At 67.4% G+C, this 115,343-nt stretch carries 95 protein-coding genes, 1 pseudogene and 1 riboswitch (2 of these 97 only partly in view); of the genes and pseudogenes, 47 read left to right on the forward strand and 49 right to left on the reverse strand.

The window, feature by feature from the left end:
* A protein-coding gene (locus tag PHLH3_RS27320) for an EAL domain-containing protein (protein ID WP_213626592.1) crosses the window boundary here: on the forward strand, positions 1-963 show its final stretch. 1,107 nt of this gene lie to the left of the window's left edge; 963 of the gene's 2,070 nt are visible here — the last part of the coding sequence; its start codon lies beyond the left edge, outside the window; the stop codon is at positions 961-963.
* A 64-nt stretch (positions 964-1,027) separates the two neighbouring features.
* On the opposite strand, the gene serB is transcribed toward PHLH3_RS27320, so the two are convergent.
* Positions 1,028-2,242, reverse strand: coding sequence for a phosphoserine phosphatase SerB (gene serB, locus PHLH3_RS27325; RefSeq protein WP_213626594.1), 1,215 nt, complete (start codon positions 2,240-2,242; stop codon positions 1,028-1,030).
* A 133-nt stretch (positions 2,243-2,375) separates the two neighbouring features.
* On the opposite strand from serB, the gene PHLH3_RS27330 reads away from it, so the two are divergent.
* A complete protein-coding gene (locus PHLH3_RS27330) occupies positions 2,376-3,911 on the forward strand; it encodes an AhpA/YtjB family protein (RefSeq protein ID WP_213626595.1) in 1,536 nt (511 codons plus the stop codon).
* A gap of 24 nt (positions 3,912-3,935) precedes the next feature.
* Positions 3,936-4,475 carry a metal-dependent hydrolase gene (locus PHLH3_RS27335; protein ID WP_213626597.1) on the forward strand — a complete coding sequence of 180 codons (540 nt, stop codon included), beginning with the start codon at positions 3,936-3,938 and terminating at the stop codon, positions 4,473-4,475.
* An 87-nt stretch (positions 4,476-4,562) separates the two neighbouring features.
* On the opposite strand, the gene PHLH3_RS27340 is transcribed toward PHLH3_RS27335, so the two are convergent.
* The 9 genes from PHLH3_RS27340 to PHLH3_RS27380 all read right to left on the reverse strand — a co-directional run bounded on the left by PHLH3_RS27340 (position 4,563) and on the right by PHLH3_RS27380 (position 13,790).
* The gene (locus tag PHLH3_RS27340; RefSeq protein ID WP_173171349.1) at positions 4,563-5,267 is read right to left on the reverse strand and encodes a PqiC family protein; all 705 of its coding nucleotides are present in this window, start codon (positions 5,265-5,267) and stop codon (positions 4,563-4,565) included.
* Between the two features lie 165 nt (positions 5,268-5,432).
* Complete coding sequence (parC, locus tag PHLH3_RS27345; protein ID WP_213626599.1) at positions 5,433-7,697, reverse strand: DNA topoisomerase IV subunit A; 2,265 nt, start codon at positions 7,695-7,697, stop codon at positions 5,433-5,435.
* Positions 7,698-7,704: 7 nt separating this feature from the next.
* Positions 7,705-8,229 carry a TIGR02281 family clan AA aspartic protease gene (locus PHLH3_RS27350; RefSeq protein WP_213626601.1) on the reverse strand — a complete coding sequence of 175 codons (525 nt, stop codon included), beginning with the start codon at positions 8,227-8,229 and terminating at the stop codon, positions 7,705-7,707.
* Positions 8,226-9,209, reverse strand: coding sequence for an esterase-like activity of phytase family protein (locus PHLH3_RS27355; RefSeq protein ID WP_244862946.1), 984 nt, complete (start codon positions 9,207-9,209; stop codon positions 8,226-8,228). Before PHLH3_RS27355 ends, PHLH3_RS27350 begins: the two co-directional genes overlap by 4 nt.
* The gene (parE, locus tag PHLH3_RS27360; protein WP_111259866.1) at positions 9,206-11,104 is read right to left on the reverse strand and encodes a DNA topoisomerase IV subunit B; all 1,899 of its coding nucleotides are present in this window, start codon (positions 11,102-11,104) and stop codon (positions 9,206-9,208) included. The genes PHLH3_RS27355 and parE overlap by 4 nt, the downstream gene beginning before the upstream one ends.
* 12 nt (positions 11,105-11,116) lie before the next feature.
* Entirely contained in the window at positions 11,117-11,734 is a 618-nt protein-coding gene (locus tag PHLH3_RS27365) for a YqiA/YcfP family alpha/beta fold hydrolase (protein WP_213626603.1), read from the reverse strand.
* Positions 11,735-11,794: 60 nt separating this feature from the next.
* Positions 11,795-12,610 (reverse strand): 3',5'-cyclic-AMP phosphodiesterase, encoded by an 816-nt coding sequence (cpdA, locus tag PHLH3_RS27370; RefSeq protein WP_213626605.1) that lies wholly within the window; start codon positions 12,608-12,610, stop codon positions 11,795-11,797.
* 119 nt (positions 12,611-12,729) lie between these two features.
* Entirely contained in the window at positions 12,730-13,182 is a 453-nt protein-coding gene (locus tag PHLH3_RS27375) for a DUF1249 domain-containing protein (protein ID WP_173171337.1), read from the reverse strand.
* Complete coding sequence (locus PHLH3_RS27380) at positions 13,173-13,790, reverse strand: NUDIX domain-containing protein (protein ID WP_213626607.1); 618 nt, start codon at positions 13,788-13,790, stop codon at positions 13,173-13,175. The genes PHLH3_RS27375 and PHLH3_RS27380 overlap by 10 nt, the downstream gene beginning before the upstream one ends.
* A gap of 188 nt (positions 13,791-13,978) precedes the next feature.
* Here PHLH3_RS27380 and PHLH3_RS27385 point away from each other — a divergent pair, with 188 nt between their 5' ends.
* Entirely contained in the window at positions 13,979-14,713 is a 735-nt protein-coding gene (locus PHLH3_RS27385) for an RsiV family protein (protein ID WP_228723504.1), read from the forward strand.
* On the opposite strand, the gene cytX is transcribed toward PHLH3_RS27385, so the two are convergent.
* Both cytX and thiC read right to left on the reverse strand, forming a co-directional pair.
* Positions 14,670-15,968, reverse strand: coding sequence for a putative hydroxymethylpyrimidine transporter CytX (gene cytX / locus PHLH3_RS27390; RefSeq protein ID WP_213626609.1), 1,299 nt, complete (start codon positions 15,966-15,968; stop codon positions 14,670-14,672). The two genes, PHLH3_RS27385 and cytX, sit on opposite strands and share 44 nt — an antisense overlap.
* A gap of 75 nt (positions 15,969-16,043) precedes the next feature.
* Positions 16,044-17,927 carry a phosphomethylpyrimidine synthase ThiC gene (thiC, locus tag PHLH3_RS27395; protein ID WP_173171331.1) on the reverse strand — a complete coding sequence of 628 codons (1,884 nt, stop codon included), beginning with the start codon at positions 17,925-17,927 and terminating at the stop codon, positions 16,044-16,046.
* 93 nt (positions 17,928-18,020) lie between these two features.
* Positions 18,021-18,127, reverse strand: a riboswitch (TPP riboswitch).
* A 218-nt stretch (positions 18,128-18,345) separates the two neighbouring features.
* Between thiC and PHLH3_RS27400 the strand changes: the two genes are divergently transcribed.
* Positions 18,346-19,785: a TolC family outer membrane protein gene (locus tag PHLH3_RS27400; RefSeq protein WP_213626611.1), complete on the forward strand. Its 1,440-nt coding sequence runs from the start codon at positions 18,346-18,348 to the stop codon at positions 19,783-19,785.
* Positions 19,786-19,936: 151 nt separating this feature from the next.
* Here PHLH3_RS27400 and PHLH3_RS27405 read toward each other — a convergent pair whose 3' ends face one another.
* Entirely contained in the window at positions 19,937-20,728 is a 792-nt protein-coding gene (locus PHLH3_RS27405) for a class II aldolase/adducin family protein (protein ID WP_213626613.1), read from the reverse strand.
* A gap of 79 nt (positions 20,729-20,807) precedes the next feature.
* Positions 20,808-21,869 (reverse strand): ABC transporter substrate-binding protein, encoded by a 1,062-nt coding sequence (locus PHLH3_RS27410; RefSeq protein WP_213626615.1) that lies wholly within the window; start codon positions 21,867-21,869, stop codon positions 20,808-20,810.
* A gap of 154 nt (positions 21,870-22,023) precedes the next feature.
* Between PHLH3_RS27410 and PHLH3_RS27415 the strand changes: the two genes are divergently transcribed.
* Positions 22,024-23,973 (forward strand): FAD-dependent oxidoreductase, encoded by a 1,950-nt coding sequence (locus PHLH3_RS27415; protein WP_213626617.1) that lies wholly within the window; start codon positions 22,024-22,026, stop codon positions 23,971-23,973.
* A gap of 84 nt (positions 23,974-24,057) precedes the next feature.
* Positions 24,058-24,654 carry a cupin domain-containing protein gene (locus PHLH3_RS27420; RefSeq protein WP_173171319.1) on the forward strand — a complete coding sequence of 199 codons (597 nt, stop codon included), beginning with the start codon at positions 24,058-24,060 and terminating at the stop codon, positions 24,652-24,654.
* 30 nt (positions 24,655-24,684) lie between these two features.
* Here PHLH3_RS27420 and waaA read toward each other — a convergent pair whose 3' ends face one another.
* Together waaA and PHLH3_RS27430 are read right to left on the reverse strand one after the other, a co-directional pair.
* On the reverse strand, positions 24,685-25,953 hold the full coding sequence (gene waaA, locus PHLH3_RS27425; protein WP_213626619.1) for a lipid IV(A) 3-deoxy-D-manno-octulosonic acid transferase: 1,269 nt from the start codon (positions 25,951-25,953) through the stop codon (positions 24,685-24,687).
* Positions 25,954-25,986: 33 nt separating this feature from the next.
* Positions 25,987-26,871 carry a LysR family transcriptional regulator gene (locus PHLH3_RS27430; RefSeq protein ID WP_213626621.1) on the reverse strand — a complete coding sequence of 295 codons (885 nt, stop codon included), beginning with the start codon at positions 26,869-26,871 and terminating at the stop codon, positions 25,987-25,989.
* Positions 26,872-26,957: 86 nt separating this feature from the next.
* Between PHLH3_RS27430 and PHLH3_RS27435 the strand changes: the two genes are divergently transcribed.
* From PHLH3_RS27435 to PHLH3_RS27450, 4 genes are all read left to right on the forward strand, one after another.
* Complete coding sequence (locus tag PHLH3_RS27435) at positions 26,958-27,290, forward strand: multidrug efflux SMR transporter (RefSeq protein ID WP_213626623.1); 333 nt, start codon at positions 26,958-26,960, stop codon at positions 27,288-27,290.
* Positions 27,291-27,355: 65 nt separating this feature from the next.
* A complete protein-coding gene (locus PHLH3_RS27440) occupies positions 27,356-28,528 on the forward strand; it encodes an FAD-dependent oxidoreductase (protein WP_213626625.1) in 1,173 nt (390 codons plus the stop codon).
* Entirely contained in the window at positions 28,525-29,337 is an 813-nt protein-coding gene (locus tag PHLH3_RS27445) for an aldo/keto reductase (RefSeq protein ID WP_173171309.1), read from the forward strand. Before PHLH3_RS27440 ends, PHLH3_RS27445 begins: the two co-directional genes overlap by 4 nt.
* Positions 29,338-29,379: 42 nt before the next feature.
* Positions 29,380-30,285 carry a metal ABC transporter ATPase gene (locus PHLH3_RS27450; RefSeq protein ID WP_213626627.1) on the forward strand — a complete coding sequence of 302 codons (906 nt, stop codon included), beginning with the start codon at positions 29,380-29,382 and terminating at the stop codon, positions 30,283-30,285.
* 110 nt (positions 30,286-30,395) lie between these two features.
* On the opposite strand, the gene PHLH3_RS27455 is transcribed toward PHLH3_RS27450, so the two are convergent.
* The 6 genes from PHLH3_RS27455 to msbA form a co-directional block, all read right to left on the reverse strand.
* Complete coding sequence (locus PHLH3_RS27455; protein WP_173171305.1) at positions 30,396-31,604, reverse strand: acyl-CoA dehydrogenase family protein; 1,209 nt, start codon at positions 31,602-31,604, stop codon at positions 30,396-30,398.
* A 152-nt stretch (positions 31,605-31,756) separates the two neighbouring features.
* On the reverse strand, positions 31,757-33,046 hold the full coding sequence (locus PHLH3_RS27460; protein ID WP_213626629.1) for an acyl-CoA dehydrogenase family protein: 1,290 nt from the start codon (positions 33,044-33,046) through the stop codon (positions 31,757-31,759).
* Positions 33,047-33,157: 111 nt separating this feature from the next.
* Positions 33,158-34,579 carry a bifunctional D-glycero-beta-D-manno-heptose-7-phosphate kinase/D-glycero-beta-D-manno-heptose 1-phosphate adenylyltransferase HldE gene (gene hldE, locus PHLH3_RS27465; RefSeq protein WP_213626631.1) on the reverse strand — a complete coding sequence of 474 codons (1,422 nt, stop codon included), beginning with the start codon at positions 34,577-34,579 and terminating at the stop codon, positions 33,158-33,160.
* 72 nt (positions 34,580-34,651) lie between these two features.
* On the reverse strand, positions 34,652-36,070 hold the full coding sequence (locus tag PHLH3_RS27470) for a PIG-L family deacetylase (protein WP_213626633.1): 1,419 nt from the start codon (positions 36,068-36,070) through the stop codon (positions 34,652-34,654).
* Between the two features lie 4 nt (positions 36,071-36,074).
* The gene (locus PHLH3_RS27475; RefSeq protein WP_213626635.1) at positions 36,075-36,971 is read right to left on the reverse strand and encodes a GNAT family N-acetyltransferase; all 897 of its coding nucleotides are present in this window, start codon (positions 36,969-36,971) and stop codon (positions 36,075-36,077) included.
* A gap of 59 nt (positions 36,972-37,030) precedes the next feature.
* On the reverse strand, positions 37,031-38,845 hold the full coding sequence (gene msbA, locus PHLH3_RS27480; protein WP_213626637.1) for a lipid A export permease/ATP-binding protein MsbA: 1,815 nt from the start codon (positions 38,843-38,845) through the stop codon (positions 37,031-37,033).
* A 137-nt stretch (positions 38,846-38,982) separates the two neighbouring features.
* Here msbA and PHLH3_RS27485 point away from each other — a divergent pair, with 137 nt between their 5' ends.
* Positions 38,983-39,651: a lipopolysaccharide kinase InaA family protein gene (locus PHLH3_RS27485; RefSeq protein ID WP_213626639.1), complete on the forward strand. Its 669-nt coding sequence runs from the start codon at positions 38,983-38,985 to the stop codon at positions 39,649-39,651.
* Between the two features lie 11 nt (positions 39,652-39,662).
* Here PHLH3_RS27485 and PHLH3_RS27490 read toward each other — a convergent pair whose 3' ends face one another.
* From PHLH3_RS27490 to glnE, 12 genes are all read right to left on the reverse strand, one after another.
* Positions 39,663-41,114, reverse strand: a complete 1,452-nt coding sequence (locus PHLH3_RS27490; protein WP_213626641.1) for a hypothetical protein — start codon at positions 41,112-41,114, stop codon at positions 39,663-39,665.
* 56 nt (positions 41,115-41,170) lie between these two features.
* Positions 41,171-42,088: a glycosyltransferase family 2 protein gene (locus PHLH3_RS27495; RefSeq protein WP_213626643.1), complete on the reverse strand. Its 918-nt coding sequence runs from the start codon at positions 42,086-42,088 to the stop codon at positions 41,171-41,173.
* Complete coding sequence (locus PHLH3_RS27500; RefSeq protein ID WP_213626645.1) at positions 42,072-43,829, reverse strand: carbamoyltransferase; 1,758 nt, start codon at positions 43,827-43,829, stop codon at positions 42,072-42,074. Before PHLH3_RS27500 ends, PHLH3_RS27495 begins: the two co-directional genes overlap by 17 nt.
* Before the next feature lie 113 nt (positions 43,830-43,942).
* Positions 43,943-45,379, reverse strand: a complete 1,437-nt coding sequence (locus PHLH3_RS27505) for a lipopolysaccharide kinase InaA family protein (protein ID WP_213626647.1) — start codon at positions 45,377-45,379, stop codon at positions 43,943-43,945.
* Entirely contained in the window at positions 45,376-46,131 is a 756-nt protein-coding gene (locus PHLH3_RS27510; RefSeq protein WP_213626649.1) for a lipopolysaccharide kinase InaA family protein, read from the reverse strand. Before PHLH3_RS27510 ends, PHLH3_RS27505 begins: the two co-directional genes overlap by 4 nt.
* Positions 46,128-46,865 carry a lipopolysaccharide kinase InaA family protein gene (locus tag PHLH3_RS27515; protein ID WP_213626651.1) on the reverse strand — a complete coding sequence of 246 codons (738 nt, stop codon included), beginning with the start codon at positions 46,863-46,865 and terminating at the stop codon, positions 46,128-46,130. Before PHLH3_RS27515 ends, PHLH3_RS27510 begins: the two co-directional genes overlap by 4 nt.
* Entirely contained in the window at positions 46,862-47,677 is an 816-nt protein-coding gene (rfaP, locus tag PHLH3_RS27520) for a lipopolysaccharide core heptose(I) kinase RfaP (protein ID WP_213626652.1), read from the reverse strand. The genes PHLH3_RS27515 and rfaP overlap by 4 nt, the downstream gene beginning before the upstream one ends.
* A complete protein-coding gene (locus PHLH3_RS27525) occupies positions 47,674-48,795 on the reverse strand; it encodes a glycosyltransferase family 4 protein (RefSeq protein WP_213626654.1) in 1,122 nt (373 codons plus the stop codon). The genes rfaP and PHLH3_RS27525 overlap by 4 nt, the downstream gene beginning before the upstream one ends.
* Positions 48,795-49,856: a lipopolysaccharide heptosyltransferase I gene (gene waaC / locus PHLH3_RS27530; protein WP_213626656.1), complete on the reverse strand. Its 1,062-nt coding sequence runs from the start codon at positions 49,854-49,856 to the stop codon at positions 48,795-48,797. Before waaC ends, PHLH3_RS27525 begins: the two co-directional genes overlap by 1 nt.
* Positions 49,853-50,890, reverse strand: a complete 1,038-nt coding sequence (gene waaF / locus PHLH3_RS27535; protein ID WP_213626658.1) for a lipopolysaccharide heptosyltransferase II — start codon at positions 50,888-50,890, stop codon at positions 49,853-49,855. Before waaF ends, waaC begins: the two co-directional genes overlap by 4 nt.
* 94 nt (positions 50,891-50,984) lie before the next feature.
* The gene (ilvE, locus tag PHLH3_RS27540) at positions 50,985-51,908 is read right to left on the reverse strand and encodes a branched-chain-amino-acid transaminase (RefSeq protein WP_213626660.1); all 924 of its coding nucleotides are present in this window, start codon (positions 51,906-51,908) and stop codon (positions 50,985-50,987) included.
* 54 nt (positions 51,909-51,962) lie between these two features.
* Positions 51,963-54,911, reverse strand: a complete 2,949-nt coding sequence (gene glnE / locus PHLH3_RS27545) for a bifunctional [glutamate--ammonia ligase]-adenylyl-L-tyrosine phosphorylase/[glutamate--ammonia-ligase] adenylyltransferase (RefSeq protein ID WP_213626662.1) — start codon at positions 54,909-54,911, stop codon at positions 51,963-51,965.
* Between the two features lie 238 nt (positions 54,912-55,149).
* On the opposite strand from glnE, the gene aceE reads away from it, so the two are divergent.
* Complete coding sequence (gene aceE / locus PHLH3_RS27550; RefSeq protein ID WP_213626664.1) at positions 55,150-57,795, forward strand: pyruvate dehydrogenase (acetyl-transferring), homodimeric type; 2,646 nt, start codon at positions 55,150-55,152, stop codon at positions 57,793-57,795.
* Positions 57,796-57,806: 11 nt separating this feature from the next.
* Positions 57,807-59,786 (forward strand): dihydrolipoyllysine-residue acetyltransferase, encoded by a 1,980-nt coding sequence (gene aceF / locus PHLH3_RS27555; RefSeq protein ID WP_213626666.1) that lies wholly within the window; start codon positions 57,807-57,809, stop codon positions 59,784-59,786.
* A 204-nt stretch (positions 59,787-59,990) separates the two neighbouring features.
* On the opposite strand, the gene PHLH3_RS27560 is transcribed toward aceF, so the two are convergent.
* Positions 59,991-60,470 carry a hypothetical protein gene (locus tag PHLH3_RS27560; RefSeq protein WP_244862947.1) on the reverse strand — a complete coding sequence of 160 codons (480 nt, stop codon included), beginning with the start codon at positions 60,468-60,470 and terminating at the stop codon, positions 59,991-59,993.
* Positions 60,471-60,599: 129 nt separating this feature from the next.
* On the opposite strand from PHLH3_RS27560, the gene PHLH3_RS27565 reads away from it, so the two are divergent.
* Positions 60,600-63,305, forward strand: a complete 2,706-nt coding sequence (locus PHLH3_RS27565) for a GGDEF and EAL domain-containing protein (protein WP_213626670.1) — start codon at positions 60,600-60,602, stop codon at positions 63,303-63,305.
* A 95-nt stretch (positions 63,306-63,400) separates the two neighbouring features.
* A pseudogene (msrA, locus tag PHLH3_RS27570) lies at positions 63,401-64,047 on the forward strand (peptide-methionine (S)-S-oxide reductase MsrA).
* A gap of 120 nt (positions 64,048-64,167) precedes the next feature.
* On the opposite strand, the gene PHLH3_RS27575 reads toward msrA, so the two are convergent.
* Complete coding sequence (locus tag PHLH3_RS27575; RefSeq protein ID WP_213626674.1) at positions 64,168-65,007, reverse strand: 23S rRNA (adenine(2030)-N(6))-methyltransferase RlmJ; 840 nt, start codon at positions 65,005-65,007, stop codon at positions 64,168-64,170.
* 139 nt (positions 65,008-65,146) lie between these two features.
* Here PHLH3_RS27575 and PHLH3_RS27580 point away from each other — a divergent pair, with 139 nt between their 5' ends.
* The 4 genes from PHLH3_RS27580 to selO all read left to right on the forward strand — a co-directional run bounded on the left by PHLH3_RS27580 (position 65,147) and on the right by selO (position 73,975).
* The gene (locus PHLH3_RS27580; RefSeq protein WP_213626676.1) at positions 65,147-66,949 is read left to right on the forward strand and encodes an acyl-CoA dehydrogenase; all 1,803 of its coding nucleotides are present in this window, start codon (positions 65,147-65,149) and stop codon (positions 66,947-66,949) included.
* Positions 66,950-67,301: 352 nt separating this feature from the next.
* Complete coding sequence (locus tag PHLH3_RS27585) at positions 67,302-69,050, forward strand: potassium/proton antiporter (protein WP_213626678.1); 1,749 nt, start codon at positions 67,302-67,304, stop codon at positions 69,048-69,050.
* A 79-nt stretch (positions 69,051-69,129) separates the two neighbouring features.
* Positions 69,130-72,444, forward strand: a complete 3,315-nt coding sequence (gene mscK, locus PHLH3_RS27590) for a mechanosensitive channel MscK (protein ID WP_213626680.1) — start codon at positions 69,130-69,132, stop codon at positions 72,442-72,444.
* A gap of 70 nt (positions 72,445-72,514) precedes the next feature.
* Positions 72,515-73,975, forward strand: a complete 1,461-nt coding sequence (selO, locus tag PHLH3_RS27595; RefSeq protein ID WP_213626682.1) for a protein adenylyltransferase SelO — start codon at positions 72,515-72,517, stop codon at positions 73,973-73,975.
* Positions 73,976-73,996: 21 nt separating this feature from the next.
* Here selO and PHLH3_RS27600 read toward each other — a convergent pair whose 3' ends face one another.
* Together PHLH3_RS27600 and PHLH3_RS27605 are read right to left on the reverse strand one after the other, a co-directional pair.
* Positions 73,997-75,454, reverse strand: a complete 1,458-nt coding sequence (locus tag PHLH3_RS27600) for an alpha/beta hydrolase (protein WP_213626684.1) — start codon at positions 75,452-75,454, stop codon at positions 73,997-73,999.
* A 27-nt stretch (positions 75,455-75,481) separates the two neighbouring features.
* Positions 75,482-76,180 carry an amino acid racemase gene (locus PHLH3_RS27605; RefSeq protein WP_213626686.1) on the reverse strand — a complete coding sequence of 233 codons (699 nt, stop codon included), beginning with the start codon at positions 76,178-76,180 and terminating at the stop codon, positions 75,482-75,484.
* Positions 76,181-76,423: 243 nt separating this feature from the next.
* Here PHLH3_RS27605 and PHLH3_RS27610 point away from each other — a divergent pair, with 243 nt between their 5' ends.
* From PHLH3_RS27610 to trxC, 3 genes are all read left to right on the forward strand, one after another.
* Positions 76,424-77,401 (forward strand): sulfite exporter TauE/SafE family protein, encoded by a 978-nt coding sequence (locus tag PHLH3_RS27610; protein ID WP_173171238.1) that lies wholly within the window; start codon positions 76,424-76,426, stop codon positions 77,399-77,401.
* Positions 77,402-77,531: 130 nt separating this feature from the next.
* Positions 77,532-78,809: a bifunctional O-acetylhomoserine aminocarboxypropyltransferase/cysteine synthase gene (locus tag PHLH3_RS27615; RefSeq protein WP_213626688.1), complete on the forward strand. Its 1,278-nt coding sequence runs from the start codon at positions 77,532-77,534 to the stop codon at positions 78,807-78,809.
* A 63-nt stretch (positions 78,810-78,872) separates the two neighbouring features.
* A complete protein-coding gene (trxC, locus tag PHLH3_RS27620; protein WP_213626689.1) occupies positions 78,873-79,307 on the forward strand; it encodes a thioredoxin TrxC in 435 nt (144 codons plus the stop codon).
* Between the two features lie 24 nt (positions 79,308-79,331).
* On the opposite strand, the gene PHLH3_RS27625 is transcribed toward trxC, so the two are convergent.
* The gene (locus PHLH3_RS27625) at positions 79,332-79,775 is read right to left on the reverse strand and encodes a VOC family protein (RefSeq protein WP_213626691.1); all 444 of its coding nucleotides are present in this window, start codon (positions 79,773-79,775) and stop codon (positions 79,332-79,334) included.
* Positions 79,776-79,989: 214 nt separating this feature from the next.
* Between PHLH3_RS27625 and PHLH3_RS27630 the strand changes: the two genes are divergently transcribed.
* Positions 79,990-80,433 carry a YiiD C-terminal domain-containing protein gene (locus tag PHLH3_RS27630; RefSeq protein WP_173171232.1) on the forward strand — a complete coding sequence of 148 codons (444 nt, stop codon included), beginning with the start codon at positions 79,990-79,992 and terminating at the stop codon, positions 80,431-80,433.
* 80 nt (positions 80,434-80,513) lie between these two features.
* Complete coding sequence (locus tag PHLH3_RS27635) at positions 80,514-81,332, forward strand: universal stress protein (RefSeq protein ID WP_213626694.1); 819 nt, start codon at positions 80,514-80,516, stop codon at positions 81,330-81,332.
* A gap of 114 nt (positions 81,333-81,446) precedes the next feature.
* Here the strand turns inward: PHLH3_RS27635 and PHLH3_RS27640 are convergent, their stop codons facing one another.
* A complete protein-coding gene (locus PHLH3_RS27640; protein WP_213626696.1) occupies positions 81,447-82,214 on the reverse strand; it encodes a ParA family protein in 768 nt (255 codons plus the stop codon).
* Between the two features lie 254 nt (positions 82,215-82,468).
* Between PHLH3_RS27640 and PHLH3_RS27645 the strand changes: the two genes are divergently transcribed.
* The 22 genes from PHLH3_RS27645 to PHLH3_RS27750 all read left to right on the forward strand — a co-directional run bounded on the left by PHLH3_RS27645 (position 82,469) and on the right by PHLH3_RS27750 (position 101,649).
* Positions 82,469-83,191, forward strand: coding sequence for a beta-ketoacyl synthase chain length factor (locus tag PHLH3_RS27645; protein ID WP_213626698.1), 723 nt, complete (start codon positions 82,469-82,471; stop codon positions 83,189-83,191).
* Positions 83,164-83,976, forward strand: coding sequence for a lysophospholipid acyltransferase family protein (locus tag PHLH3_RS27650; RefSeq protein WP_213626700.1), 813 nt, complete (start codon positions 83,164-83,166; stop codon positions 83,974-83,976). Before PHLH3_RS27645 ends, PHLH3_RS27650 begins: the two co-directional genes overlap by 28 nt.
* Positions 83,957-84,217 (forward strand): phosphopantetheine-binding protein, encoded by a 261-nt coding sequence (locus PHLH3_RS27655; protein WP_021219835.1) that lies wholly within the window; start codon positions 83,957-83,959, stop codon positions 84,215-84,217. Before PHLH3_RS27650 ends, PHLH3_RS27655 begins: the two co-directional genes overlap by 20 nt.
* 13 nt (positions 84,218-84,230) lie before the next feature.
* A complete protein-coding gene (locus tag PHLH3_RS27660; RefSeq protein WP_021219836.1) occupies positions 84,231-84,485 on the forward strand; it encodes an acyl carrier protein in 255 nt (84 codons plus the stop codon).
* Positions 84,482-85,027, forward strand: a complete 546-nt coding sequence (locus tag PHLH3_RS27665; protein WP_213626702.1) for a hypothetical protein — start codon at positions 84,482-84,484, stop codon at positions 85,025-85,027. The genes PHLH3_RS27660 and PHLH3_RS27665 overlap by 4 nt, the downstream gene beginning before the upstream one ends.
* Positions 85,024-86,685 carry an acyl-CoA synthetase family protein gene (locus PHLH3_RS27670; protein WP_213626704.1) on the forward strand — a complete coding sequence of 554 codons (1,662 nt, stop codon included), beginning with the start codon at positions 85,024-85,026 and terminating at the stop codon, positions 86,683-86,685. Before PHLH3_RS27665 ends, PHLH3_RS27670 begins: the two co-directional genes overlap by 4 nt.
* Positions 86,686-87,087: 402 nt before the next feature.
* A complete protein-coding gene (locus tag PHLH3_RS27675; protein WP_213626706.1) occupies positions 87,088-87,828 on the forward strand; it encodes a glycosyltransferase family 2 protein in 741 nt (246 codons plus the stop codon).
* Positions 87,825-88,757 (forward strand): glycosyl transferase, encoded by a 933-nt coding sequence (locus PHLH3_RS27680; protein WP_213626708.1) that lies wholly within the window; start codon positions 87,825-87,827, stop codon positions 88,755-88,757. The genes PHLH3_RS27675 and PHLH3_RS27680 overlap by 4 nt, the downstream gene beginning before the upstream one ends.
* The gene (locus PHLH3_RS27685) at positions 88,738-90,279 is read left to right on the forward strand and encodes an aromatic amino acid ammonia-lyase (protein ID WP_213626710.1); all 1,542 of its coding nucleotides are present in this window, start codon (positions 88,738-88,740) and stop codon (positions 90,277-90,279) included. Before PHLH3_RS27680 ends, PHLH3_RS27685 begins: the two co-directional genes overlap by 20 nt.
* Entirely contained in the window at positions 90,272-90,697 is a 426-nt protein-coding gene (locus PHLH3_RS27690; RefSeq protein WP_173171211.1) for an acyl-CoA thioesterase, read from the forward strand. Before PHLH3_RS27685 ends, PHLH3_RS27690 begins: the two co-directional genes overlap by 8 nt.
* Positions 90,694-91,293 carry an outer membrane lipoprotein carrier protein LolA gene (locus tag PHLH3_RS27695; protein ID WP_213626712.1) on the forward strand — a complete coding sequence of 200 codons (600 nt, stop codon included), beginning with the start codon at positions 90,694-90,696 and terminating at the stop codon, positions 91,291-91,293. The genes PHLH3_RS27690 and PHLH3_RS27695 overlap by 4 nt, the downstream gene beginning before the upstream one ends.
* Entirely contained in the window at positions 91,253-93,613 is a 2,361-nt protein-coding gene (locus PHLH3_RS27700; RefSeq protein WP_213626714.1) for an MMPL family transporter, read from the forward strand. The genes PHLH3_RS27695 and PHLH3_RS27700 overlap by 41 nt, the downstream gene beginning before the upstream one ends.
* Complete coding sequence (locus PHLH3_RS27705; protein ID WP_213626716.1) at positions 93,610-94,767, forward strand: sodium:proton antiporter; 1,158 nt, start codon at positions 93,610-93,612, stop codon at positions 94,765-94,767. Before PHLH3_RS27700 ends, PHLH3_RS27705 begins: the two co-directional genes overlap by 4 nt.
* Positions 94,754-95,995 (forward strand): NAD(P)/FAD-dependent oxidoreductase, encoded by a 1,242-nt coding sequence (locus PHLH3_RS27710; RefSeq protein WP_213626718.1) that lies wholly within the window; start codon positions 94,754-94,756, stop codon positions 95,993-95,995. Before PHLH3_RS27705 ends, PHLH3_RS27710 begins: the two co-directional genes overlap by 14 nt.
* 11 nt (positions 95,996-96,006) lie before the next feature.
* The gene (locus PHLH3_RS27715) at positions 96,007-96,735 is read left to right on the forward strand and encodes a class I SAM-dependent methyltransferase (RefSeq protein WP_213626720.1); all 729 of its coding nucleotides are present in this window, start codon (positions 96,007-96,009) and stop codon (positions 96,733-96,735) included.
* A complete protein-coding gene (locus PHLH3_RS27720) occupies positions 96,732-97,223 on the forward strand; it encodes a DUF3261 domain-containing protein (protein ID WP_173171199.1) in 492 nt (163 codons plus the stop codon). The genes PHLH3_RS27715 and PHLH3_RS27720 overlap by 4 nt, the downstream gene beginning before the upstream one ends.
* Positions 97,220-98,407, forward strand: coding sequence for a beta-ketoacyl-ACP synthase (locus PHLH3_RS27725; RefSeq protein WP_213626722.1), 1,188 nt, complete (start codon positions 97,220-97,222; stop codon positions 98,405-98,407). The genes PHLH3_RS27720 and PHLH3_RS27725 overlap by 4 nt, the downstream gene beginning before the upstream one ends.
* Positions 98,404-98,853, forward strand: coding sequence for a hotdog family protein (locus tag PHLH3_RS27730; protein ID WP_173171195.1), 450 nt, complete (start codon positions 98,404-98,406; stop codon positions 98,851-98,853). Before PHLH3_RS27725 ends, PHLH3_RS27730 begins: the two co-directional genes overlap by 4 nt.
* On the forward strand, positions 98,850-99,578 hold the full coding sequence (gene fabG, locus PHLH3_RS27735) for a 3-oxoacyl-ACP reductase FabG (RefSeq protein ID WP_213626724.1): 729 nt from the start codon (positions 98,850-98,852) through the stop codon (positions 99,576-99,578). The genes PHLH3_RS27730 and fabG overlap by 4 nt, the downstream gene beginning before the upstream one ends.
* Entirely contained in the window at positions 99,578-100,804 is a 1,227-nt protein-coding gene (locus PHLH3_RS27740) for a beta-ketoacyl-ACP synthase (protein ID WP_173171188.1), read from the forward strand. The genes fabG and PHLH3_RS27740 overlap by 1 nt, the downstream gene beginning before the upstream one ends.
* Before the next feature lie 43 nt (positions 100,805-100,847).
* Positions 100,848-101,294 (forward strand): excinuclease, encoded by a 447-nt coding sequence (locus PHLH3_RS27745; protein ID WP_173171186.1) that lies wholly within the window; start codon positions 100,848-100,850, stop codon positions 101,292-101,294.
* Positions 101,295-101,421: 127 nt separating this feature from the next.
* Entirely contained in the window at positions 101,422-101,649 is a 228-nt protein-coding gene (locus PHLH3_RS27750; RefSeq protein WP_348529827.1) for a hypothetical protein, read from the forward strand.
* Between the two features lie 49 nt (positions 101,650-101,698).
* On the opposite strand, the gene hemE is transcribed toward PHLH3_RS27750, so the two are convergent.
* The 9 genes from hemE to pilO all read right to left on the reverse strand — a co-directional run.
* Complete coding sequence (gene hemE, locus PHLH3_RS27755; RefSeq protein ID WP_213626726.1) at positions 101,699-102,766, reverse strand: uroporphyrinogen decarboxylase; 1,068 nt, start codon at positions 102,764-102,766, stop codon at positions 101,699-101,701.
* Between the two features lie 264 nt (positions 102,767-103,030).
* The gene (locus PHLH3_RS27760; RefSeq protein ID WP_213626728.1) at positions 103,031-104,449 is read right to left on the reverse strand and encodes an FAD-dependent oxidoreductase; all 1,419 of its coding nucleotides are present in this window, start codon (positions 104,447-104,449) and stop codon (positions 103,031-103,033) included.
* A gap of 100 nt (positions 104,450-104,549) precedes the next feature.
* Positions 104,550-108,995, reverse strand: coding sequence for a glutamate synthase large subunit (gene gltB, locus PHLH3_RS27765; RefSeq protein ID WP_213626730.1), 4,446 nt, complete (start codon positions 108,993-108,995; stop codon positions 104,550-104,552).
* 253 nt (positions 108,996-109,248) lie between these two features.
* Entirely contained in the window at positions 109,249-110,922 is a 1,674-nt protein-coding gene (locus tag PHLH3_RS27770) for an AAA family ATPase (RefSeq protein ID WP_213626732.1), read from the reverse strand.
* A 10-nt stretch (positions 110,923-110,932) separates the two neighbouring features.
* On the reverse strand, positions 110,933-112,036 hold the full coding sequence (aroB, locus tag PHLH3_RS27775; RefSeq protein ID WP_213626734.1) for a 3-dehydroquinate synthase: 1,104 nt from the start codon (positions 112,034-112,036) through the stop codon (positions 110,933-110,935).
* Positions 112,037-112,087: 51 nt separating this feature from the next.
* Entirely contained in the window at positions 112,088-112,606 is a 519-nt protein-coding gene (gene aroK, locus PHLH3_RS27780) for a shikimate kinase AroK (protein WP_173171174.1), read from the reverse strand.
* 5 nt (positions 112,607-112,611) lie between these two features.
* Positions 112,612-114,690: a type IV pilus secretin PilQ gene (gene pilQ, locus PHLH3_RS27785; protein ID WP_213626735.1), complete on the reverse strand. Its 2,079-nt coding sequence runs from the start codon at positions 114,688-114,690 to the stop codon at positions 112,612-112,614.
* Positions 114,691-114,743: 53 nt separating this feature from the next.
* Positions 114,744-115,277, reverse strand: coding sequence for a type 4a pilus biogenesis lipoprotein PilP (gene pilP / locus PHLH3_RS27790; protein WP_213626737.1), 534 nt, complete (start codon positions 115,275-115,277; stop codon positions 114,744-114,746).
* Positions 115,274-115,343 carry the final stretch of a type 4a pilus biogenesis protein PilO gene (pilO, locus tag PHLH3_RS27795; protein ID WP_213626739.1) on the reverse strand. It continues 554 nt past the right edge of the window, so 70 of the gene's 624 nt are visible here — the last part of the coding sequence; its start codon lies off the right edge, out of view — the gene reads right to left on this strand; the stop codon is at positions 115,274-115,276. Before pilO ends, pilP begins: the two co-directional genes overlap by 4 nt.

Raw genomic sequence — 115,343 nt, forward strand, 5'->3', positions numbered from 1 at the left:
CTGAAGAAAGTCGAAGGCCACCTGTTCGACGTCAGTGGCCGCACCGTACAGATGAGCCTGTCCATCGGCGTCGCCGGCCTCAACGAGACCACACCCAAGGCACAGGAAGTGATCGATCGCGCCCACCGCTGCGCGGACGAAATCACCGACGGTAACGAAGTACGCCTGTACAACCCGGCCAGCGAACTAGCCGCCGCAGCCAATCGCGGCAGCCTGGTAGCCATGGTCCAGCAGGCCCTGGAGAACAACAGCTTCCGCCTGCTGTTCCAGCCGATCATCAGCCTGCGCGGCGACAACTTCGAACATTACGAAGTCCTCCTGCGCCTGCTCAGCCCCCAGGGCGAGGAAGTGCCGCCGGCCGATTTCCTCGGTGCCGCCAAGGACGCCGGGCTGGCCGAGAAGATCGACCGCTGGGTGATCCTCAACTCCATCAAGCTGCTCTCCGAACACCGCGCGAAGGGCCACAGCACGCGGCTGTTCGTGCACCTGTCCGGCGCCAGCCTGCAGGACCAGACCCTGCTGCCGTGGCTCAGCGTCGCCCTCAAGGCCGCCCGTCTGCCGTCCGACGCGCTGGTCTTCCAGTTCAGCGAACCGGACGCCATCGCCTACCTGAAGCAGGCCAAGGCATTGACCCAGGGCCTCGCCGAGCTGCACTGCCAGGTCGCCCTGTGCCAGTTCGGCTGCGCGCTCAACCCGTTCAACACACTCAAGCACCTGACCATCGACTTCGTGAAGGTCGACGGTTCCTTCACCCAGGACCTGAGCAAGGCCGAAAGCCAGGAAGCCCTGAAGACCCTGCTTGCCAGCCTGCACTCCCAGGCCAAGCTGACCATCGTGCCCTACGTCGAGAGCGCCAGCGTGCTGGCCACCCTCTGGCAGGCCGGGGTCAACTACATCCAGGGCTACTACCTGCAGGGCCCGAGCCAGTCGATGGACTACGACTTCTCGTCAGGCGACGAGTAAGCCGCTCACGGCGCTCCAAAGAAAAAGCCGCCCTCGGGCGGCTTTCTCGTTTCCGACGTGCCGATCAGTCCTGGCCGTCGCGGTCGCGGAAGCCCAGCAGGTAGAGGATGCCGTCCAGGCCGAGCGTGGAAATGGCCTGCTTGGCCGATTGCTTGACCAGCGGCTTGGCGCGGAAGGCCACGCCCAGCCCGGCCAGGGCCAGCATCGGCAGGTCGTTGGCACCATCCCCCACGGCGATGGTCTGCTCCAGGCGAAGCCCTTCCTTCTCCGCCAGCTCGCGCAGCAGGTCGGCCTTGCGCTGGGCGTCGACGATCGGCTCGACGGCGACGCCGGTCAGCTTGCCGTCCTCGATCTGCAGCTCGTTGGCGAACACGTAGTCGATGCCGAGCCTGGCTTGCAACTGCTTGGCGAAGTAGCTGAAGCCACCGGAGAGGATGGCGGTCTTGTAACCCAGGCGCTTGAGCTCGGCGAACAGGGCCTCGGCACCCTCGGTCAGGCGCAGGGAGGCACCGATCTCTTCCAGCACGTCTTCGGAGAGGCCCCGAAGCAGCGCCAGGCGCTCCTTGAAGCTGGCACGGAAATCCAGCTCGCCGCGCATCGCCCGCTCGGTGATCTCCGAGACCTGCTCGCCGACGCCGGCAGCCTTGGCCAGCTCGTCGATCACCTCGGCCTCGATCAGCGTGGAGTCCATGTCGAACACCGCCAGGCGGCGGTTGCGGCGGAACACCGAGTCGCGCTGGAAGGCGATGTCGACGTTCAGCTCCTGGGCCACGCTGAGGAACTCGGCCCGCAACGCCGCCGGGTCGGCCGGCTCGCCGCGCACGGAGAACTCGATGCAGCCCTTGCCCTGGCTGGCCGGCATATCGAGCGGCATGCGCCCGGAGAGACGATCGATGTGATCGATGTTCAGACCGTACTTGGCGGTGATGGCGCTGACGCGCTGCAACTGCTCGGCGGTGACCTTGCGGGTCAGCAGGGTCACCATGTGGCGGGGCTTGCCCTGGCCACCGACCCACACCTGGTAATCGCTCTCGGAAACCGGGGTGAAACGCACCTGCTGGTCCAGCTTGTAGGCGGTGAAGAGCACGTCCTTGAGCACGGACGATGCCTGCTCGTTGTCCGGTATCTCCACCAGGATGCCGAAGGACAGCGTGTCGTGGATGACCGCCTGGCCGATGTCGAGGATGTTCACCCCGCCCTGTGCGAGAACACCGGTGATCGCGGCGGTGAGGCCGGGACGGTCTTCCCCGGTGATGTTGATCAGGACTATTTCGCGCAAGGCGCACCTCCCGCAGTGGAAAAGGCGCACATTCTACCCACTTTCACGGTCTGACGAGCATGCCGGGCGCTTTGCCCTGCTAGGGGGCGCCGTTATACTGCGCCACAATTCCGTCCGAGAAGAGCCGAGCTCTGTGAACCGGCCTACGCCCGTCAAACCCGACAACTTCTTCCTGCTGATCTACCACGCCCTGCGCCAGCGCCGTGTGCCGATCGCCTTGCGCATCGCCAGCCACAGCCTCCTGCTGGTCGCCCTGGCCCTGGTGATCTACGCCTGGGTGATGGGCATGCAGTTCAAGCAGGCGATGCAACAGCAGGCCGACGCCCTGGGCCAGAGCCTGACCGCGCAGACCGCCGCGTCCGCCACCGAGCTGCTGGTGTCCAACGACATCCTCAGCCTCAACGTGCTGCTCAACAACCTCGTGAAGAACCCCCTGGTGGCCCATGCCGCCATCTACAGCGTGGACAACCGCATCCTCGCCGAAGCCGGGTCGCGCCCCAAGCAGGGCCTCCTGGGCGAAGTCGAAGGCCTGTACTCCACGCCGATCACCTTCCAGGAGGTGATCGCCGGGCACCTGCGCCTGAGCCTGGACATGCAGCAGTTCCAGCAGCCCATGACCATCAGCCTGCAGAGCATGGGCCTGCTCAGCCTGATCCTCCTCGCCCTGGCGCTGTCCCTCAGCCTGCGCCTCGGCCGCCACATCTCCACCCCGCTGCTGCAATTGCGGGTCTGGCTGCGCGATCCGGACGACCCCGCCCCCGGCGCCGGCCGCCAGGACGAGATCGGCGACCTCGCCCGCCAGTTACAGTCACGCCTGGTGCCGGAGAAACCCGAACCTGAGCCCGAACCCGAGATCGAGGAGGCTTACCTGGACGAGGAAGAGGATTTCCTCGAGGACGACCAGGACCACGGGGAAGAGGGTTTCGAGATCCGCAACCTGCGCGATGGCAGCTTCGACGGCGACAGCGCCGAGGAAACCCCGAGCCGCCTGTTCACCCCGGACGAGGACGACCCCTTCGCCGACCTGCGCCCGCGCGAGGAAGAACCGCCCGCCGCAGCCCCGGCCCTCGTGCCCGAGGAGAACGAGGACGACCTGCACCGCAGCGCCGTGCTCGCCGTGCAGCTCGGCGCCCAGGACCAGCTGCGCCGCCTGCCCCGCAGCCGACTGCTGGACCTGCTGCAACGCTATCGCGACTGCCTCGACCAGGCCGCCGAGCTCTACCAGGGCGAGCTGCACACGCTCAACGACGGCAGCAGCCTCATGCTGTTCCACAGCGCCGACAGCGGCGAGGACCACCTGACCCATGCGCTCTGCTGCGGCGAGCTGCTGCGCGCACTCGGCCATGCCCTGCAGATCGAAGTGGCCGACAGCGGCATCACCCTGCAGCTGCAACTGGGCCTGACCCTCGGCGACAGCCTCGCCGGCCTGGGCCAGGGCGACCTGCTGCTGGACGACACCACCCAGAGCGCCCTGGCGCTGAGCCAGCACAGCCGGAACCTGTTGCTGGTGGAGCGCGCCATCGCCGACGACGCGCTGGTGCGTCAGCGCGCCCGCGTACGCCCCATCGCCAGCCCGGAAGGCGCCTGCTGCGTCGAGCGCCTGCTGGAGCCCTACCCCTCGCTGCTGGAACGCCAGCTGGCCCACATGCACGACGCCGGGCGCCACTGAGCCCGTCAGCCAAGGACAGGCGCCATGACCACCCTCATCACCCATCCCCTGCCCGTCCTCGCGGTGGGCATCGCCCTGGGCAGCCGCGTCATCCCACCATGGCTGCTGCTGGCGGGGCTGTTCTTCGCCTGCCTGCCCGACGCCGATGTCGCCGCCTTCAAGCTCGGCATCGCCTACGCCGACGCCTTCGGCCACCGGGGCTTCAGCCATTCACTGCTGTTCGCCGCCTGCTGCGGCCTGTTCGGCGCCCTGGTCCATCCGCTGCTGCGCTGCGGCCCCCTGAAGGCGGGCCTGTTCATCGGCCTCGCGACCCTCAGCCACAGCCTGCTCGACGCCATGACCGATGGCGGCCTGGGCGTGGCCTGGTTCTGGCCCTGGGACATGCAGCGTCATTTCCTGCCCTGGCGCCCCATCGAGGTGTCACCCTTCATTGGCGGCTTCTTCACCCAGCGCGGCATCGACGTGCTGCTCTCCGAAGCCCGTTGGGTCGGCCTGCCCTGCCTGCTGCTGGCACTAGGCGGCCTCAGCGTACGTCGCCTGCTCGCCAGGCGCGCGGCCACCTGAAGCGTCGCCACCCGCGCATCCGAAGGCGAATCGCGATACCAATGAAAAAGCCCGCATCAAGCGGGCTTTTTCGTCGATCGGCAGCGATCAGAAGCGGAACACTTCCACATCGGTACGCACCGGGGCGGCCAACGGGATCTTCGGAGGCGTCGGTCCGCGCGAGCGCGCCGGGGCGGCATTGGCCTTGCGCGGTTCCTCGGCGGCTGCCGTGGGCTGGCCGGCGAGCGGCTTGACCGCACCCGCCAGTTGCTCGGCCAGTTGCTGGAGCAGCTGGCTCTGGGCGCGGACCTGGTCGGCCGCAGTGCCGCTGTGGGGTTGTTCCAGGCGTACCAGGCGGCTGTCACGCAGCTGACCGGCCTTGTCCAGCAGGCGCCACTGGGCCTCCAGCACGGCAGGCCGCTGGGGGCCGGAGTCGAGGCGGCTGATGGTCAGCAGGACCTGGATCTCGGGGGTGAAGCCGGGGGTGGACGGCGCCAGCACCAGGCGCTGGCTGTCCAGGCGCCAGGACAATTGGCGCAGCAGCAGTTGATCGATATCGCCCGCCAGGCTGCCGGCCCAGCGGCCATCGGTGGAAGCCGTCAGGCTGCCGTCGGGCTGGCGCTGCAGCAGGGTTTCGCGCTGCAGGTAGTCGGCAACCGAAACCGGCCCCAGCAGGACGGCCATGCCGGCGGACTGGTCCGGCAGTTCGGCGGTGCCGCTATCGAGCTGGTACATGGGTACCGGTGCATTGTGAACGCAGCCACCCAGGCCCAGAAGGCTGGTGAACAGCGCCAACAAAGGAAGACGTTTCATCTCTCTCACCCAGGGCCGCCACACGGCAACCCGCAGTCGGATTCATTGATGTTCGGAGCGTTCGCCACAACCGCGCGCGGCCCGAGGGGACATATCATCCGCCAATGTGATGGATGACTCCAGCCTCGGGCGTCGAATGGCAACCGACGGGCGGCGAACGCCGATTCAGCCCTGGACTTCGACCAGCAGCGCGTCGACGCGCTGGAAACCGCGCGGCAGCTTGTTGCCACGTCGGCCCCGTTCGCCCTTGTAGTGCTCCAGGTCGTCGGCCTTGAGCGACAGGGTGCGCTTGCCGGCCTGGAGCACCAGGGTGGCACCGGCCGGCAACACGGCCAGGTCCGCCAGGTACTCCTCGCGGCTGGCGACGCGGTCGCCGGGGATGCCGATGATCTTGTTGCCCTTGCCCTTGGCCAGTTGCGGCAGGTCGGCCACCTTGAACAGCAGCAGTCGCCCTTCGGTGGTAACCGCCGCCAGCCAGTCCTCCTCCAGGCTCGACAGCGGCCTTGGCGGCACGACACGGGCGCCATTGGGCAGGCTGACCAGGGCCTTGCCGGCCTTGTTCTTGGCCTGCAGGTCCTCGCCCTTGACCACGAAACCGTAGCCGGCGTCCGAGGCGATCACATAGAGCGCATCGTCCTCGGGCAGCAGCACGCATTCGAAGGTCGCTCCCGGCGGCGGGGCCAGGCGGCCGGTCAGCGGCTCGCCCTGGCCACGGGCCGATGGCAGCGTGTGCGTCGCCAGCGAATAGCTGCGACCGGTGGAGTCGATGAACACGGCGTACTGGTTGGAACGGCCGGGCGCGGCGGCCTTGAACTCGTCGCCGGCCTTGTAGGAAAGGCTGGTGGCATCGATATCGTGGCCCTTGGCGGAACGCACCCAGCCCTTCTCCGACAGCACCACCGTGACCTTCTCGTTCGGCAGCAGGTCGTGTTCGGTCAGCGCCTTGGCCTCGGCACGCTCGACGATCGGCGAGCGGCGGTCGTCGCCGTATTTCTCGGCGTCCTCGAGGATTTCCTTGCGCACCAGCTTCTTCAGCTTGGCTTCGCTGCCCAGCAGCGCCAGCAGCTTCTCGCGCTCCTTGGCCAGCTCTTCCTGCTCGCCACGGATCTGCATCTCTTCCAGGCGGGCCAACTGGCGCAGGCGGGTCTCGAGGATGTACTCGGCCTGGACCTCGGTGAGGCCGAAGCGCTCCATCAGCACCGGTTTGGGCTGGTCCTCGGTGCGGATGATGCGGATCACCTCGTCGAGGTTGAGGAAGGCGATCAGCCGGCCTTCCAGCAGGTGCAGGCGGTGCTCGACCTTGTCCAGGCGGAACTGCAGGCGGCGGCGCACGGTGCCGACGCGGAAGGTCAGCCACTCGGTGAGCAGGGTGCGCAGGTCCTTGACCTGGGGCTTGCCGTCCAGGCCGATGATGTTGATGTTCACCCGGTAGGTGGACTCGAGGTCGGTGCTGGCGAACAGGTGCTGCATCAGCGCCGCGTGGTCGACGCGGCTGCTGGTCGGGATGATCACGATGCGGCAGGGGTTCTCGTGGTCCGACTCGTCGCGCAGGTCGGCGATCTGCGGCGCCTTGGAAGGCTTGGCCTGCATCATCGCGGCGATCTGCTCCAGCACCTTGGCGCCGGAGACCTGGTGCGGCAGCGCGGTGACGACGATGTCGCCATCCTCGACGTGGTACACGGCGCGCATGCGCACCGAGCCACGGCCGGTCTCGTAGATCTTCAGCAGGTCGGCGCGCGGCGTGATGATCTCCGCCTCGGTCGGATAGTCCGGCCCCGGGATGTGCTCGCAGAGCTGCTCGACGGTCGCCTTGGGCTCGTCGAGCAGGCGCACGCAGGCGTTGGCGACCTCACGCAGGTTGTGCGGCGGCACGTCGGTGGCCATGCCCACGGCGATGCCGGTGGTGCCGTTGAGCAGGATGTTCGGCAGGCGCGCCGGCAGCACCAGCGGCTCTTCCAGGGTGCCGTCGAAGTTCGGGCCCCAGTCTGCGGTGCCCTGGCCCAGCTCGCTGAGCAGCACCTCGGAGTAGCGCGACAGGCGCGCCTCGGTGTAGCGCATGGCGGCGAAGGACTTGGGATCGTCCGGCGCGCCCCAGTTGCCCTGGCCGTCCACCAGCGTATAGCGGTAGCTGAAGGGCTGGGCCATCAGCACCATGGCTTCGTAGCACGCCGAGTCGCCATGGGGGTGGAACTTGCCGAGCACGTCGCCCACGGTGCGCGCGGACTTCTTGTGCTTGGAGTCGGCGTCCAGGCCGAGCTCGCTCATGGCGTAGACGATGCGCCGCTGCACGGGCTTGAGGCCGTCGCCGATATGCGGCAGGGCGCGGTCCATGATCACGTACATGGAATAGTTGAGATAGGCCTGTTCGGTGAACTCGGCGAGGGAGCGGCGCTCCACGCCTTCCAGGCTGAGATCGAGGGATTCGCTCATGCGTGCCTCACGGTGACATGTGTTGGCGCAGCACCAGGGTGCCGTCGCGCTGGGTGAATTCGAGTTGTTTGAGGGCGCTCATGCCGAGCAGCACCTCGTCGCCATCCATGCCGGGCGCGATGATCGCGGGCACGTCGGCGAGGACGATCTCCCCCAGCTGCAGCTCGCGCAGCCGGGTGCGATGGCCATTGCTGCGGCCATTGGCGGTACTCAAGGTAATGGGCTCGCCCGGGGCCAGGCCCAGCTCGTCGGCCAGGGTCTCGGGAACGGCCACGGCGGTGGCGCCGGTATCCAGCAGGAAGGTGACCTGGCGGCCATCGATGCGCCCGTTCATCAGGTAGTGCCCCTGCCGGCTGCTGGCCAGGCGCACCTCCACGTAGCCGTCGCCGCGCCGGGATTCCGGCACCTGGTTGGGGTTGCGCTGGCCGTCCTCCCAGCGACCGAAGAAGTGCGTGGCCAGGAGCATGGCGATGCCCCAGGCGAGGATCAGCATGACCCTGCCCGCGCGCTTGCCCGGCGCCTGCTCGCTCATGGCTGCTCCCAGCCGCCGCTCGGTTTGGCGAAGCGCCAGACGATCGGTCGCAGCTCGCCATCGGCCCGGGCCTTGTTGCCGTTGTCGAGCACGATCCAGGCACCCTCGGCATCGACCCAGAGGCCTTCGGCCATGCCCCAGTCGACGTCGTAGCGACGCGGCTCGGCCAGTGCCTCGGCGGCGAAGGACCAGCAACGCTCGACGCTGCCCTTGCTCGGGTCGCGACGGCAGATGCGGTGGGCATGACGCTCCAGGGTGTACAGCTTGCCGTTGTGGAAGGCCAGGTCGGAGAAATCCCTGGGCATCGGCACGCCACGACCCAGGCCGGGCGGCGGGGCATCCTCGCCGGCTTCGCTGAAGAGCACGCAGCCGCCGGAGCAGCCCCAGGTGGACTGCTTGCGGTGCAGCACCATCAGGCCGCGCCGTTCGCGCTCGGCGCCGAGCCACAGGCGTTCGCCGGAGGGCTCGACGGCGATGCCTTCCAGCAGGGCGTTGAAGTGCAGCAGCATGCCGCTGGCGCGGGCCTGGCGGACCAGGCTCTCCGGCAGGCGCAACCAGTCGGCGCTGCCGGCGTGCGGTACCTGCAGCACCGCCGCATGGGTTTCGCTCACCAGGTAGCGGTTGCCGGCGGCGTCGCAGGTGATGCCTTCGAAGTCCAGTTCGTTGCCGCGCACCATGCTCATCGCCCAGTTGCGCACACGAACGCCCCACGGCAGGCCGCTGGGTGGCGGTGGCGGGGCGACGAAGCGCTCGGCCTCGGCCTTGAGCACGCCTTCCGACGGCACCAGGCGGAACAGGCGGTCATCGACCCGGTCGGAGACCACCAGCAGCTCCTTGCCACAGAGGGCGATGCCGGAGAGGTTGCCCTCGGCGACGCCGTCCACCGGGTACTCGGCGCTGAGCTTGAGTTCCTGGACCGGCGGGGCGGCCCACAGAGGCGAGGCGGTCAGCAGCAGGGCGAGAAGGACGCTCGCCCTCACACCAGGACCTCGGCCAGGTTGCCCTTGGACTCCAGCCAGGACTTGCGGTCGCCGGCGCGTTTCTTCGCCAGCAGCATGTCCATCATCTCGTGGGTGCCTTCGCCATCTTCCAGGGTCAGCTGCACCAGGCGCCGGGTGTTCGGGTCCATGGTGGTTTCGCGCAGTTGCAGCGGGTTCATCTCGCCCAGGCCCTTGAAGCGGGTGACCTGCGGCTTGCCGCGCTTCTTCTCGGCCGCCAGGCGATCGAGGATGCCATCGCGCTCGGCGTCGTCGAGGGCGTAGTAGATCTCCTTGCCCAGGTCGATGCGGTACAGCGGCGGCATCGCAACGTAGACATGCCCGGCTTCCACCAGCGGGCGGAAGTGACGGACGAACAACGCGCACAGCAGGGTGGCGATGTGCAGGCCGTCGGAGTCGGCGTCGGCGAGGATGCAGATCTTGCCATAGCGCAGTTGCGCCACGTCGGGGGTGCCCGGGTCGACGCCGATGGCGACGGCGATGTCGTGCACTTCCTGGCTGGCGAGCACTTCGCCGCCATCCACTTCCCAGGTGTTCAGGATCTTCCCGCGCAGCGGCATGATCGCCTGGAACTCCTTGTCACGCGCCTGCTTGGCCGAACCGCCGGCGGAGTCACCCTCCACCAGGAACAGCTCGGAACGCATCGGGTCCTGACCCGCGCAGTCGGCCAGCTTGCCGGGCAGCGCCGGGCCCTGGGTGATCTTCTTGCGCTCGACCTTCTTGCCCGCCTTGAGGCGGCGGCCGGCGTTGCTGATGGCCAGCTCGGCCAGTTGCAGGCCCATGTCGGGGTGCGCGTTGAGCCAGAGGCTGAAGGCGTCCTTGGCGACGCCGGCGACGAAGGCGGCCGCCTCGCGGGAGGACAGGCGCTCCTTGGTCTGCCCGGAGAACTGCGGGTCCTGCATCTTCATCGAGAGGACGAAGGCGATGCGTTCCCAGACGTCTTCCGGAGCCAGCTTGACGCCACGGGGCAGCAGGTTGCGGAACTCGCAGAACTCGCGCATCGCATCCAGCAGGCCCTGGCGCAGGCCGTTGACGTGGGTGCCGCCCTGGGCGGTGGGGATCAGGTTGACATAGCTTTCCTGCAGGGACTCGCCGCCCTCGGGCAGCCACAGCAGGGCCCAGTCGACGGCCTCCTTGTTGCCGGCCAGGCTGCCGACGAAGGGCTCGTCCGGCAGGCGCTGGAACTCGCTGACCGCGTCCACCAGGTAGGAACGCAGGCCATCCTCGTAGTGCCACTCGATGCGCTCGCCGCTGGCCTTGTCCTCGAAGCTGACCAGCAGCCCCGGGCAGAGCACGGCCTTGGCCTTGAGCACATGCTTGAGCCGACTGACGGAGAACTTGTGCGAGTCGAAGTACTTGGCGTCGGGCCAGAAATGCACGCTGGTGCCGGTGTTGCGCTTGCCGACGGTGCCGATCACTTCCAGGTCGCTGGACTTGAAGCCATCGGCGAAGGTCATGCGGTATTCGTTGCCATCGCGCTTGACGCGCACCTCGACCAGAGTCGAGAGGGCGTTCACCACCGAGATGCCCACGCCGTGCAGGCCGCCGGAGAACTGGTAGTTCTTGTTGGAGAACTTGCCGCCCGCGTGCAGCTTGGTGAGGATCAGCTCGACGCCGGGCACCCCCTCTTCGGGGTGGATGTCCACCGGCATGCCGCGGCCGTCGTCGATCACCTCCAGCGAATTGTCCTCGTGGAGGATCACCTGCACGCTCTTGGCATGGCCGGCCAGGGCTTCGTCAACGCTGTTGTCGATGACTTCCTGGGCCAGGTGGTTGGGCCGGCTGGTGTCGGTGTACATGCCCGGGCGCTTGCGCACCGGGTCGAGGCCGGAAAGGACTTCGATGGCGTCTGCGTTGTAAGCGTTCTGCTGGGCCATGGGGTCTCTTCGTCAAAGGGTGGAAAAGTCGATATCCCGCCACAGGCTGGCGGGAAAACCGGCGTACGCCAGCAGGGCCGGCAGGTGGGCAGGGAAATGCTGGAAACCATGGTCGCCACCGGCCTCGATGCGCAGGGCGCAGGCACGGTAGTAGCGCTCCGCGTGGCGGTAATCCAGGGTTTCATCGGCCGTCTGCAGCCAGACCTGGTAGCGGGCCGGGTCCTGCGGGGGCGGAACCTCCAGCTCGGCCAGGGCATCCACGTGCGCCTGCGTCAGCTCCCAGGTCTCGCCGCTGTAGTAGTTCTTCTGCGGTCCCAGTTGGCCGTCGAACAACCGGTGCGGGGCCACCGCAGGGTTGATCAGTACGGCCCTGAGCCCGTGCCGCTCGGCCAGGAGGGTCGCATAGTAGCCGCCCAGTGAGCTGCCGACCAGCACCGGCCGCCCCAGCTCGGCGAGGGCCGCTTCGAGCTGGGCGATAGCCTCACGCGGGTGGTGGTGCAGCGCCGGGACGAGCAGTCGCCCGGCCAGGCCCAGGCGCTGCATGAGCGCGGCGAGCTGGCGCGCCTTCTGCGATTCGGGCGAGCTGTTGAAGCCGTGGATATAGAGAAGGGAGGGCTGTTCGGTCGACACGCGGCATCCTGGCAAGTCTGGCGGGCAAGCTGTACTTCTTGCCGTGCCGCAACGCGAAGGTCAATAACCTTTGACGCTGTAATCCACTTCGAAGTCGATACCGGTGACCCGCGATACGCCGGTTTCCAGCGCGCCATCGGCTTGCAGGCGCAGCCAGCGGTAACCCGGCGCCTCGGTGTCGACCTGGAACTCCTCGCTGCCCGGCGCGAACTGCACGCAGGTGGAGGGCGAGGCCAGCAGGCGCACGCCATTGCGCATCTGGTCGAACTCCTGGTGCACATGGCCCCAGAGCACGGCGCGCACCTGGGGGAAACGGTCCAGCACGGTGAACAGGGCGTCCGGGTTGCGCACGCCGATGGGGTCCATCCAGCGGCAGCCGATCGGGACCGGATGATGGTGGAAGCTGATCAGCACGTGCTTGTCCGACGCCTCGCTCACCGCCTGCTCCAGCAGCGCCAGCTGTTCCGGCGGAAGGTGGCCGGGAACGGCGCCACCGATGGTGGAGTCCAGCAACACCACGCGCCAGGCGGGGAAATCGATGATCGGGTCGAGCAGCCCGGTGCCGGCACAGACCTGCTCCATCACCTGGACTTCGTCGTGGTTGCCCGGGAACCAGCGGCTCTCGGCGGGGATCACCGCGCAGAGGTCGCGGAAGCGCTCGTAGGACTCGACGCTGCCATCCTGGGACAGATCCCCGGTGGCCAGCACCAGGTCGATATGCGGCTGCTCTTCCAGCACCCGCTCGATCACCCGCTGCAGGCTGTCGGCCGTGTTCATGCCCAGGAGTCGTCCGTCCTCTTCGGCAAATAGATGACTATCGGACAGCTGCACCAGCAGCACCGATGAATCAAAGGCGAGAGTGGACGCGCTCGACAAGGCGGTCTCCTTGGGCGGAATGAGATGAATTATGGTGGTTCAGGCGTGAAACGGTAAACCCGAGAAGCGGGACTGGATCACATTCGCGAGCGCCAGGAAATCGGCAGGAAGCGGATTTTCTAGAGCACGGGCTCCAGTTCGTGGCCACAGGCCAGGCAATGGCTCAGCCATTCGCCGAGGAAGACATTGAGCTGGCTCTTCTCGTCGGGCTGGTGCATGTCGGCGTTCGGATAGGGGTAGAAGCTGCGCAGCCGCCGTGCATTCTCGGCCCCGACCACCTCGGCCATGCGCGCATCGTGGTAGACGCGCACCTCCAGCTGCGGCGAGGGCAGCCAGGGCAGGCTGAGCTCCTGGCGCACCTTCAACGTGGTGGTGTACGGGCAGGCTTCGACCACGTCCAGCGCCAGCACGCCCACCAGGCGCTCGCCCTGGCTCAAGGCCACGCGGCGCGAGGACTGGACCTCGCGCATCTGCGGCAGCAATCGCATCAGCCGGGCGTAGTTCGCCTCGCAGGCCGCCTGCAGCCCGACGAGGTCCACCCGGTAGCGATCGCGCAACAGATTCACGTCCACATCCCCCGTACTTCATCCCGGTTCAGTGCCAGCCATTGCAGGGCGATGATGGCGGCGGCGTTGATGATGCGGCCGTCACGCAACGCAGCCAGCGCATCGGCGAAGGACAGCACGTGGACGCGGATGTCCTCGCCCTCCTCGGCCAGCCCGTGCACGCCACCGGCGCCGCTGCTGTCGCAACGACCGACGTACAGGTGCACGTATTCGTCCGATCCCCCTGGAGAAGGATAATAGGCGGTGATCGGCCACAGCGACGTCAGCGTCAGGTCGGCCTCCTCGACGGCCTCGCGGCGCGCCACCTCGTCCGGCTCCTCGTCCTTGTCGATCAGCCCGGCCACCAGCTCCAGCATCCAGGGATTGGCGCTCTTGTGCATGGCGCCGACGCGGAACTGCTCGATCAGCACCACCTGGTCGCGTTGCGGGTCGTAGGGCAGCACGCACACGGCATCATGGCGCACGAACAGCTCGCGGCTGAGCGTCGGCCCCATCTCCCCGGAAAACTGGCGATGACGCAGGTGCAGGCGATCCAGGCGGTAGAAGCCACGGAAGCACTCCTCGCGCTCGATGATCTCGACCGCGTCCGGCCCGGGTTTGAAGGTATCTATCATCTACGCCTCACTCGATCTGATGGTCCCGCGTTTCGCGCATCCTACTCTGGCGATTCGCCTCGCGCAGCCTCTTTGCAGATGGATTTGCGGCTGGGATCATGCGCTCCTGCGAGCGAACTCGAACCGCCACCGGCAGTCGAAGCACGCAATCCATAACGACTCCCCACCCGATGACGAATTCAATCCCGATGCACAAGAAACTGCTCCTCCTCGGCTGCGCCCTCCTGCTCGGCGCCTGCCAGGCGCTGACGCCCGGCGACAAGGGCCTGGCCGTCAAGCGCGATGCCTGGGAACACCTCAAGCCCGGCTGCCAGGGCGATAGCTGCCCGTTGGTGAACATCGACGTCATCAGTTTTCCCGACCATCCGCAGCTCAGCGAACTGGTGACCCAGCGCCTGCTGCGCATGACCGCCGACGCACCGGACGCGCCGTTGCCGGCCTCGCTGCAGTCCTACGAGAAGGACTTCCTGCAGCGCGCCGAGCCCGGCTGGGCCAGCTACCTGCAGGCCAAGGTACGCGAGCAACGTGACCAATTGACCATCATCGAACTGTCCAGCTACCTGGCCACCGGCGGCGCCCACGGCATGCCCGGGCGCGGGCTGATCAACTACGACCGCACGCAGGACAAGGTGCTGACACTGCGCGACATGCTCATCCCCGGCCAGGAAGCCGAGTTCTGGAAGCTCGCCGAGCAGGCCCACCAGCGCTGGCTGGCCGCCAACAAGCTGGACCAGGACCCGGAGTACGCAAGCACCTGGCCCTTCCAGCGCACCGAGCACATCGCCCTCGGCCGTGGCGCGCTGCTGCTCAAGTACGACGTCTACAGCATCGCGCCCTACGCCGGCGGCCACCCCGAGCTGACCATCCCCTATCCGCAGCTCAACGGGATACTGAAGCCCCAATACTTCCCCGGCCGCGGCTGAGGGACCCCAGCAGCACCTGCAACCCGCCGGCCAGCAGCAGCGCCGGCAGGGTGGCGCCCACCTCGGGCATGAAGTTCGCCAGCAGGTGGTACACCGCGACGCCACAGAACCAGGCGGCCAGCGTGTCCCAGCGCAGTGCGCGGCGCGGCGCCAGCTCCTCGCGGCGGCGGCGCAGGACGAAGTGGTCCACCAGCACCACGCCGAACAGCGGTGCGAACACCGAGCCGATCAGCAGCAGGAAGTTCTGGTACTCGGCCAGCGGCGCGAACCAGGCGATCAGCGTGCACAGGGCGCCGATGGCCAGGGCCAGGCGCTCCACCTTCACCGACACCAGGATGCCGCTGGAAACCGCCGCCGAGTGGATGTCGGCGAAGGCGTTCTCCGACTCGTCCAGCAGGATCAGCAGCAGCGGGATACCGAGCCCGGCACCGGCCAGTGCCAGCAGCAATGCGTTGACCTCACCGCTCGGCGCGAAGGCCAGGGTGTAGGCGACGCCCAGGCTCATCAGCCAGAAATTGCCGAGGAAGAAACCCACCGCGGTGCCGCCGAACACGCTGCGCGCACGCTTGCCGAAGCGCGAGTAGTCGGCGATCAGCGGCAGCCAGGACAGCGGCATGGCGATGGCGATGTCGAAGCCCAGGGCGAAGGGCAGCGAGCCGTCGCCGCCACGGGCCCAGATCGCGCCCAGGTCGGCCTTGTCGAACAGGTTCCAGGTCAGCCAGATGCAGGCGCCCAGCAGCAGCCAGATGCCCCACTTGCGCAGCACGCGACGCACGAAGGTGAGCGGGCCGGTCACCGCCAGCAGGGTCGCCAGCGCGCCGAAGAACAGGGTCCACAGCGCCGGCGAGGCCAGCGTGCTGCCTTCGCCCCAGGCACGGGTGGCCAGCAGGCTCGCGGCGTCACGCATGACGATGATCTCGAACGCGCCCCAGCCCACCAGTTGCAGGAGGTTGAGCAGCGCCGGCAGCACGGCGCCGCGCCGGCCCAGGGCCAGGCCGAGGGTGCCCATGGCCGAGAGGCCGGTGTCGCTGCCGATCACCGCCGCGGCGCCGAGCAGCAGCACGCCGACGGCGGTGCCGCAGGCGATGGCCGCCAGCGACCCGGCCAGGCCGAGCCCCGGTGCCAGCAGCGCACCGAGCTGCAGCACCATCAGGCCGACGCCGAGGGAGAACCAGAGGGAGAACAGGTCGCGCGCGCCGAAAACGCGCTGGCCGGCGGGAACCGGCAGGGACGGCGAGTAGCTGGGGGTGGTCACGCTAAAGGCCCTGGAGAGTGGACGAAGAAGGCCCGGCGCAGTGCGCCGGGCCCGTGGGTGCAGCCGCGAGGCCGGTCAGACCTGCTTGTAGATCACCGAGCCTTCGTCCTTGAAGCGCGCCGCCTGCTCCTGGAAGCCGGCCTCGATGGCCTGGCTCTCCTCGGAGAGGCCGTTTTCCTTGGCGTAGTCGCGCACCTCCTGGGTGATCTTCATGGAGCAGAACTTCGGCCCGCACATGGAGCAGAAGTGCGCCACCTTGGCCGAGTCCTTCGGCAGGGTCTCGTCGTGGAAGGCGCGAGCGGTGTCGGGGTCGAGGCCGAGGTTGAACTGGTCCTCCCAGCGGAATTCGAAACGCGCCTTGGACAGGGCGTTGTCGCGGATCTGCGCCCCCGGGTGGCCCTTGGCAAGGTCGGCGGCGTGGGCGGCGATCTTGTAGGTGATGATCCCGGTCTTCACGTCATCCTTGTTCGGCAGGCCCAGGTGTTCCTTGGGCGTGACGTAGCAGAGCATGGCGCAGCCGAACCAGCCGATCATGGCGGCGCCGATGCCGCTGGTGATGTGGTCGTAGCCGGGGGCGATGTCGGTGGTCAGCGGGCCCAGGGTGTAGAACGGCGCCTCGTCGCAGCACTCCAGCTGCTTGTCCATGTTCTCCTTGATCAGTTGCATGGGCACGTGGCCCGGGCCTTCGATCATGCACTGCACGTCGTGCTTCCAGGCGATCTTGGTCAGCTCGCCGAGGGTCTCCAGCTCACCGAACTGCGCAGCGTCGTTGGCGTCGGCGATGGAGCCCGGACGCAGGCCATCGCCCAGCGAGAAGCTGACGTCGTAGGCCTTCATGATTTCGCAGATTTCCTCGAAGTGGGTGTAGAGGAAGTTCTCCTGGTGATGCGCCAGGCACCACTTGGCCATGATCGAACCGCCGCGGGAGACGATGCCGGTGACGCGCTTGGCGGTCAGCGGCACGTAGCGCAGCAGTACGCCGGCGTGGATGGTGAAGTAGTCGACGCCCTGCTCGGCCTGCTCGATCAGCGTGTCGCGGAAAAGCTCCCAGGTCAGGTTCTCGGCGATGCCGCCGACCTTCTCCAGCGCCTGGTAGATCGGCACGGTGCCGATGGGCACCGGCGAGTTGCGGATTATCCACTCGCGGGTCTCGTGGATGTGCTTGCCGGTGGACAGGTCCATCACCGTGTCCGAGCCCCAGCGGATGCCCCAGGTCAGCTTGGCCACCTCTTCCTCGATGGAGGAGCCCAGGGCCGAGTTGCCGATGTTGCCGTTGATCTTCACCAGGAAGTTGCGGCCGATGATCATCGGCTCCAGCTCGGTGTGGTTGATGTTGGCGGGGATGATGGCGCGGCCGCGGGCGATCTCGTCACGCACGAACTCGGGGGTGATCACCGCGGGGATGCTGGCGCCGAAGCTGTGCCCGGCGTGCTGCTCCTTGAGCAGGCCGGCGGCGCGCGCCTCGGCCAGCTTCATGTTCTCGCGGATGGCGACGAACTCCATCTCCGGGGTGATGATCCCCTGGCGGGCGTAGTGCATCTGGCTGACGTTGCGCCCGGGCTTGGCCCGGCGCGGGTTGCGCACGTGGGCGAAGCGCATGGCGGTCAGCTCGGGGTTGGCCAGGCGCTCCTGGCCGAAACTGGAGGACAGGCCGGCGAGCAGCTCGGTGTCGCCGCGGTCCTCGATCCACTGCGAGCGGATGTCGGCCAGGCCCTTGCGCACGTCGATGGTGACGCTCGGGTCGGTGTAGGGGCCGGAGGTGTCGTAGACCATCACCGGCGCGTTGATCTCGCCGCCGAAGGCGGTGGGGGTCACGTCCAGGCTGATCTCGCGCATCGGCACGCGGATGTCCGGGCGCGAGCCCTGCACGTAGACCTTCTGGGAACGGGGGAAAGGCTGGATGGATTGCTGATCGACCTGGGCGCTTTCGCTCAGGTTCGCTTGTTGTTTTGCAGTCATCGGCTAGCTCCTGGGTGATGTCGGAGCGAACCTGAGGGGCAGAGTGCACCGGGACCGGTGCCGAGAGGAGCCTCCCAGGAATGCCGCAAGGCGCGGGAGGCGCATCTTGTTCCCTACGCAGGCCTTAACCTGATCAGGTTCAACGGGATCCGGAACTTTCCGATCTCAGCCTCCGATTCGAGGCACCCCGACAAGAACGCGGCCAGTCTAAACAAGCCCCTTCCACAAAACCAACCCCAAGGTCAGAAATAAATGACCAGCCCGTCCGAAACCGACGCCCGGACCGCGTCATGCATTCATTGTTCCCGGCAAGCAACATAACGTGTTGCAAACTACACTGACCCCGCCATGGGCCCGTCTTGACCGCGTATCACGGCAGCCGTAGCCTTGCCCGACTTCACTGAATCTAGGATTGATCATGCTGCGCAGACTCTCACTGGCTGTTGCCGTGGCCTCCGCTTTCGCGGGTAGTGCCTGGGCAGCAGAGGCCCCGCTGTCAGCCAAGACGGATCTCGTGACCGTCTACAAGGACGCCGTAGACAACAACGCCGATCTCGCCGCCGCGCGCGCCAACTTCGAGGCCGTGCGCGAGGCCGTGCCCCAGGCCCGTTCCGGCCTGCTGCCGCAGATCAACGGCGGCGCCACCGCCAACGACACCCGCACCAAGCTCGACGAGCCGTCGGCCACCAGCTCCCGCAGCGGCATCGCCTACCAGGCCAGCCTGAGCCAGCCGATCTTCCGCGCCGACCGCTGGTTCCAGCTGCAGGCTGCCGAGGCCAGCACCGAGCAGGCCTCCCTGGAATTCTCCGCGACCCAGCAGAACCTGATCCTGCAGACCGCCGAAGGCTATTTCGCGGTACTCCGTGCCCAGGACAACCTGGCCTCCACCAAGGCCGAGGAAGCGGCATTCAAGCGCCAGCTCGACCAGGCCAACGAGCGCTTCGATGTCGGTCTCTCCGACAAGACCGATGTGCTGGAAGCCCAGGCCGGCTTCGACACCGCCCGCGCCAACCGCATCATCGCCGAGCGCAACGTTGATGACGCCTTCCAGGCACTGATCACCCTGACCAACCGCGAATACACCTCCATCGAAGGCATCCAGCACACCCTGCCGGTGGTCGTGCCCGCGCCGAACGACGCCAAGGCCTGGGTCGACACCGCCGCCCAGCAGAACCTCAACCTGCAGGCCAGCAACTACGCCGTCGACGCCGCCGAAGAAACCCTGCGCCAGCGCAAGGCCGGCCACGCGCCGACGCTGGACGCCGTCGCCCAGTACCAGAAGGGCGACAACGATAGCCTCGGCTTCAGCAATACCGGCGCAAGCCCCGTACGCTACGGTAGCGACGTCGAGCAGCGCACCATCGGCCTGCAGCTCAACATCCCGATCTACAGCGGCGGCCTGACCAGCTCCCAGGTGCGCGAGTCCTACCAGCGCCTCAACCAGACCGAGCAGCAGCGTGAAAGCCTGCGTCGCCAGGTGGTGCAGAACACCCGCAACTACCACCGTGCGGTGAACACCGACGTGGAGCAGGTGAAGGCTCGCAAGCAGTCGATCATCTCCAACCAGAGCGCCCTGGAAGCCACCGAGATCGGCTACCAGGTCGGTACCCGCAACATCGTCGACGTGCTCGATGCCCAGCGCCAGCTGTACAGCTCGGTGCGCGACTACAACAACGCGCGCTACGACTACATCCTCGACAACCTGCGCCTGAAGCAGGCGGCCGGCACCCTGAGCCCGTCGGACCTGGAAGCCCTCGCCAGCTTCCTCAAGTCCGACTACGACCCGGACAAGGACTTCCTGCCCCCGGACCTGGCCAAGGCCGCGGAAGCCAGCCTGAAGAACAAGAGCAACTACTGAGTCGTGCTCGCGACATGAAAAAGCCCGGCTCTTGCCGGGCTTTTTCATGCCTTTACAGGCGCATGCAGGGCGGGTGAAACCCGCCGAATGACGACGGAACGAGGGCACTGCGGGTTGCACTCGACCTACGGCTCACACGTGCAGCATGCATTCAGTCCCGATAATCCGGCGCCACGCGCTGCAACAACCTCAATAGCGCCTGCCAGGCCAGGTCCATCGCATCCGGGTCGGTCAGTTCACCCTCCGCCACCGGCCGTGCGGGCTCGTTGAACTGGCGCTGGGTGTGCTCGCAGACCTCGTGGGGCGGCAGCAGCAGTTCGCCACCGGCCTGGGCCGCCACCTGGATGTCGCAGGCCTTCTCCAGGTAGTACATGCGCAGGAAGGCCTGGGCCGGCGTCTCGCCGACCGTGAGCAGGCCGTGGTTGCGCAGGATCATCACCGGCTTGTCGCCCAGGTCCGCCACCAGGCGCTTCTGTTCGTCGAGGTTGAGCGCCACGCCCTCGTAGTCGTGGTAGGCGACGCGGCCGTAGAACTCCATGGATATCTGGTTCACCGGCAACAGCCCGGCCGGTTGTGCGGCCACCGCGCAACCGGCGCGGGTGTGGGTGTGCAGCACGCACCAGGCATCCTCGCGGGCGGCATGGATGGCACTGTGTATGACGAATCCCGCCGGGTTGACCTTGTAGCGGGTGGGCTCCACCGGCCGCCCCAGCAGGTCGATCTTCACCAGGTCGCTGGCGCGGATCTCGTCGAACATCAGCCCATAGGGATTGATCAGGAAATGGTGCTCCGGCCCCGGCAACCGCGCCGAGATGTGGGTGAAGATCAGGTCGGTCATGCGGAAATGGGCGATGAGCCTGTAGCAGGCTGCCAGCTCCTGGCGCAGGGCGCGCTCCTCTGGGGTGCAGGACGAAGGCGGAAGCGGGGCGTGCAGGGGCGTCATGGCGATCTCCGTGGGAACTGGCGCAGGTTCGGCCGCCAGCGATGGCGGCCGCGGGAATGCAGGCAAGTATCGCGCCGACCTAGCGCACCGCCCAGGCATTGAAACGCTCTTCGAGTTCCTCGCCGTGATCGACCCAGAACTCCACATCCATCGGCAGGCTCGCCGCCAGGGCCTGCGGGGTCGCCGGTATCCAGCGGGCCTGCTCCGCGTCCAGCGCGGCGGCGGCATCCCGGTTGGTCGGCCCGTAGGGAATGCGCTGGATGTACGCCAGCTGGGGCTCCTTGCGATTGGCGAAGGCGATCAGTCGCTCGGCCCGCTGCGCATGCCGGGAGCCCTTGATGATCGCCCAGTAGTCCATGCCGTAGAGGCTGCCCGGCAGGACCAGATCGAGGTTGCGTCCTGCCCGGTGAGCCGCCGCCACGCGTCCCGAGTAGGACGAGGTCATCACCACATCACCCGCTGCCAGCCACTGGGCGGGCTGGGCGCCGGCCTCCCACCACTGGATCTGCGACTTGATCTGGTCGAGCTTGGCGAAGGCCCGGTCGACGCCACCCGGGCTGGCCAGCACCTTGTAGACCTCCCCCACCGGCACGCCGTCGGCCAGCAGGGCGAACTCCAGGTTGTAGACCGCACGCTTGCGCAGCCCGCGCTTGCCGGGGAATTTCTCAAGGTCCCAGAAATCGGCCCAGGAGGTCGGTGGGGATTGCAGCCGGTCGGCGTCATAGGCCAGGGCGACACCCCACACCAGCGCGGCGGAACCACACTCCTGGGCGGCATCGTCGACCAGCCGGTCGCGCCCGCCGATACGCTGCCAGTCCAGGCGCTCGAACAGACCGCTCTCACAGCCCCGCACCAGGTCAGGCCCTTCGATCTGCACCAGGTCCCAGTCGACGTGGCCGGTATCGGCCATCACGCGGATGCGCGCCATCTCGCCGTTGTATTCGCTCTGGATGATCGGCTTGCCGTCCTCGGCCGCGAAGGGTTTGAAGAAAGCCTCGTCCTGGGCCTTCTGGCCATCACCGCCATAGCCGACCACCACCATGTCGGGGGCACCCTGAGCCACGAGGGCGGGCGCCAGCAGGGCGATGAGGAGGAAAAGGCGAGGCAGGCCGGTCGAGTGACGCGGAGAATCGTAGCGCATGGTGTTTCTCCCATTGTTCTTGTTGTACGGGGATGGCCCGTCGAGGGGCAGGGATCACGCTAGATGCGCATCAGTAAAAAAACAAGTTGATTTTTTACCATGGATAAACAAGTAATGAATTCATAAGAACTCCAGCAACCCTGCGAGGATTGCCATGCACGCCTTCCCCCACCTGTTCGAGCCCCTGCAGATCCGTGGCAAGCGCCTGAAGAACCGCATCATGTCCAGCGGGCACGACACCAGCCTGCCCACCGACAACCGGGTCAACGATGCCCTGATCGCCTACCAGCGCGCCCGCGCCGAGGGTGGCGTGGGCCTGATCGTGCTGCAGGTGGCGGGCGTTCATGACAGTGCCCGCTACACCTCGCACGTGCTGATGGCCACCGAGGACGCCTGCATCGCGGGCTATCGCGAACTGGCCGAAGCCTGCCATGCCCACGGCACCCTCGTGCTGTCGCAGCTGTTCCACCCGGGGCGCGAGATCATGGAGACCGCCAGCGGCCTGCTGGCGGTGGCCTACGCCCCTTCCGTCTCCCCGAACGAGCGCTTCCGCGTCATGCCCCGTGCGCTCGACCAGGGGATGATCGACGAGATAGTCGCAGGCTACGGCGCCGCCACCCGCCGCCTGCGCCAGGCCGGCCTGGACGGGGTGGAAGTGGTGGCCAGCCATGGCTACCTGCCCGCGCAGTTCCTCAACCCCCGGGTCAACCGCCGCGAGGACGGCTACAACGGCGACCTCGAGGCACGCCTGCGCTTTCTTCGCGAGATCCTCGCGGCAGTGCGCCTGGCCGGGGGCGAGGACTTCATCGTCGGCCTGCGCATCTCCGCCGACGAGCGCGACCCCCAGGGCCTCGGCGAAGACGAGACACTGCAGGCAGTGCTCGCCCTGGAGCCCGAACTGGACTACGTGCACCTGGTGGCCGGCACCTCCGCCTCCTTCGGCGGCGCCGTGCACATCGTCCCGCCCATGGCGGTGGAGCCGGCCTACCTGGCACCGACCGCCGGCGGGTTCAAGGCGCGCCTGGGCATCCCGCTGTTCGTCACCGGGCGCATCAACCAGCCCCAGGAGGCGGAGCGGATCATCGCCAGCGGCCAGGCCGACGTCTGCGGCATGACCCGGGCACTGATCTGCGACCCACTGATGCCGGAGAAGAGCGCCAGCGGCCGGGTCGACGACGTGCGCGCCTGCATCGCCTGCAACCAGGCCTGCATCGGCCACTTCCACAAGGGCTACCCCATCTCCTGCATCCAGCACCCGGAAACGGGGCGCGAGCTGCGCTACGGCCAGCCAACCATCACCAGCCGGGCACAGCGGATCATGGTGGTCGGCGGCGGCCCGGCGGGCATGAAGGCCGCTGCAGTCGCCGCGCAACGGGGCCATCAGGTGACCCTCTACGAAGCGAGCGCGCAGCTCGGCGGCCAGGTGCTGCTGGCGCAACTGCTGCCCCGGCGCAGCGAGTTCGGCGGCGCGGCCACCAACCTGCAGCGGGAGATGGAGCTGGCGGGCGTGAAGGTGGTGCGCAACACCCGCGTCGACCGCGCGCTCGTGGAGCGCGAGCGGCCGGACCAGGTGATCATCGCCACCGGCGCACGGCCCTACTGGCCGGATATCGAGCGCGGCGGTGAACTGCAGGTGGTGGATGCCTGGCAGGTGCTGAAAGGTGAGGTGCAGGTCGGCCGCTCGGTGCTGGTGGCCGACTGGCGTTGCGACTGGATCGGCCCCGGCATCGCCGAGCGACTGACCCGCCTGGGCCACTCGGTGAGGCTGGCGGTGAATGGCACCCATTGCGGCGAAAGCCTGCCGCTCTACGTGCGCGACCAGATGGCCGGGGAACTGCACCGCCTCGGTATTCCGATCACCCCCTACGCGCGCCTCTACGGCCACGACGACAGCACGGTGTACATGCTGCACGCGGCCAGCGGCGAGCCGCTGCTGTTCGAGGATGTCGACACCCTGGTGCTGTGCCAGGGCCACCAGCCGCTGGACGAGCTGGGCGCGACGCTTGAAGGCCTGGTGCCCTTCCAGCGCATCGGCGACTGCCTGGCCGCGCGCACGGTGGAAGAGGCGATATTCGAGGGGCTGCAGGCGGCCTGGGAAATCTAGGGCGCGAGGGGGCACGCCGCTGCTTTACAATGCCGCGTTCGCGCGGGGCCAGCCCTCCGCCCAGCCCCAAGGACCGGAGGGATCATGAGCCCCAGCCTGCCGCCGCCCGGCACCGCCAATGCGCCCGAGAGCCAGTTCCTCGGCACGCGCATCCGCGCCTTGCGCAAACGTCGCGACATGACCCTCGCCGAGCTGGCCGAACAGAGTTCGCTGACCGCCGGCTACATCAGCCAGCTGGAACGCAACCTGGCCTACCCTTCGATCCCCGCGCTGTTCAACATCGCCCGCAGCCTGGGCGTCACCATCCAGTGGTTCTTCGCCAGCGAAGCGCCCACGGCAGAAGCGGACAAGGGCTACGTGGTGCGCAAGAACAGCCGCATGAGCGTGCACTACGACGACGGCATCATCGACGAGCTGCTCAGCCCGCAGCCGAGTCGCTCGCTGGAGATCCTCCATTCAAGATTCCCTCCCGGCACCTACAGCGAAGAGAGCTACAGCCACGAAGGCGAGGAAGCCGGCTACGTCCTCAGTGGCGAATTCGAGCTCTGGGTCGGTGAGCGGCATTTCCGGCTGGCCGAAGGCGACAGCTTCTCCTTCTCCAGCCAGGAACCCCACCGCTACGGCAACCCTGGCGACAGGGACACGCTGATCATCTGGATCATCACCCCGCCCACGTTCTGACCCCCTCCGGGCGATCGCCAGAGCCCCGAGTCACCCCAGCTCGCGCGCGAGCCCGGCGAGCAACCGCTCCAGGGCTCCCTGGTTGGCCTCGAGCACGGCGAGCCCGGCATCGCGCATGCGGGCGGCAGTGGCGCTGTCGTGCCAGAGGCCGGCGACGGCGCTGCGCAACGCGCAGGCGTCGGCCACTTCGACCAGCGCACCGTTGTCGCGCAACTGCGCGGCGATATCGAGGAAGTTGAACAGGTGCGGGCCGCTGAGCACCGGCTTGCCCAGCGCGGCCGGTTCCAGCAGGTTGTGCCCACCGTTGGGCACCAGGCTGCCGCCGACGAAGGCGATGTCGGCCAGGGCGAAGAGGAACAGCAGCTCGCCCATGGTGTCCCCCACCAGCACCGAGTCGCTGGCCGTCACCGCCTCGCCGCTGGAGCGGCGCACGGCGGCGAAGCCCTCGCGGCGGCACAGCTCGAACACTGGGCTGAAGCGCTCCGGATGGCGCGGCACCAGGATCAGCAACGCGTCGGGGCGCTCGGCCAGCAACTGGCGGTGAGCCGCGAGGACGATCTCGTCTTCGCCCGCGTGGGTGCTGGCGGCGATCCAGACCGGGCGCTGCATCGCGCCCCACTGCTCACGCAGGGCGGCAGCACGGACGGGCAGCTCCGGGTCGATGCGCAGGTCGAACTTGATCGAGCCGGTCACCGTCACCGCCTCGGGGCGGGCGCCCAGGTTGCGGAAGCGCTCGGCCTCGGCCTCGGTCTGCACGGCCAGCCAGCTCAGCTCGGCAAGCATGGGCGCGGTCAGCTTGTGGAAGCGCGCGTAACCCCGTGCCGAACGCTCGGACAGCCGCGCATTGGCCAGCACCACCGGCACGCCGCGCACGTGGCACTGGTGGATGTGGTTGGGCCACAGCTCGGTTTCCATGATCACCGCGAGCTTCGGTTTCAGCAGGCGCTGGAAGCGCGCTGCCGCCCAGGGCAGGTCATAGGGCAGGTAGCAGTGCTGCACCTGGTCGCCGAACATCGCGCGTATGCGTTCGGACCCAGTGGGCGTCATGCAGGTGACGGTGATCGGCAGCATCGGGTGGCGCTCGCGCAGGGCACGGATCATCGGCGCGGCGGCGATGCTCTCGCCCACGGATACGGCATGCACCCAGATGCCGCCCGGCCGCAGCGGCGGCAAGCCGAAGGCGAAGCGCTCGGCGATGCGCCGTGCATAGGCCGGAGCGCGCCAGGCGCGCCAGGCCAGGCGCAGGGCGATGAGGGGCAGGCCGAGGTGGAACAGCAAGGTATAGAGGGTGCGATTCATGGGCGCGGAGCTTATCAGAGCGACGGCCCGGGATCAGCCGATCGCCTTGAGGTGCTCGGCGAAGCAGTCGGCCAGCCACAGCGCCGCCGGGCCCAGCGCCTCGTCGCGGCGGCAGACCAGCTCCACCACCAAGGGCGGCGGCGTCCAGTCGCTGCTCAGCTCCACCAGTTGGTTCTGGTAGGTCGGGTACTGCACTACATGGCGCGGCAACCAGGCCCAGCCCAGGTTGCGCATCAGCAGCTCGGCCATGGTGTAGAAACTGTCGGTGCGCCAGATCGAGGGGCTGATCTGCTCGCCGCCGGGGTAGCGGCTGTCCTGCGGCGCCATCAGCAACTGGCGGTGGCGGGCCAGCTCGCGACGGTCGACATGCGCCACACCCGACAGGGGATGGCCTACGCCGCAGACGGTGACCATCTCGATGGTGCCCAGGCGCTGGCGCTCCAGCGCCTCGGGCATCTGCTCGTGGTGGAACAGCAGGCCCAGGTCGGCGCGGCGCTCCAGCAGCTTGCGCGCCACGTCACCCTGGGCGCCGCTGGCCAGTTGCACTTCCAGCAGGGGGAACGCCTTGGCCAAGGCCTCCAGGCTGTCGAGCACCGGCTGGTAGGGCATGGCCTCGTCCTGGGCCAGGCGCAGGCGCACCTCTTCACCCCGCACCAGCCCGAGCGCGCGCCCCTCCAGGCGCTGGCACTGGCGCAACACCTCGCGGGCCTCCTCCAGAAGGGTGCCGCCGGCTGCGGTCAGGCGCGGCTGGCGGCCGCTGCTGCGCTCGAAAAGCGTCACCCCGAGATCGGCCTCCAGCATGGCGATGGAACTGCTGACCGCCGACTGCGCCCGGTTGAGCCGACGTGCCGCCGAGGAGAACGACTGGCCTTCGGCGACGCTGACGAATAGGCGGATCTGCTCAAGGTTCCACTGCATGACCTATCTCCGCTACAGATGGGTAATCACTTTATCCCATCATTGCGACGGCTAGAATCGGCAGCCGGAAAACCCAGGAGGCCACCATGACCGGCTATCTCTACCTCGCTATCGCCATCACCGCCGAAGTGATCGCCACCACCTCGATGAAGGCCCTCGACGGCTTCAGCAAACCCCTTCCGCTGCTCCTTGTGGTGGTCGGCTACGGCATCTCCTTCTGGATGCTCAGCCTGGTGGTCAAGAGCATCCCGGTCGGTATCGCCTATGCGATCTGGGCGGGCCTGGGCATCGTCCTGGTGAGCATCGCCGCGGTCTTCCTCTACCAGCAGAAGCTGGACATCCCGGCCATGCTCGGCATGGGCCTGATCGTCTCGGGCGTCATGGTGATCCAGCTGTTCTCCAGCAGCACCGGCCACTGATCCACGTCAGCCCCGCCTCACGGCGCGCGTTATACTGCGCGCCGGTTTTCTTCGAGGCAGCTTCCATGTCCCAGGTTCTCAACACCGACGTCCTCATCGTGGGCGGCGGCGTCGCCGGCCTCTGGCTCGCGGCACGCCTGCGCAGCCAGGGCTTCGCCACCCTGCTGGTGGAGAGCTCCAGCCTCGGCGGCGGGCAGAGCGTGAAGTCCCAGGGCATCATCCACGGCGGCGCCAAGTACGCCCTGCACGGCGCGCTGACCGGCGCCTCCGAAGCCATCGCCGACATGCCGCGCCGCTGGCGCGAGGCCCTGGCCGGCAACGGCGAGCTGGACCTGCGCCCGGTGCGCCTGCTGTCCGACGCCCACTACCTGTGGTCGCCCGGCTCCCTGGCCGGCAACATCACCAGCTTCTTCGCCAGCAAGGCGGTGCGCGGCCGCGTCGACCAGGTCAAGGGCGACGCCCTGCCCCCGGCCCTGCAACACCCGAAATTCAAGGGCAAGGTCTATCGCCTCGCCGAACTGGTGCTGGATGTGCCGAGCCTGATCCAGCGCCTGGCCGACCTCGCCGGCGACGGCCTGCTGGCCGGGCGCAGCATCGAACCGCTGCGCGAGGGGGATGAGCTCGTCGGCCTGGTGGTCGACGGTCGCAGCATCCGCGCCCAGCGCATCGTGCTCAGCGCCGGCGCCGGCAACGAGGCGCTGCTGCAGGCCCTCGGCATCCAGCAGCCGGCCATGCAGCGCCGCCCGCTGCACATGGTGATGGTCAAGGCGCCCGGGCTGAAACCGCTCTACGCCCACTGCCTCGGCGGCGGGCCCAAGCCGCGCGTCACCGTCACCACCCATCCCGCCGCCGATGGCCAATGGGTCTGGTACCTGGGGGGCGAAATCGCCGAAGCCGATGGCGTGGCGCGCAACGAGGCGGAGCAGATCGCGGCGGCGGAGAAGGAACTGCGCGACCTGCTGCCCTGGATCGACCTGGCCGCCGCCCGATGGGCGACCCTGCGGGTGGACCGAGCGGAGCCGGTGCAGAACGGCCTGGCGCGCCCGGACAACGCCTTCCTCGCCGACCAGGGCCGCCTGCTGGTGGGCTGGCCGACCAAGCTGGCGCTGGCCCCCGACTTCGCCGACCGGGTGATCACCGCCCTGGAACGCGACGGGATACGGCCGACGCAGCCGGCGCCCCTGCCCGAGCTGCCACGCCCGAGCCTGGCGCAACCGGTCTGGGAGGAACTGCTGTGAGCCGGAGCCTGCACCACCTGCACCGCCCCCTGGGCGACACCGGCCTGATCGTCTCCCCCCTGGGCCTGGGCACCGTCAAGCTGGGCCGCGACCAGGGCGTCAAATACCCCTCGGGCTTCACCATCCCCGATGACGACGAAGCCGGCCGCCTGATCGGCCTGGCCCATGAGCTGGGCATCAACCTGATCGACACCGCGCCGGCCTATGGGCGCAGCGAGGAGCGCCTCGGCCCGTTGCTGCGCGGCCGGCGCCAGGACTGGGTGATCGTCAGCAAGAGCGGCGAGGAGTTCGAGGCGGGCCGCTCCAGCCACGACTTCAGCCCGGCGCATACCCGCCGCTCCGTGGAGCGCAGCCTGAAGCGCCTGGAGACCGACTACATCGACCTGCTGCTGCTGCACTCCGATGGCGACGACCTGCGCATCCTGCGCGACAGCGGTGCCTACGAGACCCTCGCCGAGCTCAAGCGCGAGGGCAAGATCCGCGCCTTCGGCCTTTCCGGCAAGACCGTGGAAGGCGGCCTGCTGGCGCTGGAGCGCGGCGACTGCGCGATGGTCACCTACAACCTCGCCGAACAGGGCGAGAAGCCGGTGCTGGACTATGCTGCCAGTCACGCCAAGGGCATCCTGATCAAGAAGGGCCTGGCCAGCGGCCATGCCTGCCTGGGGGCCGGCGTCGACCCGGTGAAAGCGAGCTTCGAGCTGATCTTCGGCCACCCCGGAGTCGGCAGCGCCATCATCGGAACCATCAATCCGCTGCATCTGTCCCATAATGTCGCGACGGCCGCCGAGGTGCTGCAAGGCCGTCCCTGAGCGCCGCAACAGCGGCCGACCCCGACGCAAGAAGGAGCCGACATGCCGCGAATCCTGGCCCGTAAAGACCCGGGGGCCTTCAAGACCCTGCCCCTCCACGTGGAAGCCACCCCCGACGGCCTGACCTACCAGGCCCTTGGGTTGCCGCTGAACTTCACCCAGATGCTGGAACGCCGCCGACGCCCGGTGGAGGTCGCCGACAGCCAGCGCTTCGCCGTCGAGCTGGCCAACCTGGGCGTCTCCGTGCGCCTGACCCTGGAGCTGCAGGGGCGCGAGTACTGGGTGCTGGTGCGCCAGCGCCGGCTGGACCGCGGCGACACCGTGCTCAAGCTGATCTCCGGCTACGTACCGGCCCATGAACTCAACCTGCCGCTGCTCACCGCCATCCAGGAAGTGGCCGAGGAGTGCCTGATCGAGACGCCGGACGGCTGGCTCGGCGGGCGCTTCGCCGATACCTGGCTGCCCACGCCCTACCAGCGCCAGCTGCACTATCGCGAAGCCAGCCACTTCCGCCTGAGCCCCTTGTCAGGCGCCGCACGCCCGGTGCAGAGCGGCAGCCTGACGCTGCTGGAGCGCCCGCGTGCCTACGTGCACCTGCCCACCGCTTCGCTGCAGCTGGTGTACGACATGAGCCTGGAGCTGCCGCGCGATGCCCGCCAGGTGAGCTTCTTCCACGTTGACGAAAGCCTGCACGACGGCGAGCTGGTTGCAGCCCTCGAACGCCGCCGTCCGGACATCTACCTGCTGCCTCGCGAGCATGGCAAGCCCACCGGCGAGCTGCTGACCCTGCGTAACGGCGAGTTCAAGCCGGCCAGTACGCGGGGCGTCTGGCTTTCGGAAAGCTTCGCCGAACAGGACGGCTGGCTGGTGCGTGACGAACGCATCCGCTGGAAGGACTGGCTGGCCCGTGTCGGCACCGCCGAACGGAGCAGGCGCCTGGCCTGCTGAAAGTCCGAAGAATGCCCCCGCGTAGGTGGGCGCGCGCACCGGGGCGGGTGTCGCAGGCGCCGCAAAAAAGAACCCCGCCGGAGCGGGGCCAATCGGGCACTACAACAGAATCACTTGAGTTCGCTGGAGCTCTTGCCGAGCAGGCGACGGGCGACGATCAGCAACTGGATCTGCTGCGTCCCCTCGAAGATGTCGAGGATCTTCGAATCCCGCGCCCACTTCTCGAGCAGCTCGTCCTCGCCATACCCCAGCGCGCCGACCAGCTCCACGCACTTGAGCGTCACCTCGTTGGCCACGCGCCCGGCCTTGGCCTTGGCGATGGAGGCCTCCTTGGAGTTGGGCAGCTTGTTGTCCGCCATCCAGGCAGCCTTGAGGGTCAGCAGGCGCGCCGCCTCCCACTCGGCCTCCAGCCGGTAGAGGGTGGCTTCGGCGTGGGTCACGCTGAGCAACGGCTTGCGGTAGTCGAACCTGCAACCGGCCTTCTTCAGCAGCTCACGGGTGCGATCCAGCGAAGCCTTGGCCACGCCGATGGCCATGCCGGCCACCAGCGGACGGGTGTTGTCGAAGGTCTCCATGACCCCGGCGAACCCCTTCTGTACATCGATCTCCGCGTTGCCCAGCAGGTTGGCCGCCGGCACCCGGCAATCGCTGAAGCTGATGGACGCCGTGTCGGACGCCTTGATGCCCAGCTTCTTCTCCAGGCGGGTGACGCTCATGCCCGGCGTGCCCTTCTCCACCACGAAGGACTTGATCGCCGCACGCCCCAGGCTCTTGTCCAGGGTCGCCCAGACCACCACCGCATCGGCGCGCTCGCCGGAGGTGACGAAGATCTTCTCGCCATTGAGCACGTAGTGGTCGCCATCCTTCACCGCCGTGGTGCGGATGGCGGCGGAGTCCGACCCGCAGCCCGGCTCGGTGATGGCCATGGCCGCCCAGGTGCTGCCGAAGCGCTTGAGCTGCTCCTCGTTGGCCACCGCCGCGATGGCGGCATTGCCCAGCCCCTGGCGCGGCATGCCCAGCAGCAGGCCGACATCGCCCCAGCAGAGTTCGATGACCCCGAGCAGCGCCGAGAGGTTGCCGCCGTTGCGCACGCCCTCCTCCACCTGGCCGCTGCCGCGCTTGCTGGCGGACGTGGCGCCGACGGCGTCGGGGGAACCGGCGTTCATGCCGTCCAGAAGGGCGGCGAGCAGGTCCAGCTCCTTGGGATAGGCGTGCTCGGCCTTGTCGTACTTGCGGGAAATGGGGCGGAAGTAGTTGGCCGCCACCTGGTGCGCCTGATTGGCCAGGCCACGGAATTTCTTCGGGGTTTCAAGGTTCATCACAAAGTCCTCAGAATCGGATTTCGATCGTGCGAGCTAGAGGCATGCAAGGCGAAAACCGGCGAGAAAGCGCAATTTACGCGCTGTAAATGAGCATTCCGAGCCGGCTTTCAACGCTGCAGGCCCGACGCGCAGCCGATCAAAACCGGTTCTCACAGGTGGAGGCCGCCGGACATAAGGGCCACGGCGCGGAGGTCGCGGTACCAGCGCTCGGCCGGGTGCTCCTTGGTGAAGCCATGGCCGCCCAGCAGTTGCACCGCGTCGGTGCCGATCTTCATCGCCTTCTCGGCGCAAAGGAGGCGCGCCAGGTAGGCCTCGCGCTGGAAGGGCTCGCCACGCTCGGCCCGGGCGCAGGCGCGCCAGACCATCATGCGCATGGCGTCCAGCTCGATGGCGATGTCCGAGACCATGAAGGCGACACCCTGGCGGTGGCTGATGGGCTCGCCAAAGGCGACGCGCTCGTTGCAGTAGGTGACGACGTAGTCCAGCGCCGCCTGGCCGGTGCCCAGGGCCAGGGCACACCAGGCGAGGATGGTGAAATCGAGGAAGCGTGGGTAATCGAAGTCGGCGGCGGCCAGGCGATTCTCCGTCGGCACCTTGACGCCCTTCAGCAGCACGCGCGCCGTCGAACAGGCCTTGAGTCCCATGGCGGGTTCGGCCTGGCGCTCCAGCCCCTTGGCACCGCCCTCGACGAGGAACAGCGCCGGGCCATTCTCGGCCTCGGCGGCGACGATCAGCTGGCTGGCATTGAGCCCCTCGAGCACCAGGCATTTCTCACCGGTGAGCTGGTAGTGCTTGCCCTTGCGCCGGGCCTTGGTGGCCAGGCGGTGGGGGTCGGCCAGCACGCCGGGTTCGCTGACGGCGATGGCCACCAGCGGCGGACGTTCCTCGCCGACGAAGGCCGGCAGCCAGCGCGCCTGCTGCTCGGGCGAGGCCCAGCGGCGGATGCAGTTGGCGGCGGACAGCGGCACCAGCAGCGAGGCGGCCAGGGACAGGTCGCCCTGGCCCAGCGCCTCGGCGATCAGCGCGTTGCTGACGGTGGTGCGCTCGCCGGCCATGCCGCCGTGCACCTCGCCGACGCCGTAGTGGGCGAGGCCCAGTTCCAGCGCCTGGTTGAGCAGGTCGGCGGGGATGGCACCGCGCGCATCGGCGTCGTGAGCGGCCGGGCGCAGCACTTCCAGGGCGAAGCCCTGGAGCATCTCCCTGATCATCTGCTGCTCGTCGCTCAGGGACAGGTCGAAGAGCGCATCCGGGTCGGCCTTGCGCGGCGTCTTGGCGGCCTTGCCGGAACGCTCGGCGACCATCTGGAAGCCGGCGCGGCTGCCGGTGTAGAGAAGCTTCTCGAAGGGCTTGCGCAGCTTGAACCGGTCCGGCCAGTCGGCCTGGGCGACGCGGTTCAGCATGGACAGGGCGCGTCCCTGTGCATCGGTACTCATGGGCATCTCGCTCCACGCGGGGTGAGGATGCCTGGATGATGCGCGCCGGAAACAAGCGCGCCTATGACCGACGGGACGCGGGCGAGTGGCACGACGGCCACCCGCTCGGGGGGAGGATCAGCGGCTGCGGATCTTCTCGACGATGGCGGTGGTGGAGCTGTTCTCCACGAGGCCGAGGACACGCACTTCGCCGCCGTAGGCCTTGACGATGTCGGCGCCCACCACCTGCTCGATGCCGTAGTCGCCGCCCTTGACCAGGATGTCCGGCTTGACCTGGCCGAGCAGGCGCTCGGGGGTGTCTTCGCTGAAGCTCACCACCCAGTCGACGGCGCCGAGGCCGGCGAGCACGGCCATGCGCCGGTCCACCGAGTTGATCGGACGGCCGGGGCCCTTGAGGCGGCTGACCGAGGCGTCGTCGTTGACCGCCAGCACCAGGCGGTCGCCCTGGGCGCGGGCCTGCTCGAGGTAGGTCACGTGGCCGGCATGGAGGATGTCGAAGCAGCCATTGGTGAAGACGATCTTCTCGCCATGGGCGCGGGCGTCCTCGATGGCCAGCAGCAATTGGTCGAGGCTCAGCACCCCACGCTCGGAGCCCTGCTCGCGCTGCACGGCGCGGCGCAGTTCGGGGGCGCTGATGGCGGCGGTACCCAGCTTGCCGACCACGATGCCCGCGGCCAGGTTGGCCAGGGCCACGGCCTGGGGCAGCTCCTCGCCGGCAGCCAGGCTGGCGGCCAGGGTGGAGATCACGGTGTCGCCGGCACCGGTGACGTCGAACACCTCGCGGGCGCGCGCCGGCAGGTGCAGGGCGGGCTGGTCGGGACGCAGCAGGGTCATGCCGTGTTCGCCACGGGTCACCAGCAGGGCGCCGAGGTCCAGTTCGCGCATCAGTTGCGCGCCCTTGGCGACCAGGTCGGCCTCGTCGGCGCAGCGTCCGACTATGGTTTCGAATTCGTTGAGATTGGGGGTGATCAGGCTGGCGCCGCGGTAGATGCCGAAGTCCTTGCCCTTGGGGTCGGCGAGCACCGGGATGCCCTTGCGCCGGGCGGCCTGGATCAACGCCTGGTGGTTCTTCAGCGCGCCCTTGCCGTAGTCGGATAGCACCAGCACCTTGACCCCGCCGAGCAGGCGCTCGACCTCGACGGCCAGGGCCTCGGCGTCAGTCTCGAAGGGCTCTTCGAAATCCATGCGCAGCAACTGCTGGTGGCGGCTCATGACCCGCAGCTTGACGATGGTCGGCTGCGTGGCGATGCGCTGGAAGCGTGCGTCGACGCCGGCAGCACCCAGGCTGGCGAGCAGGCTGGCGGCAGCCTCGTCTTCACCGGTCACTCCCACCAGGGCGGCGGGAGCGCCAAGGGCCGCGATGTTCAGCGCCACGTTGGCGGCACCGCCCGGGCGGTCTTCGATCTGGTCGACACGCACCACGGGCACCGGCGCCTCGGGGGAGATGCGCGAGGTGCCGCCATGCCAGTAACGGTCGAGCATGACGTCGCCCACCACCAGAACGGGGGCCAGATCGAAACGGGGCATGGTGAGCTTCATGAAGACTCCAGAGCATGAAAAAACGGCGCGGATCATAACATAGCAGCTGACCCGCCCCGTCGCCGGAGGCCGTCAATCGGAAAGGCGTCTCACCCAGAAAAGCTCGTGGCGGCGCACCGCCTTGCGGAAGAAGTCGTCCTCGCCACTCTCCGGCCAGCGACGGGCGGCGAGCAGCCACTGGATGGTCCGGCGCAGGCGCTTCTTGAACGACAGCGGCACCTGCAGGTCATGCTGCATGGCCAGCGCCTGGGCCTTGTCCAGGCGCGCCTGTTCGCACAACACGGGACTCCACAGGTCATCCGCCGGCAGCGGCTCGATGCACGGCGGCAGGGCGATGCCGCCCCCGGCCGGGCCCATGGGCCAGCGGTCGTTGTCGACCAGGTGGTTGGCATAGAGCAGTTGCACCGAAGGGGTCCAGCCACTCTTGCAGATGGCCTGGTCGAGGGCGCGACTGGCCTGGACGTGATCCGGATGCGGGTCGAGCTGCGGATGCGGCACCACCACCACGTCGGGCTGCAGGCGGGCCAGCAGCGCCGCCAGGTCACCCACCAGGTTGTTCCAGGTCGGCGCGCCATCGAGATCGCCAGGCAGTGCCAGGGCGTTGAAGCGGCGGACGCTGCGGATGTCCGCCTCCCCGGACTCCAGCGAGGCGAAGGGCTTGTCCGGCTCGGCCTCCATGGCTTCCAGGCGCAGGCAGTAGTAGCCCAGCTGCAGGCACCGGGTAGCCGGTACGCCGCCCCAGAGCGGCACCGCCAGGCTGCTCCAGCTGCGCAGGCGCCCCTTGAGGCGTGCAGCGGCAGCGGTATCCAGCCCAAGGCGACGATAGACCTGGGCCTCGATCTCGCCCTGGGTCAGGGTGACGATGTGCACGTCGCTGCAGCGGCTGTAGAGCCCGAAGGCCGCCAACTCGGCATCGTCCGCATGAGGCGCGATGACCAGCACCTTCTTCCTGGCGTAGTCGGGGTTGCTGAAGGCATGCAGCGTGGCGGTCGGCGCCAGCCGGCAGAAACGCCCTCGCAGGCGCAACGTGCCGGCGGCCAGGGCCGCCTGAGCCCCGGAAAGGTTGATATAGCGGCGCCCGTTCACGCCCCGCTCGAAGTCCTGGCGGTCGACACCTTCGCCACATTCGACCAGCACATGCGGGTCGAGCCAGCGACCGAGCCAGCGGCTGCGGATCACCACTTCCAGCACCAGCGTCTCCGCGTCCTCGGGCCAGGCGGCGCCGCCCGGGTCCAGGCGCCCATCCACCAGGCTCACGGGCAACGCCCGGGCGCTGCCGGGGAAGCGGTACTGGTAGTCATCCCGCGGTGAATAGAAGAGATGATCGGCGAACCAGGCCTCGTGGGCGATCCAGCCGAGCACGAGGAGCACCGGGGTGGTGCTCCAGGAGCCGAACCAGTCCAGCGCCATGAGCACCAGCAAGGCACCGAGCATGAACAAACGCTTGTGGCGCCGATGGCGGCGCAGGAGCAGCTGCTTGCGTGTTTCCATTCACTCACACCCGAAAGACGGGAACCTTGTTGCACCAACGATCCTTGTATTCCACATCTGCGCGCCCGAACGAATAGCGCAGGGCCTTGCCTCTGGCCCGGGCATCTTCCCAGGCGGCCTGCGTATTGACGAAGCTGAGGACGCTGCCGGGGCTGAAGTCCCGGCTTTGTGGATCGACGCCGCCGTTGATGTATTCGGCGCTGATCCATTCTGGAGATTCGACCCTGTACACCACCTGAACGGCGATGGGTGCTCCCTCCAGCAACAACAGGCTGCCGCTGAGGAATTCCCGCAGCAGCCCGAACACTTCTTCCAGATGCCCCTTGCCGGGCACATCGAAGCCCCAGCGACGCTCGAACAGTTCGGTATAGACGGCCGCCAGTTCGGCGGGCGCGAGTTCCGCGATCGGCTTCAGGGTGCCACCGGCCTCTTCCAGCAGGCGCAGCTCGCGGCGCTGGTTGTAGCGGAACTTCTTGGAGAATTCCTCGGGCGCACGGCACAGCGCCAGCGAGTCCTTCTGCAGGCGCAGCCCCTGCAGGCGGCTCTGGTTGGGTTCGCCCAGGTAGGCGCCGCGATGGCGCAAGACCGCTCCACTGTCCGGTCGCGCCGGCAGGAGCACCTCGGCATTGCCGAGATCGAACAGATGGCGCTTGCCGGCACGCTTGAGGGCATCCCTCGACAAGGCGAGGTGACGACCCCAGGTGGGAGCGGCGGCGACCGGCTCGTCACCCTCGAACCAGCCGAGGTAGCGCACCGGGATGCCGGCCATCGCGGACAGGCGCTCCACCACATCCGGGTGGGTCACCAGGCTGCCGCCGAAACGTGACCAGACGGCGGCATAGTCGGCGGCATTCAGGGGGCGCCAGCCGCGTTCACGGCAGGCGCGTATCAGGTTCAGCACAGCCCGGTCCCTGGGATTGGAAGTCTCATCGTCATGCACATATCAGGCACATGTACCGCTCAGCCGCGCTCCGCCACGTGGGCCTTGTCCTCGGCGAACTGGTTGGCGTGCAGGCGCGCGTAGTAGCCATCCAGGGCGATCAGCTCGGCGTGGTTGCCGCGCTCGACGATGCGGCCCTGGTCCATCACCAGGATCAGGTCGGCCTTCTCGATGGTGGACAGGCGGTGGGCGATGACCAGCGTGGTGCGGCCATCCATCACCCGGTCCAGCGCCTTCTGGATGTGCCGTTCGGACTCGTTGTCCAGCGCCGAGGTGGCTTCGTCCAGCACCAGCAGCGGCGCGTTCTTCAGCAGAGCGCGGGCGATGGCCAGGCGCTGGCGCTGGCCGCCGGACAATAGCACGCCATTCTCGCCGACCTCGGTGTCCAGGCCCTGGGGCAGCTTCTCGATGAATTCGCTGGCATAGGCGGCCTCGGCCGCTCGCTCGATGTCCGCGCGCGGTGCCCCGGCGAGATCGCCATAGGCGATGTTGTTGGCCACCGAGTCATTGAACAGGTTGACCTGCTGGGTCACCAGCGCGATGTGTCGGCGCAGGTTGCGCAGGCGGTAATCCTGGACCTCGACGCCATCGAGGAGAATCTGCCCTTCGCTGTGCTGGTAGAAGCGCGGGATCAGGTTGGCCAGCGTCGACTTGCCACTTCCGGAACGCCCCACCAGCGCAACCATCTGCCCGGGTTCGGCCGTGAAACTGATGCCATCGAGCACGGATTTCTCGGTACCGGGGTAGCGGAAGGTCAGGTCGCGCACCTCCAGCCTGCCCACCACCCGCTCACGCTCGACGGTGCCGGTATCGGTCTCCGGCACCTCGTCCAGCTGCTCGAAGATGCTCTCGGCACCCGCCACGCCCTTCTGCACCGTGGAGCTGACCTCCGACAACTGGCGGATGGGCTTGGGCAGCATGCCGGCCACGGTGATGTAGGCCACCAGCTCGCCCGCCGATGCATCACCGCGCAGGAACAGCACGAGGAACATCAGCACCGCCATGGCGGAGAAAATCACCAGTTGCAGCATCGGCGTGTAGACGGCACCGGTCTTGGTCATGCGCAGCTGCTTGTCGGTATTGCTCTGGCTGGCATCGAGAAAGCGCGCCTCCTCATAGGGCTCGCCACCGAAGCTGCGCACCACGCGATAGCCCTGGATGGTTTCGGACGCCACGTGGGTGACATCCCCCATGGCCACCTGGATCTTCTTGCTCTGCTTGCGGAACTTGCGGCTGGCCGTGGTCACCATGAATGCGATCAGCGGCAGGATCGCCACCATCACCAGGGTCAGGCGCCAGTTCATCCACAACAGGTAGGCGAACAGGCAGACCACCGTCATCCCCTCGCGGATCACCACCTTGATGGCATCGGTCGCGGCCCCCGTCACCATGGTGACGTTGAAGGTGATGCGCGAGATCAGGTGCCCCGAGTTGTGGTTGTCGAAATAGCGGTTGGGCAGCACCAGCAGGTTATTGAACAGCGCCACCCGCAGGTCATGAACGAGTCCGAGGGAGACTTTGGCCAGGTAGTAGTTGCCGAGGAAGGAACCAACGCCCTGCCAGGCGGCGATCAGCACGATCAGCAGCGGCACCATCTGCAGCAGCTGCAGGTCCCGCAGCACCGGCACATTGGGGAAGAGCACCACGCTCGGGTCGTTCAACCCATCGACGAAGTACTGCAGGATCGCACCCAGCATCGGCTGGGTCGTGGCGAAGATCACGAAGCCGACGATGCTCAGCACGAACTGCCAGATGTATGGGCGGACGTAGCTCAGCAGCCGCAGATAGATCTTCAGGCTGGACGGCTGGGATTGCGTCGGATGTTGCTCGGTCATTCGCTCGGCCTGGGGGTGGCAGAAAAGGCGGAGAGCTTATCACAGCGCGGGCTGTGTCTTCGTGGGGGATGCTTTAAGATGCGCCCCCTGCGGCCGGATTCGGCTCATTCCCACACGCTTCAATTCAGAGCAGGACAATGAGATCGCTTGAAGAGCACCAACTCGACTCACTTCTGAGTGATGCCACTACGATCGAAGCCGACGGGCACGGCGTGAAAGTGGCCTGCCTTGCAGACGGCGACTACCTGAAACTGTTCCGCCGCAAGCGCTTGCTTTCGTCAGCGCTCTGGTCTCCCCAAGCAAGCAGGTTCGCGAGTAACGCAGCGAAGCTTGCTCGCATGGGCATCCCCGTCCCACAAATCATCGACACTTTCAAAGTGCCGTCCCGCGCCTTGAACGGGGTCATATACCGCCCCCTGCCGGGGCAGACTCTGCGCAGCCACTGGCGCGACCTGGGCAATGTCAAGCGAGAGGCTGATATCTGCAGATTTGGTGCCTTTCTCGGCCTGCTGCATGAGCAAGGCATCTACTTCCGTTCACTTCACCTGGGCAACGTGCTGTTGCTACCGGACAACCGCTTCGGGCTAATCGACTTCTCAGACATGCGGATCGCCAGGCGGCCACTGGGCAAGAACCTGAGACGCCGGAATCTGCAACACCTGCTGCGTTACGAAGTAGATCGGAACTGGCTCGTCCTGGAGCATCGCCCCGCTCTGCTGCGGGGCTACGCGACACGCTGCGGCAGCGAAGCCGCAACTCGGCTGAACATGGGCATTCAGGCGCTAGTCGATTCGCACCAGGCCTGATCCGAGCCCCCTCAGCGAGCGGGGCCCAGCACCAAGACGGTTGCCTTCTTCTTGTTGGAAAACTGCGCGAGGATCACCTTGCCATTAGCCGCCAGCCACTGCGTGACCGCCGCATCATCCGGCTTGGCCTCGATGAGTAAATAAGTGAACTTGCCGCTCCCGGCCTCTCCCAGAGCCTCTTCCTGCTCCAGAATCCGAGGCTCGTAACCCCGCCCTGCGTAGTAGCCGATACGCGGATCCGAGTAATAGATGGATGCGCCCGGTTCGACATGCTCGGCCACCCAGTGGCCCGCATCGATGTAGTGGGTCTTCTTTGCCGACAGGGAAATCACGTTGGCCAGCATCATCAACATGGCGACCGCTGCCAAAGCCTTGCCTGTCCTGGGGAAGCGTTGTGCGAACGCATACACACCCGCAACCACCAACGGCACCGCCAACCAATCGAGGAAACTGGCATAGCGTGAGTTGATGAACAGCTGCTGCACGAAGAAGAACATCAGCACCAGCAGGTAGCACAGCCAGGTCCAGGCGAAGAGGTCGAAGGAGCCAAGGCTGGCCCGCGCCCCGCGCCACCCCGTTCGAGTCAGGAAGGGGATGACGAACGGCCCGAGAAGCTTGGTGAACATCAACAACGTGACGCCCAGCATGCCGAACACCAGTATCTTTCCGGCATCGTCCGCCGAGTACTTCATCAACACGGTGCTGCCAAGACGATCACTGACCGCATTGAATTTGGAAAACACCTGCTGCGGATCGATCATCGACAGGAAATTCTCGATGCGGTCCAGATGCAGCACGCTACCCAGCAGTAGCGCCACGACGATAGCGGCGCAAAGCGGCAGCAGCACCAGTTGAGTCATGCGACCCCAACCCTCGCGGGTGCGCAGGCCGGGCACCAGCCACAGGACCAGGGCCGGCATCAGCAGAACGGCCTCGAAGCGGAACAGCGCCGCGAGCCCGATGGAACCCTGGATACCCAGCGCACCCAGCCACCCGCCACGATCCCGCCAACGCAAGGCGCACCAGAGCGTCAATACGCTGAAGAACCAGAAACCGAATTCACGCAGGATTTCGCCACGGAAAGCATTGAACGCCGGCATCGCCAGTATGACCAGACACGCCCAGGACCCCGAGCCCGGCAGGCGGCGGACAACTAAGTCCACCATCAGGGCGCAGGCTCCCGCCATGAACAGGCCGCACCAGAGGAAAGCGACGGTTTCCAGACCAATACCGGTAACAGCGTGGCTGGCACCAATGAGCACAGGGAACCAAGGCCAGTCGAAGCGGCTGAATGCGCTAGCCAGGCCTTGATCGAGGAAGTGCTGCGAGATGTCGAGATAGAACGCGGCATCCTTGCCGATCACCGGCTGGAAGTGCACGGCCAATCCGGACAGCAGCAGGCTGATCACGAAGGTCCATTGCGCTGCGGATAAACGTTTCAATTGAAGCATGAAGCCTTGCATGTCCTCTCCCAAGGATAGAAACCGGCGCCCCGCCAATGTGGTGGGCTCCCTGCGATTCAGCCGCGGAAAAAAAGGCGCAGGGCCTTGCGGGTATAGGAAAGATTGAACAGGACCTTCCAATTGGTCCTTACAGCTTCACGGTAGTAGCCTTTGGCCGTTTCCGATTCACCAACCGCCATGAAGGTGCGGAAGAGGGAGAGACAGCGCTGCGCAGTGTACTCACGGCGCAGATCATGCAACTCACTAGGCAGGCGCGGCGTCGCGAACATCTCGTCGATCAGCTTCAACCCCACCGAGTGGGCATGCTGCACATTGTGCCGGAGACTGTCGTCGTGCTTATGGATAAGCGCGACCGGGTACTCGAGAACGGAACAGGGATAACGGGCCAGCACCTGCGCGAACACGGGGATGTCTTCAGAGTTACGGAACTGCTCGGGGTAGTTTCCTGCCCGGAACACCTCCCGGTGCATGGCACAAGCTCCATTGGAGATAGAGATCGTCTTGTCCAACAGGTAGCCGCGCACACGCGCCCTTGGCCCTTCAGGCAACGCCTTGGGGGTATGCAAGCTCTTCCTGCCATCCGGGAAGACTGACCAGTGCGCACCGATGACGAGGCGACTCTCGGGGTTCGCCTCGATGTGCGAGGCCAGGGCAGCTATCCCCCCCGGAGCCAACTCGTCATCCGCGTCGAGAAAAACCAGGAACGTGCCGAGCGCTTCGGTAATTCCAAGGTTTCGTACCGATGCGAGCCCGCCATTGGACTTGCGGATCGAGCGGAAGCGCCCAGGGTGCTGCGCCTGTAAATCCTCAATCACCTGCGGGGTGGAATCAGTCGAGCCGTCATCGATCACCAGCAGTTCAGCGGAAGCCCCCTCGAGCTGCGGGAGCACGGAAAGGACTGCCCTGGGCAACGTCCGCGCATAGTTGTACGCGGGGATGACGACGCTTATCAGCGGATTAACCGACATTGTCATACCAGTCCACGCCATCCTTGACGACCAACACGTCTTCCATGATCAGGTACTGCAGGTCCGAGCCGTAGAACATGTTCAGCGCGTCGGTGGGCGAGCAGATCATCGGCTCGCCACGACGGTTGAGGGAGGTGTTCAGGGAGACGCCGTTGCCGGTCAGTTTCTCCAGCTCGAGCATCAGGTCGTACCAGCGCGGATTGTGGCGGCGCTCCAGGACCTGGGCGCGGGAGGTGCCGTCCTCGTGCACGACTTCGGAAACGCGCTCCTTCCACTCGTCGTTGACCTCGAAGGTGAAGGTCATGAACGGGCTCGGGTGATCCACCTTGAGCATCTTCGGCGCCACGGTGTCGAGCATCGACGGGCAGAAGGGCCTCCAGCGCTCGCGGAACTTGATCTGCTCGTTGATGCGGTCGGCGACGCCGGGGATGCTCGGGCAACCGATGATGGAGCGGCCACCCAGGGCGCGCGGACCGAATTCCATGCGGCCCTGGAACCAGGCCACCGGATTGCCGGCGACCATGATGCTGGCGATGCGCTGCGGGGTGTTCTCGATGCGCTTGAACACCGGCTTGTTCGGATGTCTGGCGCAGGCGGCGATGACGTCCTCGTTGGAGAACGACGGGCCGAGGTAGACGTGTTCCATCTTCTCCACCGGCACGCCGCGCTTGTGCGAGACGTAGGCGGCGGCGCCGACGGCGGTGCCGGCGTCACCGGAGGCGGGCTGGACGAACAGCTCCTTCACGTCCGGGCGGGCGATGATCTTCTGGTTCAGCTTGACGTTCAGTGCGCAGCCGCCAGCGAAGGCGATCTTGCCGGTCTCGCGCAGGATGTCGCCGAGGTAGTACTCCATCATCTCCAGCGCCAGCTTCTCGAACAGCGCCTGCATGCTGGCGGCGTAATGGATGTAGGGGTCGTCGGCGATGTCGCCCTGGCGTTTCGGGCCGAGCCATTCGATCAGCTTGGGCGAGAAGTAGTAGCCCTTGCCGTTCTCCTTGTAGCGGCGGAAGCCGATGACGTTGGCGTACTCGGTGTTGATCACCAGCTCGCCGTTCTCGAACTTGGCCAGGCGGGAGAAATCGTACTTGGCGGCGTCACCGTAGGGCGCCATGCCCATGACCTTGAACTCGCCGTCGAGCATCTCGAAGCCGAGGTACTCGGTGATCGCGCCATAGAGGCCGCCGAGGGAGTCCGGGTCGAAGAATTCCTTGATCTTGTGGATCTTGCCGTTCTCGCCCCAGCCGAAGAAGGTGGTGGCGTACTCGCCCTTGCCGTCGATCCCGAGGATGGCGGTCTTTTCCTTGAAGCCGGAGCAGTGGTAGGCGCTGGAGGCGTGGGCCAGGTGGTGCTCCACCGGCTCGATCTTCACCTTCTTGGCGTCGAAGCCCAGTTGCTCCAGGCACCAGACGATCTTGTTGCGGTAGCGCTTGTAGCGACGGTTGCCCATGAGGATCGCGTCGAGGGCGCGGTCCGGCGCGTACCAGTAGCGCTTGGCGTACTGCCAGCGGGCCTTGCCGAAGAGGCTGATGGGCGCGAAGGGGATGGCCACCACGTCGACGTCGGACGGCTTGATGCCGGCCTGCTCCAGGCAGAACTTGGCCGATTCGTAGGGCATGCGGTTCTTCGCGTGCTTGTCGCGCACGAAGCGCTCTTCTTCAGCGGCCGCGATCAGCTTGCCGTCGATGTAGAGCGCAGCGGACGGATCATGGCTGAGGGCGCCGGAAAGGCCGAGAATCGTCAGTGCCACAGTGTTAAGCCTCTTCAAAGCAGCTGAAAGCCCGGAGCGGGAAGCGCAGGCCTGCAGCGGTCATAGGGTTCACGCCCCGTAGGGCTCTTTCTTCCAGCTTCAAGCTCACGGCTTCAAGCTGTCCTGGGTAAACGTCGGTCCAGCAGCTGGTACAACGCCGAGTCGGCAGGCCAGTTGCGCAGGAAGCGGGCGCGATCTCGGGCATAGGCCTTGGCGAAGCTGCGCTCGCTGCGGTGCTGCTGCACGGCGTCGAGATCGATGAGGCACCAGGCGCCGTCCTGCCAGAACAGGTTGTGTCCCTTGAGATCGCCATGGCTGATGCGCTCGCGGATCAACGCGGCGAACAAGCGGTCCAGCGCCTGCAGATCGGACTCTGCCGGCAGGCCATTGCCCTGCGGATCGACCTGGGCGTCTCGAAAACGGGCGATTATATCGTGCCCGGACAGATATTCGGTAATCAGGTAGGCACGGCCCCGGAGCCAGCACCAGCGGCGCTCGATCATCGCCAGCGGGCGCGGCGTGGCGATGCCGAGGAAGGCCAGGCGATTGCCCTCCTTCCAGCTGTGCCAGGCGCGGCTCGGGCGCCAGAAGCGCTTGAGCCAATGCAGCGGGCCCTTGATGTTGTAACGCTTGAGCAACACCGGCCGCCCATCGATTTCCACCTGCGCCACGGTGGCGGTGCCGCCGCCCTTGAGCAGGCGACCGGCGGCGATGGCCGCATCGGGATCGGCCAGCACCGGCGCCAGGGCATCCAGCGAATCACGCCGGGCAGCGCGCAAGCCGAAGGCCGAGCCGATCACGCTGAACAGGCTGCAATCGCGCCCGACCTTGCCGAGGAAGTCGCGCAGGCGCCAGCGGCGTACCCGGGCGATTTCCTTCTGCAGCATCTCCAGCGGCAGCGCGTGTTCGCCGTTGGCCAGCAGGTAATGCACCAGCAGTTCCTCGAGGAAGGGGTCGAGGTTCGCCGGCAACTGGGCGAAGAACACGCCGAGATTGGCCAGTACCTTGTCCCGCGACAGGCTCTGCCCGGGGGACTCGCCACGCACGCCGCCACCATCGATCAGTTGCAGCGCACCCTGGTGGCGAAGGATGTTGTCCAGGTGCAGGTCTTCCTGGACCAGGCCCTTGCCGTGCAGTTGGCCGACCAGCGCCAGGGCCTCGCCCAGCACGGCCTGCTGGCCATCGGAGAGCGGCGCCTCGGCTTCCACCGCGCGCCAGTCGTCCCACAGGCTGCGGGCACCTTCCAGGTAATCGAACAGCAGCCAGCCGCCCTGCCCTGCGGCAAAGCCTTCGGCCAGCAGCGCCGGCGTCGGCAGGCCCTGCTCGGCAAGCAGCCGCGCACCGGCCAGTTCGCGCTGGTAGTGACGCTCCGCCTTGGCGCCCACCACCAGCTTGGCGAGCACGTCGCGCCCCTGCCAGCGGGCGCGCCCTACATAGCGCTGCCCGGGCAGCACGCGGAACAGCTGGATCAGCTCCAGGCCGCCCTCGGCGTCCACGAGCAGCGGCAGGGTCGGCGCACGACCGGCGCCCGTGAGTTCAGCCAGCTTCAAGCGCGGCGCTCCTTGTTGCGACGGCGCGCACCGAGGCGCCGGACCCAGGTGTCGACATCGCTGCTGGAGTGCCCGGCGCCCAGGTAGGCCACCAGCAGGTCGCGCAGCTCGCTCTCGCCCCAGGGGTTGGCCCGCCGCACCAGTGGCTCGAGGTCCTTGACCCGGTCACGACGGCCCAGCAACAGCGGCCGGGTCTTCTCCAGGTCGATCAGGCAGCTCTCGTAATGCCCGCCGATCTCGCGCAGGAAGATGTGCTTGGGATAGAAGCAGCCATGCACCTGGCCGGCCGCATGCAGCCGGTGTGCAAGGGTGCCCACGGCGAGGATGATCGCCGCGCGCTGGTCCTCGCCCAGGGAGGGCCAGCGATCCAGCAGCTCGGCCAGTTCGGTCCAGCCGTCCAGTGCGCGGGTCAGCAGGATGGCCCGGCGCTCGCCGTGCACCTCCCGCTCGGCGAAGAACGCGGCGCGCAGGGCCGGCACGTCCAGCGCCTGGTAGCGCTGGATATTGCGGAACTCACGGGCGAAGGTGGGCTCGCCGAAGGGCCGCGCCAGGCTGCGGCTGAGGTAGTTGCTCTGCCGCTTGAGGTAGTAGGCGGCATCGCCCAGGTCGAGGCGGAACACGCTGCTCCAGCCTCCCCGGCCGGTGTTGGGGGCGTCCACGGCCTCGAGCTGCAGGTTCCACAGCGCCTCGAAACTGTCGAGACCATGGCGGGCCAGGATGTCCCGGTCGCTGGTGGCGATGAAGTCGCTCATTCGCGTCCCTCGAAGAAACCGATGATCTGCCTGATCCGCCGCTTGTCGCCGACGTTCAGGCGCTGGCGCCCGCGGTACTGCAGGTAGAAGCGCAGGCGCTGGGTGCGGCTCAGCTTGTACTTGGCGACCTTGTCCAGGCAGGCCAGGTCCTTGACGATGCGGCGCCGCAGGAAGGGGCCGAGCCAGAATGCGCCGGTGGGGCAGTCGATGAGGAACAGCTCGCCCTCGTCGTTGACCAGCAGGTTGCGCCACTTCAGGTCGTTGTGGGCGAAGTGGTGGTCGTGCATGGCGCGGGTGGCGCGGGCCAGCTGGCGGCTGACGCCATCGACCCAGGTCGCGTCATCCAGGCGGGCGTCGTCGCGCTGCGCCAGGGCTGCCATGTCGGAGGTGCGCTCCAGCTCGCGTGTGATCAGCGCGCCACGGTGGAAGCGGCCGAAGCGGCGCTCCAGGCCCCAGCCCACCACCGGAGCCGTGGGGATGCCCCACTTGCTGAAGTTCTTGAGGTTCTGCCACTCGGCCTTGACCCGTGGCCGGCCGATCCAGCGGCGCAGGCCCTTGCCCGCGCCCCAGTAGCGCTTGACGTAGTAGCGGATGCCGGCGTGCTCGACCCGCAGCACCTCGGAGAGCGGGTCACCGGTGATCCAGTCCCCTTGCAGGGCGAACACCGCGTCGAGATCGGCGAACAGCCGGGCGACATCGGCGTCGAGCCCGGGCGCCAGTTTCCAGTCACTCAATCCGCTGCTCCTTCCACGTACTTGCGCTGGTAGCGCGCCAGCAGGCGTGCGGCCTTCTGCTCCATCCAGGCCAGCAGGCCGATCTCCTCACGCAGCACCTGGCGCAGGGGCTGCTGGAAGTAGACCTTGAGGAAGCGCAGCTTGTCGTGCCGGGTCAGGCCGATGTTCAGCGCGGAGAAGTACAGCGCCGCCAGGTCCTTGTCGCGCCAGCGGCGCGGCGTGCTCTCGCGCACCTGGGCGCGGTGCAGGTCGATCACCGAGAGACGGAAGTCCCCCGCCGTGACCGGCTTGTCGGTGTGCAGGAGGAAGTGGCAGATGTAGCAGTCGCGGTGGTTGACCCCGGCGCGGTGCATCTCGCGCACCATGCGCGCGACCTCGTCGATCAGGGCGCGCTTGAGCGCCGGGGCCGGCGGGTTCTGTACCCAGTCGAGGCTGAAGTCCTCGAGACTGATGGTCGGCGCCAGCTCCTCGGTGATGATGAAGGAATGCTGCTGCGCGGGGTTGCTGCCGCGCTCGCCGAAGGCCGCCGCGGTCATCGTCGGCACCCCGGCGCGCTGCAGGCGCTGGATGGCCGCCCACTCCAGGCCGGCGCCCAGCACCGGCGCCTTGGCGGTGACCAGGTTCTTGAAAATCTCGCCCCAGCCGATGCCTCGGTGGATCTTCACGAAGTAGCCGCGCCCGTCGACCTCGGTGCGCAGGGTGCGCCGGGCCTCCAGCTCGCGGAACACCTCGCCCTGCAGCTTCTCCACCTCGGCGAACGGGTCACGCCCGGCCCAGAGGTCCTTGAAGGGTTGTTCCAGCATCAGCTTCATGGCCGTGCCTGCAGGATCACGTCGGCCGCGCGCTGCGGCATGCTGTAGAGGTCCGCCGTGTCGGCGAACGCCAGGCCGTTGCGGGCCCATTCGGTGCGGGCGTTATCGTCGTCGAGCATTTCGGCCAGCATGCGGTTCAGCTGCTCCTGTTCGAAGGGGCTCGGCACCACGCGGCCTGCCCTGGCCTCGTCGATGTAGTGGGCGTAGCCGCAGACGTCGGTCACCAGCACCGGCAGCCCGGCGACCAGCGCCTCCAGCAGCACGGTCCCGGTGTTTTCGTTGTAGGCGGGGTGGATCAGCAGGTCGGCACCCAGCAGGAAGCGCGGGATGTCGCTGCGCCCCTTGAGGATCTCGACCTGGTCGGAAATGCCCAGTGTCTTCATCTGCAGGATGAAGGGCTTGGGGTCGTCCTGGCCGATGACGATCAGCCGGGTACGCTTCTTCAGTGCCCTGGGCAGCGCGGCGAGCGCACGCAGGCTGCGGTCGAGGCCCTTGGTCTTGAAGCCGGAGCCGATCTGCACCAGCAGCAACTGGTCGTCCGCCAGCTTGAACTCGCGACGGAACTCGGCGCGGATCTCGGCGGCGTTGGCCGGGGCGCGGCGGTCGGGGGCGATGCCCGGCGGCAGCAGGTGGAAGCGCTCGGCCGGCGTGGCGTAGTGCTTCACGAACAACGGCTGCTGCACCTCGGAGATCATCAGCACCTCGGTCTTCGACTCGGGGGCGAACACCGCGCGCTCGTAGTCGGAGAAATGCTTGTAGCGACCCCACTTGCGATACAGGCCGTTGCGCAGGGTCTGCGCCTTGTCCTCGAAGCAGGGATCGGCGGCGTAGTAGACGTCCAGGCCCGGCATCTTGTTGAAGCCGACCACACGGTCCACCGGGCGCCTGGCCAGGTCGGCCCCGACCCAAGCGGTGAATTTCTCGTTGCGCTTGTGGTTGAACAGCGCCTTGACCGGCGCGATCAGCACCTCGAAGCCGTCCGGGATGTCGCCTTCCCAGATCATGGTGTAGACGCGGATGGCGTGCCCACGGCGCTGGCAGTCCTGGGCGATGCGCATGAAGTCACGCTGCAGGCCACCGAACGGGAAGTACTTGTAGAGCACGAATGCCAGTTGCATCAGTGTGTGTCCTCGGTCAGCAGCAGGGCCTCCAGCTGGGTGGCCACGCGCTGCGGGTTCAGCCGGGTGAAGCACAGGGGCTGCTCGCGCTTGAGGTCGAAGCGACGCTTGTCGTCTTCGGTCGGCTGGTAGGTGCAGGTCTTCTTCAGGCACGGCGCGCAGGGGAAGTCGCTGCCCAAGTGCACCTGCGAACGTCCATAGGCACCGGTGAAGCCGGGATTGGTCGGCCCGTAGAGCGACAGGGTCGGCACATCCAGCGCCGCCGCCAGGTGGCCCAGGCCGGTGTCCACCGCCACGCAGGCGCGCGCGCCGGCCAGCACCTTGGCCATCCCCGCCAGGGACAATCTGGGGAGCACCGCGGCGTTTTCCAAGCCCTCGGCGATGCGCTCGGCCCGCGCCTTCTCATTCGGGTTGCCCCAGGGCAGGCGCAGGTTCCAGCCGTGCTCGCAGACCCGCTCGGCGAGGTCGCGCCAGTAGGCTTCGGGCCAGTGCTTGGTATCCCAGGTGGTGCCGTGGAGGAACAGCAGGTACGGCGCGCCACCCGGCGCATCGGCCAGTTGCGCACGATTGAGGCCGTAATCGCCGGTGGTCGCCGGCAGCGGGTAGTCCAGCGCCTTGGCGAACAGCTGGCGTACCCGTTCGACGGCGTGCTGCCCCCAGGCCACCGAGTGGGCCTGGTCGTAGAAGCGCGCGGCGACGGGCTCGCGGGCGGACTCGCGATCCAGCCCGGCCACCGGGGCCTTGGCGTAACGGGTCAGCCAGGCGCTCTTGAACAGCCCTTGTGCGTCGATCACCAGGTCGTAGCGGGTCTCGCGCAGGCGCGCCTTGAAGCGCTTCCACTCACCGCTGCGGATGGTCTGCATCAGGTTTTTGCGCCAGCGGCGGATGGCCACCGGGATGACCTGGGCCACGGCCGGGTGCCAGGCGGGGATCTCGGCGAACCCCTCCTCCACCACCCAGTCGAACTGGATGCCGGGAATGGCACGGGCGGCATCGGTGATCGCCGGCAGCGTATGGATCACGTCACCCAGGGATGAGGTCTTGACCAGCAAAACCCTCATTCAGCGACCTCGGCCGGGTCCGCCACCAGGCGCCCCAGGGCATCCATCACCGGACGCGGCTTGAGTTGGCGCAGGCAGTTGTAATGGCCGAAGCGGCAGGTGCGGTCGAAGCAGGGGCTGCACTCCAGGCCCAGGCGCACCACTTCCACCTGTTCCGCCAGCGGCGGGGTGAACAGCGGCGAGGTGGAACCATAGACGGCCACCAGCGGGCGGTTGAGCGCGGCAGCCACGTGCATCAGGCCGGAGTCGTTGGAGACCACGGCACCGGAACAGGACATCAGGTCGATGGCTTCGGCCAGGCTGGTCTGCCCCGCGAGGTTGATCACCTCTTCGCGCAGGCCGGGGATCAGGCGCATGCGGATGTCTTCGCCGCCGGGGTGGTCGTTCTTCGAGCCGAACAGCCAGACCTGCCAGCCATCGCGCACCTTCAGCTCGGCGACCTTGGCGTAGTGCTCGGCCGGCCAGCGCTTGGCCTCGCCGAACTCGGCGCCGGGGCACAGGGCCAGGACGGGGCGATCGAGGCTCAGGCCGAACTTGGCCAATGCCGCGTCGCGGCTCGCCGGATCGATCTCGAGGGTCGGCCGCGGGTAGGGCTGCGGCAAATCGGCACCGGGCTCGTAGGCCAGGGCCATGAAGCGCTCGATCATCAGCGGGTAGCGGGACTTGTCCAGCTTGCGGATGTCGTTGAGCAGGCCATAGCGCAGCTCGCCCTTCCAGCCCGTGCGCCTGGGAATCCCGGCGAAGAAGGGCACCAGCGCCGACTTCAGCGAGTTGGGCAGGAGGATCGCCTGGTCATAGCGACCGGCGAGGGATTTGCCGATGCGGCGGCGCGTGGCCAGTTCCAGCGCGCCGTGGCCGAGCGGGAAGCTCAGGGCCTGGCGCACTTCGGGCATGCGCTCGAGGATGGGCCGGCTCCACTCGGGTGCCAGTACGTCGATCTGGCAGTCGCCATGGCGGGCTTTCAGGCACTGGAAGAGTGTCTGCGCCATCACCATGTCGCCCACCCAGGAGGGGCCAACGATCAGAATATTCATAAAGGCAGCTTCGGGGCCTCAAGCGACAAGCCGCAAGCGCCAAGCAGTACCCACTGCTTGCGGCTTGCGGCTTGCACTTTGCAGCCTTGTCTATTTATTTGACCAGGGTACGCCACTCGGCGTGCGCGGCGGTCTTGCCGGTCACCAGGTCGAAGTAGGCCTTCTGCAGCTTCTCGGTCACCGGGCCACGGCTGCCGATGCCGATCTTGCGGCCATCGACTTCGCGGATCGGGGTCACTTCGGCGGCGGTGCCGGTGAAGAAGGCCTCGTCGGCGATGTACACCTCGTCACGGGTGATGCGTTTCTCGACCAGCTTCAGGCCCTGTTCTTCGGCCAGGCGCAGCACGGTGTTGCGGGTGATGCCGTTGAGGCAGGCGGTCACCTCGGGGGTGTAGAGCACACCGTCCTTGATGATGAAGATGTTCTCGCCGGAACCCTCGGCCACGTAGCCTTCCGGGTCCAGCATCAGGGCCTCGTCGGCGCCGCCGGAAATGGCTTCCTGCAGGGCCAGCATCGAGTTGATGTAGGCACCGTTGGACTTGGCGCGGGTCATGGAGATGTTCACATGGTGGCGGGTGAAGGAGCTGGTACGCACCTTGATGCCCTTCTGCAGCGCTTCCTCGCCCATGTACGCGCCCCAGTTCCAGGCGGCGACGATGACGTGGACCTTGAGGCCGGTGGCGCGCAGGCCCATGCCTTCGCTTCCGTAGAACACCATCGGGCGGATGTAGGCGCTTTCGAGGTTGTTCTCACGCACGGCGGCTCGGGTGGCCTCGTTGATCTCGTCCTTGGTCCACGGGATCTGCATGTTCATGATGTGAGCGGAGTCGAACAGGCGGTCGGTATGCGCCTGCAGGCGGAAGATCGCCGTGCCGTCGGGGGTGTTGTAGGCGCGCACGCCTTCGAACACGCCCATCCCGTAGTGCAGGGTGTGGGTGAGCACGTGAGTGGTCGCTTCGCGCCACGGCACCAGTTCGCCGTCATACCAGATCACGCCATCACGATCGGCCATCGACATATTTGCCAGCTCCTCAAAGGTTCGATTGATTCAGCACGGCGAGTTAGCAGGCTGTCAGCTCAAGCCCAACTCGCGCCAGATCCGCATCACGCCTTGGCGCTCCGCGTGGAACTGGTCACCACTCACTACGCCCGGCTGCTTCTGCAACGCCTGCCGGTGGGCGGCGGAGCGATAGGCCTTGTAGGCCTCCTGCAGCAGGCTGACCGCTTCACCGGACAGCAATCCCACCTGCTCGAGGCCATCGAGAATGCGGATGTTATCGGTGTAGCGCACCAGCTCAGGGTGCTGTCGCGACCAGGCAAGGGCCGCATATTGCACCATAAATTCGATATCGACGATACCGCCGGCGTCCTGCTTCAGATCGAAGGGAACGGTGCTTTCGAAGGCGTTCGCAGCGGTTCCCGCCGCAGTCTCGCGCGTTCCCAGGGTGGTACGCATCTTCGCCCGCATCTCGCTGACGTCCTGCTGCAGGGTGGCCAGCTCGCGCTCGCGCCCCAGCACCGCCAGGCGTACCGAGTCGAACGCCGCGGCTACGCGCTTGCAGCCCACCAGCACGCGGGCGCGCACCAGCGCCTGGTGCTCCCAGGTCCAGGCCTCGTTCTCCTGGTAGCGCTGGAAGGCCCCCAGCGAGCTCACCAGCAGGCCGGACGCGCCGGAAGGGCGCAAGCGCATGTCCACTTCGTAGAGCGAGCCGGAGGTGGTCTGGGTGGTGAGCAGGTGGATGATGCGCTGGCCCAGGCGGGTGAAGAACTGCGCACCGTCGATGGGCTTGGCGCCGTCGGTCTCCGCCTGCGGGTCGCCGTCGTGGATGAACACCAGGTCGAGGTCGGAACCATGGCCGAACTCGAGCCCGCCGACCTTGCCGTAGCCGACGATGATGAAGTCCGGGTCGCAGGCGCTGCCGTCCGCGCGACGCGGCGCACCATGGCGGGCCACGGTGTGGCGCCAGGCCAGGGCCAGCACCTGGTCGAGAATGGCTTCGGCCAGCCAGGTCAGGTAGTCGCTGACCTTCATCAGCGGCAAGGTGCCGGCGATCTCGGAGGCCGCCACCCGCAGGCTGTGGGCCAGCTTGAAGTGACGCAAGGCCTCCATCTGCTGCTCGAGGTCGTCCTCGGGAATGCGGGTCAGCCGCTCACGCAGCTCGGCGGCGAGTTCGGGGGCCAGTGGCGGATGGTAGAGGCGGCCTTCGTTGAGCAGTTCATCCAGCAACAGCGGGTAGCGCGCGATCTGCTCGGCGATCCAGGGGCTGGCGGCGCAGAGGGTGATCAGGCGTTCCAGGGCACCGGGGTTCTCGCTGAGCAGCACCAGGTAGGCCGAGCGCCGGGCCACCTTCTCCACCAGCGGCAACACGCGTTCCAGCACCAGGTCGGGCTTGCCGTGCTCGCTGGCCATGTTCAGCAGGCGCGGGATGAAGGCATCCATGCGCTCGCGCCCGAGGCGCTGCATGGCGCGCAGCTGGGGGCCGTTGCGCAGGTCGACCAGGCGCTTGAGGGCGGCCAGCGGGTCGAGGAACCCGGCCTCGCTCAATTGCCGGCAGGCACTCTCTTCGTCCAGGGCGTCTTCCCACAGCGACAGCCACTCGCCGCCGACGCAGGCGTCCTGCAGGCCCGCCTCCTCGTCCTGGTCGGGATCGGCGATGACCTGGTGGAAATGCCACTCGATGCGACCGCGCCAGTACATCAGCCGCTCATGGAAGGCCGACCAGTCGTCGAAGCCCATGATGAAAGCGACGCGGGCGCGGTCCAGGTCGTTGTCCGGGAGCATCTGCGTCTGCCGGTCGGCGATGGCCTGCAAGGCGTGCTCGGTGTAGCGCAGGAAGGCATAGCCGTCGCGTAGCTCGGCCACCACCGCCGGCGGCAGATAGCCCTGCCCCTCGAGCGTCGCCAGCACCTTGAGCAGCGGGCGCTGCTGCAGGCTCAGGTCGCGACCGCCGTGGATGAGCTGGAAGGCCTGGGCGATGAACTCCACCTCGCGGATACCGCCGGAGCCGAGCTTGACGTTCTCGGTCATGCCCTTGCGGCGCACTTCCTGCTGGATCAGCTGTTTCATCGAGCGCAGCGCCTCGATGGCCGAGAAGTCCAGATAGCGGCGATAGACGAAGGGTCGCAGCATTTCCAGCAACTGCGCGCCGGCCTGCTGGTCACCGCCGACCACCCGTGCCTTGATCATCGCGTAGCGCTCCCAGTCGCGCCCCTGGTCCTGGTAGTACTGCTCCAGCGCATTGAAGCTGAGCACCAGCGCGCCGGACGAGCCATAGGGGCGAAGGCGCATGTCGACGCGGAAGGCGAAACCGTCGACGGTGATGGCGTCCAGCGCCTTGATCAGCTTCTGGCCCAGGCGGATGAAGAACTCCTGGTTATCCAGCGCACGCTTGGCACCTTCGGTCTCGCCGCCCTCGGGGTAGCCGAAGATCAGGTCGATGTCAGAGGACAGGTTCAACTCATGGGCGCCCAGCTTGCCCATGCCGAGGATGACCAGGTGCTGCGGCTGCCCGGAACGGCGCCCGGTGGGGGTGCCGAACTGCGCGCAGTGGCGGCTGTAGAGCCAGTGGTAGGCGCCGTCGATGCAGGCGTCGGCAAGATCGGAGAGATCGCGGCAGGTTTCCGCAAGGTCCGCCTGGCGGGTCAGGTCGCGCCAGATGATGCGCACTTGCTGGCGATTGCGAAAACGCCTCAGGTGGTGCGCCAGCTCGTCCTCACTCGCACAGGTGGAGAGGATTGAATCCAATTTTGTACACAATTCACCATTTTTAAGTGTACATTCCAACTCGCCCGATTCCGCCAGCTGCATGAGCATCGCCGGGTCGCGCCGCGTCTGCTCGGCCACGAAATCACTGGCTGCGCAAACCCGCAGGAACGCCTGCTTCCGTTCGTCGGGCCAGCCGTCGAATGCCGCACGCAGGGATTCCGGAAGGCCCTCCTGATCGGAGGTGAAGGCCTGGCGCGCACGGTCGGCGAGCGATTGCAGTTGCGGAGGGAGGGCGACAAGCGGGGGCAGGCTCATGGTCTATCCTGTGATCGGCGTACGCCGGGCCTGTGGTTGCTGGCCTCGCGCCGCCCATCTGTAGTTTTACTACGAAAGATTGTGTCCAGAGTGCTGAAACGGCCGTCGAAATGTAGTAAAACTACACAAGGCCGGTTCGACCCCCGGTAAATCCAAGAATTAGCAATCTGCCAGCCCATAAGGCTGTCAGTGAACATAGGCGTCCGATTCTGGAAGCCTTTCCGCCCTGGAGCAAGCCATGCAAGACCTCGATCCCGTCGAAACCCAGGAATGGCTGGACGCCCTGGAATCGGTTCTCGACAAAGAAGGCGAAGACCGCGCGCACTACCTGATGACCCGTATGGGTGAACTCGCTACCCGTAGCGGTTCGCAGCTTCCCTATGCCATCACCACGCCGTACCGCAACACGATCCCCGTCACCCACGAAGCACGCATGCCTGGCGACCTGTTCATGGAACGCCGCATTCGCTCGCTGGTACGCTGGAACGCGCTGGCAATGGTCATGCGCACCAACCTGAAGGACTCCGACCTGGGCGGTCACATCTCCAGCTTCGCGTCCTCGGCGACCCTCTACGACATCGGCTTCAACTACTTCTTCCAGGCCCCGACCGACGAACACGGCGGCGACCTGATCTACTTCCAGGGCCACGCCTCCCCCGGTGTCTACGCCCGCGCCTTCATGGAAGGCCGCATCACCGAAGAGCAGATGAACAACTTCCGCCAGGAAGTCGATGGCAACGGCCTGTCGTCCTACCCGCACCCCTGGCTGATGCCGGACTTCTGGCAGTTCCCCACCGTTTCCATGGGCCTCGGCCCGATCCAGGCGATCTACCAGGCACGCTTCATGAAGTACCTGGAAAGCCGCGGTTTCATCCCCGCCGGCAAGCAGAAGGTCTGGTGCTTCATGGGCGACGGCGAGTGCGACGAGCCCGAATCCCTCGGCGCCATCTCCCTGGCCGGCCGCGAGAAGCTCGACAACCTGATCTTCGTCATCAACTGCAACCTGCAGCGCCTCGACGGCCCGGTACGCGGCAACGGCAAGATCATCCAGGAGCTCGAAGGCGTATTCCGTGGCGCCCAGTGGAACGTCAACAAGGTCATCTGGGGCCGCTTCTGGGACCCGCTGCTGGCCAAGGACGTCGACGGCATCCTGCAGCGCCGCATGGACGAAGTCATCGACGGCGAGTACCAGAACTACAAGGCCAAGGACGGCGCGTTCGTCCGCGAGCACTTCTTCAACACGCCCGAACTCAAGGCCATGGTCGCCGACCTGTCCGACGACGAGATCTGGAAGCTCAACCGTGGCGGCCACGACCCCTACAAGGTCTATGCGGCCTACCACCAGGCGGTCAACCACAAGGACCAGCCCACCGTCATCCTGGCCAAGACCATCAAGGGTTACGGCACCGGTGCGGGCGAGGCGAAGAACACCGCGCACAACACCAAGAAGGTCGACGTCGACAGCCTGAAGTCGTTCCGCGACCGCTTCGACATCCCGGTGAAGGACGACGAGCTGGAGAACCTGCCCTTCTTCAAACCCGAGGAAGGCAGCGCCGAAGCCCGTTACCTGAGCGAGCGCCGCGCCGCCCTGGGTGGCTTCGTGCCCCAGCGCCGCGCCAAGAGCTTCAGCATCCCCACCCCGCCGCTGGAAACCCTCAAGGCCATCCTCGACGGCTCGGGCGACCGTGAGATCTCCACCACCATGGCCTTCGTGCGGATCCTCTCGCAACTGGTCAAGGACAAGGAAATCGGCCAGCGCATCGTCCCCATCATCCCGGACGAGGCCCGCACCTTCGGCATGGAAGGCATGTTCCGCCAGCTGGGCATCTACTCCTCCGTCGGCCAGCTCTACGAGCCCGTCGACAAGGACCAGGTGATGTTCTACCGCGAGGACAAGAAGGGCCAGATCCTCGAGGAAGGCATCAACGAAGCGGGCGCCATGAGCTCCTTCATCGCCGCCGGCACCTCGTACTCCAGCCACAACCAGCCGATGCTGCCGTTCTACATCTTCTATTCGATGTTCGGCTTCCAGCGCATCGGCGACCTGGCCTGGGCCGCTGGCGACAGCCGTACCCGTGGCTTCCTGATCGGCGGCACCGCCGGTCGTACCACGCTCAACGGCGAAGGCCTGCAGCACGAGGACGGCCATAGCCACATGCTGGCCGGCACCATCCCCAACTGCCGCACCTTCGACCCCACCTACGGCTATGAACTCGCGGTGATCATCCGCGAAGGCATGCGCCAGATGACCGAAGAGCAGCAGGACGTCTTCTACTACATCACCGTGATGAACGAGGCCTACACCCAGCCCGCCATGCCGGCCGGTGTCGAGGAAGGCATCATCAAGGGCATGTACCTGCTCGAAGAGGACAAGAAGGAAGCCGCGCACCACGTGCAACTGCTGGGCTCGGGCACCATCCTGCGCGAAGTCCGCGAAGCGGCGAAGATCCTCCGCGACGAGTTCAACGTCGGCGCCGACGTCTGGAGCGTCACCAGCTTCAACGAACTGCGCCGCGACGGCCTGGCCATCGAGCGCCACAACCGCCTGCATCCGGGCCAGAAGCCCAAGTCGACCTACGTCGAGCAGTGCCTGAGCGGTCGCAAGGGCCCGGTCGTGGCCTCCACCGACTACATGAAGCTGTTCGCCGAACAGATTCGCCAGTGGGTGCCGAGCAAGGAATTCAAGGTCCTGGGAACCGACGGCTTCGGCCGCAGCGACAGCCGCAAGAAGCTGCGCCACTTCTTCGAAGTGGACCGCTACTGGGTCGTCCTGGCGGCGCTGGAAGCCCTCGCGGATCGTGGCGACATCGAACCGAAAGTGGTGGCCGAGGCCATCGCCAAGTTCGGCATCGACCCCGATAAGCGCAACCCCCTGGACTGCTGAGGAGACGCATTGTGAGTGAGTTGATCCGCGTACCCGATATCGGCGGCGAAGGCGAAGTGATCGAGATTCTGGTCAAGGTCGGCGACCGCGTCGAAGCCGACCAGAGCCTGGTCACCCTGGAATCCGACAAGGCCAGCATGGAAGTCCCCTCGCCCAAGGCCGGCGTGGTGAAGAGCCTGAAGGTGAAGATCGGCGACCGCCTCAAGGAAGGCGACGACCTGATCGAACTGGACGTCGAGGGCGCCGCCGCTGCAGCACCCGCGCCCCAGGCTCCGGCTGCCGCGCCCAAGGCGCAGGAGAAGCCCGCTGCCGCACCGGCACCGGCGGCCCCCGCCAGTGAAAGCGTCCAGGACGTGCACGTCCCGGACATCGGTTCCGACAGCAAGGCCAAGGTCATCGAGATACTGGTCAAGGCCGGCGATCGCGTCGAAGCCGACCAGAGCCTGATCACCCTGGAATCCGACAAGGCCAGCATGGAGATCCCCTCGCCCGCCGCAGGCATCGTCGAGAGCGTCGTGGTCAAGCTGGATGCCGAAGTCGGCACCGGCGACCTGATCATCAAGCTGCGCACCGCAGGCGCCGCCCCGGCTGCCGCCAAGGCCGCCGAAGCGCCTGCCGCCGCACCGCCACCGGCCCCCGCCGCCGCTGCCCCGGCCGCTCCGGCTGCCGAAGCGGTACAGGACGTCCACGTCCCGGACATCGGCTCCGACAGCAAGGCAAAGGTGATCGAGATCCTGGTCAAGGCCGGTGATCGCGTCGAAGCCGACCAGAGCCTGATCACCCTGGAGTCCGACAAGGCCAGCATGGAGATCCCCTCGCCCGCCGCAGGCATCGTCGAGAGCGTCGTGGTCAAGCTGGATGCCGAAGTCGGCACCGGCGACCTGATCCTCAAGCTGCGCACCGCAGGTGCCGCCCCGGCTGCCGCACCAGCACCCGCCGCGCAGGACAGCCAGCCGGTGCATCGCGTCCCGGCGGGCGCCAGCCCGGCCGTGGCCGCCGAAGTCAACGCCATCGCCTCGCTGTCGGCCGCTGCCGCCGGCAGCCCCGGCGCACCGGCTCGCTCCGACGGCGCCAAGGTCCATGCCGGCCCGGCCGTGCGCCAGCTGGCCCGCGAGTTCGGCGTCGAGCTGAGCGCGGTCACCGCCACCGGCCCGCACGGCCGTGTGCTCAAGGAAGACGTGCAGGCCTACGTCAAGGCCGTGATGCAGAAGTCCAAGGACGCCCCGGCAGCTGCCGCGGCTGCCACCGGTGGCGCCGGCATCCCGCCGATCCCCACCGTCGACTTCAGCAAGTTCGGTGAGATCGAGGAAGTGGCGATGACCCGCCTGATGCAGGTCGGCGCTGCCAACCTGCACCGCAGTTGGCTCAACGTCCCGCACGTGACCCAGTTCGACTCCTCCGACATCACCGAGCTGGAAGCCTTCCGCGTCGCCCAGAAAGCCGTCGCCGAGAAAGCCGGCGTCAAGCTGACCGTGCTACCGCTGCTGCTCAAGGCCTGCGCCTACCTGCTCAGGGAAATGCCGGACTTCAACAGCTCCCTCGCCCCCAGCGGCAAGGCGCTGATCCGCAAGAAGTACGTGCACATCGGCTTCGCCGTGGACACCCCGGACGGCCTGCTGGTCCCGGTGATCCGCAACGTCGACCAGAAGAGCCTGCTGCAACTGGCCGCCGAAGCCGCCGCCCTGGCCGAAAAGGCGCGGACCAAGAAGCTCTCGGCGGACGACATGCAAGGCGCCTGCTTCACCATCTCCAGCCTCGGCCACATTGGCGGCACCGGCTTCACGCCGATCGTCAACGCGCCGGAAGTGGCGATCCTCGGCGTGTCCAAGGCCACCATCCAGCCGGTCTGGGACGGCAAGGCCTTCCAGCCGCGCCTGATGCTGCCGCTGTCGCTGTCGTACGATCACCGCGTGATCAATGGCGCCGCCGCCGCGCGCTTCACCAAGCGCCTGGGTGACGTGCTGGCGGATATCCGCACCATGCTGCTGTAAACCTTTGCTTCATCGCGAGCACGCCACGCTCGCACCTCGACCCCGCCCCCTTAGGCGGGGTTTTTTTTGCCCTGGATCCACGCACGGACTCGCCCGCTGACGCTCACGCCCGGCCCTGCGGTGGCCCGCATCGCGTTCATCGAAGGAAGGAGGAAGGAGAGCGGTGCCCACCCGCGCCGGCGGGTGGGTCCGGTCGCAGCCGGGTCAGCCCTTCTGCAGGTTGCGGATCAGGAAGCTGAACGCCTTGGCCAACTGCCCGGCACCGTCCAGGTCGCGCACGATGGTCAGCATCGGCTCGCTGGAACCCGGCACGTTGAGCACGCAGGCCTGGCCCTCGCGCGGGCAGGCATAGCTGATGCTCGGATCGACGCCGAACACCGGCAGCAGCCGGTTGCGCACCGCGACGCCGGTCCCCGTCGTGGCCCGGACCTCCTCGCGCAGCATCAGCTCGCCCGGCCGCGCCAGGCTCACCTGGTACTGCAGGTCACGCCGATCGCTGGAGCCGACCTGGTAGCCGGCGCTCAGGGCATAGGTCTTCAGCAGCGCATTGGTGTGCGCGAACAGCGCCTTGCGCTCGTCATCGGACAGGTAGAGACGCTTGATCTCGGCCAGGTAGCGGGTCTGCTCAGCGCTGCTGAGAACCGGCTCCGAACCGGCCGCCGAGGCCGGTGATAAAAAAAACATACCGCACAGCACCAAAGCCCCACCAAGTTGTCTTGTCAGCCCCATCCGCATGATGCACCCTTGCCCGACGCCATATTAAGAAGTGGGCCGAGGCCCGACTCGGTCAGCATACTGGAACCCCCCCGCCCGATGAAAAGCCATCCCGATGCCGCCAGCCGTACGGTGGCCGAGGTTGTGACGCAGTTGCCAGTCCCTTCGCGGCTTGGCCTCATGCGTTTCGAGCGGATCAACGAGGCCAGCTGGGCGCTGCTGTTCCTCGACCCCAATTGCGAACGCCATATCGGCATGCCGGCCACCGAGCTCTGCGCCCTGGTCGGCTCGCCCTACGCCAGCCTGATGTCCCCCGAAGCGCGCTACCGCCTTCACGACGAAATCCAGCGCCAGCTGGCCGGCAGCGCCAGTTACCAGGTGCAGTACAGCCTGCACACGACCGACGGCGTGCGCACCATCCTCGAGCTCGGCGAAGCCTTCCAGCAACATGGACGCAGCCTGCTTCGCGGCTACCTGCTGCCGGTGGATGCCGAGGACGGCGACACGGATGAAGACACCGACCAGCGCCTCAGCGAACTCGAAGCCCAGAACACCCGTCTCAAGAGCTCCCTGGACCTCTATCAGCGTTCCCAGGAAGACCACCTGCAACACCTGATCCGTTCCCGCGCCCAGCAAAGCCTCATCGTGCGCCTGGCCCGCCACCGCTACGGTGCCGGCGACCCCGCCCTGGAGGCGGCCAAGCTGATCACCCAGGCCGCTTGCGAAGCCTACGAAGTGTCCCGCGCCTCCCTGTGGATGTTCGACGGCGACCTGTTGCGCGCCATCAACCTCTACCGGCGCGACCAAGACCACCACGAACACCCGGACGCCATCGACGTCAGCCGCTACCCGCAGTACCTCGAAGCCCTGCACAGCGGGCGCGCCATCGACGCCCACAATGCCCAGCGCGACCCCCGCACCAGCGAGCTGGTGAACGACTACCTCAAGCCCCAGGGCATCATCGCCCTGCTCGATGCCAGCGTGCGCATCGGCGGCGACGTGGTCGGCGTGCTGTGCCTGGAACACACCGGCGGCCAGCGCGTCTGGCAGACCGACGAGATCGCCTTCGCCGGCGAGCTGGCCGACCAGTTCGCCCAGGTCCTGGTCAACCAGCAACGCCTCGACGCCACCAACGCCCTGCACCTGTTCCAGCGCGCCGTCGAGCAGAGCGCCAGCGCCTTCCTGCTGGTGGACCGCGACGGCCTGGTGGAGTACGTCAACCCCAGCTTCACCGCCATCACCCAGTACAGCTCGGATGAGGTCCATGGCCGCCGCCTGTCCGACCTCCCGGCCCTGGAGAACCTCAGCGACCTCTTGTTCGACGCCCGCTCCAGCCTCTCCACCAGCAACAGCTGGCAGGGCGAGTTCCGCAGCCGGCGCAAGAACCTGGAGCCCTACTGGGGCCAGCTGTCCATCTCCAAGGTATTCGGCGAGAACGGCGAGCTGACGCACTACATCGGCATCTACGAGGACGTCACCCACAACAAGCTGGCCCAGCAGCGCATCGAGAAGCTGGCCTACACCGACAACCTCACCGGGCTGGGCAACCGCCCGTACTTCATCCGCAGCCTGGAGGAGCGCTTCCAGAGCGACCTCGAATCGCCCCTCTGCCTGCTGCTGGTGGACATCGACAACTTCAAGCGCATCAACGACAGCCTCGGCCACCAGACCGGCGACAAGCTCCTGGTCAGCCTCGCCCGCCGCCTGCGCAACACCCTCGGCCAGGGCGACATCCTCGCGCGCTTCGCCAGCAACGAGTTCGCCGTGCTGCTCGACGGCGCCGACCTGGAAAGCGGGCAGAGAACCGCCGGGCAGATCCTCCACACCCTCGACAAACCGCTGTTCGTCGACAACCAGCTGATCAGCGTCACCGGCTCCCTCGGCCTCGCCTGCGCGCCGCAGCACGGGCGTGACCCGCAGACCCTGATGAAGCACGCCGGCCTCGCCCTGCACAAGGCCAAGGCCAACGGCAAGCACCAGCTGCAGCTGTTCACCGAGACCCTCAACGCCGAGGCCAGCTACAAGCTGTTCGTCGAGAACAACCTGCGCCGCGCCCTGGCGCAGAACGAGCTGGAAGTCTTCTACCAGCCCAAGCTCTGCCTCAAGACCGGGCAACTTCTGGGCATGGAGGCGCTGCTGCGCTGGCAACACCCGGAACGCGGCATGATCCGCCCCGACCAGTTCATCAGCGTCGCCGAGGAAACCGGGATGATCATCCCCATCGGCAAGTGGGTGATCCGCGAAGCCTGCCGCATGAGCCGACGCCTCAGCGCCTCGGGCATGGGCGATGTGCAGGTGGCGATCAACCTCTCGCCCAAGCAGTTCAGCGACCCGGACCTGGTGGGCTCCATCGCCGCCATCCTCCACGAGGAACAGCTGCCCTCGGGGCTGCTGGAACTGGAGCTGACCGAAGGCCTGCTGCTGGAAGCCACCGACGACACCAAGCACCAGCTCAACCGGCTCAAGACCCTCGGCCTGACCCTGGCCATGGACGACTTCGGCACCGGCTACTCCTCCCTGAGCTACCTGAAGAAGTTCCCGATCGACGTCATCAAGATCGACCGCAGCTTCATCAAGGACATCCCCGACAACCAGGACGACATGGAAATCACCTCGGCGGTGATCGCCATGGCCCACAACCTCAAGCTCAAGGTCGTCGCCGAAGGCATCGAGAGCGCCCAGCAGCTGGCCTTCCTCCGTCGCCAGCGCTGCGATGTCGGCCAGGGCTACCTGTTCGACCAGCCCATCCCCGGGCACCTGCTGGTGGAAAGCCTGCGCCGCTACCCCTGCCGCCCGCAGCCCTGAGCCCTGAGCCCTGAGCCCTGAGCCCTGAGCCTGCTGTAACATCGGCCATTCCCGCAGGTCTATCGACCAGCCAGCCACCCTTCGAGGAGAACGCCATGGTCCTGCGCTCGCAGATCCTTGCCCACAAAATCGAGCTGCCCACCGCGGCACAGGCATTGCCCGGCCGCGAATCGCCGATGCCGGTTCCCGATGCCCACTACGTCAATGGCCGCCCCCTGCAGGCGCCCTTCCCCGCCCACCTGCAGCAAGCGGTGTTCGGCCTCGGCTGCTTCTGGGGCGCCGAGCGGCGCTTCTGGCAACAGGAGGGCGTCTGGTCCACCGCAGTCGGCTATGCCGGCGGCCACACCCCGAACCCGACCTACGACGAAGTCTGCTCCGGCCTCACCGGGCACACCGAAGTGGTGCTGGTGGTGTTCGACCCACAGGTGATCAGCTACGAGAAACTGCTCTCGGTGTTCTGGGAAGCCCACAACCCGACCCAGGGCATGCGCCAGGGCAACGACATCGGCACCCAGTACCGCTCGGCCATCTACTGCAGCGACGCCGCCCAGCTGGAAGCCGCCAAGGCCAGCGAAGCACGCTTCCAGGCCGAGCTGAGCAAATCCGGCTTCGGCGCCATCACCACCGAGATCGACGAAGCCCCGACCTTCTACTACGCCGAGGCGTATCACCAGCAGTACCTGGCGAAGAATCCGGGGGGGTATTGCGGGTTGGGGGGACGGGCGTTTGTATGCCGCTTTAGAGCTTGAAGCGGGAAGCTTGAAGCTGGAAGAAAGAGCACCCGCCTGAGGCTTCTGGCTTCCGGCTTCAAGCTTCAAGCTTCAAGCTTCAAGCTTCAAGCTTCAAGCTTCAAGCTTCAAGCTCAACTATCCGCTATCAACCAGTCCAGCCGCCAGCTGCCCTGACTCTGCGCGAGCTTCTCGCTCAGCCAGGGCAGGAGCTGGCGCAGTTCTTCCTCTATCCCCCACGGCGGGTTGGCGATGGCCAGGCCCGAGCCGTTGAGGCCGAGGGCGTTGTCCGCCGGGTGCACCATCAGCTCCACCCGCAGCAGCTTGGGCGCGCCGGAGGCTTCCAGGCCCTGGTAGAAACGCTTGAGCTGGCGCTGGTCCTTGATCGGGTACCAGATCGCGACGACGGTCTGGCGCATGCGGCCGATGGCTTCCTTCAGCGCGGTGACGCAGCGTTCCAGTTCGTCGGCTTTCTCGAAGGGCGGGTCGATCAGCATCAGCGCGCGCTTCTCCGCCGTCGGCAACAGCGCCCGGGGCAGGTGCCAGCCTTCGCCCAGGTGCACGGCGACGCGGCGGTCGCCGGCCATGTTCTCCTTCAGCGCCTGGCCGTCTTCCGGGTGTTTCTCGTTCAGGTGCAGGCGGTCCTGCGGGCGGGTCAGCTGGCGCGCCAGTTCGGGGGAACCCGGGTAATGACGAAGTTCGCCCTCCGGGTTCAGCGCCTGCAGCACGCCGAGGTAGTCCACCATCAGCGCCGGCAGGTCGGGCTGGCCCCAGAGCCGGCCGATGCCCTCCTCCCATTCCCCGGTGCGGCTGGCCTGGTCGCCCGCCAGGTCGTAGAGGCCGACGCCGGCGTGGCTGTCGAGGTAGGCGAAGGGCGCCTCCTTTCGTGAAAGCAGGGCGATCAGGCGGGCCAGGGTCAGGTGTTTGAGCACATCGGCATGGTTGCCGGCATGAAAGGCGTGACGGTAGTTCATGGTGTGGAAATCCTCGCGAGGCGCGCAGTTTAGCAGCCGCGACGCTGGCCGGGTTTTGCCGCTTTATCACCCTTATGGATGTTGCTAGGCGACCTTCATTCACCGATCTAGACTCGGCCGATCCAACCGGAGATCCGACATGTCCGAGACCCTGCTCAGTTCCCGCAACCTGGCCTTCGAACTCTACGAAGTGCTGGACGCCGAAGCCCTGACCCAGCGCGAGCGCTTCGCCGATCACAACCGCGAAACCTTCGACGCCGCCATCGGCACCGCCCGCAGCATCGCCGAGAAATACTTCGCCCCGCACAACCGCAAGGGCGACGAGAACGAGCCGGAATACCACGACGGCGCTGCCGCGCTGATCCCGGAAGTGAAGCCCGCCGTGGACGCCTTCCTCGAGGCCGGCTTCCTCAACGCCACCCGCAGCTTCGAGCAGGGCGGCATGCAGCTGCCCACCCTGCTGTCCCAGGCCTGCTTCGCCCACTTCCAGTCGGCCAACGTCGGCAGCTCCGCCTACCCCTTCCTGACCATGGGCGCGGCCAACCTGATCGAGAGCTTCGGCAACGACGAGCAGAAGCAGCGCTTCCTGCAGCCGATGATCGAGGGCCGCTTCTTCGGCACCATGGCGCTCACCGAGCCCCACGCCGGCTCCTCCCTGTCGGACATCCGCACCCGCGCCGAACCGGCCGGCGACGGCACCTACCGCATCAAGGGCAACAAGATCTTCATCTCCGGCGGCGACCACCCGCTGTCGGACAACATCGTGCACATGGTGCTGGCCAAGCTGCCGGACGCCCCGCCCGGGGTGAAAGGCATCTCGCTGTTCATCGTGCCCAAGTTCCTGGTCAACGACGACGGCTCCCTCGGCAAGCGCAACGACGTGATCCTCGCCGGCCTGTTCCACAAGATGGGCTACCGCGGCACCACCTCCACCGCCTTGAATTTCGGCGACAACGGCGACTGCGTCGGCTACCTGGTGGGCAAGCCCCACGCCGGCCTCTCCTACATGTTCCAGATGATGAACGAGGCCCGCATCGGCGTCGGCATGGGCGCGGTGATGCTCGGCTACGCCGGCTACCTCTACTCCCTGGAATACGCCCGCGAGCGCCCGCAAGGCCGCCTGCCCGATGGCAAGGACCCGACCAGCGCCCAGGTGGCGATCATCGAGCACGCCGATGTGCGCCGCATGCTGCTCACCCAGAAGGCCTACGTGGAAGGCGCCTTCGACCTGGGCCTGTACGCCGCGCGCCTGTTCGACGACACCCAGACCCTCGCCACCGAGGAAGAGCGCAAGCAGGCCCATGAGCTGCTCGACCTGCTCACCCCCATCGTCAAGTCCTGGCCCTCGGAGTTCTGCCTCAAGGCCAACGAGCTGGCGGTGCAGATCCTCGGCGGCCACGGCTACACCCGCGAGTACCCGGTGGAGCAGTACTACCGCGACAACCGCCTCAACCCCATCCACGAAGGCACCCACGGCATCCAGTCGCTGGACCTGCTGGGGCGCAAGGTGGCGCAGAACAACGGCGCCGGCCTCAAGCAGCTGACCCGCCTGATCAACGACACCTGCCGGCGCGCCGCCGCCCACGGCTCCCTCGACGCCCTGCGCCAGCCGCTGGAGCAGGCCGTCGCGCGCCTCTCCGCCGTGACCCTGGCACTGCTCGGCGACCTGATGCAGGGCAAGGTCAACCAGGCCCTGGCCAACTCCGCGCTCTACCTCAATGCCTTCGGCCACGCGGTGATCGGCTGGCGCTGGCTGGAGCAGGCGATCCGCGCCGAGGAAGGCCTGGCCAGCGGCAACCCCGCCGACGCCGACTTCTACAAGGGCAAGCTGCAGGCCGCGCGCTACTTCCTCACCTGGGAAGTGCCGAGCGTCCATCACGCCCTGGCCATCCTCGAGGCCCGCGACGACACCTGCCTGGAGATGCGCGACGCCTGGTTCTGATTCCAACGCTTTCAGGGTTTCCCTGCCCCGCGCACATGCGGGGCTTTTTTTGCCCCGCCGCTGCGCCGACGACGCTGCAAGGTGGAGGCGTCATCCCCGCGAACGGGGGACCCAGTTGCGCGCCCACCGGCACCGCCTCCCCTTCTCTTCGGCAAAGCGGGCTCGGACAACATCCTGACCGCCTGGTCGATTCCGTGAACCGGCGGCTCGGCTTCGTTCGAAAAAACCTGGGGATTTCTACCGATCAGCGCTTGCGGCGCGTTGCGGGTAGCAGGTTAGAATCCGGCTGGCATGCACGCTGCATGCATCCCTCCAGCGTCACCCCCGACATCGTCACCAGGAGCCTCAATACGTGGATGCAGCCACCATCAATAGCCTGTTCCTGATCGGCGCGTTGCTGGTCGGCGCAAGCATTCTGGTGAGCTCGGTTTCCTCGCGCCTGGGCATCCCCATCCTGGTCATCATCCTTGCCGTCGGCATGGTCGCCGGCATCGACGGCCCGGGCGGGATCGGCTTCAGCAACTACCCGCTGGCCTACCTGGTGGGCAACCTGGCGCTGGCCATCATCCTGCTCGACGGCGGCCTGCGCACGCGGGTCTCCAGCTTCCGCGTGGCCTTGTGGCCGGCGCTGTCGCTGGCCACGGTCGGCGTGCTGATCACCACCGGGCTGACCGGCATGGCCGCCGCCTGGCTGTTCGACCTGGACATCATGCAGGGCCTGCTGATCGGTGCCATCGTCGGCTCCACCGACGCCGCGGCGGTGTTCTCCCTGCTCGGCGGCAAGGGCCTCAACGAACGGGTCACCGCCACCCTGGAGATCGAATCCGGCAGCAACGACCCGATGGCGGTGTTCCTCACCGTCACCCTGATCGACATGCTGGCCAAGGGGCAGACCGAGATCAGCCTGTCCTTCCTCGGCCACCTGGTCAGCGAGTTCGGCATCGGCGCGCTCCTCGGCCTCTCCGGTGGCTGGCTGCTGCTGCAACTGATCAACCGCATCAACCTGCCCAACGGCCTCTACCCCCTGCTGGTGGTGAGCGGCGGCCTGCTGGTGTTCGCCCTCACCAACTTCCTGCACGGCAGCGGCATCCTCGCCGCCTACCTCTGCGGCCTGGTGCTGGGCAACCGGCCGATCCGCTCGCGCCACAGCATCCTGCACATGCTCGACGGCATGGCCTGGCTGGCGCAGATCGGCATGTTCCTCGTGCTCGGCCTGCTGGTCACGCCCCACGACCTGCTGCCCATCGCCATCCCTGCCCTGGGCCTGGCGCTGTGGATGATCCTCTTCGCCCGCCCGCTGTCGGTGATGATCGGGCTGATCCCCTTCCGCGCCTTCCACGACCGCGAGAAGGCCTTCATCGCCTGGGTCGGCCTGCGCGGCGCGGTGCCGATCATCCTCGCGGTGTTCCCGATGATGGCCGGCCTGCCCCACTCGCAGCTGTACTTCAACCTGGCCTTCTTCATCGTCCTGGTCTCCCTGCTGCTGCAGGGCGCCAGCCTGCCGCTCGCGGCCAGGCTGCTGCGGGTGACGGTGCCGCCGGAGCCGGCGCCCATCTCCCGCGCCGGGCTGGAGATCCACCCCACCAGCGAATGGGAGCTGTTCGTCTACCGCCTGGGCGCGGAGAAGTGGTGCATCGGCGCCGCCCTGCGCGAGCTGAAGATGCCCGACGGCACCCGCATCGCGGCACTGTTCCGTGGCACCGAGCTGCTGCACCCCTCGGGCAGTACCGTGCTGGAGGCCGGCGACATCCTCTGCGTGATCGGCCATGAGCATGATCTTCCCGCCCTCGGCAAGCTGTTCAGCCAGGCGCCCCAGCGCGGCCTGGACCTGCGCTTCTTCGGCGACTTCGTCCTCGAAGGCGACGCCCAGCTTTCCGCCGTCGCCTCGCTCTACGGCCTGAAGCTGGAGAACGTCGATGGCAGCCAGCCGCTGGGACGCTTCATCTCCCACGAGATCGGCGGCGAGCCCATCGTCGGCGACCAGGTGGAATGGAACGGCCTGACCTGGACCGTGGCCCTGATGGAGGGGAACAAGGTGCGCAAGGTGGGCGTCAAATTCCCCGAAGGTCACGGACGTCCAGGCCCCGGACTGTTCCTCTGAAGGCGCGGCACATCCCAGCACGGGGCCGCGTCCTGACATATCATCAACCGCACTTTTTCCAGAGCCGCCCCACGCGACCATGTCTTTCCTGCGCCCCCTCCTCGCCGCCGCCCTCATCGGCTTCTGCCTCGGTGCCACGCCCGTGCATGCCGCCGAACCTCCGACCAGCGCCAAGGTCCAGCAGAGCCTGGACAACCTCGCCAGCCGCAAGCTGGCGGAAGCCGACCAGAAGGCCGTGCAGCAGGTGCTGGAGCAGACGCTCACGCAACTGAGCAACCAGGCCGACAGCGAGAAGCGCCTGGCCGACCTCAAGCGCCAGCTCAACGATGCCCCACGCCAGATCGCCGACGCCCAGCGTGAATTCACCCGCCTCAAGGCCAGCAAGCCGGTCGATGTCGGCGAGCGCTACGGCAAATCCTCCCTGGCCCAGCTCGACCAGTTGCTCAACCAGCGCAGCAGCCAGCTGGCCGGCTGGCAGAAGGACCTGGCCGAGGCCAACAGCCTGATCATCACCGCACAGACCCGCCCCGAGCGCGCCCAGGCCGAGATCAGCAGCAACCAGGTGCGCACCCAGCAGCTCAGCGCCATCCTCAAGGTCGGCAAGGAGACCGGCAAGGCGCTCACCGACGAGCAGCGCGACCAGTACAACGCCGAGCTGGCCGCCCTCGACGCCCAGACCCAGCTGCGCCGCCAGGAGCTGGCCGGCAACAGCCTGCTGCAGGACCTGGGCAACAGCCGCCGCGACCTGCTGGTCGAGCGCATCCACCGCCTGGAGCAGGAAACCCAGGCCCTGCAGTCGCTGATCAACGACAAGCGCCGGGAAAGCTCCGAGCAGACGGTGGCCGAACTCTCCCGCGAGGCGCAGAACGCCACCCCCGACAGCCTGCTGGCGGCCGAGAGCTCCACCAACCTCAAGCTCTCCGACTACCTGCTGCGCTCCACCGACCGCCTCAACGAGCTGACCCAGCAGAACCTGCAGACCCGCCAGCAACTGGACACCCTCAACCAGGCCGACCAGGCCCTGGAAGAACAGATCAGCGTTCTCAAGGGCAGCCTGCTGCTGTCGAAGATCCTCTACCAGCAGAAGCAGGCCCTGCCGCACCTGAAGCTCGACGGCGACCTGGCCGACGAGATCGCCGACATCCGCCTCTACCAGTTCGAGCTCAGCCAGCAACGCGACAAGCTCAACAACCCCCAGGCCTACGTCGACGACCTGCTCTCGCGCCAGCCCGCCGACCAGGTGACGCCGGAACTGCGCGCCACCCTGCTCGACCTGGCCACCACCCGCACCGAACTGTTCGACCGCCTGAGCCGCGAGCTCAACGCCCTGCTCAACGAGTCCATCACCCTGCAGCTCAACCAGAAGCAGCTGCAGAGCACCTCCCAGGCGCTGCGCGCGACCCTGGAGGAGCAGATGTTCTGGATTCCCAGCAACAAGCCGCTGGACCTCGCCTGGCTGAAGAGCGCGCCGCACTACCTCAAGCGCCAGCTGATGGACGTGCCCTGGGGCTCGGGCGTCGCCGAACTGGGTGAAGGCCTGGTCGACCGCCCCTGGCTGTTCATCCCCCTGCTGCTGATGATCGGCGCGCTGCTGTGGCGCCGCAGCTGGCTCTACGAGAAGCTCACCGAACTGCACCAGGACATTGGCCACTACAAGCGCGACAGCCAGATGCACACGCCCCTGGCGCTGCTGCTGAACATCCTCCTGGCGATGCCGGTGACGCTGTTCCTGGCCCTCTGCGGCCTGGCCCTGCAGATCGACGCCCGCGGCCAGAACGCCACCCTCGGCGCCGCGCTGATGGAGATGGCCCAGGCCTGGCTGGTGTTCTACACCCTCTACCGCATCCTCGCCCCGGGCGGCGTCGCCGAGCTGCACTTCCGCTGGCCGCGCCCGCAGGTGGCGCTGCTGAGCAAGCAGATTCGCCGTCTCGGCATGGTGGTGATGGCCCTGGTGGCCGTGGTCACCGTGGCCGAGCACCAGCCCCAGGCGCTGGCCGAGGACGTCATCGGCATCATCGTCGTCATCACCTGCTACGCCCTGATGGCCCTGGTGCTGAGCAACCTGCTGCTGGCCGAACCGATGCGCGAGCACACCTCGCCCTTCCGCTTCCTCATCGGCCTGGGCTTCACCCTGCTGCCGCTGGTGTTCATCGTCGCCGTCGGCTTCGGCTACTACTACACCTCGCTGAAGCTCACCGACCGCCTGATCAACACCCTCTACCTGCTGATCCTCACCCTGATCATCGAGGCCGCCTTCGTCCGCGGCCTGGCCGTCGCCGCCCGGCGCCTGGCCTACGCCCGCGCGCTGGCCAAGCGCCAGGCGCAGACCAAGGAGAACGCCGAAGGCGAGGAAGTGGCGGTGGAAGAGCCGACCCTGGACATCGAGCAGGTCAACCAGCAGTCCCTGCGCCTGATCCGCCTGGCCCTGCTCGGCGTCTTCATCGCCTCGATGTACCTGGTCTGGGCCGACCTGATCAGCGTCTTCGCCTACCTCGACGAAGTGACGCTCTACCAATACGCCACCGGCACCGGCGCCGCCGCCACCCAGGTGCCCATCAGCCTTCTGGATGTGCTCGGCGCGTTGATCATCGCCGGCATCACCACCGTGCTCGCACGCAACCTGCCGGGCCTGCTGGAAGTGCTGGTGCTCTCGCGCCTGAAACTGGCCCAGGGCAGCGCGTACGCCACCACCACGCTGCTCTCCTATGCCATCGCCGGCATCGGCTTCGTCAGCGCCCTGTCCACCCTCGGGGTCAGCTGGGACAAGCTGCAGTGGCTGGTGGCCGCGCTCTCGGTGGGTATCGGCTTCGGCATGCAGGCGATCTTCGCCAACTTCATCTCCGGCCTGATCCTGCTGTTCGAGCGCCCGGTGCGCATCGGCGACCTGGTGACCATCGGCACCGTCACCGGCACGGTGAACCGGATCCGCATCCGCGCCACCCACATCACCGACAGCGACCGCAAGGAAGTCATCGTCCCCAACCAGACCTTCCTCACCAGCCAGCTGATCAACTGGACGCTGACCGACACCGTCACCCGCATCGTGCTGGTCTACAACGTCAACCGCGGCGCCGACCTGGAACTGGTGCGCAAGCTGCTGCTGCAAGCCACCCAGGAGAACACCCGCGTGCTGCGCGACCCGGCCCCCAACGTCCAGCTGAAGACCTACGGCGCCACCACCCTGGAACACGAACTGAAGATCTACGTGCGCGAACTGGGCGACCGGGGCCTGGCCACCGACGAGCTGAACCGGCGCATCGACCAGCTGTTCCAGGAGCACGGCATCAACATCTCCTCGGTGCCGAAGATGGACGTCATCCTCAGCCGCAAGAGCGTCGAGCACGCACCCGCCGAGGAACAGGCGGCCGACGCCGCCGAAGAGCGCGCCAAGTAAGCCACCGCCACGCGGGGACCACCCATCCCCGCGATTTCCCCCGGCCCCGGCCGCGTGACAAGCTGAGCCCATGAAAAGACTCGACGACCTGCAGTTCGACAACCGCTTCGCCCGCCTGGGCGATGCCTTCTCCACCGAAGTCCTGCCCGACCCGCTGGACGACCCGCACCTGGTGGTGGCGAGCCCGGCGGCCATGGCCCTGCTCGACCTCGACCCGGCGCAGGCCGAGGAGCCCGTGTTCGCCGAGCTGTTCGCCGGGCATACGCTCTGGTCCGACGCCGCCCCGCGCGCCATGGTCTATTCCGGGCACCAGTTCGGCAGCTACAACCCGCGCCTGGGCGATGGCCGCGGCCTGTTGCTGGGCGAGGTGGTCAACCAGGCCGGCGAGCACTGGGACCTGCACCTCAAGGGCGCCGGCCAGACCCCCTACTCGCGCATGGGCGACGGCCGTGCGGTGCTGCGCAGCTCGATCCGCGAGTTCCTCGCCAGCGAGCACCTGCACGCCCTGGGCATCCCCAGCAGCCGCGCACTGTGCGTCACCGGCTCCAGCACCCCGGTGTACCGCGAGAAGAAGGAGACCGGCGCCATGGTCCTGCGCCTGGCGCCGAGCCACGTGCGCTTCGGCCACTTCGAGTACTTCTACTACACCCGCCAGCACGAGCAGTTGAAGACCCTCGGCGAGCACGTCCTGGCCTGCCACTTCCCCGCGTGCCTGGAAGCCGAGGAGCCCTGGCTGGCGATGTTCCTCGAAATCATCGAGCGCAACGCCGGGATGATCGCCCGCTGGCAGGCCTACGGCTTCTGCCACGGGGTGATGAACACCGACAACATGTCGATCCTCGGCATCACCTTCGACTACGGCCCCTACGCCTTCCTCGACGATTTCGACGCCAACCACATCTGCAACCACTCCGACGACAGCGGGCGCTACAGCTTCAGCAACCAGGTGCCCATCGCCCACTGGAACCTCGCCGCCCTGGCCCAGGCGCTGACGCCCCACATCACCGTGGAGGCCCTGCGCGAGGCGCTGGAGCTGTTCCTGCCGCTGTACCAGGCGGCCTGGCTGGACCTGATGCGCCGCCGCCTGGGCTTCACCCGCGCCGAAGAGGGCGACGAGGCCCTGGTGCAGCGCCTGCTGCAACTGATGCAGACCAGCGCGGTGGACTACACGCTGTTCTTCCGCCGCCTGGGCGAGACCGCGCCCGAACAGGCGGTGGCGGTGCTGCGCGACGAGTTCGTCGACCTCGCCGGCTTCGATGCCTGGGCCGCGCAGTACGTGGAGCGCGCCACGCGCGAAGGCGCCGACCAGGACGCCCGCCGCCAGCGCATGCACGCGGTGAACCCGAAGTACATCCTGCGCAACTACCTGGCCCAGCGCGCCATCGAGGCCGCCGAGCAGGGCGACTTCGGCGAGGTGCGCCAGCTGCACGCCGTGCTCGCCCGCCCCTTCGACGAGCAGCCCGGCATGGAGCGCTATGCCGAGCGGCCACCGGAGTGGGGCAAGCACCTGGAGATCAGCTGCTCCTCCTGACCCCAGCGCGCGGCGAGGCCCTCAGCGCGCCAGCCCCTCCACCCGCTCCAGCCGCTGCAGCAGGTAGGGGAAGAAGGGATTGGACGTCGCCCGTTGCAGGGCGTCCATGTTCATCACCAGCACCCCGCGCTCCCCCCGCAGCGACAGGTTGCCCAGGTGGATGCCGAAGTCGTCCGCCGCATCGGGGTGGCGGCCGTAGAGCCCATCGCTGTCCGGGAACGGCAGCGCCACGTGGGACAGCGAGAACAGCTCGCGCGGGAAGGCCATGTCCAGGGGCCGGACCCACTCCTCGCGGCCACCGGCCTCGATCACCCGCTCGACCACCTCCCGGCTGCTCGCCGTGGCGTTGGTGATCACCGCCGTGCGGTAGGCACGCGGTGGCGGCGGCAACAGCCGCGCCAGCGCCAGGCTGGCGTCCGGGCGCAGCAGCGGGCCGAAGTCCACCGAGCGGTTGATGTCGAACAGCACCAGCTCGCTGCCGTTGTCCGGCACCAGGCGATAGAGCGACTCCACCACCGCCGAGGTGCTCACGGTCGCATCCACCACCGACTGGAAGGTCAGCAGCGGCGGCAGGCCCCGCAACCCGTCGCGCCGCGAGGCGCTCAGCAGTTGCTCCTGCAGCGCGGCGGTGAGCTGGTAGGACTGGCGCGCGCCGTTGACCGGGAAGGAGTTGTACTTGAAGGGGTTGTACTCGGGCAGCAGGTCGAGCCAGGCGGCCTTGGCGAAGGCCGGGAACACGGCGGGCAGGCCCGCCAGCCCGGCGAAACGCGCGTAGCCGGCGACCCCCAGCATGGGCGAGAGCAGCACCAGGCGCTCGGCGCGTGGCAGGGACGGGTCCTCCAGCGCATCCAGCGAATACTTCAACGCCAGCGCACCGCCGTTGGAGTAGCCCACCAGCCGCAGCGGCCGCTGTGCCCCCACGAGCCGCCGGGCCTCGCGCATCGCCAGGCGGGTGGCGGCCAGCCACTGCTCCCAGCTCACATCCGTCAGCGCCGCCGGCACCGTACCGTGCCCGGGCAGGCGCAGGCCGAGCACCACGAAGCCCGCCTGGCGATAACGCAGCGCCAGGTGGCGCAGGCTGTAGGGCGAATCGGTGAGGCCGTGCAGCATCACCACCGCGCCCACCGGCTCGCCCTCGGGGCGCAGCACATAGGAGCGGTTCCAGTCCTGGCTGAAACGGCCGGGGTACAGCGGGCTCCCCGGGAAATAGCGGTTGGCCGGCACCTGCTCCTCGGCTTCCAGCTGCTCGCTGACCTGTTCACGCACTTGCGCGAAGACGCGCGCCTCGGCGTTCATCCAGGCGCTCCAGTCGGCCTGGTCCAGCTCGCGCTCGTCGAGCTCCTCCGGCACGAACCTGTGCCAGGGCTCGAGTGACGGCTCGCCCTGGATGTCCAGCACCCGCACGGCGAAGACCAGCGACATCGCCAAGGCCAGCAGCAGCGCGCCCCGGCCCGCCCAACGGATGATCCCGGTCCGCATCGTTCCCGCTCCGTCATGCCCCATGGTTCAGCCTTCGGCCAGCATCCAGCGCAGGCCCATGCGTACGTGCTGCTCGGTGCTGTCCACCAGGGGCAGCGGCGAGTCGCAGCCCTCCAGCAGCAGGCCGATCTCGGTGCAGCCGAGGATCGCCGCCTGGGCACCCGCGGCTTGCAGCTGGCGCAACTGGTCGAGGTAGAACGCCCGTGCCTCGGGGAGGAAGCGGCCCAGGCACAGCTCCTGGAAGATCACCCGGTCGATCTCCGCCATCGCCGCGGCGTCGGGCACCTGCACCTGGATGCCGAAACGCTCGTCCAGGCGCCGCCGGTAGAAATCCTCCTGCATGGTGAAGCGCGTGCCGAGCAGCGCCGCCCGCTCGCAGCCCAGCGCCTGCAGGGCCTCGCCCACGCCATCGCCGATATGCAGCAGGGGGATGTCCACCGCCGCCTCGATCGCCGCCGCGACCTTGTGCATGGTGTTGGTGGCCAGCAGCAGAGCACCGGCGCCGGCCCGCGCCAATCCTTGCGCAGCGGCGGCCAACTGGAGCCCGGCCTCGTCCCAGCCGCCGGACTTCTGCAGCGCGGCGATGCCGGCGAAATCCACCGAATGCAGCAGCAACGGAGCCGAATGCAGGCCGCCGAGCTGGTCACGCACGCCCTCGTTGAGCAGCCGGTAATAGCTCAGGGTCGACTCCCAGCTCATGCCGCCCAGTACACCCAATGTCCTCATCGCCACCTCTGCGCCAAAAGCTCAAAGCCTAGCCCAGCCTCAGAGGGCGCCGGGCATACAGTTGCCGGGCAATCGGTGCGTACAGCCCCACGCGCCGAGCGCCATCCCGCGCCGCTTCCATCCAACGAAAATGGAATATGAACCTGCGGAAATCTTCTTAGACTCTCTAAGCAAAGGCGCTTATCTTCGCCGCCTGCTTATTCCGGCCTGTTCTACCACCCACTGTCAGGCGCCGTACCCCGCATGAAGATCCGCAACCTCGACCTCAGCCAGAGCCCGATCAACACCGAGCACGAGGCCCTGGGCATTCCTCCCGTCGAGGATTTCGTCAGCCACCCCGACAACCACCCGGTGCTGCGCGCCGCGATGTGGGCGGCCGTGCTGATCTTGGTGAGCCTGCTGGGCTTCCTCGCCTGGCGCCTGTTCTTCGGCGACCACGGCGGCGCCACCGGCCTCGACATCATCGAGCGCACCCTGAGCAGCCCGACCTTCTGGAGCGCCGTGGCCGTGGGTTTCCTCGCCCAGGTGGTAGATGGCGCGCTGGGCATGGCCTACGGCATCACCGCGACCACCTTCCTGCTCACCGCAGGCGCCTCGCCAGCAGCGGCCAGCGCCAGCGTGCACATCGCCGAAGTCTTCACCACCGGCCTCTCCGGCATCTCCCACGTAAAGCTGGGCAACGTCAACAAGTCCCTGTTCCTGCGCCTGCTGCTGCCGGGCATCATCGGCGCCGTGCTCGGTGCGGTGCTGATCACCACCTTCGACGGCGCCGCGCTCAAGCCCTTCATCTCCGCCTACCTGCTGCTGATGGGCCTGTACATCCTCAGCAAGGCCTACCGCCACGTGGCCCAGCGCCGCGCGCCGAAACACGTGGCCAAGCTGGCGCTGTTCGGTGGCTTCGTCGATGCCGCCGGCGGCGGTGGCTGGGGCCCGGTGGTCACCAGCAGCCTGCTGGGCTCGGGCAGCGACCCGCGCACCACCATCGGCTCGGTGAACTTCGCCGAGTTCTTCCTGACCATCTCCAGCGCCACCTCCTTCATCCTCCTGGCGGGCGAGCTGAACACCTGGATGCTGGTGGCCGGCCTGGTCTTCGGCGGCCTGTTCGCCGCGCCCTTCGCCGCCATGCTGTGCAAGAAGCTGCCGGCACGCACCCTGCTGACCCTGGTGGGCACCCTGATCACCCTGATCAGCGCCTTCAACATCTACATGGCCCTGCGCTGATCGGCCGGTTCTAGCCACCTAACTTTTCGGTCTAGCCACGCGCCTGCACGATTGCTTCAGGTCATTGACCTGGGCCCTTCCGCTTTCACATGCTGCGCTCCTCAATCAGCCCCGAAGGAACGCAGCCACGATGAAACCGGAAACCCTCGCCATCCACGCCGGCTACAGCCCCGATCCGACCACGCGTGCGGTGGCGGTACCGATCTACCAGACCACCTCCTACGCCTTCGACGACACCCAGCACGGCGCCGACCTGTTCGACCTCAAGGTCGCCGGCAACATCTACACCCGCATCATGAACCCCACCAACGACGTGCTGGAGAAGCGCGTCGCCGCGCTGGAAGGCGGCGTCGGCGCCCTGGCCGTGGCCTCCGGCATGGCCGCCATCACCTACGCCATCCAGACCGTCGCCGAGGCCGGCGACAACATCGTCTCGGTGGCCAAGCTCTACGGCGGCACCTACAACCTGTTCGCCCACACCCTGCCGCGCTCCGGCATCCAGGTGCGCTTCGCCGCCCATGACGACATCGCTGCCCTGGAAGCGCTGATCGACGAGCGCACCAAGGCCGTGTTCTGCGAATCCATCGGCAACCCGGCCGGCAACATCATCGACCTCGCCGCCCTGGCCGCCGCCGCCCACCGCCATGGCGTGCCGCTGATCGTCGACAACACCGTCGCCACGCCCATTCTCTGCCGCCCCTTCGAGCATGGCGCCGACATCGTCGTGCACTCGCTGACCAAGTACATCGGCGGTCACGGCAACAGCATCGGCGGCATCGTCGTCGACTCCGGGAAGTTCCCCTGGGCCGAGCACAAGGCACGCTTCCCGCTGCTCAACACCCCGGACGCCTCCTACCACGGCGTGACCTACACCGAAGCCTTCGGCCCCGCCGCCTTCATCGGCCGCTGCCGCGTGGTGCCGCTGCGCAACATGGGCGCGGCGCTGTCGCCGTTCAACGCCTTCCTCATCCTCCAGGGGCTGGAGACGCTGGCCCTGCGCATGGAGCGCCACACCGAGAACGCGCTGAAGGTCGCCCACTTCCTCCAGGCCCACCCCCAGGTGGCCTGGGTGAAATACGCCGGCCTGCCGGACCACCCCGAGCACGAGCTGGCCCAGCGCTACACCGGCGGCAAGCCGGCGGCGATCCTCTCCTTCGGCATCGTCGGCGGCGCCGAGGCGGGTGCACGCTTCATCGATGCGTTGAAGCTGGTGGTGCGCCTGGTGAACATCGGCGACGCCAAGTCCCTGGCCTGCCACCCGGCGTCCACCACCCACCGCCAGCTCAACGACGAGGAACTGGAGAAGGCCGGCGTACCGCGCGACATGGTGCGCCTGTCCATCGGCATCGAGCACATCGACGACATCCTCGCCGACCTCAGCCAGTCCCTCGAGGCCGCGCGGGGCTGATGCACAGGGCTTGATATTCGGCCGGTCGGCTCCAGATCAGGGAAACCTGATCCGGAGCCGACCATGACCGACCCCCTGATGATTCCCTGCGCCCACTGCGCCGGCCTCAACCGCATCCCCGCCAACCGCCTGGGCGACTCGCCCCGCTGCGGCCACTGCAAGGCCGCCGTGCTGCCGGCCAACCCCTTCGACCTCAGCGAAGCCACCTTCGCCAAGCAACTGCGCGGCGACCTGCCGCTGCTGGTGGACGTCTGGGCCGACTGGTGCGGCCCGTGCAAGGCCTTCGCCCCCACCTACCAGCAAGCCGCCGCCCAGCTCCAGGGCCGCTGCCGCCTGGGCAAGCTGGACAGCGAAGCCAACCGCCAACTGGCCGGGCAGCTCAACATCCGCTCCATCCCCACCCTGATCCTGTTCAAGGGCGGCGTCGAAATCGCCCGCCAGAGCGGCGCCCTGCCCCTGCCGCAGCTGCTGGGCTGGCTGAAGAGCCAGGGCATCTAGAACGCCGGGCGGGCTCGGCTCCGGCTAGCCTTGCCCGGCGTACATCTCGTTCAGCGCCCGCTGCATCTCCTCGGCGGAGACCTGCCGCTGGTGGGTGGAGACGGTCCAGGTGTTGCCGAACGGGTCGATGACCCGACCTTCCCGCGAGCCGAAGAACATATCGGCCACCGGGCTCAGCTCCCGGGCGCCCTCGCGTATCGCCCGCGCGAAGGTCGCATCCGAGTCCGGCACGTAGATCTGCGCCAGCAAGGGCTGCTCCGGCCAGCCGTCCATCGCCTCCCCCAGGTTCACCCGCGAGTCGCCGAACCTCAGTTCGCAATGCACCACCTTGCCGTCCGGCGTCGTCAGGCGCAGCAGCTCCTCGGCGTCGAACACCGCCTGGTAGAACCTGACGGCGCTGGCCAGGTCGCTGACGATGCTGTTCGGTGTGATGGTGTTGAATCCCTGGGGCTTGAAGGTGGCGTTCATGGGCTTTCCCTGCTGGTTCGAGCGAGCGCGACATGCGCAGGCCATTTACTACCCTAGGCAATGAAGCGCGTCCGTTACAGGCTCGACCTCTCGGTGAAAGTCCCACCCAATGGCCGGGTCCTGATCGTTTCGGTCACCCGTGCTGGCCGTCCCGGTCATTGCCGGCGGCACGCATCCGGCTAGGCTCCAGGCATTCGCCCCGCCGGAGATCGTCATGCAATTCAGCGAAGAGATGGCCCGCCACTTCACCGAGGACAAGATCGCCTTCGTCCGCCGCATGGGGCTCAAGGCCGTGACCCTGGAACCGGGCCATGTGAAGCTGCTGGTGCCCCTGGCCGGCAACGAGAACCACATCGGCACCATGTACGCCGGTGCCCTGTTCACCCTGGCGGAGATTCCCGGCGGCGCGCTGTTCATCACCAGCTTCGACACCCGCCGCTTCTACCCCATCATCAAGGACATGAGCCTGCGCTTCCGCCGCCCGGCCAAGGGCGACATCAGCGTCGAGGCGCGCATCGGCGCCGAGGAGATCGAGCGCATCCAGGCCGAGGCGAGTGCCAACGGCAAGGCCGACTACCTCCTGGAGCTGGACCTGGTGGACGCCACTGGCGAGGTGGTGGCGCAGAGCCGCGGGCTTTACCAGCTGCGCGCCCACTGAGCCCGGGGGCGGATTGCCCTGGATCAAGTTGCCGCGCGGCGAATTGCCCCAGAGTGGCGCCTCACCCGGAGGTGCCATCCATGTTCAGCCATATCCTCATCGCCCATGACCTGAGCCGCGAGGCCGACCTCGCCCTGCAACGCGCCGTGGACCTCGCGCGCCAGTACGACGCCCGCCTGACCCTGCTGCACGTGCTCGAAGACCACCTGCCCAATGCGCTCCAGGAAAACCTGCGCGAAGGCGCCCAGCGCCTGTTCCAGCAGCGCCTGGAACAACTCGGCGCACCGCCCACCCAGGTGCTGCTGCGCAAGGGCCGCCCGGCGCTGCAGATTCTCGAAGAGGTGGAAGAAAGCAAGGCCGACCTGCTGGTGATCGGCAACCACCACCACAACGCACCGGAGCTGTTCATCGGCACCACGCTGGAGCGTGTCGCCCGGCACATCGACATCCCCTTGCTGCTGGCGGTGGGCGAGAGGCCCGCCCCCTATCGCAAGGGCTTCACCGCGCTGGACTTCTCCCTCTGCGCCTGCGACGCCCTGCGCAGCGCCTGCAGCCTGCTGACCGCCGAAGGCCACCTGCAGGCCGTGAACGTGATGGAGGTGACCGGCCGCCTGCTGGCCAAGGCAGGCAGCGCCGGCGAATACCTCAAGACCCAGCGCGAGCTGCTGGAGCAATTGCTGAAGGATGAACTGGGCAACGTGAAGGCCGCCCCGACGATCAGCCTGGAGGTCACCCACGGCACCCTGCCACGCGCCCTGGACGAGGCCATCGCCGCGACCCAGCCGCAGTTCGTCACCCTCGGCAGCCACGGCCGCAGCATGATCTCCCAGGCGCTACTGGGCAGCCTGGCGCTGTACTATCTGCAGCGCCCGCCCTGTGATGTGTTGGTGGTGAAGTAGGAGGCCAAGCGGCAAGCGGCAAGTTTCAAGCTGCAAGCCGCAAGTGGAAGCTGGAAGCTGGAAGCTGGAAGCTGGAAGCTGGAAGCTGGAAGCCACAAGTTCAGGCTTCAGGCTTCAGGCTTCAAGCAGATTGTGCAGCTCGATGAATTGCTGGGTCAGCTTGTGGCTGCGGTCCAGATAGATCAGCGGGGTGCATGCCTGGTGGGACTCGCGCATCTTCACCGAGCTCATCAGGTTCACCGGCAGCACCGGCAAGCCCTCGGCGATCAACTCGTCCAGCAACTGCTGGGGCAGGCTGGCGCGGGGCTGGAACTGGTTGACCACGATGCCTTCGACCTCCAGGCCGTCGTTGTGGTCTTCCTTCAGCTCCTCGATCTCGGCCAGCAGGCCGTAGAGTGCATTGCGCGAGAAACTGTCGCAATCGAAGGGTATCAACACGCGATCGGCCGCGATCAGCGCCGAAACCGTATAGAAATTCAAGGCCGGCGGCGTATCCAGGTAGATACGGTCGTAATCCTCGGCCAGCTCGTCCAGCAGTTTCGCCAGCTTGTTGATCTTGTGCTTGGCCTCGAGCTTGGGCTGCAGGTCGGCCAACTCCGCCGTGGCGGTGATCACATGCAGGTTGTCGAAGGGGGTCTCGTAGATATCGACCTTGCCCTTCTTGCCGAAGGGGCCGGAAGAGAGGGTCTGCTTGAAGAAATCGGCGATCCCCATGGGGATGTCCTCGCCGGTGAGGCCCGTCAGGTAGTGGGTGGAGTTGGCCTGTGTGTCGAGGTCGATCAGCAGCGTGCGATAACCCTCCGAGGCACTGACCGCCGCCAAGTTGCAGGCGATGCTCGACTTGCCTACGCCGCCCTTCTGATTGAACACCACTCGCCGCATCGCACACCTCCCGGATCCCTTGGATAGCCCCGGATTCTATGCAAAGCCCGTGACAAGGGCGAGCACTGCCTGGGCTTTCTTACCGGCGGGAATTTATGTGCCTTACATCTGAAGATTGTGTCTGAAGTTTGCGAAGTAACCCGACGGTCGGGGATAATGCGGCACTTTGCTATGGCGTCATCGACAAGGCCTTTGTCGTTCAGGGATTGCCAGTCGACAAGGACGCCCGACAGGGGCCGAAAAGAGCTCTTAGCGTGACTCACTTCAGCATCGAACAATGGCGTGCCTGGGCCCCGGGCCTGGAAAGCGAGGACGACTGGCGCGCCTGGTGCAGGCAGCCGTTCGCGCCCGCCGACAGCGAAACCCAGCCCGATGTCTCCTTCCTCCCCGCCATGCAGCGCCGCCGCCTGTCGCGCCTCGCGCGCATGGCGATGAGTGTCGCCTGGCCCCTGGCCGCCGAGGGCGAGCAACTGCCCATAGTGTTCGCCTCGCGCCACGGCGAGACGCCGCGCACCCTGGCCCTGCTGCAGGACCTGGCACGCGGCGAGCCGCTGTCGCCTACCCAGTTCAGCCTCTCGGTGCACAACGCGATCATCGGCCAGTGGTCGATCCTGCGCGGCGACACCAGCGAGATGACCGCCCTGGCCGCCGAGGGCGACGGCCTGGAGCACGCCGTCCTGGAGGCCGCCGGCATGCTCGCCGAGGGTGCTCCTGCCGTGTTGCTGGTGATCACCGAGGAAAGCCCGCCGGATATCTACCGCCCCTGGGTGGAGGACGTGCCCTTCCCGTACGCCGTCGCCCTCAGGCTCGCACCTGGCGACCAGTGGCTACTGAAGCTGTCCCCCGAAGCGCCGGAACAGGCGCCGGAACCCTGGCCCCACGCACTGGGCCTGCTGCAAGCACTGCTCAACGATCTGCCCCACCGTCAGCATCAATGGAAGAGCCGTAAATGGACCTGGCAACGCAACCGGCCCTGAACGCCCGCCCCAACGCCCCCTACTGGTGGCGCCTGATCGCCACCGCGCTGTCCTTCACCCTGTTCGGGGTCGGCGGCGTGCTGCTGCGCATCGTCGTGTTCCCGCTGCTTTCGCTGCTGCCGGGCGACGCTACCGACCAGCGTCGCCGTGCCCGCGCCACAACCAGCCGCTTGTTCTGGCTGTTCGTCCAGTTCATGTACCGCAGCGGCGTGCTCACCTACGAAGTGGAAGGTGCCGAACGCCTCGGCCGCCCCGGGCAGATGATCATCGCCAACCACCCCTCGCTGATCGACGTGGTGGTACTTATCGCCCTTATTCGCGACGCCAATTGCGTGGTCAAGCAAAGCCTCTGGAACAACCCCTGCATGCGCGGCCCGATCCGCGCCGCCCAATACATCAGCAACAGCGGCAGCATGGACATGCTCGACGAGGCCGCCGCCGCCCTGCAGGAAGGCCAGACCCTGATCGTCTTTCCCGAAGGCACCCGCACCACACCGGGGCAGGCCCCGCAATTCCATCGTGGCGCGGCCGCCATCGCCCTGCGCGGCGCCCGCATCCTCACCCCGGTGACCATCAGCGTGACCCCGACCACCCTGACCAAGGCCGAGCCCTGGTACAGCATCCCGTCGCGGCGCTTCCACTTCCACCTGCGTGTCGGCCAAGACATCGACCCGCAGAGCTTCGCCTCACAGGGGTCGGCCCCCATCGCTTCACGCCGCCTCAACGACCATCTGCATCAACATTTCATGAAGGAGCTCGGCCTGGATGAGCGCTCTGCAACTTGAGATCAAGAACCTGATCATCGAGGCCCTGGGCCTCGAAGACATCGGCCCCGACGACATCGACGCCGAACAGACCCTGTTCGGCGAAGGCCTGGGCCTGGACTCGGTGGACGCCCTGGAACTGGGCCTGGCCATCCAGAAGCGCTTCGGCATCAAGATCGACGCCGATGCCAAGGACACCCGCAAACACTTTGCCAACGTGGCCAGCCTCGCGGCCTTCGTCTCGGCACAGAAAGCCGCCTGAGGAAAAGACCGCGATGCAAACCCGTGACGAGATCTTCACCACCCTGCGCGACGCCCTGGTCGAACTCTTCGAGCTTGACCCGGCGCAGATCAGCCTGGAATCCAATCTCTACGAGGACCTGGAGATCGACAGCATCGACGCCGTCGACCTGATCGACCACATCAAGCGCCACACCGGCCGCAAGATCGCCGCCGAGGACTTCAAGGCCGTGCGCACCGTCAGCGACGTGGTCGAGGCCGTGCACCGCCTGGTGAACGAGCCCGCATGAGCCGCCTGATCGGGCTGCTGCTGGTGCTGGCCGGCCTGGGCTACCCCTTTGCCGTGTACTACGGCATGGAACATCTGTCGCCGCGCCTGTTCGCCCTGCTGCTGGGCGGCCTCTGGCTGGCCCGCAGCCTGAGCGCCGCGCAACGCCCCGGCAACCGCTGGACGGCCGTCGCCGCCCTGGGTTTCTGCCTGCTGCTGGGGCTGGTCAACCAGGCCGACCTGCTGCGCTGGTACCCGGTGCTGATGAGCGCCGTGCTGCTCGGCCTGTTCGGCGCCAGCCTGTTCCACGGCACCCCGCTGGTGGAACGCATGGCACGCCTGCGCGAACCCGAGCTGCCCGAGGTGGCGGTGCGCTACACCCGTCGCGTCACGGCCGTCTGGGCCTCGTTCTTCCTGGCCAACGGCCTGGTCGCCGCCGGCCTCACCCTCTGGGCGCCGCTGGGCTGGTGGACGCTCTACACCGGCTTCATCGCCTACCTGCTGATGGGCTTGCTGTTCGCCGGTGAATGGCTGGTGCGCCAGCGCGTACGGAGGTTCGCGTGAGCTGGATCGCCCTGCAGGACCTGCTGCTGCAGGCCGACCCGCGACGCTCGGTGACCCTGGCCCCGGCACTGGACCAGGCCGCACTCGCCGAACAGGCCCTGCGCCTGGCCGGTGCCCTCCGGGCCCACGGCGCCCGGCGCGTCGCGCTGTACCTCGAGGACGGCGCCGAGCTGGCCGCCGCCCTGCTGGCCGCCTGGCGTGCCGGCATCGACGTGCTGCTGCCGGCCGACGCCCAGGCGCAGACCCGCAAGCGCCTGGCCGAACGCTGCGACCTCTGGCTCGACAGCCTCGACGGCCTCGATGGCGAGCCGCTGGCCCCCGCCGCGCTGGACCTGGACGCCTGCCGCCTGGTGCTGTGCACCTCCGGCTCCAGCGGCGAAGCCAAGCTGATCGACAAGACCCTGCGCCAGCTGGCCAATGAAGTAGAGGCCCTGGAAGCCCTCTGGGGCGCCGACCTCGCCGGCGCGACCCTGGTCGCCAGTGTCTCCGCCCAGCACATCTACGGCCTGCTGTTCCGCGTGCTCTGGCCGCTGTGCGCCGGCCGCCCCTTCGTGCGCCGGGCGCAGCCCTTCGCCGAGGACATCCAGCAGGCCAGCCTGGAAGCCGGCGACTTCGCCTGGATCGCCAGCCCCGCCCTGCTCAAGCGCATGGGCGACAACCTCGACTGGCCCGCCCTGCGCGGCGTGCGCCGGGTGTTCTCCTCCGGCGGCGCCCTGCCCGCCGATGCCGCAGCCGAGTTGCAGCAACGCCTCGGCCAGTGGCCCACGGAAATCTACGGCAGCTCCGAAACCGGCGGCATCGCCTGGCGCCAGGGTGGCGCCCTGTGGCAGCCCTTCGCCGGCGTCGAGCTGGGCCGGGACGAGGAAGGCGCGCTGAACCTCGCCTCGCCCTACCTGCCCGCCGGCCACCGCGAACAGACCGCCGATGCCGTGCGCATCGACGCCGACGGCCGCTTCGAACTGCTCGGCCGGCTCGACCGCATCGTCAAGCTGGAAGAAAAACGCATCTCCCTGCCCATGCTGGAACAGGCCCTGGGCGAACACCCCTGGGTGGCCGAAGCCCGCCTGGGCGTGGTGCAGGAAGGCCGCGCCTTCCTCGGCGCCCTGGTGGCCCTGAGCACCGAGGGCATCCATGCCCTGCGCAACCAGGGTCGGCGCACCGTCACCGAGACCCTGCGCCGCCACCTGGCCGGCCACTGCGAAACCATCGCCCTGCCGCGCCGCTGGCGCCTGCTGCGCCAGTTGCCCTGGAGCAGCCAGGGCAAGCTGCCCCAGGCGTTGGTGGAGAACCTGGTCAAGGCCCCTCGTCCGAAGACGGTGGAGCCACTGGCCAGCCGCGAAATCGACGGCGAATGGCAACTGGACCTGGAAGTGCCGCTGGACCTGGCGCACTTCTCCGGCCACTTCCCACGCACACCGGTCCTGCCCGGCGTGGTGCAGATCGACTGGGCCCAGCACCTCGCCCGCCAGGTCATGGCCCTGCCCCCGCGCTTCGCCGGCATGGAAGTCCTCAAGTTCCAGCAACTGGTCCGCCCCGGCGACCGCCTCCAACTGTCCCTGCGCTTCGACGCCGACAAGGGCAAGCTCTACTTCGCCTTCCGCAACGGCGAAGCCGCCTGCTCCTCCGGGCGCATCCTCCTGGTGGCCGACCATGCGTAAGGCCTTCAACGCCCTGAGCGGCGCGCGCGCCGGTTCCCACAGCGCTCAAGAACGCGTGCTGCTCGAGGTTCCTGCGCATTACATGGCCCTCTCCAGCTCGGCGGGTGGGGCGGGGACAACGCCCCTTCAGGAGGCCGAGCGGAATCGTTGCAGAGGGAGTCGAGCGGCATGGATGCCGCGAGAGGCGCGATCTGGCCAGGGATGGCCTGTCGCGCCGGGCTCCCGGCGCAACGATGGGAGCGAGGGCACCCCGGCGCAGCCGGGGCCGGATGCAGGGGCAAGTTTTTTGGTTCCTTTTCAACGATTGGAAAAGGGACTCGCCCGGCAAGGCGAAACAGAGACTCGACGCACACTCGGCCACGAACCGGGCCACGAAACCCACCCGCACTGCCCGATGCCGACATGAACCCGTTCAAGCCCTGCGCCGTCATCCCCGTCTACAACCACGAGCACGCCCTGCCCCTGGTGGTCGACGCCCTGCGCCAGCACGGCCTGCCCTGCATACTGGTGGACGACGCCTCCAGCGTCGCCTGCGCCCAGGTGATGGACCAGCTGGCCACCCAGCCCGACGTCCACCTGGTGCGCCTGGCCATCAACCAGGGCAAGGGCGGCGCCGTCATGGCCGGCCTGCGCGAAGCCGGCCGGCTGGGCTTCTCCCACGCCCTGCAGGTGGACGCCGACGGCCAGCACGACCTCGCCGACGTGCAGCGCTTCCTCGCTGCCGCCCAGGCCCGCCCGGGCGAGCTGATCTGCGGCTACCCGCAGTACGACGAAAGCGTGCCCAAGAGCCGCCTCTACGCCCGCTACCTGACCCACGTCTGGGTGTGGATCAACAGCCTGTCGCTGTCGATCCGCGACGGCATGTGCGGCTTCCGCGTCTACCCCCTGGCGCCGACCATCGCCCTGATCGATTCCGCCCGCCTCGGCAAGCGCATGGACTTCGACCCGGAGATCCTCGTGCGCCTGGCCTGGCGCAAACAGCCCATGCACTGGCTGCCGACCCGGGTGCACTACCCGCTGGACGGGCTCTCGCACTTCCGCCTGTTCCACGACAACGCGCTGATCTCGAAGATGCACGCCAAGCTGTTCTTCGGCATGTTGCTGCGCGCGCCGCTGATCCTCTGGCGCAGGTGCCGGGGATGAGCCGCGAGCACTGGGCCGACCAGCGCGAGCGCGGCAGCTTCCTGCTGATGAAGTTCACCGCGCTGATCGCGCGGCGCCTCGGGCGGCGGGTGCTCAGCCCACTGCTGCACCTGATCGTCCTGTACTTCTTCCTCTTCGGCGGCAAGGCTCGCCGCGCGGCGCGCTACTACCAGCAGCGCCTGGCCGACTGGAGCGGCCGCCCGGAGCTGGCGCCCAGCCTCGGCTCGGTGTTCGCCCAGTTCATGGCCTTCGCCGACGCCCTCCTGGACAAGCTGGACATCTGGGGCGGGCGCATCGGCCTGGACCAGGTGGACCTGCACGACCCCAGCGGCCTGCACCAGCACATGCGCAGCACTCGCGGGCAGATGCTGGTGGGCGCCCACCTGGGCAACCTGGAGGTGTGCCGCGCGCTGGCCGAGCTGAGCGAGCAGGTGACCATGAACGTGCTGGTGCACACCCGCCATGCCGAACAGTTCAACCGCCTGCTGGGCGAAGCCGGGGCCACGCACCTGCGGCTGATCCAGGTCAGCGAGCTGGACCCGGCGGTGATGCTGCAATTGAGCGAACGCCTGGAGCGCGGCGAGTGGCTGGCGATTGCCGGCGACCGCGTGCCGCTGCACGGCGGTCGCAACGTCCGGGTCGACTTCCTCGGTCGCCCCGCGGCCTTCCCCCAGGGCCCCTGGCTGCTGGCCGGGCTGCTCAAGTGCCCGCTCAACCTGATGACCTGCCTGAAGATCGATGGCCGCTACAAGGTCTTCCTCGAACCCTTCGCCGAGCGGGTGCAATGGCGCCGCAGCGAGCGTGACGCGGTGATCGAAGGCTGGGTCCAACGCTATGCCCAGCGCCTCGGCGAGCTGTGCCTGAAGGCCCCCGAGCAATGGTTCAACTTCTACCCGTTCTGGAACGAACATGACGACACATCAGCCTGAACCCGTGGTCTTCGGCGAGCTGCCGCTGTCCATCGAGCAGGTCGTGGCCCTCTCCCAGCGCCGCGCCCCCGCCCTGTTGCAGGGCGACGCCGCCTGGCGCGAGCGCATCGCCAAGGGCGCGCGCTTCCTCGACACCCTGCTGGACAAGGAAGGCGTGATCTACGGCGTCACCACCGGCTACGGCGACTCCTGCGTGGTGGCCGTGCCGCTGGAGCAGGTCGAGGCCCTGCCGCGCCACCTGTTCACCTTCCACGGCTGCGGCCTGGGCAAGGTGCTGGACGAGGCCGCCACCCGCGCGGTGCTGGCGGCGCGCCTGCAGTCGCTGTGCCATGGCGTTTCCGGCGTGCGCGTCGAACTGCTGGAGCGCCTTCAGGCCTTCATCGACCAGGACGTGCTGCCGGTGATCCCGGAAGAGGGTTCGGTGGGTGCCAGTGGCGACCTCACCCCGCTGTCCTATGTCGCCGCGACCCTTTCCGGCCAGCGCGACGTGTTCTACAAGGGCCAGCGCCGCAGCGCCGCCGAGGTTCACGCCGAACTGGGCTGGCAGCCGCTGGTGCTGCGCCCCAAGGAAGCCCTGGCGCTGATGAACGGCACCGCCGTGATGACCGCCCTGGCCTGCCTGGCCTATGCCCGTGCCGACTACCTGCTGCAACTGGCCACCCGCATCACCGCGCTCAACGTAGTGGCACTGGAAGGCAACCCGGAGCACTTCGACGAGCGCCTGTTCGCCGCCAAGCCGCACCCGGGGCAGATGCAGGTGGCCGCCTGGCTGCGCCAGGACCTGGCCATCGACGCGCCGACCGCGCCGCTGCACCGCCTGCAGGACCGCTACTCGCTGCGCTGCGCGCCCCACGTGCTGGGCGTGCTGGCCGACAGCCTGGGCCTGCTGCGGCAGTTCATCGAGACCGAGCTGAACAGCGCCAACGACAACCCGCTGATCGACGCCGAGGCCGAGCGCGTGCTGCACGGCGGTCACTTCTACGGCGGCCACATCGCCTTCGCCATGGACAGCCTGAAGAACCTGGTGGGCAACGTCGCCGACCTGCTCGACCGCCAGCTCGCCCTGCTGGTGGACGTGCGCTACAACCACGGCCTGCCGAGCAACCTCTCCGGCGCGCCCCAGGCCACGGCGATGATCAACCACGGCTTCAAGGCCGTGCAGATCGGCGCCAGCGCCTGGACCGCCGAGGCGCTGAAGAACACCATGCCGGCCAGCGTCTTCTCACGCTCCACCGAGTGCCACAACCAGGACAAGGTGAGCATGGGCACCATCGCCGCCCGCGACGCCCTGCGCAGCCTGGAGCTGACCGAGCAGGTGGCCGCCGCCACCCTGCTGGCCGCCAACCAGGGCGTCTGGCTGCGCCAGCGCGAGAACCCGCGCGCACTGCCCGAGCCGCTCACCGCCATGCACCGGCAACTGGCCGGGGACTTCCCGCCGGTGATCGAGGACCGCGCCCTGGAAGGCGAGCTGCGCCTGTGCCTGGAACGCATCCGCGCCCGCCACTGGAGGCTCTATGCGTAGCGCCGGGGTGATCCAGGCCGAGGTCGAGATCCTCGTGCCCTTCTTCGACGTCGACATGATGGAAGTGGTCTGGCACGGCCACTACGTCAAGTACCTGGAAGTGGCCCGTTGCGCCCTGCTCGACAAGCTCGACCACAACTACTCGCAGATGCGTGACGCCGGCTACGCCTGGCCCATCATCGACCTGCAGCTGCGCTACATCCGTGGCGCCCGCTTCGGCCAGAAGATCGTCGTGCGCGCCGACCTGGTGGAGTGGGAGAACCGCCTGAAGATCAACTACCTGATCACCGACGCCGCCACCGGCGAACGCCTGACCCGGGGCAGCAGCGTACAGGTGGCGGTGGAGATCGCCACCCGCGAGATGCTGCTGGCCTCGCCGAAAGTGTTCGTCGAAGCCGTGGAGCGGGCGCTGCCATGATCCGCCTGCGCGCCCTGCTGCTGGTGCCGGCCCTGCTGGCGAGTTCGCTCGCCCAGGCCTTCGACCTCGACCAGCTCGCCGCGCAACTGGGCAAGCCCGCCGTGGTGCGCGGCCCCTTCGTGCAGGAGAAACACCTGCGCACCCTGCCCAGGCCGCTGACCAGCGAGGGGCGCTTCGTGCTCTCCCGCGAGCAGGGGCTGCTCTGGCTGCTGGAAAGGCCGCTGAAGCAGGACTACCGCATCGGCGCCGCCGGCATCGCCCGTCGCGTCGACGGCCAGTGGCAGGCCCAGCCCGGCCAGGACGTCGCTGCCCAGCAGAGCCGCCTGTTCCTCGCCGTGCTCAAGGGCGATCACCAGGGCCTGGCCCGTGACTTCCAGCTGCAACTCAGCGGCGATGCCGCGCACTGGCAGCTGCACCTGACGCCGAACTCCCTGCTGCTCAAGCAGATCTTCAGTGCCATCCGGATCGAGGGCGGCGCCCTGGTGGAGCGCATCGAGCTGCTGGAAACCCAGGGCGACAGCACCGTGCTGCGCCTGCCGGCGAGCGAAGCCGGCGATGCCCTCGCGGCCACGGAGGCGCGCGACCTTGCGCCCTGAACGCCTGCTGCCGCGCCTGTTCCTGCTGGGCCTCGTCGCCCTGCTGGCGCTGGCCGCCTGGCAATGGCGCAACGGCCCGCCGGTGGCCGCCGACATGCTCGCCCTGCTGCCCCAGGGCGCCGGGGATGCCTGGGTGCAACGTGCCGAACAACGCATGCAGGAGCCGCTGAACCGCGAGGTCCTGCTGCTGGTAGGGCACACCGACGCCGCACGCGCCCGGACCCTGGCCCAGCGTATCGCCGAACGCTGGCAGCAGGAGCCGCGCTTCGAGCGCGTGCAGTGGAGCCTGCAGGCCGACCTGCCGGCCCTGCGCCAGCAACTGCTGGACAACCGCCTGGCGCTGCTGCCCCGGGCCGATCGCGCGCTGCTGGAGCAGGAACCCGGGCGCTTCATCGCCCAACGCGCGGAACGCCTGTTCGACCCCTTCTCCGCCGTCGCCCTGGTGCCGACCGAAAACGACTGGCTGGGCCTCGCCGGCCTCGCGCAGAAGGCACTGGTGCCCGCCAGCCGGGTGCAGGCCGACCTGGCCAGCGGCGCCCTGCAGGTGCAGGACGGCGATACCACCTGGGTGCTGCTGCGTGCCCGCACCCGGGAAGGCGCCTTCGACATGCAGGCACCGCCCTGGCTCGCGGGCGAAGTCGCCCGCGCCCGCCAGGACATCGAAGCCGATGGCGGTCGCCTGCTCGCCGCCAGCGGCCTGCTCCACGCCGCCGCCGGGCAGGCCAAGGCCGCCCGCGAGATCAGCCTGATCGGCGGTGGCGCCAGCCTCGGCACCCTGCTGCTGATGCTGCTGGTGTTCCGCCGCCCGCGCACCCTGCTCAGCCTGTTGCCGGTGGGCCTGGCCCTGGGCGCGGGCTGCACCGCCTGCGTGCTGGTGTTCGGCGAGATCAACGCACTGACCCTGGTGCTCGGCGCCAGCCTCACCGGTGTCGCCGCCGACTACCCGCTGCACTACCTGAGCAAGAGCTGGACCGGCCAGCCCTGGCGCGCCTGGCAGGCGGTGCGCGAGACCCTGCCGGGCCTCAGCCTGAGCCTGGGCACCAACCTGATCGGCTACCTGGCCCTGGCCTTCACCCCCTTCCCGGCACTGACCCAGATCGCGGTGTTCTCCGCCGCCGGCCTGGTCACCGCCTACCTCTGCTCCGTGTGCCTGCTGCCGGCGTTGCTGGGCAGCCTGCGCCTGACACCGCCGCGCGCACCGCTGCGCCTGGCCGAGCGCCTGCTGGAGCGCCGCGAGCGCCTGCTGGCACGCACCGGCAGCCTGCCCTGGCTGCTCGCCCTGCTGGTATTCAGCGCCGCCGGCCTGTGGCAGGTGCAGCCGCAGAACGACCTGCGCCAGTGGCTTGGTGCCGAGCCGCGCCTGCTCGACGAGGCCCGCGAGATCGCCCGCCTCACCGGCCTGCAGCCCACCAGCCAGTTCTTCCTGGTGCGCGGCGACAGCCAGGACCAGATGCTCCAGCGCCAGGCCGAGCTGGCCGAGCGCCTCGACCGCGCCGTGGCCGACGGCAACCTGCAGGGCTACCGCGCCCTCAGCCAACTGGTGCCGCCCGGCACCGAGCGCCAGGCCCTGCGTGACGCCCTGGCGCGCCTGCCGCAACACTGGCAGCCATTACTGGCGCTCGGCATCCCCGCCCAAGCGCTGGAGAACGAGATCGCCCAGCTGCGCGCGCAGCCCGAGCAGGACCTCGACACGGCCCTGGCCGGCACCCTGGGCGAGGCCTGGCGCCCGCTCTGGCTGGGCGTCGACACCCAGGGCCGTGCCGCAGGCATCGTCAGCCTGCAGGGCCTGGCCTCGCCCATGCTGATGGCCGACGCCGCCGAGGGCCTGGAAGGCGTGCAGCTGGTCGACCGCATCGGCGAGCTGAACCGCCTGTTCGCCGCCACCCAGCTCAGCGCTGCAGAACTCAAGCTGGCATCCTGCCTGGCCATCCTCCTCCTGCTGTGCATCCCCTTCGGCTTCGGCGGTTCGCTGCGCATCGTGGCGCTGCCGCTGCTGGCGGCGCTGGCCGCCCTGGCGAGCCTCGGCTGGCTGGGCCAGCCGCTGACCCTGTTCAGCCTGTTCGGCCTGCTGCTGGTCACCGCCATCGGCGTGGACTACGCGATCCTCATGCGCGAGGCGGTCGGCGGTGCGGCGGTGAGCCTGCTGGGCACGCTGCTGTCGGGCCTGACCAGCTGGCTGTCCTTCGGCCTGCTGCTGCTGAGCCAGACCCCGGCCATCGCCAACTTCGGCCTGACCATCAGCCTCGGGCTGTTCTTCTGCTTCCTGCTCGCCCCCTGGGCGCAGGCCGCGCCCCCCCAGGGCAAGGAAGTGCCGGCATGAGCGTCGTCGTGTTCTGGATCGGCCTGCTGGCCCTGTTCGCCCTGGCCACCTGGCTGGGTCGCAGGCTCGGCCTGATCCCCATCGTCAGCCAGCTGTTGCTGGCCAGCTTCGGCCTGCCGCTGGTGATGCTCTGGCTGGCCGCGCCGGTGGGCCTGGACAACGCCCAGGTGCTGGCCGCGCCCTGGCTCAAGCCGCTGTACGGCGTGGCCTTCACCCTGCTGCTGGGGCACATCCTCAGCGATGTGATCGACCTGCGCCTGGAAGCGGCCAGCGTGAAGATCGCCCTGCCGAGCTTCTTCCTGCCGTTCTTCTGCGGCCTGGGCTGTGCCCTCTGGCTGCTGCCCGCCGACGGCCTGCTCTCGGCCATCGCCGTGGGCCTGCTGTTCGCCCTGACGGCGATCCCGGTGCTGTTCCTCTACCTGCGCCACCTGGGCTACGCCGAGGCGTCCATCCGCCGCCTGCTGCAGGCGGCGATCCTGATGGACCTGATGTGCTGGAGCATCTTCGGCCTGGCCCAGGGCAGCGCCGCGCCCGGCGCCCTGCTCTGGCCACTGCTGGCCGCCCTGCTGCCCCTGGCGCTGCACCTGGCGCGGGTGCGTGCGCCGCTGGCCTACAGCCTGGCCTTCTTCGCGCTGCTGCTGACGCTGCAGCAGCTCAAGCTCAACGCCCTGGTGTTCGGCATCGCCTACCTGCTGGTGATGGCCCTGCTGCGCGTGCCGTTCCGCCTGCCGTTGCCGGCGCGCGTCTTCCACGACGTGCAGGTGTGGCTGGCGGTGCCGCTGATCCTCGCCTTCGGCCTGCTGCAGATCGACTGGCACACGGCCTGGCAGAACTATTCCTGGCTGCAGTTCGGCGCCCTGCTGGTGTTGCCCATCGTCAGCAAGCTGGCGGGCAACTGGCTGGGCCTGTCCTGGGCCGAGGGCCGCCTGGCGGCCAGCCCGGTGAAGTGGCGCGAGACCGTGCTGCTCAACACCCGCGGCCTGACCGAGATCGTCTTCCTCAACCTTCTGTTCCAGCAGCACATCATCAGCGCGCAGCTGTACTTCGCGCTGATGCTGATGGGACTGATCGCCACCCTGTTGCCGGCCCTGACGCGCAGAGCGCACGCGGTCGCCACCCCCGCCCCGGAAAGGAGTCCCCATGAAGCCCATTGAAATCCAGCAGCGCCAGGTCGTGGTCATCGGTGCCGGCCCCTCCGGCGCCATCGCCGCCGCCCTGCTCAAGCGCAAGGGCCACGATGTGCTGATCCTCGAACGCCAGCGCTTCCCGCGCTTCTCCATCGGCGAGAGCCTGCTGTCCCACTGCCTGGACTTCATCGAGGAAGCGGGGATGCTCGAAGCGGTCATGGCCGCCGGCTTCCAGATCAAGCACGGCGCGGCCTTCGCCTGGGGCGGGCGCTACACCGCCTTCGATTTCCGCGACAAGTTCACCCCCGGCAAAGGCACCACCTTCCAGGTACAGCGGGCCGACTTCGACAAGCTGCTGGCCGACCAGGCCGAACTGCAGGGCGTGGAGATCCGCTACGAGGAGGAGATCATCGCCGCCGCGTTCGAGGGTGACTGCCCGCGGCTCACCGTGCGCCGCCTGGACGGCAGCCAGTACCAGGTGGAGACCGCCTTCGTCCTCGACGGCAGCGGCTACGGCCGGGTGCTGCCGCGCCTGCTGGACCTGGAGGCGCCGTCCAGCTTCCCGGTGCGCCAGGCGGTGTTCACCCATATCGAGGACCGCATCGACGATGCCGGCTTCGACCGCGAGAAGATCCTCATCAGCATCCACCCCGAGCACCGTGACATCTGGTTCTGGCTGATCCCCTTCAGCAACGGCCGCTGCTCCCTGGGCGTGGTGGGCGAAGCCGGCCGCTATGCGGGCCGCCCCGAGGACCTGGATGCCTGCCTCAAGGGCTTCATCGCCGAGACGCCGAACCTGCGCCGCCTGCTGGCCAATGCCGTGTGGGACACCCCGGCCCGCGCCCTGGGCGGCTACTCGGCCAACGTGAAGGCCTTGCACGGCCCGGGCTTCGCCCTGCTGGGCAACGCGGCCGAGTTCCTCGACCCGGTGTTCTCCTCCGGCGTGACCATCGCCATGCGCTCGGCGAGCATGGCCGCGGCGGTGCTCGACCGGCAGCTGAACGGCGAACAGGTGGACTGGGAGAGCGAGTTCGCCACGCCGCTGAAGAAGGGCGTGGACACCTTCCGTGCCTACGTCGAGGGCTGGTACGAGGGCAGCTTCCAGGACGTGATCTTCCATGAGGGCGGGTCGCCGGAAATCCGCGGGATGATCTGCTCGATCCTCGCCGGCTACGCCTGGGACACGCGCAACCCCTTCGTCGCCGAGCCCAAGCGCCGCCTGCGCATGATCAGCGAATTCTGCGCCACGGAATGAGGGAGCCGACCATGGAACGCGCCGCCGCCACCTACGTCGAGGAGACCCGCTTCGGCTTCTGGTTCCTGCAGAGCCACACCTGGCAGCACCATGTGCTGCGCGTGGCGATCAACGACCTCAGGGGCCTGTTCAGCGAGCCGCTGCCGGAGGCGCCGGTGCTGCTGGACGCCGGCTGCGGCCAGGGCAAGTCCTTCCGCCTGCTGGCGGACACCTTCACCCCGGCGCGGATGATCGGCCTGGACGCCGACCCGCACAGCCTCGACTGCTCCCGCGCCGAAGCCGAGCGCCTGGGCCTGGAGGTGCAACTGGTGAGCAGCGACTGCGCCGCGATCGCCCTGCCGGACGCCAGCGTCGACCTCCTCTTCTGCCACCAGACCTTCCACCACCTGGTGGAGCAGGAGCGCGCCCTGGCCGAGTTCTGGCGGGTGCTGAAGCCGGGCGGCTACCTGCTGTTCGCCGAATCCACGCGCTACTACATCGACACCTGGGTGATCCGCTGGCTGTTCCGCCATCCGATGCACGTGCAGCGCACCGCCGAGCAGTACCTGGAGATGCTGCGCGGCCAGGGCTTCGTCTTCGAGGCGCGCAATGTGTCCTATCCCTACCTGTGGTGGAGCCGCTCCGCCGACTTCGGCCTGCTGGAGCGCTGGGGGCTGCGCAACCCGCCGCCGCCCGGCCAGCGCAACGAGACCCTGGTCAACGCCGTGGCGCGCAAGCCGCTGGAGACTGACGGTCGATGAAGCGCCTGCTGCTCGCCGGCCTGTGCCTGCTGCTCGCCGCCTGTGCGGCGCGTACGCCGGTGCCCGAACGACCGCCGCGGCTGGACCTGCCGCAATCCCTGCAGGTGCAGCGCCAGGCGCAGGGCGAGACCCGCGACTGGCTGCTGGTGGTGCAGGCCGAGGGGCCGGCATTGCGCTGGTCGCTGTTCGACCCGCTGGGAGTGCCCCTGTCGCGCCAGGTGCTGGAGGACGGTTCCTGGCGCAACGACGGCCTGCTGCCGCCCAACGACGAGGCCCGCGAACTCTTCGCCGCGCTGCTCTATGCCCTGGCCCCGGCCGAGGCATTGCAGCCGGCCTACGCCGGTATCGAGCAACGCATCGCCACCGATGGCCGGCGCGAGCTGGCCGGACGCTGGAGCATCGCCTACCGCGCGCCGCTGGACTTCGACCTGCAGCGCCGCGACGGCCCGCACTACCGAATCACCGCTCTCGACGAGGAACCCCGATGATCGCCAATCTCAATGCCCTGGGCCTGGTCTGCGCCCTGGGCCAGGGCAAGCAGGCGGTGGCCGACGCGCTGTTCGCCGGCGACGCATCGGGCATGCGCCGCCAGGCCGGCTGGGTCGCGGGACGCGAACTGAGCATCGGTGCGGTGCCCGGCGACCTGCCGGCCATGCCCGCCGGCCTGGAGGCCTGCCAGAGCCGCAACAACCAGTTGCTGCTGGCCGCCGCGCTGGAGATCGAGCCGCAGTTGCGTGCCGCCATCGAGCGCCATGGCCTGGACCGCGTGGGCATCGTCCTCGGCACCAGCACCTCGGGCATCCAGGAAGCCAGCGAAGGCATCGGCGAGCACCTGCGCACCGGCACCCTGCCGGATGACTACCGCTACCCGCAGCAGGAACTGGCCGCCCCGGCCGCCTTCCTCGCCGCCTGGCTGGGCACGCGCGGCCCGGCCTATTGCATCTCCACCGCCTGCACCTCCAGCGCCCGCGCCCTGCTCAGCGCACGCCGGCTGCTGGCACTCGGCGTGTGCGACGCGGTGATCTGCGGCGGCGTGGATTCGCTCTGCGGCCTCACCCTCAACGGGTTCAGCGCGCTGGAAGCGGTCTCCGCCGAGCCCTGCAACCCGCTGTCGCGCAACCGCAACGGCATCAACATCGGCGAAGGCGCGGCGCTGTTCCTCCTCGACCGCGAGCCGGGCCCCATCGCCCTGCTGGGTGCCGGCGCCTGCTCCGACGCGCACCACATCTCGGCCCCGGAGCCCGGCGGCGTCGGCGCCCAGCGCGCCATGCGCCTGGCCCTGGCCGACGCCAGGACCAACGCCGCAGGCATCCACTACCTGAACCTGCATGGCACCGCCACGGTGCACAACGACGCCATGGAGAGCCATGCCACCGCCGCGCTGTTCCCCGCCGGGCTGCCGGTGTCGTCCACCAAGCCGCTGACCGGCCACACCCTGGGCGCCGCCGGTGCGCTGGAGGCCGCCTTCTGCTGGCTGGCGCTGAGCGAGCACAACCGCGACCGCCTGCTGCCGCCGCACCTGTGGGACGGCGAGGCCGACCCCGAGCTGCCCGCGCTGGAACTTGCGCACCGTGGCCGCGCCCTGGAGCCATCCTCGGGCCGCCGCCTGATGAGCAATTCGTTCGCCTTCGGCGGCAGCAACATCAGCCTGATCATCGGAGATGCGCCATGAACGACTGGCCGATTGCCGAGCTGGTCCCCCATGCCGGGGACATGATCCTCATCGACCGCGTCCTGCGCTTCGGCGACGAGGACGTGGAAACCCTCGCCACCGTGCGCCCCGGGCTGTTCAGCCAGGACGACGGCAGCCTGCCGGCCTGGGTCGGCGTGGAGCTGATGGCCCAGAGCATCGCCGCCTACGCCGGCTGCCAGGCACGCCAGGCGGGGCTTCCCGTGGAGCTGGGCTTCCTGCTCGGCACCCGCAACTATCAATGCGACGTCGACCGCTTCCCGGCCGGCGCCGAGCTGCACATCAGCGCCACCCGCACGCTGCAGGACGACAACGGCATGGGCGTGTTCGAATGCCGCCTGGAGGGGCCGGGCCTCACGGCCTTCGCCCGCCTCAATGTCTTCCGTCCGCCGCAGGTGGCCAGTTACCTGGAGGAACCCCAACCATGAGCGAGACCATCCTGGTCACCGGCTCCAGCCGTGGCATCGGCCGCGCCATCGCCCTGCGCCTGGCGCGCGCCGGCTTCGACCTGGTGCTGCATTGCCGCTCGCGCCGCGACGAAGCCGAGGCGGTGAAGGCCGAGATCCAAACCCTGGGCCGCAGCGCCAGGGTGCTGCAGTTCGACGTCTCCGACCGCGCTGCCTGCCGCGCGCAGCTGGAGGCCGACGTGGAAGCCCACGGCGCCTACTACGGCGTGGTGTGCAACGCCGGCCTGACCCGCGACGGTGCCTTCCCGGCCCTCAGCGAGGACGACTGGGACAGCGTGCTGCGCACCAACCTGGACGGTTTCTACAACGTGCTGCACCCGCTGTGCATGCCGATGATCCGCCGCCGCAAGCCGGGACGCATCGTCTGCATCACCTCGGTCTCGGGCCTGATCGGCAACCGTGGCCAGGTCAACTACAGCGCGTCCAAGGCCGGCGTGATCGGCGCGGCCAAGGCCCTGGCCATCGAGCTGGGCAAGCGCCGCATCACGGTCAACTGCGTGGCCCCGGGGCTGATCGATACCGAGATACTCGACGAGCAGGTGCCGGTGGAGGAGATCCTCAAGATGGTTCCGGCGCAGCGCATGGGCACGCCGGAAGAAGTGGCCGGCGCCGTGAATTTCCTGATGTCCGAGGAGGCGGGGTACATCACCCGCCAGGTCCTCGCTGTGAATGGTGGGTTGTGCTGATGAAACGCGTCGTCATTACCGGCATGGCCGGCGTCACCTCCCTGGGCAACGACTGGGCCGGCATCTCGGCCAACTTCCTGGGCAACCGCAGCGGCATCCGGCGCATGGACGAGTGGGACCGCTTCACCGAGCTGAACACCCGCCTGGCCGGCCCCATCGATGATTTCGCCACGCCCTCGCACTGGACGCGCAAGCAGATGCGCAGCATGGGTCGCGTCTCCAAGCTGGCGGTCTACGCGGCGGAGCGGGCGCTGGCCGATGCGGGGCTGGCGGGTGAGGCGATGATCAAGGACGGGCGCATGGGCGTGGCCTGTGGCTCGTCCACCGGCAGCACCGACGAGATCAAGGCCTTCGGCAACATGCTGCTGAACTCGGTGGCGGACGGCCTCAACGCCAACTCCTACGTGCGCATGATGCCGCACACGGCAGCGGCCAATATCAGCATCTTCTTCGGCCTCAAGGGCCGCCTGATCCCCACCTCCAGCGCCTGCACCAGCGGCAGCCAGGGCATCGGCTACGCCTATGAGGCGATCAAGTTCGGCCGCCTGCCGATGATGCTCGCCGGCGGCGCCGAGGAGCTCTGCCCCACCGAGGCGATGGTGTTCGATGCGCTCTACGCCACCAGCCTGAAGAACGACGCCCCGCACACCTCGCCGCGCCCCTACGACAGCGGCCGCGACGGCCTGGTGATCGGCGAAGGCGCCGGCATCCTGGTGCTGGAGGAGCTGGAGCATGCCCTGGCCCGGGGCGCGAAGATCCACGCCGAGATCGTCGGCTTCGGCTGCAATGCCGACGGCCAGCACACCACCAAGCCGGAGCAGGCGACCATGCGCGGCGCGATGGAGCTGGCCCTGGCCGACGCCGGCCTGGCACCGGAGGCCATCGGCTACGTCAACGGCCACGGCACCGCCACCGAGCAGGGCGACGTGGCGGAGACGCTCGCCACCAGCAGCCTGTTCGGCGCGCGCATGCCCATCAGCTCGCAGAAGAGCTTCCTCGGCCACACGCTGGGCGCCTGCGGGGCGCTGGAGTCCTGGTTCAGCATCGAGATGATGAACAGCGACCAGTACATCCACACCCTCAACCTCGACGCCGTGGACCCGGCCTGCGGCGAGCTCGACTACCTGCGTGGCGAGCCCCGGCAGATGAGCAACGAATACGTGATGAACAACAACTTCGCCTTCGGTGGGGTCAACACCTCGTTGATCTTCCGTCGCTGGCGCTGACTTCCAAGCCCCCATACCCAACAAGACCGTCAAGGAGACGACCATGAGCCTCAAGACCTGGACCGCTGTTGCTGTACTGTCCGCCGCTGTTCTGCCCGGCATCAGCCAGGCCCGCGATACCGTGCATTACCTCGACTTCAATTCGGTGGTCACCGAGGCCGTGCAGGCAGGACGCCTGGATGGCAGCGTGAAGTTCTACCTGGCCGGCAACACCCCCGCCGGCAAGGTGACGGTGATCAACCCCAACATCACCACCAACCAGAAGACCAACGCCTTCAACAAGAGCGACGAGGAAGCCTGCCGCTGGGTGCTGCAGTCCGCCCTGATCCGCCTGCAGGACGCGGCCAAGTCGGCCGGCGCCAACGCGGTGGTGGACATCGCCAGCAACTACAAGCGCAAGGAATACAAGGACGCCAGCAAGTACGAGTGCCACGCGGGCGCCTTCGTCGCCGGCGTCGCCCTCAAGGGCGCCATCGCCAACGTCAAGTAAGGCGTTGCAGCTGTTGGGGAAGGCCGCGCGAGCGGCCTTTTTCATGGGCGCGGGAAATGCCCTGAACGAAATAGCTGACCGCCAAGTCAACTCAATCGAGACCGCCCACCCTCCGAGGAGACCGCGCATGCCCCTGCAGCCGTACACGATCCACTATCGCTTCCACGACGAACCGCGCCGCCACGTGCTGGAGCTGGAGCACCGCCCCGACCCGGGCGAGACCGCCATGCACCTCCTGGTGCTGCATTTCGCCGACGCCGAGAACAGCCTGGTGATGCCCGCGGCGGACGCCACTGCGCAGGAGATCATCCAGCAGGCCGAGCTGCTGGGGATAAGCGATATGCGCCTGGACTAGGGCAGAAGAAAGGCCGCATCAGCGGCCTTTTTTCACGGGCGGGTGCCACTCAGCGGTGGTACTGCGCCGACAGCTCGTGGACGGCCTCGAAGAAGGCGCCGGCGTTGGCCGGGTCGACTTCCGGGGTGACGCCATGGCCGAGGTTGAATACCTGGCCGCTGCCCTGGCCGTAGGCGGCGAGGATGCGCCCCACTTCGGCGCGGATGGCGGCGGGGTTGGCGTAGAGCACGGCCGGGTCCATGTTGCCCTGCAGGGCGACCTTGGCGCCGACGCGGGCGCGGGCGCTGCCGATGTCGCAGGTCCAGTCCAGGCCCAGCGCTTCGGCGCCGCTATCGGCCATGGATTCGAGCCACAGGCCGCCGCCCTTGGTGAAGAGGATCACCGGCACGCGACGCCCGTCATGCTCGCGGATCAGGCCGTCGATGATCTGTTTCATGTAGGCCAGGGAAAACTCCTGGTAGGCCGCCGCCGAGAGGCTGCCGCCCCAGGAGTCGAAGATCTGCACGGCCTGGGCGCCGGCGCGGATCTGCCCGTTGAGGTAGGCGATGATCGATTTCGCCAGCTTGTCGAGCAGGGCGTGCATGGCCTGGGGGTCGTTGTAGAGCATCGCCTTGGACTTGCGGAAGTCGCGGCTGGAGCCGCCTTCGACCATGTAGGTGGCGAGCGTCCAGGGGCTGCCGGTGAAGCCGATCAGCGGCACGCGGCCGTTCAGCTCGCGACGGATGTTGCGCACGGCGTCCATCACGTAGCCCAGGTCCTGCTCGGGATCGGGGATCGGCAGGGCCTCGATGTCGGCCAGGCTGCTGACCACCTTCCTGAAGCGCGGACCTTCGCCGGTCTCGAAGTACAGGCCCTGGCCCATGGCGTCGGGGATGGTGAGGATGTCGGAGAAGAGGATCGCGGCGTCCAGCTGCGGGTAGCGGTCCAGCGGCTGGATGGTGACCTCGCAGGCCAGCTCGGGGTTCTTCATCAGGCTGACGAAGTCACCGGCCTTGGCGCGGGTGGCCCGGTATTCCGGCAGGTAACGACCGGCCTGGCGCATCATCCAGACGGGGGTGACATCGACGGGCTGCTTGAGCAGGGCGCGGAGGAAACGGTCGTTCTTCAAGACGGTCATGGCAGTGTCCAACGAAAAAGTGCGGGCATTTTCGCAAAGCCCAACGCAAAAGGCACGGCGGGGGCCGTGCCTTTTGTCTTTAGCGACAGAATGTCGCGGCCAGGAGCTACACGCCTCAAGTCACAAGCGGGCGTCACTTGTGGCATGTCGGGTGGACCACACTCCACCGGCCCACCGCAGCGGAGCCCCGATCAGCACCGCTGGTGGATGCAAAGAGCGGCATCCACCCTACGCACTTGTAGCTTGTAGCGTGCGGCTTGCCCCTCAGACCCCCAGATAATCGAGGATGCCTTCGGCAGCGTTGCGGCCTTCGAAGATCGCCGTCACCACCAGGTCGGACCCGCGGACCATGTCGCCACCGGCGAAGATCTTCGGGTTGCTGGTCTGGTGCTTGAACGCGTTCTGCTCGGGTGCGACGACGCGGCCCTGGCTGTCGATGCTGATGCCGAACTGCTCGAACCAGGGGGCCGGGCTCGGGCGGAAGCCGAAGGCGATCAGCACGGCTTCGGCCGGGATGATCTCCTCGGAGCCCGGGATCGGCTCGGGGCTGCGGCGGCCACGGGCGTCCGGCTCGCCGAGACGGGTCTCGACCACCTTGACGCCTTCCACCCTGTCTTCGCCGACGATGGCGATGGGCTGGCGGTTGAAGAGGAACTTCACGCCCTCTTCCTTGGCGTTCTTCACCTCTTTGCGCGAGCCGGGCATGTTCTCTTCGTCGCGGCGGTAGGCGCAGGTCACGGACTTGGCGCCCTGGCGGATGGAGGTGCGGTTGCAGTCCATCGCGGTGTCGCCGCCACCGAGGACGACGACGCGCTTGCCCTTCATGTCGATGAAGTCTTCCGGCGCCTTCTCGAAGCCGAGGTTGCGATTGACGTTGGCGATGAGGAAGTCGAGCGCGTCGTGCACGCCCGGCAGGTCTTCGCCCGGGAAGCCGCCCTTCATGTAGGTGTAGGTGCCCATGCCCATGAACACGGCGTCGTACTCATCCAGCAGTTGCTGCATGGTGACGTCCTTGCCGATCTCGGTGTTCAGGCGGAACTCGACGCCCATGCCGGTGAAGACCTCGCGGCGGCGGCTCATCACGGTCTTTTCCAGCTTGAACTCGGGGATGCCGAAGGTCAGCAGGCCACCGATCTCGGGGTTCTTGTCGAACACCACCGGGGTCACGCCGTTGCGCACCAGGATGTCGGCGCAGCCGAGGCCGGCCGGGCCGGCGCCGATGACGGCGACGCGCTTGCCGGTGGGCTTGACCTTGGACATGTCCGGACGCCAGCCCATGGCGAAGGCGGTGTCGGTGATGTACTTCTCCACCGAGCCGATGGTGACCGCGCCGAAGCCGTCGTTGAGGGTGCAGGCACCTTCGCAGAGGCGGTCCTGCGGGCACACGCGGCCGCAGACTTCCGGCAGGGTGTTGGTCTGGTGGGACAGTTCGGCGGCGGCCAGGATGTTGCCTTCCGAGACCAGCTTCAGCCAGTTCGGAATGAAGTTGTGCACCGGGCACTTCCACTCGCAATAGGGGTTGCCGCAACCGAGGCAGCGGTGCGCCTGGTCAGCCGCCTGCTGCGGCTTGAACAGGTCGTGGATCTCGACGAACTCGCGCTTGCGCTGGCGCAGCAGCTTCTTCTTCGGATCCTTGCGCCCGACCTCGATGAACTGGAAGTCGTTGTTCAGACGTTCAGTCATTTGAAAAACCTCTTAACAGCAGCGGCAAGCTACAAGCTGCAAGCTGCAAGACTCATCACGGTACCCGGCAGGCCGATGGGCCTGCCGGGCTGGGCGTTTGTTATTGCGGGTTGGCTCGGGTGCTGGAGAGCAGCGAGGCGAGGTTCGCGGCCTTCGGCTTGACCAGCCAGAACTTGCGCAGGTAGTCGTCCAGGTTCTCCAGCAGGTGGGCGCCCCACTCGCTTTCAGTTTCCTTGACGTACTCGGCCAGCACGCTGTGCAGATGGCTGCGGTAGGCCTCCATCGCCTCGTTGCTGATGCGCTGGATCTCCACCAGTTCGTGGTTCACCCGGTCGACGAAGCTGTTGTCCAGGTCGAGCACGTAGGCGAAGCCGCCGGTCATGCCCGAGCCGAAGTTGTAGCCGGTCTTGCCGAGGACGCAGACGAAGCCGCCGGTCATGTATTCGCAGCAGTGGTCGCCGGTGCCTTCCACGACCGTGTGGGCGCCGGAGTTGCGCACGGCGAAACGCTCGCCCGCGGTGCCTGCGGCGAACAGCTTGCCGCCGGTGGCGCCGTACAGGCAGGTGTTGCCGATGATGGCCGACTCCTGGGTCTTGAACGGGCTGCCCTTGGGCGGGGTGATGACCAGCTTGCCGCCGGTCATGCCCTTGCCGACGTAGTCGTTGGCGTCGCCTTCGAGGTACAGGTTCAGGCCGCCGGCGTTCCACACGCCGAAGCTCTGGCCCGCGGTGCCCTTGAAGCGGAAGGTGATCGGCGCCTTGGCCATGCCCTGGTTGCCGTGCACGCGGGCGATCTCGCCGGAGACACGGGCACCGATGGAGCGGTCGCAGTTGCAGATGTCGAGGGCGAACTCGGCGCCGCTCTTGGCGTCGATGGCGGCCTTGGCCAGTTCGACCATCTTCTCGGCCAGCAGGCCCTGGTCGAACGGCGGGTTCTTCTCGACTTCGCAGAACTGCGGCTTGTCGGCCGGGACCTTGTCGCTGCCCAGCAGCGGGGACAGGTCCAGGTGGCCCTGCTTCTCGGTCTCGCCGGGGAGCATTTCCAGCAGGTCGGTGCGGCCGATCAGCTCGCCCAGGCTCGGCACGCCGAGCTTGGCCAGCCACTCGCGGGTGTCTTCGGCGACGTAGGTGAAGTAGTTCATCACCATTTCGACGGTGCCGATGAAGTGGTCCTTGCGCAGCTTGTCGTTCTGGGTGGCCACGCCTGTGGCGCAGTTGTTCAGGTGGCAGATGCGCAGGTACTTGCAGCCCAGGGCGACCATCGGGCCGGTGCCGAAGCCGAAGCTCTCGGCGCCGAGGATGGCGGCCTTGATCACGTCGAGGCCGGTCTTCAGGCCGCCGTCGGTCTGCACCCGGACCTTGCCGCGCAGGTCGTTGCCGCGCAGGGTCTGGTGGGTCTCGGCGAGGCCGAGCTCCCAGGGGCTGCCGGCGTACTTGATGGAGGTCAGCGGCGAGGCGCCGGTGCCGCCGTCATAGCCGGAGATGGTGATCAGGTCGGCATAGGCCTTGGCCACGCCGGCGGCGATGGTGCCGACACCGGCTTCCGCCACCAGCTTCACCGAGACCAGCGCCTTGGGGTTGACCTGCTTGAGGTCGAAGATCAGCTGCGACAGGTCTTCAATGGAGTAGATGTCGTGGTGCGGCGGCGGCGAGATCAGGGTCACGCCGGGAACCGCATAGCGCAGCTTGGCGATCAGGCCATTGACCTTGCCGCCGGGCAGCTGGCCGCCTTCGCCGGGCTTGGCGCCCTGGGCGACCTTGATCTGCAGCACTTCGGCGTTGACCAGGTACTCGGGGGTGACGCCGAACCGGCCGGTGGCGACCTGCTTGATCTTGGAGCTGCGCACGGTGCCGTAGCGCGCCGGGTCTTCACCGCCCTCACCGGAGTTGGAGCGGCCGCCGAGGCGGTTCATGGCTTCGGCGAGGGCCTCGTGGGCCTCCGGAGACAGGGCACCGAGGGAGATGCCGGCCGCGTCGAAGCGCTTGAAGATGGCGTCCAGCGGCTCGACCTGGTCGAGCGACAGCGGCTGGTCGGCGAGCTTGACCTTGAGCAGGTCGCGCAGCATCGATACCGGGCGGTTGTCCACCAGCGCTGCGTATTCCTTGTACTTGGCGTAGTCGCTCTGCTGCACGGCGGCCTGCAGGGTGTTGACCACATCGGGGTTGTAGGCGTGGTACTCGCCGCCGTAGACGAACTTGAGCAGGCCGCCCTGCTGGATCGGCTTGCGGTTGTTCCAGGCTTCGAAGGCGAGCAGCTTCTGCTCGGCCTCGATGTCGACGAAACGCGCCCCCTTGATGCGGCTGGCGACACCCTTGAAGCTGAGCTCGACCACTTCCTCGGAGAGACCCACGGCTTCGAACAGCTGCGCGCCGCGGTAGGAGGCGATGGTGGAGATGCCCATCTTCGAGAGGATCTTCAGCAGGCCCTTGGAGATGCCCTTGCGGTAGTGCTTGAAGACTTCGTAGAGATCGCCCAGCACTTCGCCGGTACGGATCAGGTCGGCCAGCACTTCGTAGGCCAGGTACGGGTACACGGCGGAGGCGCCGAAGCCGACCAGGACGGCGAAGTGGTGCGGGTCACGCGCGGTGGCGGTCTCGACCAGGATGTTGCAGTCGCAACGCAGGCCCTGCTCGGTCAGGCGGTGGTGCACGGCGCCGACGGCCAGGGACGCGTGGGCCGGCAGCTTGCCGGGGCCGATGTGGCGGTCGCTGAGGACCAGCAGCACCTTGCCCGAGCGCACGGCTTCCTCGGCCTGGTCGGCGATGTTGCGTACGGCGGCCTCGAGGCCGATGGACTCGTCGTAGTTGAGGTCGATCACCTGGCGCTCGAAGCCTTCGCGGTCGAGGCTCATCAGCGCACGCCACTTGGCCGGGGAGATCACCGGGCTGCTGAGGATCACGCGGGTGGCGTGCTCGCGGGACTCGGAGAAGATGTTGCGCTCGGCGCCCAGGCAGATTTCCAGGGACATGACGATGGCTTCGCGCAGCGGGTCGATCGGCGGGTTGGTGACCTGCGCGAATTGCTGGCGGAAGTAGTCGTAGGTGGAACGCACGCGACGCGAGAGCACGGCCATGGGGGTGTCGTCGCCCATGGAGCCGACGGCTTCCTGGCCCTGTTCGCCCAGCGGGCGCAGCACCTGGTCACGCTCCTCGAAGGTGACCTGGAACATCTTCATGTACTGCTTGAGCTGGTCGCTGTCGTAGCTGGCCACGCCGTGGTCGTCGTCGAGCTTGGCCTGGATGCGCACGGCGCTCTGGCGCAGCCACTGCTTGTAGGGGTGGCGCGACTTGAGGCGGTTGTCGATGTCGTCGGTGGTCAGGACCTGGCCGGTCTCGGTGTCCACGGCGAGGATCTGGCCGGGGCCGACGCGGCCCTTGGCGATGACGTCCTCGGGCTTGTAGTCCCAGACGCCGATCTCGGAGGCCAGGGTGATGTAGCCGTTCTTGGTGGTGACCCAGCGGGCCGGACGCAGGCCGTTGCGGTCGAGCAGGCAGACGGCGTGGCGGCCGTCGGTCAGCACGACGCCGGCGGGGCCGTCCCAGGGCTCCATGTGCATGGAGTTGTATTCGTAGAAGGCGCGCAGGTCGGCGTCCATGGTCTCGACGTTCTGCCAGGCCGGCGGAATGATCATGCGCAGGCCGCGGAACAGGTCGATGCCGCCGGTGACCATCAGCTCGAGCATGTTGTCCATGCTGGAGGAGTCGGAACCGACGCGGTTGACCAGCGGGCCGAGCTCGTCGATGTCGGGCAGCTGGTCGTTGGCGAACTTGGTGCGACGGGCCAGGGCCCAGTTGCGGTTGCCGGTGATGGTGTTGATCTCGCCGTTGTGGGCGAGGAAGCGGAAGGGCTGCGCCAGCGGCCACTTCGGCAGGGTGTTGGTGGAGAAGCGCTGGTGGAAGACGCAGATGGCGGTCTGCAGGCGCTCGTCACCCAGGTCCGGGTAGAACTGCTGCAGGTCGGCCGGCATCATCAGGCCTTTGTAGATGATGGTCTTGTTGGAGAAGCTGCAGACGTAGTGGTCGGCGTCGGCGGCGTTGGCCACGGACGAACGACGACGGGCGCTGAACAGCTTGATGGCCATCTCCTGGTCGGAGAGGCCTTCGCCACCGATGAACACCTGCTCTATCTGCGGCAGGCGCTCGAGGGCCAGGCGGCCGAGGACGCTGGTATCGATCGGCACCTTGCGCCAGCCGATCAGCTGCAGGCCGGCGGCTTCGATCTCGCGGTTCATGTTGGCGCGGGCGGCGTCGGCGCGAGCCTGGTCCTGGTTCAGGAAGACCATGCCCACGGCGTACTGGGCAGGCAGGTCGACCGCGAACTCGGCCTTGGCCGTGGCGCGCAGGAACAGGTCGGGTTTCTGGATCAGCAGGCCACAACCGTCACCGGTCTTGCCGTCGGCGTTGATGCCGCCGCGGTGGGTCATGCAGGTCAGTGCTTCGATAGCGGTTTGCAGAAGATGGTGGCTTGCCTCGCCTTGCATGTGGGCGATCAAGCCGAAACCGCAGTTATCCTTGAACTCATCAGGATGGTACAGACCTGCTTTCATAGGGAACTCTCACCAGGAACTGCCTTGGTAAAAAGGCAAAATTGCTTTGTAGTTCAACCACTTACCACACGCGCAGGACTAGGCGCCAGCTTTGCGCAGGCAAAAGGGAGGTCATTGTACATATCCACTTGGTCCGTCACAAATCTTCGCGACGATTAAGTGAAAGTTTATGTCGCCAAACCGAAGGATTAGACCGGAAGGTCGTGCTAACGACCCTCCGGTCACGGAGGCGGGAGGGAGATGGCGCCCGCTGTCAGCGGGCGATTTCCTGCTGGATGCTGGCGAAGCTCTTGGGCCAGGGCTTGCCGGCCTGGACCTTGGCGGGGAGCCCCTTGATCGCGGCCTGGGCGGCATTGCGGCTGGGGAAATTGCCATAGGTGACGACGTACAGCGGCTTGCCCTGGTGGACTTTCTTGAAGTAGCGGTACTCGCCGCCGTTCTGCTGGACGAATGCCTTGGCACTGCCTTCGGAGCTGGTCCCGAGGATCTGCACGGCGTAATGACCGCCGGCCTGGGAGCGATACCAGCCATCACCGGCACCGGCGGACGCAGTGCCGGCAGCGGCCACGGCCGGTGCGGCAGCGGGCTTGGCAGCAGGCTTCTCGGCCGGCTTGGCCGGAGTCGTGGCCGCAACGGCGGGCTTGGCGGGCGCCGTGGGCACGGCAGCCGGGGCGGACGCGGCGGAAGTCGGTGCAGTGGCGATCGGCTGGATCGGCTTGACCGCCGGCTGCTGGGTGATCACCGGAGCAGGCGGCACGGCCGGAGCGGTGCCGGCGACAGCGCCCACAGGCGGTGCGACGGTGGTGACGGTCGGCGGAATGGCCGCCTGGGAGCCAGGCTGGGCACCACCATCATCGAGATCGTCCTGGCCTGCCGCCTGCGCCAGCGGCTCGCGGATCACCGGCTGGGCTTCGCCCACCAGGGGCAGCGGCAGGGGCTGCGAGGAGCCGGCGAACTCTACGGCGGGCGCTTCCGCCGGTGCCTGGGGCTGGCCAGCGGGCACTTCACCGGCAGGCGTCGGCTGCTGGCCCATGGGCAGCTGTGCGGTCGTGGGCTGCGTGGAAGCCGGGCTGTCCGAACGGTTCTGCATCAACAGGGCCGCGACGACGCCAATGGCGACGACCCCCAGTGCCAGCAGGTGCTTCTTCGGTAGATTCAAGCTGAACCCTCCTTTGCGCGAGGCCCCCCGCTCGGCGAGCATGGCCTCGACCAACAGTTCACGAGCGGACTGATTGATGCCGCCGGGCCAACCACCGGATTGCAGATGGATGTCCTCGATCTGCTCCTCGGTCAGCAGCTCAATCCCCTGTCCGGCGCCTTCGAGCCGCTGCGCCAGATATTCGCGGGTTTCGTCCTCGCTGTAGGGCAGAAGTTCAATGGCGTGGAAACGTTCTTCGCCATCGGCGAGCAGTTCCAGGCGCGGCAGCAGGTTGGAGTCGGCGAAGAGGAAGACATGCGGGCGAGCCTCGCTGTTGCCAGCGGCCAGGGTCAGCAGGTTGTCGAGGCCGGCGTCGTCGAGGTCTTCGGCATCGTCCACCAGCAGGTAGACCTCCTGGCCGGTCAGCGCGAGCTGGCCGACCTGGGCGAGGACCGAGCGCGCGTCACTCTGGGCAACGCCCAGCGCCTGGGCGACCAGGCGCATCAGACCACCCGCCTCGGCCGCGCCGCGCGCGGAAACCACCACGCTTTGCACCGCCTGCTTGTTGGTGCTGGCGACCAGCGCCTGGCGCAGCAGCGTCTTGCCGCTGCCCTGGGGACCGGTCACCACCAGCAGCAGCTGGCTGTAGCGGGCCAGGTGGTGCAACTGCCCAAGCACCGGCTTGCGCTGGGCGGGATAGAACTTGAAGCCGGGTACCCGCGCGGCGAAGGGGTCGTGGGTGAACTGGTAGTGGGCCAGGAAGGCCTCGTCGGCGTGCAGGCTGGTCATGGGACTCTTTTTACTCTCCAAGCTGGTCAGCCAGGGCGCGATAGTCCGCGCTCAGGGTGTCGTCCAGAATATTTCGCGGGTAATCCGCAGTGACAACGGCCTCGCCGATCGCGCGCAACAGCACCAGGCGCAGCTGTCCGTCGAGGACCTTCTTGTCCACTGCCATGTGTTCGAGGAACTGCTCGGGCGTCATCTCCTCCGGCGGCACGATGGGCAAGCCGGCATCGCGCAGCAGGCGGATCGAACGATCACGCTCCTCTTCGTTGATCCAGCCCAGGCGCCTGGACATCTCCAGTGCCATGACGGTGCCGGCGGAAACCGCCTCGCCATGCAACCAGACGCCATAGCCCATGTGGGTCTCGATGGCATGGCCGAAGGTGTGGCCGAGGTTGAGGGTGGCGCGTACGCCGGACTCGCGCTCGTCGGCCCCGACGACCCGGGCTTTCGCCGCACAGGAGCGCTCGATGGCTTCGGTCAGGGGCTCCTGTTCGAGGCCGCGCAGGGCGGCCATATGCTCTTCCAGCCAGGGCAGGAAGGGCTCGTCGCAGATCAGGCCGTATTTGATCACTTCGGCGAGGCCGGCGGAGAGCTCGCGCGGCGCAAGCGTGCGCAGCGTCGCAGTATCGATGATCACGGCCCGGGGCTGGTAGAAGGCGCCGACCATGTTCTTGCCCAGCGGGTGGTTGATGCCGGTCTTGCCACCCACGGAGGAGTCCACCTGGGACAGCAGGGTGGTGGGCACCTGGATGAAATCGACACCACGCTGGTAGCAGGCCGCCGCGAAGCCGACCATGTCACCGATCACGCCGCCGCCCAGGGCGATGACGGTGGTACGGCGATCGTGACGGGCGGTGAGCAGGCCGTCGAAGATCAGTTGCAGGGTTTCCCAATTCTTGAAGGCTTCGCCGTCGGGCAGGACGATCGGCTGCACCTTGTAGGCGGAAAGCGTGCGGGTCAGCTGTTCAAGATAGAGAGGGGCGACGGTCTCGTTGGTGACGATGGCCACCTGCTTGCCGGCGATATGGGGCGCGAAAAGCTCGACCTGCGTCAGCAGGCCAGCGCCGATATGGATGGGATAACTACGCTCGCCAAGATCGACCTGAAGTGTCCGCATGGGGCCCCCACTATGAAAAGGGCACTAGGATAGCGCAGTTCAGTCCCTGCTTTAACGGGGTGGCAGCGCCTGCAATCGTTCGAGGATTTCCTGGACCACCAGACGCGGAGGCCGCTCATCGGTCTCGATGATGATGTCGGCGATCTCACGGTAAAGGGGGTCGCGGATGGCCATGAGGTCACGCAGCACACGCCCCGGATCAGCGGTGCGCAGCAACGGCCGGTTACGGTCGCGGGAGGTGCGGTCGATCTGCTGCTCAACCGAGGTGTGCAGATAGACGACCCGGCCTCCCCCCCTGAGCGCTTCGCGGTTGGCAGGCCGCAAGACAGCTCCGCCACCCGTCGCAACCACGACGCCATCGGCGAGGCAGAGCTCCTGAAGCATCGACTGCTCGCGATCACGAAAACCCTGCTCGCCTTCGACATCGAATATCCAGGGGATGTCCGCACCCGTCCGCTGCTCGATTTCCTTGTCGGAATCCTTGAAGGGCAGGCGCAGTTCTTTGGCAAGCAAACGCCCGATGGTGCTCTTTCCAGCTCCCATCGGGCCAACGAGGATCAAATTACGCACTGATGTCAGCGACTCACCGCAATAGCCTGGTTGTTCATGATACGCGGGGTGAGGAAGACCAGCAGCTCGGATTTCTTGTCCTGGACCACATCACGCTTGAACATGCGGCCGAGGAACGGCAGGTCGCCAAGGAAGGGAACCTTGTCAGTCGCCTTGGTCTGGGTGTTGGAGAACACACCACCGATCACGATGGTCTCGCCATCGCTGACCAGAACCTTGGCATTGACCTCGTTCTTGTTGATCGGCGGCACGCCGTTCAGCGCGTTGGAGAAGTCCGGGGCATCCTTGGTAACCTTGACTTCCATGATGATGCGGTTGTCAGGCGTGATCTGCGGAGTCACTTCCAGGGACAGGGCCGCTTCTTTGAAGGACGTGCTGGTAGCGCCGCTGGAGCTGGACTCTTGGTAAGGAATCTCTGCGCCTTTGAGAATCTTCGCGGTTTCCTTGTCCGAGGTAACAACCTTCGGCTGCGACACGATCTCCCCGTTGCCGGTCTTCTCCATGGCGGAAAGTTCGAGGTCGAGGATCGTGTTGTCGGTTACGAAGCCGATACCGATGGAGGAAGTAGCGTTAGTCGCCCCCATGTCCACGAAGGTTCCGAGAGCAGTATTGGGAGTGGTGCTACCGCCACCGGTCCGGGTGCCACCTTCCCCGCCGATGACGAAGTTGTTGTCACCCACGCGCGCACCGCGCCAGTTCACACCCAGCGATTTGTCGTAGTCGACGTTCGCCTCGACGATACGAGCCTCGATCATCACCTGGCGGACCGGGATATCGAGCTGGGCCACGATGCGGCGCAGTTCGTCCAGCTTGTCCTGGGTCTGGTAGGCGATGATGCTGTTGGTGCGGTCATCCACGGTAATCGAACCACGCTCATCCGACGACTCGTTGCCACTGGTCACGGACTGGAACAGCTTGGCGATATCGGCAGCCTTGGCGTAGTTCACCTGGATCAGCTCACGACGCAGCGGAGCCAACTCGGCGATCTGCTTCTGGGACTCCAGCTCTTGACGCTCACGAGCAGCAATTTCGTCAGCCGGTGCAACCAGCAGCACGTTGCCAACCTTGCGCTTGTCGAGCCCCTTGGTTTTCAGCACCAGGTCCAACGCCTGGTCCCAGGGCACGTTCTGCAGGCGCAGCGTGATATTGCCCTGAACGGTATCCGAGGCCACCAGGTTGAGGTCGGTGAAGTCAGCAATCAGCTGGAGCACCGAACGCACATCGATGTCCTGGAAGTTCAAAGAGAGCTTTTCACCCGAGTAGGCAAAACGCTCGGACTTGCGCTTCTCGACATCTTCTTGCGTCAGCGGCTTGATGCTGACAGTCAACTTGTTATCAGTTTGATAGGCCAGGTAATCGTAGAAGCCGGTCGGCTCGATGGTGATGCTGGCGTTACCTGAAGAGCCCGCTGCGCTGACGAACTGAACCGGCGTAGCGAAATCCTTCACATCCAGGCGCACGCGCAACGACTCGGGCAGTTGGGTCTTGGCGAAATCAAGGCGAATCTTGCCACCCTGTTCCTGAATATCCGGGCTTACGGTGGGATCGGAAAGCGTGATTACAACATTGCCTTCACCCTGGTCACCGCGCTGAAAATCAATATTGCTGATGGCCTTGCCTGCCGCAGCAAAAGTCTTGACGGGTGCTGCAGGAGCTACCGGAGCGGCAACAGGAGCAGTACGGGTCGCTTGCTGGGTGGCACCGCCCGCCTCACCGACGATGACGTAGAGATTGTTACCCTCGACACGCGTGCTGTAGGGCACGAGCGTCGCCAGGTTGATAATCATCCGTGTGCGATCCTTGGCCTCGACTATGGTGACGCTCCGCGCGTTGCCCACGCCCAGTTCGCGATTCTTGCTGCCCAGTTTGTTGGTTACCCCGGGCAGGTCCAGAGCAATGCGTGCAGGCTGCTCGATGGTATAGCCCCGAGGCGCAACAACCGGCTCGTCGAAGGCAAGTTTCAGTTCAACCTTACCGCCAGGCAAGGCTGCCACATCGAGACCCTGCAGGTCGGCAGCCAGCAATACTGGCGACAACATGGCGGCCAATAGGGTAAGGCCGAAGCGCGAAAGCGAGCTGTTCATCATCTGGTTCCGTTGTGCAGACCGGTGTTTGTTTTTCATAAGTCACCCCGCCCTTAAGAGCGCTCCTTGAGCGTGAGACTGCGCGGGCGCTCGAGCCAGCCACCCTCACCATCCGGGACTATCTCTACGACGTCGATCTTGGATTCGCTTATCGCGACGACCTTGCCGTCATTGCGTCCGAGGAAATCACCTACCCTGATTCGATGCACCCCTCCAGCGCCTCGAACCAGAGCGAACATGCCTCCCTCATTGGAAAGCGTGCCTACCATTTCGAAGGACTCGATGTTGAACCCTTCTAGGAACTGCTTCACCCGGGTCTCATCCGGGTGCACGTCCTTGCTGCCCTTTATCTTGTTCGCCAGGTCGATCTTCACCGGCGGCTGGAAAGGGCTGCGCAAAGCCGCGGCGCTATATGTAAAGGCCTCATAGGGCTGGAACTTCGGAAGCGGTTCGATCGTGCCTTTCGGGCGGGCACGAACTTCATCCATGTAGGCCTGGAGATCCGCGAAATCACCGCCACCTCCGCATCCGGACAGGCTAGCCAGCAGAAGACCACTGAGAATCAGACGGGAGCTGGTACGGATCATTTCTGCAGCCCCTTGTCGTTGTAGCGATAGGTCTTCGCCAGGATACTCATGCGCAACTGCGTAGTA

The sequence above is a fragment of the Pseudomonas sp. Pc102 genome, from assembly GCF_018408275.1.
GTDB lineage: Bacteria > Pseudomonadota > Gammaproteobacteria > Pseudomonadales > Pseudomonadaceae > Metapseudomonas > Metapseudomonas tohonis.

Bases quoted from the DNA above. Each gene is read 5' to 3' on its own strand.
- hldE (WP_213626631.1), bottom strand. From the start codon at position 34,579: ATGAAGCTCACCATGCCCCGTTTCGATCTGGCCCCCGTTCTGGTGGTG.
- PHLH3_RS27610 (WP_173171238.1), top strand. From the start codon at position 76,424: ATGAAGATCCGCAACCTCGACCTCAGCCAGAGCCCGATCAACACCGAG.
- PHLH3_RS27565 (WP_213626670.1), top strand. From the start codon at position 60,600: ATGAAAAGCCATCCCGATGCCGCCAGCCGTACGGTGGCCGAGGTTGTG.
- ilvE (WP_213626660.1), bottom strand. From the start codon at position 51,908: ATGTCGATGGCCGATCGTGATGGCGTGATCTGGTATGACGGCGAACTG.
- PHLH3_RS27770 (WP_213626732.1), bottom strand. From the start codon at position 110,922: ATGACCAGCCTGCACGCCGACGAGGCCTTCCTGGCCCACTACCAGTTC.
- fabG (WP_213626724.1), top strand. From the start codon at position 98,850: ATGAGCGAGACCATCCTGGTCACCGGCTCCAGCCGTGGCATCGGCCGC.
- PHLH3_RS27350 (WP_213626601.1), bottom strand. From the start codon at position 8,229: ATGAGCGAGCAGGCGCCGGGCAAGCGCGCGGGCAGGGTCATGCTGATC.
- PHLH3_RS27750 (WP_348529827.1), top strand. From the start codon at position 101,422: ATGCCCCTGCAGCCGTACACGATCCACTATCGCTTCCACGACGAACCG.
- parE (WP_111259866.1), bottom strand. From the start codon at position 11,104: ATGGCCCAGCAGAACGCTTACAACGCAGACGCCATCGAAGTCCTTTCC.
- aroB (WP_213626734.1), bottom strand. From the start codon at position 112,036: ATGCGGACACTTCAGGTCGATCTTGGCGAGCGTAGTTATCCCATCCAT.
- PHLH3_RS27485 (WP_213626639.1), top strand. From the start codon at position 38,983: ATGAGATCGCTTGAAGAGCACCAACTCGACTCACTTCTGAGTGATGCC.
- PHLH3_RS27725 (WP_213626722.1), top strand. From the start codon at position 97,220: ATGATCGCCAATCTCAATGCCCTGGGCCTGGTCTGCGCCCTGGGCCAG.
- PHLH3_RS27745 (WP_173171186.1), top strand. From the start codon at position 100,848: ATGAGCCTCAAGACCTGGACCGCTGTTGCTGTACTGTCCGCCGCTGTT.
- PHLH3_RS27730 (WP_173171195.1), top strand. From the start codon at position 98,404: ATGAACGACTGGCCGATTGCCGAGCTGGTCCCCCATGCCGGGGACATG.
- waaF (WP_213626658.1), bottom strand. From the start codon at position 50,890: ATGAATATTCTGATCGTTGGCCCCTCCTGGGTGGGCGACATGGTGATG.
- PHLH3_RS27695 (WP_213626712.1), top strand. From the start codon at position 90,694: ATGATCCGCCTGCGCGCCCTGCTGCTGGTGCCGGCCCTGCTGGCGAGT.
- PHLH3_RS27385 (WP_228723504.1), top strand. From the start codon at position 13,979: ATGCACAAGAAACTGCTCCTCCTCGGCTGCGCCCTCCTGCTCGGCGCC.
- PHLH3_RS27635 (WP_213626694.1), top strand. From the start codon at position 80,514: ATGTTCAGCCATATCCTCATCGCCCATGACCTGAGCCGCGAGGCCGAC.
- parC (WP_213626599.1), bottom strand. From the start codon at position 7,697: ATGAGCGAATCCCTCGATCTCAGCCTGGAAGGCGTGGAGCGCCGCTCC.
- waaA (WP_213626619.1), bottom strand. From the start codon at position 25,953: ATGAATCGCACCCTCTATACCTTGCTGTTCCACCTCGGCCTGCCCCTC.
- PHLH3_RS27650 (WP_213626700.1), top strand. From the start codon at position 83,164: ATGGACCTGGCAACGCAACCGGCCCTGAACGCCCGCCCCAACGCCCCC.
- PHLH3_RS27380 (WP_213626607.1), bottom strand. From the start codon at position 13,790: ATGATAGATACCTTCAAACCCGGGCCGGACGCGGTCGAGATCATCGAG.
- PHLH3_RS27600 (WP_213626684.1), bottom strand. From the start codon at position 75,454: ATGCGGACCGGGATCATCCGTTGGGCGGGCCGGGGCGCGCTGCTGCTG.
- PHLH3_RS27460 (WP_213626629.1), bottom strand. From the start codon at position 33,046: ATGCCCATGAGTACCGATGCACAGGGACGCGCCCTGTCCATGCTGAAC.
- PHLH3_RS27440 (WP_213626625.1), top strand. From the start codon at position 27,356: ATGTCCCAGGTTCTCAACACCGACGTCCTCATCGTGGGCGGCGGCGTC.
- PHLH3_RS27685 (WP_213626710.1), top strand. From the start codon at position 88,738: ATGACGACACATCAGCCTGAACCCGTGGTCTTCGGCGAGCTGCCGCTG.
- PHLH3_RS27400 (WP_213626611.1), top strand. From the start codon at position 18,346: ATGCTGCGCAGACTCTCACTGGCTGTTGCCGTGGCCTCCGCTTTCGCG.
- pilP (WP_213626737.1), bottom strand. From the start codon at position 115,277: ATGATCCGTACCAGCTCCCGTCTGATTCTCAGTGGTCTTCTGCTGGCT.
- PHLH3_RS27525 (WP_213626654.1), bottom strand. From the start codon at position 48,795: ATGCAACTGGCATTCGTGCTCTACAAGTACTTCCCGTTCGGTGGCCTG.
- PHLH3_RS27715 (WP_213626720.1), top strand. From the start codon at position 96,007: ATGGAACGCGCCGCCGCCACCTACGTCGAGGAGACCCGCTTCGGCTTC.
- PHLH3_RS27430 (WP_213626621.1), bottom strand. From the start codon at position 26,871: ATGCAGTGGAACCTTGAGCAGATCCGCCTATTCGTCAGCGTCGCCGAA.
- PHLH3_RS27470 (WP_213626633.1), bottom strand. From the start codon at position 36,070: ATGGAAACACGCAAGCAGCTGCTCCTGCGCCGCCATCGGCGCCACAAG.
- glnE (WP_213626662.1), bottom strand. From the start codon at position 54,911: ATGAGCCTGCCCCCGCTTGTCGCCCTCCCTCCGCAACTGCAATCGCTC.
- PHLH3_RS27690 (WP_173171211.1), top strand. From the start codon at position 90,272: ATGCGTAGCGCCGGGGTGATCCAGGCCGAGGTCGAGATCCTCGTGCCC.
- PHLH3_RS27560 (WP_244862947.1), bottom strand. From the start codon at position 60,470: ATGTTTTTTTTATCACCGGCCTCGGCGGCCGGTTCGGAGCCGGTTCTC.
- PHLH3_RS27605 (WP_213626686.1), bottom strand. From the start codon at position 76,180: ATGAGGACATTGGGTGTACTGGGCGGCATGAGCTGGGAGTCGACCCTG.
- PHLH3_RS27415 (WP_213626617.1), top strand. From the start codon at position 22,024: ATGCACGCCTTCCCCCACCTGTTCGAGCCCCTGCAGATCCGTGGCAAG.
- PHLH3_RS27510 (WP_213626649.1), bottom strand. From the start codon at position 46,131: ATGAGCGACTTCATCGCCACCAGCGACCGGGACATCCTGGCCCGCCAT.
- PHLH3_RS27740 (WP_173171188.1), top strand. From the start codon at position 99,578: ATGAAACGCGTCGTCATTACCGGCATGGCCGGCGTCACCTCCCTGGGC.
- PHLH3_RS27340 (WP_173171349.1), bottom strand. From the start codon at position 5,267: ATGAAACGTCTTCCTTTGTTGGCGCTGTTCACCAGCCTTCTGGGCCTG.
- PHLH3_RS27625 (WP_213626691.1), bottom strand. From the start codon at position 79,775: ATGAACGCCACCTTCAAGCCCCAGGGATTCAACACCATCACACCGAAC.
- thiC (WP_173171331.1), bottom strand. From the start codon at position 17,927: ATGACTGCAAAACAACAAGCGAACCTGAGCGAAAGCGCCCAGGTCGAT.
- PHLH3_RS27640 (WP_213626696.1), bottom strand. From the start codon at position 82,214: ATGCGGCGAGTGGTGTTCAATCAGAAGGGCGGCGTAGGCAAGTCGAGC.
- PHLH3_RS27420 (WP_173171319.1), top strand. From the start codon at position 24,058: ATGAGCCCCAGCCTGCCGCCGCCCGGCACCGCCAATGCGCCCGAGAGC.
- mscK (WP_213626680.1), top strand. From the start codon at position 69,130: ATGTCTTTCCTGCGCCCCCTCCTCGCCGCCGCCCTCATCGGCTTCTGC.
- PHLH3_RS27665 (WP_213626702.1), top strand. From the start codon at position 84,482: ATGAGCCGCCTGATCGGGCTGCTGCTGGTGCTGGCCGGCCTGGGCTAC.
- PHLH3_RS27660 (WP_021219836.1), top strand. From the start codon at position 84,231: ATGCAAACCCGTGACGAGATCTTCACCACCCTGCGCGACGCCCTGGTC.
- PHLH3_RS27410 (WP_213626615.1), bottom strand. From the start codon at position 21,869: ATGCGCTACGATTCTCCGCGTCACTCGACCGGCCTGCCTCGCCTTTTC.
- PHLH3_RS27705 (WP_213626716.1), top strand. From the start codon at position 93,610: ATGAGCGTCGTCGTGTTCTGGATCGGCCTGCTGGCCCTGTTCGCCCTG.
- PHLH3_RS27615 (WP_213626688.1), top strand. From the start codon at position 77,532: ATGAAACCGGAAACCCTCGCCATCCACGCCGGCTACAGCCCCGATCCG.
- PHLH3_RS27495 (WP_213626643.1), bottom strand. From the start codon at position 42,088: ATGACAATGTCGGTTAATCCGCTGATAAGCGTCGTCATCCCCGCGTAC.
- PHLH3_RS27710 (WP_213626718.1), top strand. From the start codon at position 94,754: ATGAAGCCCATTGAAATCCAGCAGCGCCAGGTCGTGGTCATCGGTGCC.
- PHLH3_RS27680 (WP_213626708.1), top strand. From the start codon at position 87,825: ATGAGCCGCGAGCACTGGGCCGACCAGCGCGAGCGCGGCAGCTTCCTG.
- PHLH3_RS27450 (WP_213626627.1), top strand. From the start codon at position 29,380: ATGCCGCGAATCCTGGCCCGTAAAGACCCGGGGGCCTTCAAGACCCTG.
- hemE (WP_213626726.1), bottom strand. From the start codon at position 102,766: ATGACCGTCTTGAAGAACGACCGTTTCCTCCGCGCCCTGCTCAAGCAG.
- waaC (WP_213626656.1), bottom strand. From the start codon at position 49,856: ATGAGGGTTTTGCTGGTCAAGACCTCATCCCTGGGTGACGTGATCCAT.
- PHLH3_RS27335 (WP_213626597.1), top strand. From the start codon at position 3,936: ATGACCACCCTCATCACCCATCCCCTGCCCGTCCTCGCGGTGGGCATC.
- rfaP (WP_213626652.1), bottom strand. From the start codon at position 47,677: ATGAAGCTGATGCTGGAACAACCCTTCAAGGACCTCTGGGCCGGGCGT.
- PHLH3_RS27435 (WP_213626623.1), top strand. From the start codon at position 26,958: ATGACCGGCTATCTCTACCTCGCTATCGCCATCACCGCCGAAGTGATC.
- selO (WP_213626682.1), top strand. From the start codon at position 72,515: ATGAAAAGACTCGACGACCTGCAGTTCGACAACCGCTTCGCCCGCCTG.
- PHLH3_RS27490 (WP_213626641.1), bottom strand. From the start codon at position 41,114: ATGCAAGGCTTCATGCTTCAATTGAAACGTTTATCCGCAGCGCAATGG.
- trxC (WP_213626689.1), top strand. From the start codon at position 78,873: ATGACCGACCCCCTGATGATTCCCTGCGCCCACTGCGCCGGCCTCAAC.
- PHLH3_RS27455 (WP_173171305.1), bottom strand. From the start codon at position 31,604: ATGAACCTTGAAACCCCGAAGAAATTCCGTGGCCTGGCCAATCAGGCG.
- PHLH3_RS27580 (WP_213626676.1), top strand. From the start codon at position 65,147: ATGTCCGAGACCCTGCTCAGTTCCCGCAACCTGGCCTTCGAACTCTAC.
- gltB (WP_213626730.1), bottom strand. From the start codon at position 108,995: ATGAAAGCAGGTCTGTACCATCCTGATGAGTTCAAGGATAACTGCGGT.
- PHLH3_RS27720 (WP_173171199.1), top strand. From the start codon at position 96,732: ATGAAGCGCCTGCTGCTCGCCGGCCTGTGCCTGCTGCTCGCCGCCTGT.
- PHLH3_RS27575 (WP_213626674.1), bottom strand. From the start codon at position 65,007: ATGAACTACCGTCACGCCTTTCATGCCGGCAACCATGCCGATGTGCTC.
- PHLH3_RS27405 (WP_213626613.1), bottom strand. From the start codon at position 20,728: ATGACGCCCCTGCACGCCCCGCTTCCGCCTTCGTCCTGCACCCCAGAG.
- aceE (WP_213626664.1), top strand. From the start codon at position 55,150: ATGCAAGACCTCGATCCCGTCGAAACCCAGGAATGGCTGGACGCCCTG.
- PHLH3_RS27675 (WP_213626706.1), top strand. From the start codon at position 87,088: ATGAACCCGTTCAAGCCCTGCGCCGTCATCCCCGTCTACAACCACGAG.
- PHLH3_RS27655 (WP_021219835.1), top strand. From the start codon at position 83,957: ATGAGCGCTCTGCAACTTGAGATCAAGAACCTGATCATCGAGGCCCTG.
- msbA (WP_213626637.1), bottom strand. From the start codon at position 38,845: ATGACCGAGCAACATCCGACGCAATCCCAGCCGTCCAGCCTGAAGATC.
- PHLH3_RS27700 (WP_213626714.1), top strand. From the start codon at position 91,253: ATGCCCTCGCGGCCACGGAGGCGCGCGACCTTGCGCCCTGAACGCCTG.
- pilQ (WP_213626735.1), bottom strand. From the start codon at position 114,690: ATGAACAGCTCGCTTTCGCGCTTCGGCCTTACCCTATTGGCCGCCATG.
- PHLH3_RS27630 (WP_173171232.1), top strand. From the start codon at position 79,990: ATGCAATTCAGCGAAGAGATGGCCCGCCACTTCACCGAGGACAAGATC.
- PHLH3_RS27760 (WP_213626728.1), bottom strand. From the start codon at position 104,449: ATGACTGAACGTCTGAACAACGACTTCCAGTTCATCGAGGTCGGGCGC.